This window comes from Psychrobium sp. 1_MG-2023 (assembly GCF_030689115.1).
In the GTDB taxonomy this organism is placed as follows: domain Bacteria; phylum Pseudomonadota; class Gammaproteobacteria; order Enterobacterales; family Psychrobiaceae; genus Psychrobium.
Genome location: NZ_JAUYVJ010000012.1, coordinates 1 through 98,741 on the forward strand (window position 1 = coordinate 1; position 98,741 = coordinate 98,741).

Annotated in this window: 78 protein-coding genes; 45 read left to right on the forward strand and 33 right to left on the reverse strand. The window is 40.3% G+C overall.

Translation table 11 applies throughout. From position 1 onward, the window contains the following. Positions 1-570 precede the first annotated feature (570 nt). Complete coding sequence (locus tag Q8W26_RS08110) at positions 571-2,634, reverse strand: YjbH domain-containing protein (RefSeq protein ID WP_101215282.1); 2,064 nt, start codon at positions 2,632-2,634, stop codon at positions 571-573. Between the two features lie 103 nt (positions 2,635-2,737). After that, complete coding sequence (locus tag Q8W26_RS08115; protein ID WP_101215283.1) at positions 2,738-3,775, reverse strand: hypothetical protein; 1,038 nt, start codon at positions 3,773-3,775, stop codon at positions 2,738-2,740. 942 nt (positions 3,776-4,717) lie between these two features. Here Q8W26_RS08115 and Q8W26_RS08120 point away from each other — a divergent pair. The 4 genes from Q8W26_RS08120 to Q8W26_RS08135 all read left to right on the forward strand — a co-directional run bounded on the left by Q8W26_RS08120 (position 4,718) and on the right by Q8W26_RS08135 (position 11,066). Continuing rightward, positions 4,718-6,223 carry an MBL fold metallo-hydrolase RNA specificity domain-containing protein gene (locus tag Q8W26_RS08120; protein ID WP_305473086.1) on the forward strand — a complete coding sequence of 502 codons (1,506 nt, stop codon included), beginning with the start codon at positions 4,718-4,720 and terminating at the stop codon, positions 6,221-6,223. Between the two features lie 32 nt (positions 6,224-6,255). Then, positions 6,256-7,893, forward strand: a complete 1,638-nt coding sequence (gene pgi / locus Q8W26_RS08125; protein WP_305473025.1) for a glucose-6-phosphate isomerase — start codon at positions 6,256-6,258, stop codon at positions 7,891-7,893. Positions 7,894-8,135: 242 nt separating this feature from the next. Beyond that, a complete protein-coding gene (locus Q8W26_RS08130) occupies positions 8,136-9,575 on the forward strand; it encodes a mannose-1-phosphate guanylyltransferase/mannose-6-phosphate isomerase (RefSeq protein ID WP_305473027.1) in 1,440 nt (479 codons plus the stop codon). A gap of 105 nt (positions 9,576-9,680) precedes the next feature. Then, positions 9,681-11,066 carry a phosphomannomutase CpsG gene (locus tag Q8W26_RS08135; RefSeq protein WP_305473029.1) on the forward strand — a complete coding sequence of 462 codons (1,386 nt, stop codon included), beginning with the start codon at positions 9,681-9,683 and terminating at the stop codon, positions 11,064-11,066. A 441-nt stretch (positions 11,067-11,507) separates the two neighbouring features. On the opposite strand, the gene Q8W26_RS08140 is transcribed toward Q8W26_RS08135, so the two are convergent. From Q8W26_RS08140 to rsmE, 3 genes are read right to left on the reverse strand one after another with little or no spacing between them, the layout of a single operon-like run. After that, positions 11,508-11,831, reverse strand: coding sequence for a BolA family transcriptional regulator (locus Q8W26_RS08140; RefSeq protein ID WP_101215286.1), 324 nt, complete (start codon positions 11,829-11,831; stop codon positions 11,508-11,510). 3 nt (positions 11,832-11,834) lie between these two features. After that, positions 11,835-12,791: a glutathione synthase gene (gene gshB, locus Q8W26_RS08145; RefSeq protein WP_101215287.1), complete on the reverse strand. Its 957-nt coding sequence runs from the start codon at positions 12,789-12,791 to the stop codon at positions 11,835-11,837. Positions 12,792-12,817: 26 nt separating this feature from the next. Then, positions 12,818-13,549, reverse strand: coding sequence for a 16S rRNA (uracil(1498)-N(3))-methyltransferase (gene rsmE, locus Q8W26_RS08150; RefSeq protein WP_101215288.1), 732 nt, complete (start codon positions 13,547-13,549; stop codon positions 12,818-12,820). 135 nt (positions 13,550-13,684) lie between these two features. Between rsmE and Q8W26_RS17915 the strand changes: the two genes are divergently transcribed. From Q8W26_RS17915 to Q8W26_RS08160, 3 genes are all read left to right on the forward strand, one after another. Next, the gene (locus Q8W26_RS17915) at positions 13,685-13,852 is read left to right on the forward strand and encodes a hypothetical protein (RefSeq protein WP_370694269.1); all 168 of its coding nucleotides are present in this window, start codon (positions 13,685-13,687) and stop codon (positions 13,850-13,852) included. A 144-nt stretch (positions 13,853-13,996) separates the two neighbouring features. Then, positions 13,997-15,991 carry a S9 family peptidase gene (locus Q8W26_RS08155; protein WP_370694270.1) on the forward strand — a complete coding sequence of 665 codons (1,995 nt, stop codon included), beginning with the start codon at positions 13,997-13,999 and terminating at the stop codon, positions 15,989-15,991. Positions 15,992-16,331: 340 nt separating this feature from the next. Then, complete coding sequence (locus tag Q8W26_RS08160) at positions 16,332-17,690, forward strand: phenylacetate--CoA ligase family protein (RefSeq protein ID WP_305473032.1); 1,359 nt, start codon at positions 16,332-16,334, stop codon at positions 17,688-17,690. 14 nt (positions 17,691-17,704) lie between these two features. Here Q8W26_RS08160 and prsR read toward each other — a convergent pair whose 3' ends face one another. The 7 genes from prsR to Q8W26_RS08195 form a co-directional block, all read right to left on the reverse strand. After that, positions 17,705-19,063, reverse strand: coding sequence for a PEP-CTERM-box response regulator transcription factor (gene prsR / locus Q8W26_RS08165; protein WP_101215290.1), 1,359 nt, complete (start codon positions 19,061-19,063; stop codon positions 17,705-17,707). Beyond that, positions 19,044-21,179 carry an XrtA/PEP-CTERM system histidine kinase PrsK gene (prsK, locus tag Q8W26_RS08170; protein WP_101215291.1) on the reverse strand — a complete coding sequence of 712 codons (2,136 nt, stop codon included), beginning with the start codon at positions 21,177-21,179 and terminating at the stop codon, positions 19,044-19,046. Before prsK ends, prsR begins: the two co-directional genes overlap by 20 nt. A gap of 3 nt (positions 21,180-21,182) precedes the next feature. Continuing rightward, on the reverse strand, positions 21,183-22,172 hold the full coding sequence (locus Q8W26_RS08175) for an XrtA/PEP-CTERM system-associated ATPase (RefSeq protein ID WP_101215292.1): 990 nt from the start codon (positions 22,170-22,172) through the stop codon (positions 21,183-21,185). Between the two features lie 4 nt (positions 22,173-22,176). Then, positions 22,177-23,799, reverse strand: coding sequence for a TIGR03016 family PEP-CTERM system-associated outer membrane protein (locus tag Q8W26_RS08180; protein ID WP_101215293.1), 1,623 nt, complete (start codon positions 23,797-23,799; stop codon positions 22,177-22,179). Further along, complete coding sequence (locus tag Q8W26_RS08185; protein ID WP_101215294.1) at positions 23,789-24,637, reverse strand: XrtA-associated tyrosine autokinase; 849 nt, start codon at positions 24,635-24,637, stop codon at positions 23,789-23,791. Before Q8W26_RS08185 ends, Q8W26_RS08180 begins: the two co-directional genes overlap by 11 nt. After that, positions 24,634-26,229 carry an XrtA system polysaccharide chain length determinant gene (locus Q8W26_RS08190; RefSeq protein ID WP_101215295.1) on the reverse strand — a complete coding sequence of 532 codons (1,596 nt, stop codon included), beginning with the start codon at positions 26,227-26,229 and terminating at the stop codon, positions 24,634-24,636. The genes Q8W26_RS08185 and Q8W26_RS08190 overlap by 4 nt, the downstream gene beginning before the upstream one ends. Before the next feature lie 71 nt (positions 26,230-26,300). After that, positions 26,301-26,942: an XrtA/PEP-CTERM system exopolysaccharide export protein gene (locus Q8W26_RS08195; protein WP_101215296.1), complete on the reverse strand. Its 642-nt coding sequence runs from the start codon at positions 26,940-26,942 to the stop codon at positions 26,301-26,303. A 599-nt stretch (positions 26,943-27,541) separates the two neighbouring features. Here Q8W26_RS08195 and Q8W26_RS08200 point away from each other — a divergent pair. The 12 genes from Q8W26_RS08200 to Q8W26_RS08255 all read left to right on the forward strand — a co-directional run bounded on the left by Q8W26_RS08200 (position 27,542) and on the right by Q8W26_RS08255 (position 44,014). Next, entirely contained in the window at positions 27,542-28,951 is a 1,410-nt protein-coding gene (locus Q8W26_RS08200; RefSeq protein WP_101215297.1) for a TIGR03013 family XrtA/PEP-CTERM system glycosyltransferase, read from the forward strand. Between the two features lie 27 nt (positions 28,952-28,978). Continuing rightward, positions 28,979-29,830, forward strand: coding sequence for an XrtA system polysaccharide deacetylase (locus tag Q8W26_RS08205; RefSeq protein WP_101215298.1), 852 nt, complete (start codon positions 28,979-28,981; stop codon positions 29,828-29,830). Positions 29,831-29,840: 10 nt separating this feature from the next. Then, positions 29,841-30,884: a FemAB family XrtA/PEP-CTERM system-associated protein gene (locus tag Q8W26_RS08210; RefSeq protein WP_101215299.1), complete on the forward strand. Its 1,044-nt coding sequence runs from the start codon at positions 29,841-29,843 to the stop codon at positions 30,882-30,884. A 5-nt stretch (positions 30,885-30,889) separates the two neighbouring features. Beyond that, positions 30,890-32,404 carry an exosortase A gene (gene xrtA, locus Q8W26_RS08215; RefSeq protein WP_305473040.1) on the forward strand — a complete coding sequence of 505 codons (1,515 nt, stop codon included), beginning with the start codon at positions 30,890-30,892 and terminating at the stop codon, positions 32,402-32,404. Next, a complete protein-coding gene (locus Q8W26_RS08220) occupies positions 32,404-33,525 on the forward strand; it encodes a glycosyltransferase (protein WP_101215301.1) in 1,122 nt (373 codons plus the stop codon). The genes xrtA and Q8W26_RS08220 overlap by 1 nt, the downstream gene beginning before the upstream one ends. Position 33,526: 1 nt before the next feature. Continuing rightward, the gene (locus tag Q8W26_RS08225) at positions 33,527-35,419 is read left to right on the forward strand and encodes an XrtA/PEP-CTERM system amidotransferase (RefSeq protein ID WP_101215302.1); all 1,893 of its coding nucleotides are present in this window, start codon (positions 33,527-33,529) and stop codon (positions 35,417-35,419) included. Further along, complete coding sequence (locus Q8W26_RS08230) at positions 35,416-36,621, forward strand: TIGR03087 family PEP-CTERM/XrtA system glycosyltransferase (RefSeq protein ID WP_101215303.1); 1,206 nt, start codon at positions 35,416-35,418, stop codon at positions 36,619-36,621. The genes Q8W26_RS08225 and Q8W26_RS08230 overlap by 4 nt, the downstream gene beginning before the upstream one ends. Positions 36,622-36,641: 20 nt before the next feature. Beyond that, a complete protein-coding gene (locus Q8W26_RS08235) occupies positions 36,642-37,844 on the forward strand; it encodes a TIGR04063 family PEP-CTERM/XrtA system glycosyltransferase (RefSeq protein ID WP_101215304.1) in 1,203 nt (400 codons plus the stop codon). Beyond that, a complete protein-coding gene (locus Q8W26_RS08240; protein ID WP_101215305.1) occupies positions 37,844-38,908 on the forward strand; it encodes a glycosyltransferase family 4 protein in 1,065 nt (354 codons plus the stop codon). Before Q8W26_RS08235 ends, Q8W26_RS08240 begins: the two co-directional genes overlap by 1 nt. Before the next feature lie 2 nt (positions 38,909-38,910). Beyond that, positions 38,911-40,209 carry a putative O-glycosylation ligase, exosortase A system-associated gene (locus Q8W26_RS08245; protein WP_101215306.1) on the forward strand — a complete coding sequence of 433 codons (1,299 nt, stop codon included), beginning with the start codon at positions 38,911-38,913 and terminating at the stop codon, positions 40,207-40,209. Between the two features lie 73 nt (positions 40,210-40,282). Beyond that, positions 40,283-40,576 carry an antibiotic biosynthesis monooxygenase gene (locus tag Q8W26_RS08250; protein WP_101215307.1) on the forward strand — a complete coding sequence of 98 codons (294 nt, stop codon included), beginning with the start codon at positions 40,283-40,285 and terminating at the stop codon, positions 40,574-40,576. A gap of 630 nt (positions 40,577-41,206) precedes the next feature. After that, entirely contained in the window at positions 41,207-44,014 is a 2,808-nt protein-coding gene (locus tag Q8W26_RS08255) for a bifunctional aconitate hydratase 2/2-methylisocitrate dehydratase (protein WP_101215308.1), read from the forward strand. Between the two features lie 93 nt (positions 44,015-44,107). On the opposite strand, the gene soxR is transcribed toward Q8W26_RS08255, so the two are convergent. Further along, a complete protein-coding gene (gene soxR / locus Q8W26_RS08260; RefSeq protein WP_101215309.1) occupies positions 44,108-44,572 on the reverse strand; it encodes a redox-sensitive transcriptional activator SoxR in 465 nt (154 codons plus the stop codon). Positions 44,573-44,868: 296 nt separating this feature from the next. Between soxR and Q8W26_RS08265 the strand changes: the two genes are divergently transcribed. Together Q8W26_RS08265 and Q8W26_RS08270 are read left to right on the forward strand one after the other, a co-directional pair. Continuing rightward, the gene (locus tag Q8W26_RS08265) at positions 44,869-45,288 is read left to right on the forward strand and encodes a VOC family protein (RefSeq protein ID WP_101215310.1); all 420 of its coding nucleotides are present in this window, start codon (positions 44,869-44,871) and stop codon (positions 45,286-45,288) included. Positions 45,289-45,373: 85 nt separating this feature from the next. Continuing rightward, complete coding sequence (locus Q8W26_RS08270) at positions 45,374-46,588, forward strand: cation:proton antiporter (RefSeq protein WP_305473049.1); 1,215 nt, start codon at positions 45,374-45,376, stop codon at positions 46,586-46,588. Positions 46,589-46,598: 10 nt separating this feature from the next. Here the strand turns inward: Q8W26_RS08270 and Q8W26_RS08275 are convergent, their stop codons facing one another. Beyond that, positions 46,599-48,626 carry a M13 family metallopeptidase gene (locus Q8W26_RS08275; RefSeq protein WP_101215312.1) on the reverse strand — a complete coding sequence of 676 codons (2,028 nt, stop codon included), beginning with the start codon at positions 48,624-48,626 and terminating at the stop codon, positions 46,599-46,601. Between the two features lie 225 nt (positions 48,627-48,851). Here Q8W26_RS08275 and Q8W26_RS08280 point away from each other — a divergent pair, with 225 nt between their 5' ends. From Q8W26_RS08280 to Q8W26_RS08290, 3 genes are all read left to right on the forward strand, one after another. Beyond that, on the forward strand, positions 48,852-50,057 hold the full coding sequence (locus tag Q8W26_RS08280; RefSeq protein WP_101215353.1) for a serine hydrolase: 1,206 nt from the start codon (positions 48,852-48,854) through the stop codon (positions 50,055-50,057). Between the two features lie 61 nt (positions 50,058-50,118). Further along, a complete protein-coding gene (locus tag Q8W26_RS08285; protein WP_101215313.1) occupies positions 50,119-50,493 on the forward strand; it encodes a BlaI/MecI/CopY family transcriptional regulator in 375 nt (124 codons plus the stop codon). Beyond that, positions 50,486-51,718 (forward strand): TonB family protein, encoded by a 1,233-nt coding sequence (locus Q8W26_RS08290; RefSeq protein ID WP_101215314.1) that lies wholly within the window; start codon positions 50,486-50,488, stop codon positions 51,716-51,718. The genes Q8W26_RS08285 and Q8W26_RS08290 overlap by 8 nt, the downstream gene beginning before the upstream one ends. A 98-nt stretch (positions 51,719-51,816) precedes the next feature. On the opposite strand, the gene nagB is transcribed toward Q8W26_RS08290, so the two are convergent. The 3 genes from nagB to Q8W26_RS08305 all read right to left on the reverse strand — a co-directional run bounded on the left by nagB (position 51,817) and on the right by Q8W26_RS08305 (position 55,241). After that, entirely contained in the window at positions 51,817-52,623 is an 807-nt protein-coding gene (nagB, locus tag Q8W26_RS08295; protein ID WP_101215315.1) for a glucosamine-6-phosphate deaminase, read from the reverse strand. 253 nt (positions 52,624-52,876) lie between these two features. Continuing rightward, positions 52,877-54,472 carry an ABC-F family ATPase gene (locus tag Q8W26_RS08300; protein ID WP_101215316.1) on the reverse strand — a complete coding sequence of 532 codons (1,596 nt, stop codon included), beginning with the start codon at positions 54,470-54,472 and terminating at the stop codon, positions 52,877-52,879. Between the two features lie 130 nt (positions 54,473-54,602). Continuing rightward, positions 54,603-55,241 carry a LysE/ArgO family amino acid transporter gene (locus Q8W26_RS08305; protein ID WP_305473054.1) on the reverse strand — a complete coding sequence of 213 codons (639 nt, stop codon included), beginning with the start codon at positions 55,239-55,241 and terminating at the stop codon, positions 54,603-54,605. A 126-nt stretch (positions 55,242-55,367) separates the two neighbouring features. Between Q8W26_RS08305 and Q8W26_RS08310 the strand changes: the two genes are divergently transcribed. Continuing rightward, on the forward strand, positions 55,368-56,303 hold the full coding sequence (locus Q8W26_RS08310) for a LysR family transcriptional regulator ArgP (RefSeq protein WP_101215318.1): 936 nt from the start codon (positions 55,368-55,370) through the stop codon (positions 56,301-56,303). A 27-nt stretch (positions 56,304-56,330) separates the two neighbouring features. Here the strand turns inward: Q8W26_RS08310 and Q8W26_RS08315 are convergent, their stop codons facing one another. Then, complete coding sequence (locus tag Q8W26_RS08315; RefSeq protein WP_101215319.1) at positions 56,331-57,929, reverse strand: methyl-accepting chemotaxis protein; 1,599 nt, start codon at positions 57,927-57,929, stop codon at positions 56,331-56,333. Positions 57,930-58,085: 156 nt separating this feature from the next. On the opposite strand from Q8W26_RS08315, the gene Q8W26_RS08320 reads away from it, so the two are divergent. The 4 genes from Q8W26_RS08320 (at position 58,086) to Q8W26_RS08335 (ending at position 64,083) form a co-directional block, all read left to right on the forward strand. Further along, on the forward strand, positions 58,086-59,894 hold the full coding sequence (locus tag Q8W26_RS08320) for an ATP-binding protein (RefSeq protein ID WP_101215320.1): 1,809 nt from the start codon (positions 58,086-58,088) through the stop codon (positions 59,892-59,894). Between the two features lie 40 nt (positions 59,895-59,934). Continuing rightward, positions 59,935-61,323, forward strand: coding sequence for a sigma-54 dependent transcriptional regulator (locus Q8W26_RS08325; protein WP_101215321.1), 1,389 nt, complete (start codon positions 59,935-59,937; stop codon positions 61,321-61,323). A gap of 165 nt (positions 61,324-61,488) precedes the next feature. Continuing rightward, positions 61,489-62,472: a porin gene (locus Q8W26_RS08330; RefSeq protein ID WP_101215322.1), complete on the forward strand. Its 984-nt coding sequence runs from the start codon at positions 61,489-61,491 to the stop codon at positions 62,470-62,472. Between the two features lie 150 nt (positions 62,473-62,622). Next, positions 62,623-64,083: a DASS family sodium-coupled anion symporter gene (locus Q8W26_RS08335; protein WP_305473058.1), complete on the forward strand. Its 1,461-nt coding sequence runs from the start codon at positions 62,623-62,625 to the stop codon at positions 64,081-64,083. A 213-nt stretch (positions 64,084-64,296) separates the two neighbouring features. Here Q8W26_RS08335 and Q8W26_RS08340 read toward each other — a convergent pair whose 3' ends face one another. The 3 genes from Q8W26_RS08340 to Q8W26_RS08350 all read right to left on the reverse strand — a co-directional run bounded on the left by Q8W26_RS08340 (position 64,297) and on the right by Q8W26_RS08350 (position 69,078). Beyond that, the gene (locus tag Q8W26_RS08340) at positions 64,297-65,250 is read right to left on the reverse strand and encodes an autotransporter outer membrane beta-barrel domain-containing protein (RefSeq protein WP_305473060.1); all 954 of its coding nucleotides are present in this window, start codon (positions 65,248-65,250) and stop codon (positions 64,297-64,299) included. 171 nt (positions 65,251-65,421) lie between these two features. Beyond that, entirely contained in the window at positions 65,422-67,428 is a 2,007-nt protein-coding gene (locus tag Q8W26_RS08345) for a hypothetical protein (RefSeq protein ID WP_101215324.1), read from the reverse strand. 225 nt (positions 67,429-67,653) lie between these two features. Next, the gene (locus Q8W26_RS08350; RefSeq protein ID WP_101215325.1) at positions 67,654-69,078 is read right to left on the reverse strand and encodes a sodium-dependent transporter; all 1,425 of its coding nucleotides are present in this window, start codon (positions 69,076-69,078) and stop codon (positions 67,654-67,656) included. Positions 69,079-69,301: 223 nt separating this feature from the next. Between Q8W26_RS08350 and Q8W26_RS08355 the strand changes: the two genes are divergently transcribed. Beyond that, complete coding sequence (locus tag Q8W26_RS08355) at positions 69,302-71,071, forward strand: ABC transporter ATP-binding protein/permease (RefSeq protein WP_101215326.1); 1,770 nt, start codon at positions 69,302-69,304, stop codon at positions 71,069-71,071. Between the two features lie 21 nt (positions 71,072-71,092). Then, positions 71,093-71,890 carry an ion transporter gene (locus Q8W26_RS08360; RefSeq protein WP_101215327.1) on the forward strand — a complete coding sequence of 266 codons (798 nt, stop codon included), beginning with the start codon at positions 71,093-71,095 and terminating at the stop codon, positions 71,888-71,890. Here Q8W26_RS08360 and Q8W26_RS08365 read toward each other — a convergent pair whose 3' ends face one another. From Q8W26_RS08365 to Q8W26_RS08375, 3 genes are read right to left on the reverse strand one after another with little or no spacing between them, the layout of a single operon-like run. Then, positions 71,891-73,135, reverse strand: a complete 1,245-nt coding sequence (locus Q8W26_RS08365) for a hypothetical protein (RefSeq protein ID WP_101215328.1) — start codon at positions 73,133-73,135, stop codon at positions 71,891-71,893. Then, positions 73,135-73,947 carry an outer membrane lipoprotein-sorting protein gene (locus Q8W26_RS08370; protein WP_101215329.1) on the reverse strand — a complete coding sequence of 271 codons (813 nt, stop codon included), beginning with the start codon at positions 73,945-73,947 and terminating at the stop codon, positions 73,135-73,137. Before Q8W26_RS08370 ends, Q8W26_RS08365 begins: the two co-directional genes overlap by 1 nt. Next, positions 73,928-76,240, reverse strand: coding sequence for an RND family transporter (locus Q8W26_RS08375; protein ID WP_101215330.1), 2,313 nt, complete (start codon positions 76,238-76,240; stop codon positions 73,928-73,930). The genes Q8W26_RS08370 and Q8W26_RS08375 overlap by 20 nt, the downstream gene beginning before the upstream one ends. 231 nt (positions 76,241-76,471) lie before the next feature. Between Q8W26_RS08375 and gap the strand changes: the two genes are divergently transcribed. The 11 genes from gap to Q8W26_RS08430 all read left to right on the forward strand — a co-directional run bounded on the left by gap (position 76,472) and on the right by Q8W26_RS08430 (position 86,456). Beyond that, the gene (gap, locus tag Q8W26_RS08380; protein WP_101215331.1) at positions 76,472-77,527 is read left to right on the forward strand and encodes a type I glyceraldehyde-3-phosphate dehydrogenase; all 1,056 of its coding nucleotides are present in this window, start codon (positions 76,472-76,474) and stop codon (positions 77,525-77,527) included. 52 nt (positions 77,528-77,579) lie between these two features. Next, positions 77,580-77,918: an MGMT family protein gene (locus tag Q8W26_RS08385; protein ID WP_101215332.1), complete on the forward strand. Its 339-nt coding sequence runs from the start codon at positions 77,580-77,582 to the stop codon at positions 77,916-77,918. 27 nt (positions 77,919-77,945) lie between these two features. After that, positions 77,946-79,415, forward strand: coding sequence for a glucose-6-phosphate dehydrogenase (zwf, locus tag Q8W26_RS08390; RefSeq protein WP_101215333.1), 1,470 nt, complete (start codon positions 77,946-77,948; stop codon positions 79,413-79,415). Between the two features lies 1 nt (position 79,416). Beyond that, on the forward strand, positions 79,417-80,103 hold the full coding sequence (pgl, locus tag Q8W26_RS08395) for a 6-phosphogluconolactonase (RefSeq protein ID WP_305473066.1): 687 nt from the start codon (positions 79,417-79,419) through the stop codon (positions 80,101-80,103). Positions 80,104-80,118: 15 nt separating this feature from the next. Further along, positions 80,119-81,936 (forward strand): phosphogluconate dehydratase, encoded by a 1,818-nt coding sequence (gene edd, locus Q8W26_RS08400; RefSeq protein ID WP_101215335.1) that lies wholly within the window; start codon positions 80,119-80,121, stop codon positions 81,934-81,936. A 185-nt stretch (positions 81,937-82,121) separates the two neighbouring features. Further along, the gene (locus Q8W26_RS08405; protein ID WP_101215336.1) at positions 82,122-82,766 is read left to right on the forward strand and encodes a bifunctional 4-hydroxy-2-oxoglutarate aldolase/2-dehydro-3-deoxy-phosphogluconate aldolase; all 645 of its coding nucleotides are present in this window, start codon (positions 82,122-82,124) and stop codon (positions 82,764-82,766) included. A gap of 280 nt (positions 82,767-83,046) precedes the next feature. Beyond that, on the forward strand, positions 83,047-83,307 hold the full coding sequence (locus Q8W26_RS08410) for a DUF2282 domain-containing protein (protein ID WP_101215337.1): 261 nt from the start codon (positions 83,047-83,049) through the stop codon (positions 83,305-83,307). 6 nt (positions 83,308-83,313) lie between these two features. Continuing rightward, positions 83,314-84,225 carry a DUF692 domain-containing protein gene (locus Q8W26_RS08415; protein WP_305473069.1) on the forward strand — a complete coding sequence of 304 codons (912 nt, stop codon included), beginning with the start codon at positions 83,314-83,316 and terminating at the stop codon, positions 84,223-84,225. Next, positions 84,222-85,058: a DNA-binding domain-containing protein gene (locus Q8W26_RS08420; RefSeq protein ID WP_101215338.1), complete on the forward strand. Its 837-nt coding sequence runs from the start codon at positions 84,222-84,224 to the stop codon at positions 85,056-85,058. Before Q8W26_RS08415 ends, Q8W26_RS08420 begins: the two co-directional genes overlap by 4 nt. A gap of 46 nt (positions 85,059-85,104) precedes the next feature. Then, the gene (locus tag Q8W26_RS08425) at positions 85,105-85,557 is read left to right on the forward strand and encodes a DoxX family protein (RefSeq protein WP_101215339.1); all 453 of its coding nucleotides are present in this window, start codon (positions 85,105-85,107) and stop codon (positions 85,555-85,557) included. A gap of 143 nt (positions 85,558-85,700) precedes the next feature. Further along, a complete protein-coding gene (locus Q8W26_RS08430; RefSeq protein ID WP_101215340.1) occupies positions 85,701-86,456 on the forward strand; it encodes a 3-hydroxybutyrate dehydrogenase in 756 nt (251 codons plus the stop codon). Positions 86,457-86,562: 106 nt separating this feature from the next. Here Q8W26_RS08430 and Q8W26_RS08435 read toward each other — a convergent pair whose 3' ends face one another. Next, positions 86,563-87,102 (reverse strand): NADPH-dependent FMN reductase, encoded by a 540-nt coding sequence (locus Q8W26_RS08435; RefSeq protein WP_101215341.1) that lies wholly within the window; start codon positions 87,100-87,102, stop codon positions 86,563-86,565. A 257-nt stretch (positions 87,103-87,359) separates the two neighbouring features. Between Q8W26_RS08435 and Q8W26_RS08440 the strand changes: the two genes are divergently transcribed. Together Q8W26_RS08440 and Q8W26_RS08445 are read left to right on the forward strand one after the other, a co-directional pair. After that, a complete protein-coding gene (locus Q8W26_RS08440; RefSeq protein ID WP_101215342.1) occupies positions 87,360-88,271 on the forward strand; it encodes a LysR family transcriptional regulator in 912 nt (303 codons plus the stop codon). Positions 88,272-88,440: 169 nt separating this feature from the next. Then, positions 88,441-89,010, forward strand: coding sequence for a PEP-CTERM sorting domain-containing protein (locus Q8W26_RS08445; RefSeq protein WP_305473074.1), 570 nt, complete (start codon positions 88,441-88,443; stop codon positions 89,008-89,010). 170 nt (positions 89,011-89,180) lie between these two features. Here the strand turns inward: Q8W26_RS08445 and Q8W26_RS08450 are convergent, their stop codons facing one another. The 4 genes from Q8W26_RS08450 to Q8W26_RS08465 form a co-directional block, all read right to left on the reverse strand. Then, positions 89,181-89,678 (reverse strand): DUF6702 family protein, encoded by a 498-nt coding sequence (locus Q8W26_RS08450; RefSeq protein WP_101215343.1) that lies wholly within the window; start codon positions 89,676-89,678, stop codon positions 89,181-89,183. Then, positions 89,678-92,146, reverse strand: coding sequence for a M1 family metallopeptidase (locus Q8W26_RS08455; RefSeq protein WP_101215344.1), 2,469 nt, complete (start codon positions 92,144-92,146; stop codon positions 89,678-89,680). The genes Q8W26_RS08450 and Q8W26_RS08455 overlap by 1 nt, the downstream gene beginning before the upstream one ends. 117 nt (positions 92,147-92,263) lie before the next feature. After that, positions 92,264-93,499 (reverse strand): ABC transporter permease, encoded by a 1,236-nt coding sequence (locus Q8W26_RS08460; RefSeq protein WP_101215345.1) that lies wholly within the window; start codon positions 93,497-93,499, stop codon positions 92,264-92,266. 2 nt (positions 93,500-93,501) lie between these two features. Then, a complete protein-coding gene (locus tag Q8W26_RS08465) occupies positions 93,502-94,179 on the reverse strand; it encodes an ABC transporter ATP-binding protein (RefSeq protein ID WP_101215346.1) in 678 nt (225 codons plus the stop codon). A 151-nt stretch (positions 94,180-94,330) separates the two neighbouring features. On the opposite strand from Q8W26_RS08465, the gene Q8W26_RS08470 reads away from it, so the two are divergent. Further along, entirely contained in the window at positions 94,331-94,969 is a 639-nt protein-coding gene (locus Q8W26_RS08470) for a DUF3299 domain-containing protein (protein WP_305473081.1), read from the forward strand. 72 nt (positions 94,970-95,041) lie between these two features. On the opposite strand, the gene Q8W26_RS08475 is transcribed toward Q8W26_RS08470, so the two are convergent. From Q8W26_RS08475 to Q8W26_RS08490, 4 genes are all read right to left on the reverse strand, one after another. Next, positions 95,042-95,605: a carbonate dehydratase gene (locus tag Q8W26_RS08475; protein ID WP_101215347.1), complete on the reverse strand. Its 564-nt coding sequence runs from the start codon at positions 95,603-95,605 to the stop codon at positions 95,042-95,044. Positions 95,606-95,629: 24 nt separating this feature from the next. Beyond that, the gene (locus Q8W26_RS08480; RefSeq protein WP_101215348.1) at positions 95,630-96,964 is read right to left on the reverse strand and encodes a dihydroorotase; all 1,335 of its coding nucleotides are present in this window, start codon (positions 96,962-96,964) and stop codon (positions 95,630-95,632) included. Between the two features lie 13 nt (positions 96,965-96,977). Beyond that, entirely contained in the window at positions 96,978-97,373 is a 396-nt protein-coding gene (locus Q8W26_RS08485; RefSeq protein ID WP_101215349.1) for a MerC domain-containing protein, read from the reverse strand. Positions 97,374-97,495: 122 nt separating this feature from the next. After that, a complete protein-coding gene (locus tag Q8W26_RS08490) occupies positions 97,496-98,032 on the reverse strand; it encodes a DUF2796 domain-containing protein (protein ID WP_101215350.1) in 537 nt (178 codons plus the stop codon). Positions 98,033-98,741 lie beyond the last annotated feature (709 nt).

Sequence of the window (98,741 nt, forward strand, 5' to 3'; positions counted from 1 at the left end):
TCAAGTGGATAAATAGTGAGGTTATTATTCTAAAAGCCCATTAACATTGGTAGGTGGGGTTAATTGACCGCTTACTTTTTATCTATCAAAGTGCGTCTTCCTGAAGTGTTTTTATTCAGGATCTTTGTTTGTTGTATCTGAGAGAGGTTCTGGATAGAAGCATTCCTGAACGACGACGTTGGGCTTGAACACTGTGCTTTTGTCATCCTGAAGGTGCGTTTATTTTAGGATCTTATGATGGTTCATTAGGTCCTGACTAAGAACATGTCAGGACGACAGCTAACAGAGAGGTTCTGGATAAAAGCGCTCCAGAACGACGAGTGTGGGGCATGAACACTGTGCTTTTGTCATCCTGAAGGTGTGTTTATTTTGAATCTTATGATGGTTCATGAGGTCCTGACTAAGAACATGTCAGGACGACAGCTAACAAAGAGGTTCTGGATAGAAGTGTTCTAGAACGACGAGTGTGGTCCTGAGAGTGTTGAACTCAGGACCACACAGCCATAGCGAGGTTCTGGATAAAAGCACTCTAGAACGACGGATTGAGGTGCTAGAATGGCGCTTTTTACGTTATTTTATAAATTTAGCCGCTTCTTGCAGTCGATAGGCATTATTTTTAATGTAGGCCGCATTTAAGCGATCATAGTTAAAGTATGCGTTATCTAAGTTATAAAAACGTGCGCCTGTGTCACCTGACCCTGGGGTTAGGCGATTATGGCTTTTACCAACAAGCGTACTGATACCATAGTTCCAATTAGGCAAGCCACGCACTTGGAAGTATTTGCTATTAAAGTCTTTTCTTGGTGTGAATGGTATTGAGAAACCGATGCCGACAAATTGATTCCTTTCTATATCGTCTTTTTTAGTATCGCGATAGCTCATGTTGATAATCACATCGCCGAACATGCGCTTCAAAGATAGGATATAGCCTTTATCTTGTTGCCAGAACTGTCCGGCTTGCACTTCAAAAGAAGTGTTTAATTTAGACGCATAATAACGGTATTCACCTACAATCACCGTTCTATTTGGATCTTCAGCAGGTTTCCAACAGGCGGCAAAAAGTATGTTACAACCTTGATAATGCTCACGAGGTGGAACCACTTGATTTTCATATTTTGAGGTTATTACGTTAGCACGATGTGCACCGTTACTACTTTGCCAACGGATCTCGTTGCTGACAAAGTCGTGATCATAACGATCGCGTCCTACAGTGGTCATATTTTTGAGGTTGTAAGGTAAAGTGAAGGTTTGATTTAAGCTATAACCTTGCATCCCCGTTTGATGGCGGCTATTTTCAAAGTAACGACCGTCTTTAAAGTCTTCAGTTTCACTGATATGAGTAATATGCTGTGCTGTTAACGCCGCGCCTGACCAAAGTGGAACCTCTAAATGGCTGGCTAAACCTAGCGAAGCATCAAACATACCAAACTCTGTACCAACAGTTGAAATGATTGATGGCCATAAGGTTAAGCGAGGCTTAAACCAAGTTTTATTGCTGTTGTGCTTATTTACAAAAGTGACCGTTTCGTTGGTGTTATAAACATCCGTTGTGATACCCACGGCCAGAGGCTTTTCTTCGTTAAGAAAAGCAAGGTAATCAGCTGTATTACCTGTGATTGCAAGTAATGAAACTTCTTGCTCTTTGGTGACCAGTTTAAATTGAGTATATTGCTTTGACAAATTAGTATTGATGATCGCAAGTGCAACACCTAACCCATCAATTTGATTGCGGTTGTAGATGTGGTTCTCTAGTTCAATATAAGCAGTTGACGAGTTTATTTCACCGACACGGATAGACTCGAAGCCTTCTTCTGTTAGTTTGTTTTTTACTTTTTCTAAAGTGCCAGTATTATCAACAACGTCTTGAGCGATGTAGCGATAAGCTTGCTTTGATGTCTTTTGTTTAAAGCTGGTTTTGGTGTGCATTGGTACATTAATTTCAATACCATAATAGATATTATCGCTTAACTGGTCGTTCGAGCTATAAGCAAGTAGATTAGCTTTTACCTGCAGTTGATTATTAAGCCACTCTTTAGGTGACGAGAGGTGAAGCCCAACGTTGGTATCGCTGCTATCGTGCTCAACCGATAATTTGGCCCAATCTGTGGCTTGCCAAGCAACACTGCCAAAGAAACCGTCCATACGGCCGACTTTGGAGTCACTGCTACTTGCGCCCAATGATACTTGGATATCTTCAAATAATGTTTTTGAAGCAACAGCGTACTTAGCCCCAAAGTTATTTGCAGCACCACCAGCATCTTGAACACCGATAGCTAATGTGAACCAATCTTTTGGAATATATGGAATGGTAAACTTCACATTGGCTGACAGGTCAGTAATAAGAGCTTTGCCATTTTGGTCCTTATAGTCAGCTAACCGACCTGAAACTTCAACATGCTCCCACAGACCAAGGCCAAAATGCAGATTATTACCGTCGCGATATTGGCCACGGGCTTCCGTTTGATTACTTTGTTGAAAATGAAATATGCCTGTCTCAAAAATATCAGCAGTCGGTGTGTTAATTAAGCCGCTGAAACCTTGATATGATGTTGTAATATTTTTTTGCGCCATCGCCGAGGTGCAAGCAATGGAGAGTGAACAAAGTGCTAATGCTTTTAGAGCAGGCTTTTTCATTAGTGAAACCTTAAGTAAAAAAGGAGATGATAAAAGAAAACCCGCCGAAGCGGGTTTTCAAGAGATTAAGCTTCTAAAGTCAGAAGTCTAATTTAATTATAAATTAGTTACCAGTTGCACCAGTTGCGCCAGTACCGCCAGTTGCGCCAGTACCGTGAATGATGTCGCCAATTAGATCGCCTAATTTATCTGCATCAATTTCATTTGGAATTTCTAGTACAGGCAGGTCACCGTCAACATCTTGGTTAATTTCAGCTGCTAATGTGTCAACTACAGTATCAATTTGCATTTGAACACTGTTAAGAATAGCTACTGCAGCTGGAGCAACAGCACCTAGATCAGCATCTTCGTCTGCAAAAATAGCTGACGTGATTGTTTTGATTGCGGCAGTATATGCGGCAATTGCTTGGCCTAAAGACTGGTCATCAGCTGAGTCTAAAGAAGCAACTGATGCGTTAATCAGTGTTAAAGTTGCTGCAATTTCATCTGTTAAAGAAACGTTAGCACTTACAGAAGCGTCAACAATTTCAACATCGTAAATGTTAGCGTCTGTTAAATTGATTCCTAGCGTTGCGCCTACAACCTGAGTTGCACTTTTTTGTAGTTCAACAACTTGCTCTAATGTGATGTCAGCTAGAGTGATAGCATCGTTTTCAGCTACTGAAGCTAGGATAGTGTCTGTTGCCATAGTTGTTAATAAGTTAACATCAGCATCAACAGTTGTACCATCTGAGTAGCTCATTGTTGATAATGTTAAACCAGCTAGGTCAGCTGCTGGAACAACACCACCACGCTCAACATCACCACACATAGGAGCATCACAAATCATTGTTGTGTCTGCATCTGCGGTAACACGAGTAATGTAAGTACCTGTAATAGGTGCTGCACTTTCAGTGTTGTTTAATGTAACAGAGTAAGTTCCGTCTGCGTTAGTTTGACCTGAAGCTAACACGTCTGAGAAGTCTGTATCGCTAGCAGCGAATACTTCTACTAATGCATTGCCAAGAGCACCCTTAATTGCATCACCTTGAACGTCAAGCGTTGCTTTAGTGAATGGGATGATGTTGTTTTCAGAGCTACCACAAGCCGTTAATGACAAGCCGATAGCAGCCGCTAACGTAGTACGAAGAAGATTTTTCATTATCAATTACCTTATAAAAATATCGGACAGATAGTTTATTTTTGGGAGTTCCTTGCCATTAACAAAAAACTTAAAATTAGTTCACGGATAGTACCATCTATCGCGCTGAATTCAACCATTTTTTAGTTTTTATTTTAAGCATTGTCACAGGCAAATATAGATCAAATTCACTGTAATGTAAGAGCTATAATACTTTAGATTTACTCTGCTTTATTTTCTCTTACTAGTCTATACGCTTTTAGGTGAATTATTGCTGAATATTATGTCATTTTTATGTTTTTTTATTGAAAATAATAAAACCACGTTCCAAGTATACCTTTGAGAGTCTTTTGGTGTTGCGGCTTGGTTGTGGTTACAGGGGGACCAGAGTGACAAAGCATTTTATTCATGAAAGTGTTTAATTCAGGGGTTAGGTTTCTTGCTACAGCATGAGGCCCTGACTAAAAGCATGCCAGGGCGACGGTTGTGGGACATGTCAGGGCGACAGCAGTGGGGCATGCGAGAGTGACAAAGCATTTTATTTATGAAAGTGTTTAATTCAGGGGTTGGGTTTCTTGCTACAGCATAGGACCCTGACTAAAAGCATGCCAGGGCAACGGTTGTGGGAATGCGAGAGCGACGGTTGTGGGACATGCCAGGGCGACAGTTGTGGGACATGTCAGGGCGACGGTTGTGGGGCATGCTATGGGGACGATTTTGGGCATGGCAGAACGAGCCACGATTGTCGTCCTAGACACCTTTTAAGCCTAGGGCTGTTGATGTGAAGTAATTGCTGTTGGAATATTACAAAAGTAAGTTACAATAATTACATGGTGATGGCGTTATAATGACGCGATCTTTTTACAAGGATTGTAATTATGTTAGAGATCTTTCTTAGCACTTTGTTGCGTGGCTATAGTGAATAGTCAAGCTAATCACCACGAAGGTGAGAACGACAAAGGTGTGGTTAAGTCAGCTGGGGATGGATTTGTTCCCATTTTTAGTACACATATTTTTCATCACGGGGCAGTTAATGGCGTGACAGGTTCGTGCCATGAGTTAGCGGTTGACGTAAACCCCGTGACTATTGATGACGCTCGCCATCGTTATGTAATTGATTGTGGATTATTTCAAGGGGCTGAAACTGCAGGGGTTGCAACAGAGTCACTATTAGCCATTAACTTTTCTTTGGATAATGTGGCTGCGTTATTAGTTACTCATTGTCATATTGATCATGTGGGACGTATTCCTTATTTGTTAGCAGCCGGTTTTACCGGCCCTATTTATTGCAGTACTGCTACAGCAATATTACTGCCAGAAGTGATAGAAGACGCGTTAAAAGTCGCGGGTTTTAAGAGTTATGTTATAACAAGTGCCATTTTAAAGCGTTTAACCGAGCAATTGGTTGCTGTTGATTATCATCAATGGCAAGCGTTACCGTTAGCTTTCAATGATCCAGCGCTCTCGGTAAAAGCACGTTTCCAACCAGCAGGCCATATCTTAGGCTCGGCCTTTATTGAATTTGAAATTCAACATCAAGCAGATAAAAAATGCATAGAACGAGTTATCTTTTCTGGCGATTTAGGTGCCTGTTATACTCCGTTATTGCCTGCGCCCAAGCCGCCATACCGTTGCGACAAGTTAGTCATTGAAAGTACTTATGGTGATGCAAATCATGTTGGCCGAAAAAGGCGCAGAGCAGCGCTTGCTAGTGTCCTCAAACGCTGCGTAGCAGATAATGGCGTGGTATTAATTCCGGCATTTAGTATTGGTCGTACCCAAGAGCTACTTTATGAAATTGAAGAGATTTTACATCGCTTGTCATTGAAGTCGTCTCTGAGTGACGCAGAAAAAGTCCTCAACCAAATTGATATCATTATTGACTCGCCGATGGCTGCAAAATTTACCAAAGACTATCGTCATCTTCAGCAATGTTGGGATAAAGAAGCGCGTAGGAAAGTAAAACAAGGTCGTCATCCGCTCTCTTTTGAGCAACTCATGGTTGTTAACTCTCACCAACAGCATTTGGAGGTGATGGACTACCTTGATAAGCATCGACAAAAAGTACCCGCCATTATTATTGCCGCCAGTGGAATGTGTAGTGGAGGGCGAATTGTTAACTACCTCAAACGCTTTATTGAGCAGCCGAGTACCGATATTTTGTTCGTTGGTTATCAAGCTGAAGGGACGCCCGGTCGAATTATTGCCAAGTATGGGCCCAAGCAGGGTTATGTTTATCTTGATAACCAAAAATACACGATTAATGCTCAAGTTCATGCAATGAGTGGCTATTCTGCCCATGCAGATCAAAAAGATTTATTACGTTTTGTTAAGCGCATGCGAATAAAGCCTAAACACATTCGCATTGTGCATGGTGATAATAAAGCCAAACAGGCATTAAAAGCTCAATTACAGCGATTGTTACCCAATACCGAGGTGGTTATTGGTGCTTTGCATCAATCGCGATAACGAATTAAAAAACGAATTTAAAGAAGTAAAAAATGAACGAACATACTTTATCAAAATTAGCTGTCGAGTATTCAAACTTCTCGATTTATCAGTCTTTTGTAACCGATGCTAAGCGGGCTGAGCGTTTTTCGGTCGCTGCAGCAGGACTTTTCCTTGATTACTCTAAGCAGAAAGTGACTTGTGAGATTATGGACCAGCTTGAGCAATGGGCGCAAAGGTTAGGTTTGTCGGCAAAAATATCTGCTATGTTTAATGGCGATAAAATTAACTTCACAGAAGAACGCGCGGTTTTACATACCGTTTTACGCGCTCCTTATGAAAGGCAAGAAGCGATATTAGGTGAAGCATTGGCTAATGAAGTTGCCAATACCGAGCTGAAAATGGAAACATTAATTCAAGCGATTAATGACAAGTCTATGACGGGGTATAGCGGGTTGGCATTTACCGATATAGTGGCTGTGGGTATCGGAGGGTCATACTATGGACCAAAAATATGTGATAAGGCGTTAACACCTTATCAATCGAAAGGATTGTCAGTGCACTATGTCGCTAATGTTGACGGTAATGCATTAGAAAGCAAGTTACAGCTTTTAAACCCTCAAACCACTTTAGTCGTCGTAATATCAAAGACCTTTACCACTCAAGAAACACTATTAAATGCCAACGCACTTAAATCATGGCTTGTAGAGTCTGGTTGTGGGGAATATTTAATTCATAAACACTTTGTTGCTGTAACGACTAACCTTGAGTTAGCGGTACGCTTTGGTGTTGATCCCGATAACATCTTACCGATGTGGGATTGGGTTGGCGGGCGCTTTTCACTGTGGTCTGCGGTCGGCTTTCCGTTAGCTTGTGCTATTGGTGTTGAAAACTTTAAACGTTTAAAAGCAGGGGCCTATGAAATGGATAAGCATTTGTTAGAGGCGCCCTTAAGTAGCAATATGCCTGTCATTCTTGCGTTATTGGGCGTGTGGAACCGTAGCTTTTTAAATTATCCAAGCTTAGCGGTATTGCCTTATGATCACTTGTTAGGAGACTTTCCGGGGTATCTACAGCAGTTGGATATGGAAAGTAATGGCAAGCAAGTGACTGTTGATGGCGATGAGGCTCCATTAGCCACCGCCCCAATTGTGTTTGGGCAAGAGGGCACTAATGGTCAACATGCTTTTATGCAATTAATGCATCAAAGTGATGAGGTGGTGCCAACTGAGTTTATTGTGGCATTGCGCGGTCATAGTCGTTTTCCGGAGCACCACCAAACCTTAGTCGCTAATTGCTTTGCACAAAGTGAAACGTTGATGCAAGGCAAGTCCCTTGTGCAAGTGCAAGAAGAATTAGCTAAGCAAGGGATGTCGAGTGCCGATATTGCTCAGCTAGCACCGCATAAAGTGATGAAAGGTAATGTCCCAAGTGTCACTTTAACTATGGAGCAGCTGACCCCTGAAACGATGGGGAGCTTAATGGCGCTGTATGAGCATAAAATTTTTGTTCAAGGGGTGATGTGGCAGCTAAATTCATTTGATCAGTGGGGCGTTGAACTCGGTAAAGTCTTAGGACAGCGGGTGATGGCAGCGATGAGTGGTAACCCAGACGCCGGGTTGTCTGCTTCAAGCCAGCAGTTAATTAATCGATTTAATCAAGTGAATAAAAATGACGTTAAAAAACAATAAGAAAGATGTGATTAATTTGTCATCCTGAGAATCTTCTACTGAGGTTCTCCTGGTTGATGCTGCATGAGACTCTTGTTAAAAAACTGCTATTAGGGCCAAGCTTCGTCGCTGTGGAGGTATTTTTAGCCCCAGACGTGGCGTAAATGTTCAGGTACATAGACTTAGTGATTCTCGGTATTTTTGACTATACTTAGCTCAAATAGGGGATTACGTCTTTTTACTTGGGCTCTAAGGAGTTAATAATGCTCATTCCTGTGGTTATGGCTGGTGGCTCTGGTACGCGTCTTTGGCCGCTATCTCGACAACTTTTTCCAAAGCAATTTTTACCTTTGGTTGATGATTCAACCATGCTTCAAGCGACACTCAATCGTTTAGAAGACCTTCCTACGGGTGAGTCGATCACCATTTGTAATGAAGAACATCGTTTTGTTGTGGCTGAACAACTTCGTCGTAGCGGTGAGTTGGGGTCGATAATATTGGAGCCTATAGGCCGAAATACGGCGCCAGCAGTAGCTCTAGCAGCGCTAGTTGCGCAGCAAACCGACGATGAACCATTGTTACTTGTGCTTGCTGCTGATCATGTCATCGAAGATCAAGAGGCGTTTGAGCAAGCCGTATTATCGGGGATGGACCTTGCAAAGCAAGGCAAGATGGTTACTTTTGGAATCGTTCCAACCAAACCACACACCGGTTATGGGTATATAAAGCAGGGCCAACCTATTACGGAAACGGCTTATGGAGTAAGTGAGTTTGTTGAAAAGCCAGATCTGGAAACTGCAACTCACTATGTAGAGTCGCGTGAGTTCTTGTGGAATAGCGGTATGTTCTTATTTAAAGCCAGTGATTATCTAAAGGCGCTTGAGCAGTTTCGGCCCGATATTTTACATGTTTGTCAGCGTTCAATTGAAACTCTGGCGTCTGACCTTGATTTTGTGCGGGTTGATAGCGAAATATTTGCAGAATGTCCGGATGACTCAATTGATTACGCTGTGATGGAGCCACTAACCGCACAAAGCGATAATCAGGTAACGGTTGTACCCCTTGATGCTGGTTGGAATGACGTAGGTAGTTGGGCTTCATTGCTAGAGGTTTCTGATAAAGATCAACAAGGCAACCACTTTAGTGGTGATGTTATTGCTAAAGAGACCAAAGGCACTTATGTCTATGGCAAGCAAAAACTAGTAACCACGTTAGGGGTGTCAGATCTCATCATCGTGGATACGCCTGATGCATTGTTGGTTTCAAGTGTAGAGTGTAGCCAACAGGTTAAAGAAATCGTTGATGAGTTAAAGCTTAATAGACGAGAGGAAGCAACAATTCACCGTGAGGTCTATCGGCCGTGGGGTAAGTATGATGCAATTGATAATGGCGAACGTTATCAAGTTAAGCATATTACCGTTAAGCCAGGGGCTAAATTATCTGTTCAAATGCATCATCACCGAGCTGAACATTGGATTGTTGTTAGTGGCGCTGCGTTAGTGACGAATGGCGATGAGCAGTTTATGCTAAGCGAAAATGAATCAACCTATATTCCAATCGGTACCATTCACGCCTTAGAAAATCCTGGGAAAATACCTTTAGAGCTTATTGAGGTTCAGTCAGGTAGCTACTTGGGAGAAGATGATATTGTGCGCTTTGAAGATATTTATGGCAGAGTTGAAAGCTCGATAAAACCGTCTTGATTGCGTCGCCCTGAAAGTGTTTAATTCAGGACCTCTTGATGTTGATGAAGGCCTCAACATGTTTAATTCAGGATAGCGTTTTTATAATATTCCAATGAGTGATGAATGGAGAGTAAATTAATGACAACGGATGAGCTAACGTGTTTTAAAGCCTATGATATTCGAGGAAAGCTAGGTAAAGAGCTTAATGAAGACATCGCTTATCGCATCGGGCGTGCGTTTGGCCAATACCTCAAACCTAAAACAGTGATTGTTGGCGGTGACATCCGTTTAACCTCTGAAGTGTTAAAACAAGCGACAGCTAATGGCTTACTAGACTCCGGTGTCAATGTTATTGATTTAGGGATGACCGGAACAGAAGAAATTTATTACGCGGTCAGCGCACTCAAAGTGTGTGGTGGTATCCAAATCACTGCTAGCCATAATCCAATTGATTATAATGGCATGAAGTTAGTACGAGAAGAGTCAAAACCTATCAGTGGCGATAGTGGCTTATTGGAGATAAAAACTTTAGCGGAGGCTAATGTTTTTTCTGAGCCAGCCAAACAAGGAGTTTTATCTAAGCAATCGAACTTAACTCAGTATGTTGAACATTTATTAACGTATATTCAGTTCAGGAATATCACGCCTCTTAAGTTGGTGGTAAATGCGGGCAACGGTGCTGCTGGTCATGTTATTGATGCACTTGAACGTCGTTTTGTTGAGTTAAGTATTCCGATTGAGTTTATTAAAATCTATCACCAGCCTAATGGCCACTTTCCAAATGGTATTCCAAATCCACTGTTACCAGAAAATAGGGCGGCTACAGCAGACGCAGTTAAATTTCATCGTGCTGATATGGGTATAGCATGGGACGGCGATTTCGATCGTTGTTTTTTGTTTGATGAACGTGGGGAGTTTATTGAAGGGTATTATATTGTTGGTTTACTGGCGGAAGCGTTTTTATTGAAAAAAAGCGGTGAGAGCATTATTCATGATCCCCGCATGACTTGGAATACTATTGAGCTAGTAAAACAAACTGGCGGCGTCCCAGTATTATGTAAAACAGGGCATGCCTTTATTAAAGAGCGGATGAGGCTAGAAAATGCTGTTTATGGCGGCGAGATGAGTGCTCACCATTATTTTAGAGACTTTGCTTATTGCGACTCTGGGATGATCCCGTGGTTGTTGGTAGCAGAAATGTTGTGTGTTAAAAAACAGCCTTTATCTTCATTAGTGAGTGAACGCATTTCTCGTTACCCATCCTCAGGTGAAATAAATCGCAAGTTGGCAAATCCGCAAGCGGCAATAACAAAAGTCGAGCAAAGGTTTAGTCAAGACGCACTCGCCATAGATTATGTCGATGGTTTAAGCATTGAACATAATACATGGCGTTTTAATTTACGCAGTTCAAATACCGAGCCCGTTGTTCGACTAAATGTAGAATCAAAAGGAGATGTCGCATTGATGGAAAAGAGAACCCAACAGATAATTGATGTATTAGAGAGTTAACTCGCTCGTACTGTTATTTTATTTATTGCTTTGTGAAATCGGTCTTCCTGAAGCTGTGTGATTCAGGACCTTATTGTGTTTTTGAACAGCGAGATACCGGCTAAAAATCTGCCAGTATGACGATGTGGAGGTATTCATTTTGTCTTCCTGAGAGTGTTTTACTCAGGACCTCGTCGTGTTTTTGAACAGCGAGATACCGGCTAAAAACTTGTCGGTACGATGATGTGGAGGATTCACTCTGTCTTCCTGAGAGTGTTTTACTCAGGATCTCGTCGTTGGTGTTTGGGAGGTTCAGGCTAACAAACTGCCCAAACGACGATGTGGGGGTATTCATTTTGTCATCCTGAGAGTGTTTTACTCAGGATCTCGTCGTTGGTGTTTGGGCGGTTCTGGCTAACAAACTGCCCAAACGACGAATTTCGTTGGAACAATAGAGTGTAATTACTTACCGCCACCTAAACAATTTGGTGATGATGGGACATCACCATTAGCGTTTTGCCACTGCTGTGGATCAAAAGTGTGTAAGGCTAGGGCATGGACAGGCCCCTCAAGTTCTTCACTTAATACCTTATAGATTAGCTGGTGGCGCTTCACTTGCCGCAGTCCTGCAAAAGATTCACTGACTAAGGTGACCTTAAAGTGAGTTTCAGAGTTTGGCGGTACCGAGTGCATGTGTGACTCATTCTCTACACTTAACACCAAAGGGCTAAACTCTTCGCTTAGCTTTTGTTCTATTTGGCGTTGTACTTTATGGTGGTCTGTCATCAGTTATCCTAGAGCTTTTAAGCGTGTTTCGATAGCGTTCATCAATGCGCCAGTGATATCGACATCAAATGCTGCTTCAATTTCTTTTATACATGTTGGGCTAGTGACATTAATTTCAGTGACTTTGTCACCAATTACATCTAAGCCAACGAAGATTAACCCTTTCTCTTTAAGCTTAGGGCCGATGGTTCGTGCTATTTCCCAATCGGTATCTGACAGTGGACGAGCTTCTCCTCGGCCGCCTGCTGCTAAGTTGCCACGGGTTTCGCCTTCAGCGGGAATACGAGCTAAACAATATGGCATAGGCTCACCATCGACAATTAGGATCCGCTTATCACCATTGCTGATATCTGGAACAAATGCCTGTGCCATCGCATACATCGTTTCGTGTTGAGTCAGAGTCTCTATGATCACTCCAACATTTGGATCGCCAGCTTGAACACGGAAAATCGAGGCTCCTCCCATGCCATCAAGCGGTTTTAAGATCATATCATTGTGTTTTTGGTAAAACTCGCGAATCTTGTCACTGCGGCGAGTAACCAAAGTGTCTGGCGTTAAATCGGCAAACCATGCGGTATAAAGTTTCTCATTACAATCTCGTAGGCTTTGAGGCTTATTAACCACTAATAATCCTTCGTCTTCTGCGCGTTCCAGTAGGTAAGTTGCGTAAATAAATTCAGTATCAAAAGGAGGATCTTTACGCATTAATAGCACATCAAGATCGCTTAATCGGATCTCTTGTTCATTGCTTAGTTCAAACCACTGCTCAGGATCTTGCTTTACTGATAGGCTCTGGACACGTGCAAAACTATGGCCTTCATTTAGATATAAATCATTCATCTCGAGATAATACAATTCATAACCACGAGTTTGTGCTTCCATTAACATCGCAAAGCTGCTGTCTTTTAGAATATTGATGTCCTGGATTGGATCCATCAAAATGCCCAATTTAATTGTCATTTTCTATCCTTTATTTAAATTTATTATTAGCCTAAGTCACCAAAGCGCGTTTGCAAAGCACTAATTACAGTAAGCCCTGCGGTTTCAGTTCTCAATACACGTGGGCCAATTAGAACTTCATCAAAACCACTAGCACTTGCTTCTTCAATTTCAATATCTGATAAACCGCCCTCAGGTCCTATGACTAAACGAATACCATGCTCAGGTGCTGGTAGACTATTGATTGAATAGCTCGCACGGGGGTGTAAATTAAGCTTCAGCTCATCACTTTCTTGTGCTAACCATTCACTAAGGCCTAATGGCTGGTGGATAGTCGGCACGGTATTACGTCCGCATTGTTCGCAGGCGGCTATAACAATCTTTCGCCATTGATTGAGCTTTTTTGTTAGTCGCTCACCGCTGAGTTTTACACCGCAGCGCTCTGTAAATAAAGGCGTAATTTCAGTGGCGCCAAGCTCAACGGCTTTTTGAATGGTTAATTCCATTTTATCACCACGAGAAACCCCCTGGCCAAGGTGTATCTTTAGTGGGGATTCAATATCTATGTCATTAAATGATTCGATTTGGGCGACAACTTTCTTTTTACCCGACTCGATGAGTTTCGCTGGATACTCACCGCCATTGCCATCAAACAAAATAATCGGTGCATCAACAGTTAAGCGCAATACTCGCCCAACATGATTTGCCGCATCAGCATCTAAAGTGACTTGTTGTGCAGACCCAATGGTCTCTGGGTGAAATATTCGAGGAGTTCTCATGCTATAGCCTATTGGTTATTATCATTCTGATCTGGCGTCAAAGGTTGATTTTTCAAGGTTTGTTACAAAAAAATTATGGCAAATAATAGACTTTGCTCTATATTGTATACAATTAATTCATAATTAGGAAAACTCATGATCTCCAACCTTGTGGCGAAACGCTTGGTTTTAGCAATTGGCTTAGGCTTCGGTCTGAGCGCTTGTCAAAGTACCCTCGAGTCCACGCCAGTTAGTGCCGTTAGTGAACAACAGCCTTTAACCCTTGAACGCATCTATAAGGACAACGAATTTAAGTCGGAATGAATCGGTCAAATCCGCTGGTTAAGTGATGGTTCTGGTTATACCGCTGTTGAACGTTCAACCAAGAAGCATAAGAATGCGCAAGGTGAATTAAACAGTATTGGTCATGATATTGTGGTTTATGATCCGAAGACGAATAAACGCCAGGTGTTGATTTCTGCAGAGCAATTAATTGTTTCTGGGCAAGATAAGCCATTAGCTATCCATGATTATGTTTGGTCTCAAGATCGACAGCAGGTATTAATTTATACCAACTCAAAGAAAGTTTGGCGCTCAAACTCGCGCGGTGATTATTATGTACTGGATTTAGCGAGTTCTGAGCTTAAAAAAATAGGTGCATCAGATTACCAAGAAAGTCGTTTAATGTTTGCTAAATTCTCACCAGATGGCAGCAAAGTGGCTTATGTATACCTTGATAATATTTACGTGCAAGAGATAGCGTCGCAGCAAATTACTCAACTAACGTTTGATGCTAATCGAAGTACTATTAACGGCTTATTTGATTGGGTTTACGAAGAAGAGTTTACCATTCGTGATGGCTTTCGTTGGAGCCCTGATGGCAGTAAAATTGCGTATTGGCAATTAGATACGAGTGGCTCTAAAGATTTCATTATGATTAATAATACTGATGATCTTTACCCAACACTGACTAAATTCCCATATCCCAAAGTAGGTGAGAAGAACCCAGCAGCAAAAGTCGGTATGGTTAATTTATCTACTCAAAAAACAGTTTGGGCTGAGTTTGAAGGGGATGCGCATAATATGTATATCCCTCGCATGAGCTGGGCAGCCAACAGTGATGAAATTATTGTTCAGCGCATGAACCGTAAACAAGACACTAATACTGTTTATTTAGTTAAAGCGAGTGATGGTCAGCCACAGCCAATCTATGTTGAAAAAGAGCAAACCTTTATAGAGTGGGTTTATGATGTAACGTGGATTGACGATGGCAAGTCGTTTTTATGGATTAGTGAGCAAGATGATTGGCGTCATATTTATAAAATCTCTCGCGATGGAAAAACGGTGACAGATTTAACGCCAGGGGCCTTTGATATTACCTCGATAAAATCGATAGATCAGGACAATGGCTGGGTCTACTTTATTGCGTCACCTGATGATGTTGCACAGCGTTATTTATATCGTGCACCATTAGATGGTAGTGGAAAAAAAGAGCGAGTTACGCCACAACAATATGCTGGTTTTAACCGTTATCACATGGACGCGAAAGGTCAGTGGGCTATTCACAGCCATTCAAGCTTTGACACACCAACAACAAAGCGACTTGTTGCGTTAAGTGATCATCAAACTCAGCGTACCATGCTAAAAAATAAGGCATTAAAAGCAAAATTAGCGCAATTAAGTTTGGGCCAAACTGAGTTTTTTCAAGTGGAAGCGCGTGATGGCGTTAAGCTAGACGGTTACATTACCAAACCAGCCAATTTTGACGAAAATAAGCAATACCCAGTGATATTCTATGTCTATGGTGAACCGGCAGGTCAAACCGTCAAAGACAGTTGGCGCGGTAACTCATTTATGTGGGATCAATTATTAACTCAGCAAGGCTTCATCGTTGCTTCAATTGATAATCGTGGTACTAAAGCCCCGAAAGGTCGAGCTTGGCGTAAATCGATTTATGCAAAAGCAGGTGTGGTCACCTCACGAGATCAATCAGATGCACTAAAAGCGATGGCAAAGCGCTATCCATTTATTGATACTAAGCGTGTTGGTATTTGGGGGCATTCCGGTGGCGGTTCAATGACGTTAAATATGCTATTTAGATACCCTGAACAATATCAAGTTGGCATTGCAACTGCACCTGTGCCAGATATCCGTTTATACGATACGATTTATCAAGAGCGTTATTCTGGGCTATTAGAGGATAACAAAGAAGCTTATGAGCAAAGTGCGCCAATCACCCATGCTAAAAACCTACAGGGTAACTTACTGCTTATTCACGGCACGGGCGATGACAATGTGCATTACCAAGGTAGTGAACGTTTGATTAATGAATTAATTAAACATAATAAGCAATTTGAGTTTATGTCTTATCCTAATCGTAGCCATTCATTACGAGAAGGGGAAGGGACAACGCTTCACTTAAAAACAATGATGACTAACTACTTTAAGCGTCATTTGCAATAAGCTTTGAATCTTGTTGGGATTTTCAATAGCAGCAAAGGATCCTGAATAACACATTTTCAGGATGACGCTTAATTGTTGTCCCAACATACTGGACTACAAAGTTATTTAGAGGTTCGTTAAAACTTCAACCGTCGTCATTCAAGCATGCTTTTAGCCAGAATCTTTTTCTTAACAACTAAGTGGGCCCCTGAATAACATACTTTCAGGGGCTCACTTATTTAGCGTCTAAGTATGTAATAACTCCACAGTTGTCGTTGTGAGTTGTTTTTTCCTTTATTCGGTGGTCTTTGTCTTATTCTCTTCTATGCTTAAATTAGAGCCTGAGGAGGATAGGGATATTATGACGCAGTCACTTTACACTTCACTTGTTAGCAAAGTTATTTTTCCACTTCATGAATCGTTAAAATCTCATCATTCTGTTTCGGTTCGGCAATCATTGGAGCGCTCTCAATGGCAATCTAAGCAACAGATATTCGCTGAACGCGATCAACGTTTAGCACGTTTTATTGATAAGGTTTATAACGATGTGCCATATATAAATCAATTATTTAATGATTTGTGTTTAACGCCGGAGGATGTGTGTCAAAGTGATGAACTAACCAAGTTGCCTTTTATGACCAAAGAAGTCATAAAACAAAATTTCGATGAACTGATATCTGTTAATGCAGGTCCCTTGAGCAAGGGCAATACCGGGGGATCATCGGGTAGCCCACTGACCTTTATGTTGGGCAAAAACAGAGTTAGTCACGATGTTGCTCAAAAGTGGCGAGCGACGCGTTGGTGGGGAGTTGATATTGGTGATAAAGAGTTGGTTGCATGGGGCTCACCGATTGAGCTTGGGGCCCAAGACAAAGTGCGTCAATGGCGAGACGGTTTACTCCGAACCGAGTTAATGCCTGCATTTGATTTAACCGAGCGTAGCATTGAGCAATTCATTCACCGCATTGTGTTCCGCAAACCTGCGATGCTTTTTGGCTACCCATCTGTTTATGAAGTCATTGCTAAACAAGCCAGAATGAAAAAGGTGCGCTTAGATAATTTAGGAATAGAAGTCATATTTGTTACATCTGAACGTCTTTATGATCATCAACGTGAATTAATCGAGTCTGTCTTTGGCTGTCCTGTAGCAAATGGTTATGGTGGGAGAGACGCTGGCTTTATTGCCCATGAATGTTCGAGAGGTGGCATGCATTTATCAGCAGAAGACATTATTGTTGAGATTGTAGACTCTGCTGGAAATCCCCTTCCTGATGGTGAATCTGGTGAAATAGTCATAACCCATCTCGCGTCCGAGGACTTTCCATTTATCCGCTACCGCACTGGAGATATTGGCTGCTTATCGACAGCTAATTGTCCTTGTGGTCGTGGGTTACCGATGTTGGAGTCAATTGAAGGGCGCAGTACGGACTTTGTGATTGCTCAAGATGGCACTATGATGCATGGTTTAGCATTAATTTATATTTTACGTGAAATTGAAGGGATTAAAGAGTTTAAGGTTGTCCAGCAATCGATTGATTTAACAGATGTGTTTATTGTTCCTGAGCAAGGTGGATTAAGCGATGCAATGTCCAGTGCTATTACTCAAGGGTTCAAAGCAAGACTCGGCCAAGGTGTGGAGATTAATATTCAATTAAGTGAGGCCATTGTGGCTGAAAAATCAGGAAAGTATCGTTACATTATTAGTCATGCTATTGATTGAAACTTGTTCAGCAGTTAGCTGCTGACAAGTTCATTGATATTGTATTTTTCGATCAATGCGTAAAGCGTTGGCCGAGTAACTCCTAACTGTTCAGCGGTCTTTGACATATTACCATTGCATAGCTCATAAGCACTGACAATTGCTTTACTTTCTGCTTGTGCACGCACGTCCCTTAATACAATGATATTATCTTGTGTTGAGGCGTTAAGACCTAACTCAAGTTCATCAATGTAGTTATTATCTGACATTATCACTGCGGATTTTATTTTATTTTGTAATTCGCGAATATTTCCTGGCCAAGAATAGTTCATTAGGGCATTAATAGCCTCTGGTGTGAATCCTTTAATCTTTGCGTTTAGCTCTTCATTAAACTGTTTTAAGATAGTTTTAGAAAGTAGAATGATGTCACTATCTCGCTCTCTAAGGGCTGGGATATTAATACAAATCTCATTGATTCGATAGAATAGATCTTCACGAAAGAACTCTTGGTTAATCATTTCTTCCAAGTTTCGATGTGTCGCACAGATCACTCTAATATCAATCTCTATTTCTTGGCGACCGCCGATCCGTTCAATTAACCGCTCCTGCAAGAAGCGTAGCATTTTGGCCTGTAAATTAAGAGGCATATCACCGATTTCATCTAAGAATAAAGTGCCTCCGTGTGCACATTCAATCTTCCCTTTCGTTTGTTTGTGAGCGCCCGTAAATGCACCTTTTTCATAACCGAAGAGTTCGCTTTCTAGTAAATTTTCAGGTATTGAGGCACAATTTATTGCGATAAAAGGTTTATTTTTCCTATCGCTTAATTGGTGGATTGCTTTGGCCAAAACCTCTTTACCTGTGCCACTCTCTCCGAGCAATAATGTGGTGATATTATTTTTAGCAATTCGCTCTACCATTTTGATTACACGTTGCATTGGCTGGCTTGAACCGATGATATTGTTGACGGACGGGGCGAGTAGGTTTAATCGTCGGTTTTCTTCTTCAAGTTGGTAAAGGTGCAACGCACGGGTGAGAAAATGAATTAAAATATCGGGTTCAACAGGCTTTTGGAAAAAGTCTGTTGCACCCAGTGCAATAGCCTTGACCGCATTTTTTCGATCATCATTGCCTGTGATAACGATTACTTTGGTATGGGGGGCAAAACTTAATATAGCCGTTAGTGTAGCGAGCCCCTCGCTGGCATTGGTGGGGTCAGGTGGTAAGCCTAAATCCAGTGTTACAACCGTAGGCGCGTGTAAACGCATTTGTGCCATGGCACCGGTTTGGTTCTCAGCAGTGATAATGTCAAAATCGCTTAAGCTCCATTTTAATTGCTTTAGAATGCCGGGGTCGTCATCGATAACTAAAATTTTAGGCTTTATTTGACTCATAATACGAATCCTTGTTGGGCACGAGTTCGGACTGCTGGGGAATTAATAAATTAATGCATGTCCCTTGGTGTTCAATGCTATCTATCTCTAGTTGACCACCAATGTCTTCGATATAGTGTTTGGCTTCGTAGGCTCCAATTCCCATCCCAGCGTTTCCTTTTGTTGTATCAAAAGGCTTGAAAAGGCGATGTTCAATAAAGTCTTGGGTCATGCCAACGCCGCTATCTTTAATAGAGATAATCCAATGCTTTACGGTTTGCTTTAACGCAATAGTGACAGAGTGATTTGCCATTGATTCTTTACTCAGACTAGATTCCCCTTCAATAAGACTAGCGTGACAAGCATCTTGAGCATTTTTTATTAAGTGCAATATAATATTAGTCAACTTTTCAGGTTCTAGGTATAAATTTGGTGAAGGGTTAGTGCCCTCGTTTACGTCAATTATGAGTTGTGGAACGGGTGTGTAACTAACTTTGTTAATAATTTCTTTGAGGAAAGATTTTAAGTTAATTGAACTTCGCTGTTGCTGTTGGGATTGTTTGGTTCGTAGCTGAGAGAGCATATTATTGATTTTTTTACTGGCGTGTTCGATGGTTTCAAAAGTGTCATCAATAAACTCTGGGTTATGTTTAAATTTTTGTGCATTAGCTGAGGTTAATTCTAATTGTGCGGCAATATTCTTTAAATCATGGACTAAAAACGCTGACATACGATTAAATGCTGTGAATTGGCTAGCTTCCAATATTGCTCTGTTGGCTTGGTTTAGTGCTAAAAAGTTGGCAAGCTGTTGGCCTGCGGTGAACAGTAAATCCCGATCTTCATAGTTTACGATTTCATTATGGCTAGGCCTAGACAAAAGAAAGTAACCAAATAGGGCATTTTGATGAATAATGGGGACGACGATTTTTAGCGAGCAATTTAATACAGCGTCTAATCCCGTCAGTTGCTGTGGGTAAACTTCGGGATAGCGCTCATATTCGTCAATATCAATAATCCATTGTTTATCATCTTTTTGATAGCTTGCAATGAAGTCTACCCATTTTGACTCAGTCGTAAAATTATCGAGCGTGGTAGCATTGCACATTATCGGTTTGTCTTTTTTTATAATGAATAATGCGCCATGTTTCATCTTAAATAATTGAGTAATAGCATTAATGGCGACATATTTGTAATCTGTACTAGAGTCTTCAGATAAGCTGTTGTTTAAGTTTATCCACTGTTGTCGATAGTTGTAACGGTTAGCAAAAAAGTGCTTATCTATAAATACTTTAATCTTATTCTTAAGTGGCTGGTTAATAAATAGCAATACTAAAATAGCCAAAGCTAAAATAGTGAAGAGTAATTGAGATACGACCCCCCAATGCCCGCCATTTATTTTTAAGTAGTAGCCCGTAGCACCCATAGTGAGTAGGTAAAGGGAGATGCCCAGCAATAGAGTGGAGTGGAACACAACTTCGCGTGATATAAATATGCGCAAGCCTAATGACTCTTGACGCTTAATACCAATGACTAATATAGGGCTAAGGAGTATATAAAATGCGCCTCTGAGCCAAAACATGTCTAAGTTTATCTGTGATAATAAAACTGCACTAGAGTATAAGATAAGGTCGAAAATAGCGAAGCCTGCAATGGTGAAAGCTAATGGTTTGAATCCCCATTTAAACTCGCTGCTGCCTTGGCGGTAAAGGTACTCGATCATGATTAATAATGCGATTGATTGTGTTAGTTGAGCGATAAAAATGAGTTGAGTTGGTATGAGGTACAAATAAACATTAAGGGTTAAACAGAACAAACTAAAAATGATCAGAAAGTAAAACAAAGAGAATTTATTTCTGGTGGCAATTAGTGACAAAAACTTGTTTTTTTTGAGCAATAAGTTAATACAGAGCAAGCCTAATAGAAGGTTCTTAACCGTCTCAAATATGAAAGAAAAAATTAGAGGCTTTTGACTCTGAATTGAGTAGCTGGTGAAAAAACACCAGGTTGCAGTTGCTATAACTGCCATAAACAGGATCTTTGAATTTAACTGTTTAATCGAAGTGGTGGACATTAAAAGAAGGAGCAAGAGAAAGCATCCTCCTGCGATTAGGTAACTAAAAAAACCAACACTTTCCATTGCTTAACTCTTATTAAGTAACATTGTTACTTTAGTATCTAGTTTTTTTATTTTATCAATGGCTTGGGTAAGTAATAACTCGAGCTCCTTACTTGTTTCACTTTGTTTCGTTGGAGCACGTAACGCAGGTTGAACGATAGGGTTTTGTTCAACTTTAGCCGACTGAAATGCTGTTGTCATATTGAGCTCGTTCGACATCTCTTTCAACACGGTATCGATGGCTTCAACATTAAAGTGCTTTAATTCTTCAATAAAGCCAAATAACATTAACCTATCCATAAATAGGTTAATCATCCTTGGGATCCCTTGAGTTTGGTGATGAATGATTGAAAAGGCTGTAAATGATATTAATGAGTCACCTTGCCATCCTGCTTGCTTCAATCTGTGATTAATATAATGGCGTGTTTCTTCTTGAGTTAATGGTGCGAGATGGCATGAGGCAATGATTCGCTGTCTAAACTGCTCCATGCCTGGAGCTTGAATGATAGTGCGTAGCTCGTTTTGCCCTAACAGAAAACTTTGAAATAAAGGCATGTTACCGATTTGAAAGTTTGACAGCATCCTGAGTTCTTCGACGGATTCCGCTGGAAGGTTTTGGGCTTCATCAACTAATAAAACGGCTCGCTTGCCTTGCTCATTTAATGCAATTAAAAACTTCTCAATACTTTGTAGGATGGCTGTTTTATTTCGTTCAACAACATTTATTTTGAATGCTGCTGCAATCATTTCTAATAGTTCAAGCGGCTCTAGTAATGTAGTGACTAGTTGAGCGGCGACAATATTCCCTCCGTCAACGTCATCAAGTAATGCTCTAGCAATGGTCGTTTTACCAGTTCCAATGGCACCTGTAATCACAATGAACCCTTCTTGCTGTGATAGGCCATACTTCAAGTAACTCAGTGCTTTCTTATGTAGTTCACTTGAGAAAAAAAATAAGGGGTCAGGACTCAACTGAAATGGCTTGCTCTTTAAACCATAAAATTCAAGATACATAGGATTAAAACCTCATTGAGAGCGAAAGCATGATTCGTTGCTCTTTATATTGTTGGTTGCTTTCAAAATCTCGGTCTAACTCTGTTAGCTGTAATTGGACCCCTATTTCCGGACTTAATGAGCGTTGGTAGCTTAAGCTAAGTCGCGTATCATCAAATCGAGGCAATAACTGCTCCTCATCTTCAAGTTGAAATTGACTAATGCTACTTGAAAATTCGATACTATCTCGTTGTGAAAGCAGGTAATTAAAGCGCAAACCAACAAAGAGTTGATCTCTTTCTTGATCCGTTTGCAAGTTGGTCTGAGTACTCGAAATAAAATTAAAATGTGTAAGTAGTTTACGTTTCTGATAGCTGATGCTAGCGGTATAACGCTTATCTAAATAGGTGTTATTTTGTAAGTCTGGGGTGAGTTCTTGCTGCGGAATGAGTTGTTGACCTGCACCTAGGGTTGGAGATGGGTCAGAGGTAAACTCACACTGATCTAGAGTAAAAGGTTCAAGTGTTGGGCAAATTAAATTATCAGTTGGTGATTCGTCAAGGCTCGATAGACGGTAGCTAATAATTTGTTCAGTATAAGCGACTTTGGTAACAATACGTTTCTTTCTGTGGTTAAAACTAAAGGAATAAGCATCACCGAAAAAACGCTTTTTAGTACTAATTTCAAACGAGGTTCTTCGGCTAGGGTGCCAAGCTAACTCAGCACTGATGTGGTCTTCGTTGTTGTCATCTAAGGCCCAGTTATAGGCAAGTTTAATATCCGTTTTTGAGCTAGGTTGCCAACGAATACCTGAGCCATAACTCGCATAATTCAAGTGTGGTGCCCCCCCTCCAATAACATCATAGTCTTCCTTTGCATATTGCAGGTACAAAGATGTAGTAGAGGTTAGGCCAAAACCAAGGTTTGCTCGGTAGTTATTGAGTTTTTGTTTGGTGAGAGAAGAAAAGCCTTGTCCACGTCGTTCACTTTCTGTCTGCCTTGCTGACAATCGCCAATAGCTATGTTTAAAGAAGCGCCCATTACTTAGCGTTAATTGAGTAGAATAAGCATCTGTATCATCGAGTAATGATTGCTCAGCGTTAGTCACTTGATCCGCTTTTATTTTGTCGGCGGTTAAGTTGAAGTTATAGTCTAAAAAACGTCCTAAACGCGAATTGAAATTGGAGTTTATTTTATAATTTGTAATATCAGTTTGCGCTGCACCCGAGAGTATATCATCACCACTATTACCTGACGTTAACGTTGATGCAAAACGCCCTTTTTGAGTCGATAATTTGATAAGGAGCTGATCATCAATCAACTTGAAAGTGGTTGAGGCGAGATAATTACTGAAGTCCTGATCAAGTTGGTGAAATGTTTGATATTTTAGCTTTGTATATTGGTAACTTAAATTTGTATCAAGCAACATACTTCGACTATTAAGTGCTAATGCAGCGACTAGTTGATTCACGTTGTCAGACTCTATTTGCTGGGTGTCGCTTCGGTTAAAAAGGTTATCTGAATAGAGTTGAGACATCGACACTCTAGGGGTTACTTTTAGCTCGGCATTAACCGGTAAGGCCATAGAGAACAATACTAAAACAGAAATCTTAATTGGGTTTTTAGATGCCATACCTTTATAAACCATAATAATTTCCATAACCGTAGCCGTAGCCGTAATTCTGAAAGCTATTTTCAGCACTTTTGTTTAAAACAAAACCTATAGCCATCTCTTTATCGAGTAACTTAACCGCTTTGGTGATGTTGCTTGTAGGGGTTTTATTTTCTTCGACGACAATTACAGCCTGACCACTGACACTTGCTAAAACTTGTGTTTCGCTCACTCCGATTAAGGGAGGTGAGTCGAGCAAAATAATCCGGTCTGGATAGCGGGAAGCTAATTCTTGCATCAACTCTTCCATACGAACACTTGAAAGAAGCTCGTGGGTCAAATGGTGGCGACTACCTGCGGGTATTAACGTTAACTTATCAATGTTTGTGTGGTAGATAACTTGTCCTATGTCACTCACATTTCCTAATAGATAATCGACTAAACCACTTGTCGAGTCATACCCTAACTCTGCTCCAATACTCGGATTAACCACGTCCGCATCAATTAATAATACGGTTTTATCTTGCTCTAAAGCCATACTTAAGGCGAGATTGATTGATGTGAACGTTTTTCCCTCATTGGGGTGTGTACTAGAAATAAGTACAATATTTGAATTGGTTAATAAGTTAGAGGCCTTACCAAAGGCGTTTGTCAGAATTTTTCGTTTAATAAAACGGTACTCTTCATTTGTTCTGCTTCGCTCTGTACGGTTTGTGACCATCGACTTTCTGGCTAACTCGTTCAAATCAATGGTTATAGTGTGTGCATGTGGCGGCGTAACGCCATGCTCTTCTTCATTTGAGTTATTGGTTAATGATGTTGAATTAGTGCTTTCAGGTTTACCCTTGGAAAGGGCCTTTTCAATTGTACTCACTGTAACACTCCTTGAGCAAAAACTCGCAAATCAGGCAATAAAGCATTGGTGATATCTAACGCAATAATTGCTGCATAAAAAAGAAATAAAAGACTCAAGAGGCCAATGAAGGTAATATTTTTAGTTCTACGCTCACGATTGAAGCCTCGAGTATCAGTATGAGAAACAGCACCAAGTACTGGATACCCAGTTAACTGGCTTAGCTGAAATGGGCTCATAATGACTGAGTTTAATTGGCTTGTAATAAAAGCAATTCCGACCCCTGCGGCAATCGAGCCAACTAAAGCGATAGTGTAAAAGAGGCTCCTATTTGGCCCCGTGGCTTGTTCATCGGCTCGGGGTGGGTCAATAACCTTAAATTGAATATTATCGACAGATTTTTCAGCTCGCTCACCAAGTAGTGCTGTTTCTCGTCGCTTTAAAAGTTCTTCATATTTTTGCTTGGTAATATTGTATCCACGGTTTAATGCCATTAGTTGGGATTCAATCTCGGGAATTAAATGAATTTTGTTCCTTAAGTCCATTAACTTATCTTTAAAATTATCAACTCTAACTTTAATTGCCACTAAGCGGCTTTCTAAGTTGATAACGTTAAGGCGCATTTCTTGAAATACAGGGTTATGGTCTAATGATTGGCCCAGCGAGCTGTTGTTGACGCTAGCTATATCTAGCATTTCTGATATCTCTTCCTCCCTGAGTGCTTGCAATGAGTCGACTCGAGCTCTTAATTCTTTGACATCAGGGTGTTCGTTGGTGTACTTCATTGTCAGCTGATCTAAATTAGCTTGAAGCTGATTTATCCGCTCATCGTAAGAGGTAGAGAAGTTACGCTTTTGGCTCGGAGTTAATAGTCCAAAGGTGGGTTGCTCACCGGCCAGTTGAGCGCGGGCAGCTTGAAGCTGAAGCTCGATTTCTCTTTGTTCTAGTTTTGCCTTTTCTAACTCTTGTTCATATTGTGCTAACGTTGGGTAATAACCTGAGTTGTTTCCTGAAATAAAGCTCCCATTTTTCTGTTTAAACTCGGTTAAGCGTTGTTCGCTTTCTAATAATCGATTTTCATATTCCGCAATCTCATCACTAAGAAACTGCTTGGCTACTTTGGCTTCATCTCGTGACTGACCAACTGTATTTTCGACGAATACTTTTAACACCGCTTGAACAACGTGAGTAGCTTTTATGGGGTCATCACCAGTATAGATAATGGTATACAGGTTTTCTTTATTGGTTCTAGCTAACCTAATATTTGATTTTAATTGATCAATCAATCGATCAAATTCTTGTTGGTTATTTGCTAATATATCTAGGTCGACCATTCTGAGAATTCGTTCTAAATTAGGGCGACTCAGTAATGTCTTTTCCATTAAGCGTATCTGTTGGGTTGGGTTATTACTAATGGTCAACCCTCGTAATAAAGGCTTTAATAAAGATTGAGTGTCAACATATACACGTGCAGTCGCACGGTACTTGTCAGGCATGATAGTAATGGCCACCCAGCTACTCATTGATATTAACCAGGCAAAAATAATGATATAGCGCTTTTTTAACCAAATGCCTTTAACAATACTCTGTATTTGCTCGAATAGTTCTTGCATGTTTGTTTCTCTCTTTCACTGTTAGAGCGATTGAGTCAATATAAGATATAGAATGTTTGTTGCTTTGCTTGTTAAAACCAAGCTTCAGGAATAATGATAATATCGCCTGGTAACACATCGGCATTGGCCGATATATCTCCATCTTTGACTAAGTCATCAAGCAAAATGAGGTAGGTGTTCTCTTGATTATTGACCACTCTAATGAGTTTTGCTTGATTTCCGTTAGCAAACTCAGTTAATCCCCCAACAGCAACCATAACATCGAGTAATGTCATATTTTGGCGATAGTTGATTGACTGTGGATTCATGGCCTCGCCGACAATGCGAATTTGTTCACTAAAAGGTCCGACAAAATTAGATACTGTCACCGTAACAATAGGCTCGCGAATAAAGCGGCTCAACTCTTTTTCAATATCTCTGGCTAGCATTGTCGGTGTTTTGCCTGAGACTGGAATATCTTCAACCAAAGAAGTGGTAATTTTGCCATCAGGACGTACTAGAAACTGTCCTGATACTTCGGGGTTTCGCCAAACAAAAATGTTAAGGGAGTCTCCGGGTCCAATAAGATATTGGTAGTTATCGACAGATGTTGTGAGTGATGGGTAAGTTGTTGCATTACTCAAAAGAGGTAAGTTGCTACACCCGGTTAGTAAGGTTAATGTTAGGTTGGATGCGATGATTAATTTTGTGATCCCAAAATGTTTCTTGTTCATAATAATTATTCCATGTTTTATAAATAAACAATCTAATTCACCCTAATGCACTGTTTTGATAGTGCTTAAAAGGTGTATAACAAGCTTCACCAATGCCTAATGTAGTGATACCAATATTCATTAATATCCTGATCATTTGTTAAGGGCTAAACGAATGATAGCTACGTTATTTACTATCGATGAAGGGCAACCACATATGCTAATAAATGCCTTGCTCTAATTCGTTTGAACACATTACAAAACTGTTCACTTTATTAACCGAGTTGGTATTAGTTAAAGTCACTAGTCGCTTTAAAATCTATGAGATGAACCCCGATCTTTTAGTCAATGATTCACATCCCACCATTGTTCAATATCCCGAACTTTTTTAATTTTTTTATGCCGGAAGAGGATAATTCACCCTTTATTTTCAATACATTTTAAAGTTAGACGATGAATTTAACTTCGTCTAGGAAACAGGAATAACTTTATTTTTAGAAAAGTTATCGATGAGAAGAAAAGACCAAAAATATGCACTACGCTTAATATATTTAACACCGACTTAACATTATCATTTAGCTCATATAAAGACGTTATTGTTCATGAAAGGAGATTGATAAATGCCAAAAGTAGATCCTGGTTACCTTAATAAGAATGGTAAGGCATTGATTTTACTTGAAAGTGTTATTATCGTCATTTCAATGATTATGACAATGGAGCTAACATCATATGTTTTTGAAAAGCCATTCACCTCTCAAGAACTGATCTTTAATACGTTTTATATTGTATTTTCTTTTATGTTTGCAGCACAGTTTTTTGCACTTGCTTTAGGCTTATATAGTCGTGAGTGTCGAGAAGACTTTTTGGGTATATCTCAACGATTTCTTTTAAGTTTTCTTTTAGCATTTCTTCTCGTCATTGTTGGTTTGGCTGTGCTGGAAAACCAGAAAGGTTATGAGCCATCTTTATTTATGTCTGCTGCTGTGAGTTGTTCAATCATCTGCTTTTTACGCTACCAACTATTAAACTTTGTTGTTGCACATTCGTTTAAAAAGCGGATTCTCGTTTTAGGGGCTGGTAAAAGAGCATCAATTATTGAGCGAAGAATGAGACGAGAAGTTGATCGGCGACAAGTGGAAATAGTGGGTTTTGTTCGCTTTGATGGAGACTGTGAAGAAGAGCTTTGTCGCGATAAATTATTAACACTTGAAGGTTCTGTGGACCAGTTTGCCCAGAAGCATAATATCGAAAAAATTGTTGTTGCCTGTGATGAGCGACGTAATAATGTTCCTTATGAAGCTCTCTCAAAATGCAAATTAAAAGGCATTGATATCGTTGATATCCTCTCGTTTGTTGAGCACGAAACTGACCAACTTGCAATTGATCTTATTTATCCAGGTTGGGTGATCTATTCGCAGGCTTTTCAAGGGCCAACACGAATGAATGCCTTTTATCATCGCGTATTTAATACCATATTAGCGTTTTGCATTTTATTGTTTAGTTGGCCTTTTCTTATCTTAGCTATTATCGGAATCAAGATTGAGGATGGATTACTTGCGTCGGTGTTTTACCAGCAAGTGCGAGTGGGTTTAAATGGGCAATTATTTACAATTTATAAGTTACGCAGCATGCGAGAGAATGCCGAGGCTGGAGGGGCGGTCTGGGCAAAGGAAAACGATGACCGGACGACAGTTGTTGGTCGGTTTATAAGAAAGTATCGAGTTGATGAATTACCCCAGTTATATAATGTCATTAAAGGGGATATGGGTTTTGTCGGACCTAGACCAGAACGACCTGAATTTGTTGAACAATTAGCGGTAAAAATTCCTTTTTACAATGAGCGTCATCATGTCAAGCCAGGGTTAACGGGCTGGGCTCAACTACGTTATCCTTATGGCGCAAGCGAAACAGATGCATTGGAAAAACTTAAATTTGACCTGTATTACGTTAAAAACCGTAGCTATTTATTCGATCTATTAATCTTATTAAGAACAATAGAGATCGTAATTTTCTCTAAAGGTAGCCGTTAATAGCACCGTTTAATTTGGGGAAATTGAATGAGTAAAGCAATAACTAATGCGATGACGGTGGATGTTGAAGACTACTTTCAAGTGTCTGCTTTCGCCAAGCATTATCCTCATAGCCGATGGGATTCACAACCATTAAGAGTTGAGAAAAATACTCAGCGCTTACTCTCTTTATTTAATAAACATCAAATAAAAGCAACTTTTTTTACCTTGAGCTGGGTCGCTGAACGCTGCCCTAATTTGATTAAAGAGATTGTTGCTCAAGGGCATGAGTTAGCTTCACATGGGCATTGGCATCAACGAGTGAGTGAACTATCACCCCAAGAGTTTAAACAAGACCTTTATCGCTCTAAAAGCATACTTGAGCAGGTGTCAGGAGTTGAGGTGATGGGCTATCGAGCACCAAGCTTTTCTATCGGCGATGAAAACTTTTGGGCCTTTGAGATAATTCGTGAGCTAGGATTTAGGTATAGCTCAAGCACCTACCCTATAAAGCATGATCATTATGGGGTGCCACAATGGCCTAGGTTTTCATATCAAGTAATTGATGAATTGATAGAGATTCCAGTGACTACATTAAAGCGCTATTGCAAAACTTGGCCTATTGCTGGTGGAGGTTATTTTCGTTTAGCTCCTTATCAGTTAAGTCGGTGGGCATTAAAACAATTTCATCTTCAAGAGCAGCGTGCGGCGGTTTTTTATGTACATCCGTGGGAGTTAGACCCACAGCAACCCCGCACCTGCGGTGTGGGTTATAAGACGAGGTTTAGACACTACCTTAATTTGGATAAAGTTGAACAACGTTTAGGCTGCTTATTAACGGATTTTAACTGGTCAACAATGAAAAATGTCTATCAAACAGATCTTCAATTAATTAAATAAGGTTAGCTTCATGACAGGGATGATAAAGACACTTTCAATGGTTGATTCAGTGCAATGGGATTCTTACGTCAAACAACACCCTAAAGGTACATTTTATCATTTAAGTGGCTGGAAAGAGGCGATTGAGTTTGCTTTAGATCATCGCTGTTATTACTTATATGTTACACAAGACGAACAAATTAAAGCTGTACTACCTTTAGTGCTCCTCGATAGTGTCCTGTTTGGACGTTCTTTAGTCTCGACCCCTTTTTGTATCCACGGTGGGGTACTAGCTGATGAAGAGTGTTATCAAGCTCAGTTAATTGAATTTACTAAAACACTCGCTAACGAGTTAAACGTCGAATTTGTTGAATTTCGTATTGCAGACTCAATGGATAGTGAGCGATTCGGGCTTGCTACTCCGGCACAAGAATCTCATGCTTTGTTTGGGTGTGAGATTGCTAATTCAGATGAAGCGATTCTAGCCTCAATCAAGAAGAAGCAGCGCGCGGTAATTCGTCAATCTATGAAGTCGAATTTATCCTATAAAATTGAGGATAATATCGATAATTTATTCGATATTTACTCTCAGAGTGTACGCAATTTAGGGAGCCCGGTTTTTTCCAAGAAATTTCTTCAACGCTTATTTGAAAACTTTAGCAAACAATGCGATGTATTAACGGTTTATTCAGGGGCGCGACCAGTGTCCAGTGTCATGAGTTTTTATTATCACGGGCAAGTTATACCGCATTATGGAGGGGGGACTGTTGCTGCTCGTGACTTAAAGAGCAATGATTTTATGTATTATCAGTTAATGTGTCATGCGCGTCATAAAGGCTGTCATTATTTTGATTTTGGTCGTAGTAAAGTCGACAGTGGTGCCTATAAGTATAAAAAACATTGGGGGATGAAACCAACTCCGATGGTTTATCAGTTTTACTTAAATAACGGTGGTGCCTTACCACAACGTAACCCCAATAACCCTAAGTATGCACTAGTGATTAACTTATGGAAGCGCTTACCATTGAAAGCGAGCCAAGTATTTGGACCCATGTTGTCAAAATACTTAGGGTGAATGGCATGACACAAATGGCACAGATTAACTTAGGGGAAAAACAACAAAGTAAAAAATTGGCCCACTGCTTTTTGCTTGGCGGTCTGACATTTTTTATTTGGTTCTTACTTTTCCTACCGGTGATTAAAGAGACTGTTTCTATTTGGCTTCGCTCTGACACATTTGCTCACGGAATGCTAATTTTACCGGTGGTAGCGTGGTTGTTTTGGCAGCAAAAGCCACGATTTTATGCGTTAGAAATACGTCCGAGTAAGTCGGCTTGTGCAGCGTTAGTCGGCTTGTTGTTATTGTATATGACAGCGGACTTACTCTCGATTGATGCGATGAGGCAACTTGCTGTTTTCGCATTACTAAGTGTTAGTTTATGGTTAGTCTTTGGTGACAGTTTTGCCCGAAGCTTTAAATTTCCATTGTGCTATATTTTGTTTGCTGTCCCCATTGGCCATACATTGATTCCATGGTTACAAGTGTTAACAGCAAAAATTACTGTTTATTTTCTTCAGGTTAGTCAAATCCCTGTCTATTTTGAAGGATTATACATTACAACCCCAAACGGGGTGTTTGAGGTCGCGGTTGCTTGTTCAGGGATTCGTTATTTACTATCGACAGTCGCAGTCGGGACATTATACGCTTACCTAACCTATCGCTCTGTCCGTAAACAATGCCTTTTTGCTATCTTCGCAGTATTAATGCCTTTAATTGCTAACGGTATTAGGGCTTATCTGATTGTTCTTATAGCCCATCATTCAGAGATGAAATATGCGACAGGGGCAGATCATCTTATTTATGGTTGGCTGTTTTTTGGTCTGATTATTTTTGTGATGTTTTATGTCGGTGGTTTTTGGGCTGATCATGAAAAGGCTAAGGAGCAGAGTAAGAGTTTCCTTAATCCCGTGACTGACTTTCGCTTGGCTAAGTATAGCTATGGGTTGCCGATAATCTGTTTAATAGCATTATTATTATCGACATATCTAGTGCGTAATGTCGTGATGAAAACACCTCCTAAAATTGCAGCGGTGATGGTTAAACCTGATGGTATGGAGGGTATTGTCTCTGATGATTTAAAGTATTGGGGGATCAATTTTCGCCACCCCCTATCGCTTCTCAAAGGGCGTAGTGACAATGGTGTTGAAATTCACATCGCACAATACGCCAACAAACAATCGCAAGGTAAATTAATTACCTCGACTAATGTCATTTATCATCCCAACCTATGGAGTCTTGAAAAAAAAGAAACGAAAGAAATTCAACTGGCTAACGGAAAAATTCCCTATGTTGAACTAAGCTTAGTTAGAGCTAACGGTCAACGAAGAACCATTTTTTACTGGTATCACATTGACGGTATCAATAATAACAACAAGAGCTGGGTAAAGTTAAATCAAGGCATTAATTTATTATTAAACAATGAAGTGGCAGGTTATTTTATTGCTATTTCTGCTGTTGATGATTTTACACAACAAGCTCCACAAAAATTGATGTCATGGCTTCAAGTTAATGGGGAAAAAATAAGGTTTGAATAATGACAGAGAAACCTATTCATGTTGTACATATCTTGTATCGTTTTGCTACAGGAGGATTGGAGAATGGACTGGTTAACTTAATTAATCAGCTTACCTTTGGTCAATTCCGACATTCAATTATTTGTATCACAGATTATGATGATGAGTTTACGCAACGTATTCAACGTGATGACGTTAAGCTTATTACTCTCAATAAAAAATCGGGTTCAAATTTTGGTTATTTGTTGACATTAAGAGCACATCTAAAATCACTTTCGCCTACGATTATTCATAGCCGAGGTATCGCCGCTTTAGAGGCGCAATTGGCGAGTCTTGGTATGTCTGTTGTTCGCATACATGGTGAGCACGGTTGGGATAGTGAGTCGGCAAAACACAATGTTAAACATAACTTTTTAAGACGTTTATTAAAACCTTTAATCCATCAATACGTTGTGCTCTCTGCTGAGGGCGAAGAATTTATTTTGCAACATATTAAAGTGAGTGCTGGTATTGTGGAGCGGATTTGTAATGGTGTAGATACCGAAAAATTTACTCCTGTTCAAACCTCTACACCGGCGTCATCCAATATCACCATCACAACGGTTGGCCGCTTAGCAGCGGTAAAAAACCAACAGTTACTAATTTCAGCGGTAGCCCAATTAATAGCAGAACAGCCAACGCTTGGGCTGAGTTTACAGCTCGTCGGAGAGGGTGAATGTTTTGATGTTTTACAGCAACAAGTTACTGAGTTGGCGCTACAGGCGCATTGTGATTTTCTCGGTGATCGTAGTGACATAGCTTCTATCTTATTGAGCACAGATATTTTTGTTTTACCATCCTCGGCTGAGGGGATCTCAAATACAATTCTTGAAGCGATGGCCTGTGGTGTCCCTGTTATTGCGAGCAAGGTGGGGGGCAATGTTGAGTTGGTAAAGCATGGTCAGACTGGATTGTTATTTCCAAGTAATAATATTGACGATTTAAAAAGCTGTTTGTTGAGCTACATTCAAGATCCACCATTACGTGAAGCACATGGGAAACAAGCGCGGAAGCGGGCGGTTAATCAATTTAGCTTAAGTAAAATGATTAATCAGTATCAAGCATTATATTTATCGTTGGCCAATATAAATACTAGGGTGTGATATGTGCGGAATAGCAGGGATCTTTGACTTACAAACAGCATCTACGATCAAACAAGATATTTTACAAAAAATGAATGATATCCAAAGTCATCGTGGCCCTGATGATGATGGCTTTTATATTGAACAAGGAATTGGCTTAGGCCATCGACGTCTATCAATTATTGATTTAGCTGGTGGACACCAACCGATGTTCAATCTTGATAAAAGTATCGGTATTGTATTTAACGGTGAAATTTATAACTTTGCTGACTTAGCCCAGGAGTTACGGGAGCTTGGTTACCCGCTGGTGACCAATGGTGATACAGAAACCATCATTTATGCTTGGCAAGAGTGGGGTGAGCGTTGTGTTGAAAAACTGCGTGGAATGTTTGCTTTTGCAATATGGGATAGCAGAAATGGCTCATTATTTTTAGCGCGTGACCGTCTAGGCATTAAACCCCTTTATTACGCATTGTTAGATAATCAGCAATTAATTTTCGGGTCCGAGTTAAAGGTACTAAAACAACACCCAGATTGTCCTCGTATCTTAAACAACCAAGCTATAGAGGATTATTTTTCGTTTGGTTATATCCCAGAGCCTAAATCGATTTATCAAGGTGTGTCTAAACTTGCTCCCGGGCATACATTACTATTTGTTCGTGGCCAGTCAGCGCCTGAACCTAAGCAATATTGGGATGTTGAATTTGAATCGTTACAACACCAAGCGGAGCAAACTAAGAGCACATTAGTAGAGAAACTAAAGCAAGCTGTTGACATCAGAATGGTATCCGAGGTTCCACTTGGCGCGTTCCTTTCTGGAGGAGTCGATTCATCTTCAGTTGTTGCAATGATGGCGGGTTTACAAGATGACGCAGTTAACGCTTGTTCAATTGGCTTTGATGTGGAAGGTTTTGATGAAACGGACTATGCAAAGAAAGTCGCATCACGCTACCAAGCAAGCCACAGAGTTAAGATGGTTGACAGTGATGATTTTGAATTGATTGACCAGCTAGCTCATATTTATGATGAACCTTATGCTGATAGCTCAGCGTTACCTACCTATCGTTTGTGCCAGATGACAAAAGAGCATGTCACTGTGGCTTTGTCTGGTGATGGTGCAGATGAGTTAATGGCGGGTTATCGTCGCTATCAGTGGCATTTAAAGGAGCAAAAGATAAGGGAGCTTGTGCCTTTAGCCATACGAAAACCAATATTTGGTCTCTTAGGGCGAATATACCCGAAGCTGGATTGGGCCCCCAAGGTTTTACGCGCTAAGACGACATTTCAGTCGATGTCATATGACTGGATTGAAGGCTATCACAATAGCATGTCAATTCTAAGAAGTGATGAACGTTCACGACTTTTTAGTGAAGCGTTTTCCAAGGAACTGGCTGGTTACAGTAGTTTGGAAGTATTTAAGCAACACGCACAGCAAGTGGAAAATTCAGACCCTCTATCCCAAGTGCAATACATTGATATGAAGACCTACTTAGTTGGTGACATTCTCACCAAAGTTGACCGAGCTAGCATGGCTAATTCATTAGAGGTGCGCGTTCCTATTTTAGATCATCACTTTGTGGAATGGAGCGCAACGATTGCACCACCGTTAAGAATCCATAAAAGCCAAGGAAAAGATATCTTTAAGCAGTCTTTGGTTTCGTATCTTCCGCATGATGTTTTATTTAGGCCTAAAATGGGATTTAGTATTCCTCTTGCCCATTGGTTTCGTGGGCCATTACAAAAAAAGTTAGAAGAGGGGCTACTATCATCTCATATGCTTAATTGTGGGGTCTTTAACCCAAAAACAATACGCTGGCTAATTGATAGTCATGTTAAAGGGGTTCGTGATAATAGCGCTGCGTTGTGGACGTTATTAATGTTTGAACGCTTTTTGGCACAGGAGGCTAACGTATGAATATTCTTTATCTGTGTCATCGTTTTCCTTACCCAGCAAAAGACGGAAGCCGGGTACGCTCATTTAATATCATTAATCATTTTCAACAACAGGGGCACAAGGTTTGGGTTGCTTCAATGGTTCGTAATAGCCTGGAGGAGCAAGAAGGACAGGGGATTGCGCCCTTTTGCCATCAATATATTATGGCGCGAGTTAACGAACCTGTTCAGCAGGTCAGAATGGTGTCGAGGCTATTAAGCTTTGAACCGTCGAGCATGGGTTTTTTTTACAGTAAATCATTAGCAATACAAATCAAAAAACTCCTTAATGAGCAGAAATTTGATCTGATTTATGTGCATTGTTCCTCTGTTGCCCAATATGTTGAACAGGTAACTGACACCGCAAAAATTTTAGACTTTGTCGATATGGACTCGCAAAAATGGCTAAGCTTTACTCGCTTTAAACCTTTCCCTGTCAACATGGGGTACTGGCTAGAAGGGCGTAAATTAGAGCGGGCGGAGAAACGCTTAAGTCGTTCATTTGATATGTGTACTACGATTACCAGAACCGAGTGCGACACGCTAGATAGCTTTGAGTTAGCCCAACAAACGGACTGGTTCTCTAATGGTGTCGATGTGGATTACTTTAAGCCAATCACAACGTCTTACTCGCCACATATCATTTCGTTTATCGGCCGAATGGATTACTACCCCAATGAGCAGGCTGTTTCCTTCTTTTGCCATGAAATACTTCCTTTAATTAGACAACAAATTACTGATGTTGAGTTTTTGATCGTTGGTGCTGCACCTAGTGATAATGTAAGGGCTTTAGCCGCTATTGAGGGGGTAACTGTGACAGGCTTTGTTGATGATGTTCGTGACTATGTTCAAAAAAGTGCCGTGATGGTTGCACCATTAAAGATTGCACGAGGAACTCAAAATAAAATTTTGGAAGCGATGGCCATGGGAGTGCCGGTAGTTACTAGCTCGTTAGGGGCTAGGGGAGTTGATGGTGAAGCAGGTGAAGACTTTTTTGTGGCGCAAACGCCTGAGCAATATAGTGAACAAATTTTAAGTCTAATGAAAGATAAAATGCAGCGTTCTATCGTTGCTCAAGCTGGGCGGCAACGTATCCTTAGTAACTACAGCTGGCCCTATGTACTGAAGCGACTCGATGACATAGTTGCAACGACTATAAATCATTTTAAAAACGCTAGCGTTTAAATTACTGATAGAGGGAACTGATGCTTGTACTTCATGTGTTTGATCATACGATTCCACTTCATAGTGGCTACACCTTTCGAAGCTTAGCTATCTTACGTCAGCAACATGCGTTAGGCATTAAAACTATTCATGTGAGCTCAGCAAAGCAACTAGAACAAAAACAAAAACAAGAGCAGGTAGATGATTTACTTTTTTATCGAACCTTTGGTGGGACCTTGTCAAAAGTACCTGTCCTTAATCAGTGGGATGTGATTCGTTCGTTGAGCAAAAGAATTGAAGAGGTTGTTCTGGAACAACGTCCGCAAGTGATTCACGCTCACTCTCCTTCATTAAATGCTATCGCAGCCAGTTCTGTGGCTAAAAAATATAACATTCCATTAGTGTATGAGGTTCGTGCATCTTGGGAAGATGCAGCGGTCAGTCACGGAACGTGCCGAGAAGGATCATTACGTTACAAGGTTGGGCAATGGCTTGAGCGAACCGCACTGCATCGTGCCAATCATGTTACGACCATTTGCCATGGCTTATCTGATTACATTCATCATTGGGGAATATCGCGAAAAAATATTACTATTATTCCCAATGCCGTTGATATTACTAAATTCAATATTATCAAGTCTAAAGACGCTGAACTTATTGAACAATGGGGGCTAGAGGGAAAAACTGTATTAGGATTTCTAGGGTCTTTTTATCGCTATGAAGGGCTGCATTTATTATTGGATGCAATGCCTGCTATTTTGGCCAAAAATCCACAAGCACACTTATTGTTAGTAGGTGGAGGGCCTCAATTAGAGCAATTACAGCAGCAAGTTGAAACGCTAAAACTATCGTCTGCAGTGACATTTATTGGGCGCGTTAATCACCATGATATAAGCCGCTATTATTCATTGGTGGACTTGTTTGTGTACCCACGAGAATCTATACGATTAACTGAGATGGTGACACCTTTAAAACCTCTTGAGGCTATGGCGCAACAAGGCTTAGTGGTTGCATCAGATATAGGTGGGCACCGAGAAATGATTGAGAATGATGTTACTGGTGTGTTATTTAAGCCCGATGATCCCAACGCGATAAGTCAGGCGATTAATCGATTAATTGCGGATAAAAGTTGCTGGCCGGCGTTAAAGCAGTCGGGTTACGACTATGTCAAAGCCCAACGCAGTTGGCAGTTTAGTGTTGAGCCTATTGTTAATGTTTATGATGAGTTAACACGAGAGCCTTAATGATGAAGATAGCTTTAATTGGACCGACCCCACCACCTAATGGCGGTATGGCGATGCAAACAAAGCAGCTAGAGCAGTTTTTAATAGCCGCTAATCATGACGTTAAACTTATTGCGACAAATGCCCCTTATCCGTTTCGGTGGCTTGCCAAAATACCTATACTTCGAGCTGTGGCTCGCCTGTTTAGTTATATTATTGTCCTATATTCACAACTTAAGCACTACCAACTTATTCATTTAATGGCTAATTCTGGTTGGTCTTTTTACCTCTTTGTGATGCCGGTTGTTTATATTGCTAATCGTTATCATATCCCGGTTGTACTTAACTATCGCGGAGGTTTAGCGGAAGAGTTTTTTGCTAAAGATTGGTTCTGGATAAAAGGATGTTTAAGGCGAGTTGATAAGATTATTGTACCAAGTTCTTTTTTGCAGCAGGTTTTTGCAAAGTATCAGTTAGAGGCAGAAGTGATACCAAACATGGTCGACTTATCGATCTTTGAATTTAAAGAACCACAATTGGTTGCTAAGCCCGTACATATTGTGGTGACAAGAAATTTAGAAGCGATTTACGACAATCAAACGGCCATTAAAGGGTTTGCGGTTTTTCACCAGCAGTTTCCAAATAGTAAATTATCCATCGCAGGTTCTGGTGAGCAGGATCTGATGTTAAAAGCATTGGTCAAAGAACTAGAGTTAGAGCAAAGTGTTGAATTTGTTGGGCGCCTTAATCGTCAGCAAATTGCCTGTCTCTACCAGCAAGCCGACATAATGCTAAATACCAGCTTAGTTGATAATACCCCAAACTCAATTATTGAAGCGTTAGCGAGTGGGCTACTCGTGGTTAGTTCAAATGTTGGGGGCATTCCCTATTTAGTGGATGATAAAAAACATGCGCTGTTAGTTGACCCACAAGATCCAAAATCTGTGGCAGCTAAGTTAAATCAGCTAATGAGTTCACCTGAGTTAGTGAGAAAATTAGCATTTAACGGTAACGAACTGGTCTATCAATTCCGCCCTGAACTTGTTTTACCTTCACTAGAAAAGCTTTATCGAGAGGTAATGTAGCTATGCGTGACATACTGTTATTAACTGTCTCAATTGCATTACTCATTTCGATATTTAGAAAGCCTTTTTGGGGAGTTCTGATGTGGTGTTGGATTAGTTATATGGTACCCCATAAGCTTTCGTGGGGCTTTATGGTGAATTTCCCCCTTGCTCAGCTAACCGCTATTATTTTCCTATTTTCGTTTTTAATCAGTAATGAGAAAAAAACCAATACCCTAAGAGGGCCGTTGATTTGGTTGATTCTTTTTAATTTATGGATTTTTATTACTTACATCGCTAACCCAATGACTTTAGATGCGCAGGGGTCTTTCGACAAGATTTTAAAAATTCAACTCTTTACATTTATTACTTATATTCTGCTAACAACACGTGAACGCCTCAATCAAATATTGTGGGTTGTTGCCCTTAGTATTCTATTTTATGGATTTAAAGGTGGAATTTATACTATTTTGTCTGGGGGAGGTGGGCGAGTATGGGGGCCGCCAGGTGGTTTTTTCCAAGGTAACAATGAACTAGGATTAACATTATTAATGGCGATACCAATCATGTTTTATTTGGGGGCTATTGCTAAGAATAGGTGGCTCAGATGGTTGTCTTGGTTGATCATCGGTCTGAGTGTTATCGCCGTATTAGGGACGCAATCACGCGGTGCATTAGTTGCTATTTTATGTTGTGGCTTCTTTTTTTGGGTCAAAAGTCACAGCAAAGCGATATCTTTACTTTTAATTCTGATGGTTTTACCCATTGGCTACAATTTTATGCCACAGAGTTGGCATGATCGAATGTCGACTATCGTCGAGTCCGATGAGCAGTCTTATGACTCTTCGGTGCAAGGCCGATTTAATGCGTGGCGTATGAGTTTTAACTTGGCTACATCACAACCATTGGGTGGAGGGCTTGATAGTTTTACAAGAGAGAACTTTTTTCTCTATGCGCCAAACCCTGATGACTTTCATGACGCCCATAGTATTTATTTTAAAGTGTTAGCTCAACAGGGGTTTGTCGGGTTATTACTCTTTCTCGGCATGTGGCTCTCTACGTGGCGAATGGCGGCAAAGGTGTATCTAAAAACTAAAGATAAAGCAGAATTAGAGTGGGCTAATTTATTAGCTAGGATGTTGCAAATAAGTTTGATTGCTTATGCCTCAGGGGGAACATTTCTCGGGCTGTCTTATTTTGATTTACCTTATCATATCTTGATATTTGTTGTTGCACTATACAACTTAGTTGAGCAAAAGCTTGAGCAAGAGCCAGAGTCTGAAAAATCTGCAACAAATTATAATAATGTTTTAGTTTCATAGGATTAGCTAATTGCATTTTTTGTTTAAAACAAGTAAATATAGAGTAAATAACAAACAAAGATAGTGAAGGCATATGATAAAAGTAATAATTGAACGAACAATAGTACCGGGAATGGAATCGACCTATGAAGCTGAAGCTAAGCGAACGCTTAATGCAGTCATGGGGGCTAGTGGTTTTATCTCCGGGACATCTTATATCGATATGAACAACCCGAACCTGAGAACGATTATTACTAATTGGGAAAATATTGCGAGTTGGAACCGTTGGTTTAAATCAGAGTTGCGCCGTGATGTTAATTATAATATTGCTCAAATTCTTGAGGGTGAAGAGAAGATTAAAGTATTAATGCTGCAATCACTTTCGTAATGGTAAAAGTAGTCCTTAACACCGTTGTCTAAAATAATTTAAATTAATACCCATTCCATTAATTACCTGAACATTTTGCGATCTAAACGAATAATAGCTGCGTTATTTAGTGGCGACATGGATGTCGCTACTTAGATTATGTTTAGAACGCATCAACGACCAATCGTATGTGAGATGGTGCTTTGTCGCTAATACTGAAAGGACATGGTTGTTTAACCCGTCAACAAGTAGTTAAATATTGTCGCTGCCTTGCTCGAAAAAATGCAGCTTTTTACATAGAGCACAGCCAGTCTAATTTGGGATCGTAATCAATGAAATATATCAGCTAATTCTAAATCAAAGGGCTGGTTTTTATATAGTCATTTGGGCCTACGACTAATTATCTAGGCTAATTGCAATAGCTATTTCGACGAACTATCTCTTCTGATAGTTAACTAAACTCAATGTTTACCTGTGGTATAAATGAAATTTCTATCGGGTATAACCTGTATGAATGTCGTTTCTGCATTCAAAGGATTTATAGTAGGTAAAAAATCAGGTAGAGTATGCCCTAAAATTATTCCCAGCTAATGACGATGAGCATTAGCAAACGATGATGAGCATTAGTAAACGATAGCGAGAGAGTGTCCAATGAGTCTGTATTTAGAATATTTAGCAGAAATAGAAAACCGTAAGAACGAACTAGGTCTTGCGCCAAAGCCAATCGACAGCGCTGAGCTGTTATCTGAAATCATCGCTCAAATCAAAGATACTGATAACGAGCATCGTGAAGCTTCTTTAAAGTTTTTCACTTATAACACGCTACCAGGCACAACAAGCGCTGCCGGTGTTAAAGCTGCTTTCTTAAAAGAAATCATCCTAGGTCAAGAAACTGTTGCTGAAATTTCAGCTGAGTTTGCTTTTGAACTATTATCTCACATGAAAGGTGGTCCTTCGATTGAAGTGCTACTTGATTTAGCCCTAAGTGATGACGCATCAGTTTCTGCACCAGCTAGCGATGTACTAAAAACACAAGTATTCTTGTACGACGCTGATACAGCTCGTCTAGAAGCTGCTTTTAAAGCAGGTAACTCTGTAGCTAAAGACCTTTTACAAAGCTACGCTAATGCTGAGTTCTTCACTAAATTACCTGAAGTAGCAGAAAAAATTGACGTTGTGACTTACATTGCTGGTGTGGGTGATATCTCAACTGATTTATTATCGCCTGGTCACCAGTCTCACTCTCGTGCTGACCGTGAATTACACGGCCAATGTATGATCACGCCAGAAGCACAACAAGAAATTGTTGCTCTTCAAGAGCAGCACTCTGACAAAAAAGTTATGTTGGTTGCTGAAAAAGGCACCATGGGTGTTGGTTCTTCACGTATGTCTGGTGTAAACAACGTAGCACTTTGGGCAGGTCAACAAGCGAGCCCATACGTACCGTTTATCAACATCGCTCCAGTTGTTGCTGGTACGAACGGTATCGCACCAATTTTCTTAACTACCGTTGATGTAACTGGCGGTATTGGTCTTGACCTTAAAAACTGGGTTAAAAAAGTTGATGCTCAAGGTAACACTGTTACTGACGCAAACGGCGACCCTGTATTAGAAGAAGCTTACTCAGTTGCTACTGGTACGGTATTAACTATCGATACTAAAGCGAAGAAACTATTTAATGGTGAAGAAGAGCTAGCTGATATCTCTTCAGCATTCACTCCACAAAAAATGGAATTCATGAAGGCGGGTGGTTCTTACGCGGTAACCTTTGGTAAGAAATTACAAACATTCGCTGCTGAGACACTAGGTGTAGAAGCTCCTGCGGTATACGCACTTGCAAAAGAAGTTTCTCACGAAGGTCAAGGTTTGACAGCTGTTGAGAAAATCTTTAATCGTAATGCTGTAGGTGTTGCATCGGACGCACCTTTACACGCTGGTTCAGACGTTCGTGTTAAAGTAAACATTGTTGGTTCTCAAGATACAACAGGACCTATGACTTGTCAGGAATTAGAAGCGATGGCTGCTTCTACTATCTCTACGTCAGTTGACGGCGCGTTCCAATCTGGTTGTCATACTGCATCAGTATGGGACAGCAAAGCAAAAGCAAATACGCCTAAGTTAATGGCATTTATGAACGCGTTTGGTGTAATCACAGCTCGTGATCCAAAAGGCGTTTACCATTCAATGACTGACGTTATCCATAAAGTATTAAACGACATCACTATTGATGATCGTGCAATCATTATCGGTGGTGATTCACATACTCGTATGTCTAAAGGTGTAGCGTTTGGTGCTGACTCAGGTACAGTTGCTATCGCGCTTGCGACGGGTGAATCGGCAATGCCAATTCCAGAGTCTGTAAAAGTAACATTTAAAGGCAACATGGCAGGTCACATGGACTTCCGTGATGTGGTACACGCAACTCAAGCGCAAATGCTTAAGCAGTTTGGTGGCGAGAACGTATTCCAAGGTCGCATCATTGAAGTACACATTGGTACACTTTTAGCTGACCAAGCGTTCACTTTCACTGACTGGTCTGCAGAAATGAAAGCAAAAGCGTCAATCTGTATCTCTAACGATGAAACACTTATCAAGTCTATTGAACTTGCTAAGAGCCGTATCCAAATCATGATCGACAAGGGTATGGAAAATGAAGCGGGTATGTTAGGTGGCCTAATGAAACTTGCTGACGAGCGTATCGCTGGTATTAAGTCTGGTGAGCAGCCGCCACTGTCTCCAGATGATAACGCTAAGTACTACGCTGAAGTAGAAATTGACTTAGACGCTATCGCTGAGCCAATGATTGCTGACCCAGATGTAAACAACGAAGACGTATCTAAGCGTTATACTCATGATGTGATTCGTCCTGTTTCATACTACGCTGATAAATCGGTTGATTTAGGCTTTGTTGGTTCTTGTATGGTTCACAAAGGTGACATGCAAATCATCGCACAAATGCTTCGTAATATGGAAGCACAAGGTAATACGATTGAGTTTAAAGCACCATTAGTTGTTGCTCCACCAACATACAACATTGTTGATGAGTTAAAAGCTGAAGGCGATTGGGATATTCTTGAGAAGTACTCAGGTTTCGTATTTGATGATGATGCGCCTAAAGGTGAAGCACGTACTAAGTACGAGAACATTTTATACCTTGAGCGTCCTGGTTGTAACCTATGTATGGGTAACCAAGAGAAAGCTGAACCAGGTGACACTGTTATCGCCACTTCAACACGTTTATTCCAAGGTCGTGTTGTAGCTGATACCGCTGAGAAGAAAGGTGAATCACTACTAGGTTCTACACCGTTAGTTGTTCTATCGACAATTCTGGGTCGCTTCCCTTCAATGGACGAGTACAAGGCTGCAGTTGAAGGCATTGACCTAACTCGTTTCGCTCCACCGACTGAAGAAATGACAACAAAATATGTTGAGCAAGCTGTACCTGTAAAAAGAGTATAGTACGCAATAGAATCTCTACAGCTAGCTGTCGAGTAAGATAGAAAAAGCCCCTAATTATTGAACAATAATTGGGGGCTTTTTTTGTTCTCGTAATTAAATGACGTTTCTATCAAGGATCACCGCGCCATTTCCTTCCTTAACTAAAATGTCGTCGGGGTTATATAGTGGGCACTTGTCCATTGAAAGGCAGCCACAACCGATACAACCTGTCAAAGAGTCCCTAAGCTTTGTAAGGTAATTAATGCGTGCTGTTAGCTGACCGTGCCACTGGGATGATAGTTGGTTCCAATCGTCTTTAGTGGGTGTTCTGTTTTTAGGTAGGGTAGTAAAGGCTTGCTTGATCTCCTGTAAACTAACTCCCACTTTTTGTGCGGCCTTAATTACAGCCACTCGACGTAAGACATCGGGCGCATAACGACGCTGATTACCGTTATTACGCCATGACTGAATTAATCCTTTCTCTTCATAAAAGTGCAGTGTGGACACCTTAACGTCACATCGCTTTGCAACGATCCCCACACTTAGTTCTATTTTTTGCTGTGTTGATGGCTTACTCATAACTATTCATCACTCGAATATTGAATATTTTCATTTTAAGAAAAAAAACACTTTACCTCAACTTAAGTTGAGGTTTTATGATGTGCTCACTTAAACACAAAGGGGAAAGGAATGAGGTATTTATTTTTAAATTCAGAGCTTAACGAGAAAGCTAACCAAAATAAAACGACACAAACGCCGCTGCAGAGAGCAAGTGTGTCGAGCATATTTAAATTATTTAACCGCACCATGAGCCATAAATCTTAATTACTGAAAGAATGGCGCGCACAGTATATGAATTTAAAAAGGAGAACAACATGTTGTATTTAGAGCACTTAAATTTAGTTGTACAAGATATACCCCGGGCATTGAAATTTTATCAAGCCGCTTTCCCGCATTGGCAGATTCGTGGTGGTGGTGATAGTGAGTGGTATGGTACGCCAAGAAGTTGGGTTCACTTTGGTGATGATTATCAATACCTCACATTCAATGACAGTGGCACAGGTGAAAACCGCAACTTAATGAGTAATCAACTCGGCTTGTCACACTTTGCCTTCGTGACGAGCAGTCTTGACGCTATTGTGGCCAGGTTAAATGAAGCTGGTTTTGATATTGCCAAGCCTGGCGCGGAGGACCCTTACCGTAAGAATGTATATTTCGTTGATCCTGATGGCTATGAAGTAGAGTTTGTCGAATACCTAAGTGATATACCAAGTCAGCGTAATCTATATCAATAATGCCTAGGTTAGTGACTCAAGAACAATCATAAGGCACTATTCTAATAACATGGGCTACTTGATGATCACGGAGTTAATAAAAACAATGGAATTTGTGATAGCAACAGCAGGACCATCAACTGAGGTATTGTTAATCTTGGGGGCCTTGTTTCTTGTGGGCTTATTCGCTAATGAGTTAGGTAAAAAAACACATATCCCACGCGTGACACTTTTGCTGGTCGTTGGTGCAGCAGCTAGCCCTTATGGTTTGAATATCGTACCACAGGAAATTCAAGGCTGGTTTCCCTATATCAGCCAGATTGCACTCTGCATGGTGGGTTTTTTGCTTGGCGAACAGTTCGTTTATCGAACATTATTAAGATCGGGCAGAGTGATTTGGTTAATTACCATTTTCGAATCGCTTGGAACATCACTACTGGTCTTTATCGTGCTTTATTTGATTGGGGTGCCTTCTGTTATCGCTATTTTACTCGCTGGCATTGCTCCTGCGACTGCGCCCGCAGCGACGCTGGATGTGATTAAAGAAAGTAAGCTAAAGGGACTCTTACCTAATACATTGCTGCGCGTTGTTGCGATTGATGATGCATTTGGCATCATCATTTTTGCGTTATGTTTAGCTCTTGCTGGAATAGTTCATGGCTCAGCTGATTTATTGAATGATTTAAGTTTGGCTGCATGGGAGGTTTTAAGCTCGATCTTAATTGGCTGTATAATTGGCTGGCCCATGGCTAAGTTAACCGGCCGTCTATCCCCCGGAGAGCCGACATTAATTGAAGCGTTGGGTTTTGTTTTATTAGGTGGAGGGCTCGCTCAATTAATTGGTGGTTCATACCTATTGTCTAGTATTGTACTTGGCGCAGTAGTGGCTAATGTTGCGACACATCACAAACGGCCATTTCATGCTATAGAAGGGATCAGTAGCCCATTATTAATTATTTTTTTCTTGATGGCGGGGTTTCAGTTTAATGTTGAGGAGTTTTCATCGATTGGGTTTGTTGGTGGAGCTTACATTGTCGCGCGTTCAGTTGGATTAATCGTAGGCGGGTATTGTGGGGCTAGGCTTGCTAGCGCACCTAAAGTCGTGCAAAACCATATCGGCTGGTGTTTATTGCCTCAGGCTGGTATTGCACTTGGTTTAGCATTGATGGCGGCTGATCGTTATCCTGAGTATGCCACCTCCATTATTTCCCTGTTGGTTAGTACCACAATCGCTTTTGAGCTTTTTGGTCCTCTTGTTACTAAACTCACGTTGCTGCGAGCAGATAGATTACAACGAACTGAAAAATCTAAAAATAAGTGAAATAAGATGTTTACCAGATTTTTACGCGTTTCTCGGGCGCTAAATACATCCCGTCGCTGGTTTTAATATTAAAAGCGCGGTAAAACGCGTCTATATTTCGTGGAGTGCCTAACACGCGATAGTGACCTGGTGAATGAGGGCCAATCATCAGCTTTTGTCGTAATGCTTTTTCACTGTATTTCCTTCGCCATATTTGTGACCAACCGATAAATAAACGTTGCTCGCCTGTATAGCCATCGATGATTTTTGATGGTTGGCCATTGAGTGATAAAGTGTAAGCTCGTGCCGCAATTGTTAGCCCGCCCAAATCGGCAATATTCTCACCGAGGGTTAATTCACCATCAATGCCCAGATCATCAAAGGGTTTAAAATTGGAATATTGTTGTGCTAGTTTTTTGGCTCGTGCATTAAATTGTTGTTTATCTTCAGGGGACCACCAATTGTTGAGGTTGCCGTCACCGTCATATTTTGCACCTTGGTCATCAAAACCATGAATTAACTCATGGCCTATAATTGCACCAATCGCCCCATAGTTTATAGCGTCATCGGCATGAACATTAAAAAATGGCGGTTGTAAGATCGCGGCCGGAAAAACGATCTCATTACCGGCGGGGTTGTAATAGGCATTGACGCTTTGTGGTGTCATAAACCATTTATTTCGATCAACCGGTTGCGTGAGCTCATCGAGCATTCGCTGATGTGATCGCATCATAATATTTTGATAATTTTGAACTAGGTTATTGGGTGTGATAACCAGAGTAGAGTGATCTGGCCAATGATTCGGTGCAGCAATTTTATAACGAAACTTACTTAATTTTTTTTGTGCTGCTAATTTCGTCTTATCACTCATCCAATCGAGTTCGTTAATACTTAACGAGAAGCCTTTGATGAGCATCTTTATCATTTCTCGCATTCGTGGCTTTAGTTGTGTGGAAACGTAGCTATTGACGTATTGTTTACCAATGAGCTCACCAAGGTGGTTATCAGTGAAGTCGAGCGCTTTCTTCCAACGAGGTCGTTGGGTTTTTACGCCAACTAAGACTTCTTGGTGGAAGCCAAAGTGTAAGTTAACCAAGTCTTTATTAAGTAAAGGGGCATAGTGGTCGATGAGCTTGAAGGTTAAGTAATCTCGCCAAGCATTTATTGAAAAGCTAAAAAAGGCCTTACCAAAGGCGGCAACAAAACTTGGCTGAGAAACAATGATATACGGTTGATTTTGTACTTGAATATGCTCGGAAAATTGTTGCCAGCTGAAATCGCCAAATAATTGATTTATTTCGCTGTGAAGAAATTTATTGTATTTGTTTGTTGCGCTTCGCGCCTCACTTCGGCTCCAATGGGCCTTGGCTAATACCTTTTCAATCGCTATTACGTTACTGGCAGAATGGGAGGCGTTAGCGAAAGAGAACAAACGCTCAATATACATCCTGTAATGATGGCGAACCAATGAAATATCGGCTGTGCTATCTAAGTAATAAGAGCGATCCGGTAAAGAAAGTCCTGATTGGTGAATATGTAAAGCGGTAGTAGCTGATGCTTTCGCATCTGCATTCACGTAATAGCCTATTGGCATGTTAACACCTTGCAGGCTAAGTTTTGCCATTAGTTCGGTAATGCTTTGATAACTTTCAGCGGCATTTATTGCCTTGAGTTGAGAGGCCAGAGGGGTAATGCCTAGACGTTCAGCGCGCTTTTCGCCCATATAACTATTAAATAAATCCCCAATTTTTTGCTGCTCACTATCAAGTGGCTTCGTGGCTGCTTGTTTGATTATGTGTTTTAAGACAGCTTGGGTTTGGTCGGTTAATTGACTAAAAGCTCCATGACTAGATCGCTCTTGTGGGATGGTTACTGTGTTTAACCAGTGGCCATTAACAGCCTGATATAAGTCATCTTGGAGACGGACATTCGGGTCAAAATATCCCTGACCGATACCTGAGGTCGCTGAAAAGTAGAATGCGGATTTAGGCACGGATGAACAACCAATAACACTGTTAGTAAGTAAGATCATTAAGAACGTTAGCTTTAATAGCTTCATGACTCTACCTCCAGCGGTATTTTAATAGCTACGAACAGGTTTACTTATTCATATCATAGTTAAGTATGATCTGCACTATCAATAACCACACGTTTAAATTAGTGATTACTATAATTTTTATTGTAATGTGAGTGACTTATAAGCAGTATATTTCTTATTATAAGCATAAAGTGTTATGAGTCGGCCATGGGGCCATTGATTTTATTGTTACACGTTGAGGGAGTTATGAAATTGATAAGGGCAGTAAGTATTGTGATGATCGTATTATTAAGTGCGGTGCTATGGCAATGGCAGAAAATAAGCCAAGTTTACTATGCTGCTACACTGTTTTGGCCACACAGTATTGTTGATAATTTTTCCAATATGGATAGAGCGTTTAACTCAGTGAAATTACAGCAGCATCAAGCAAAGCCTTGGGTATATGAGTTTGAGGAAATCGCTTCCAATTACCAGTTTAGAGAGAGTGAACGATCGGTTAATGAATTTCTAGAGCGCAGTAATACCACCGCACTGATCGTCTTTCATCAAGGTAAAATTCGGTTTGAGCAATATTACCTTGGCACGACAGCTAACGACCGGCGAATATCTTGGTCAATGGCAAAGTCTTATCTTTCAGCCTTGTTCGGTATTGCCGTTGCCGAGGGGCATATTCGATCGATAAATCAGCCTGTGACAGATTATGTACCCAGCTTACTCGGCACTGGTTATCAAGACGTTACGATAAAACAAGTACTGCAAATGTCGAGTGGAGTGGCGTTCAATGAAGATTATGGTGATTTCTTCTCGGATATCAATCGATTTGGACGAACGATTGCGTTCGGTGGAACCTTTGACGACTTTGCAACTACGCTAGACAATGAAAGAGTACCGGGTACATATATGCATTATGTGTCAATTGATACTCATGTTTTGGGTATGGTGTTGCGCGCAGCTACGGGACAAACGTATCTCGATTATTTTGAACAAAAGTTATGGTCAAAGCTCGGTAGTGAATCAAACGCCTATTATGTGGCTGATGATACTGGAGAGCCAATGGTACTTGGAGGCTTAAATATGATGTCTCGTGATTATTTACGTCTAGGCGTTGCCTTTTTGAACAACGGAAAAATACAGGGTGAGCAAGTGATACCCGTACAGTGGATTCAAGCTTCAACAATCCCTGATGCCGCGTATTTAATGCCAGGGAAACGGGAAAACTCAGATCATGTATTCGGTTACGGTTATCAATGGTGGGTACCTGAGGAGAGTGAGGGGGAGTTTTTTGCTTGGGGGATCTACGGACAGTTTATCTATATAAATCAGAACTTAGATACTGTAATAGTTAAGAACTCTGCAAACACGCAATTTATGGATAATGATTTTAATGATCCTTATGAAACCATTGAGATGTTTCGAGGCATTGCCAGAGATATAAGCAAAGGTAAAAAGTAGTTGCATTGGATAATTACGTATGTAATTCTTTTGGGAAACATTACGGGTGTAATTTATATTCATGAACGAGATATCAAAAACAGAATTTGAAGTATTAGATGCGTTATGGCAAGGCTACCCTGCCTCTGCGCAACAAATAATAGAACGTCTTAATCAGCACAAGCCTTGGCATGAAAAAACGGTGAAGACTTTGTTAAACCGTTTGGTAAAGAAGCAAGCGATCGGTTTTGAAAAGCAACAACGTAGCTATTACTACTCGCCATTGTTTGAGCGTGATAGCTATGTACTTGAAGAAAGCAAAAGCTTACTAGCGAGGATGTTCAGTGGCAAGCTTGCACCAATGGTGTCTAACTTTGCAAAGAGCGATGAATTATCGCAACAGGATATTGATGAACTAAAAGCGTTGATTAAAGACTGGGAGCAAGATAATGGCTGAATGGGTAATTGCTCAGCAATGGCTCATTTGCTTAATTGTCGTAGGTTTGTTGCTAAGCGAGTATAAATTCAGTCGTTATTTAGGAGGGAAGTTAACCTACCTATTATGGCTTGCGCTGCCAATCAGTCTGATTATTTATAATTTACCACAACACCTTGTTGTTCCTAGTTCATTAACGATTAGTCACTATGTTATTACGATGAATGAACAAGTGATATTACTGAGCAGTCTTATTTCGTGGTCCGAAGTTTGGATTATAGGTGTGGTTTTAACATTATTTTTTAGTGTATATTCAAAAGAACATCGTTTAATTATACATTCGTTGCGACCTATTGATTCGCAAAGTCTTCCTGGTGATATTCCAAGTGAACTGACTGTTTTTACCAGTAAGCGTGTCAGTAGCCCAGTGTTAACTGGAATATTCAATTGCAAAATGATCTTACCAGCTGACTATCAACAGCTTTACTCGACACAACAACTCCGTTTAATCATCGAACATGAACTGTGTCATTATGCACGTCGAGATAACCTTTGTAATTTTGTTGCGGTTGCCTTTTTAAGCTGTTGCTGGTTTAACCCTATTGCATGGCTTGGTTATAAAGGCTTCCGCCGGAGTCAAGAGATGGCTTGTGACAGCCAGGTTTTAGCTAGTCATGGTAATGAACAGCGTATTGCTTATGCAAAGGCACTCTTATTTTGTGCTGAGCACCATAGGTATAAGTTATCTATCCATTCTAACTATGCGCAAAAAAACACTATGTTTGAGCGTATTAATTTATTAAAAGATTACAAACTTGTTAATCGGCGTGCGCAATTAATCGCGGTTGTTACTACGAGCCTTGTCCTTAGCGGTGTGGCTGTCGCAGCAGCCTTGCCCGAGCCGCCAGCGTCGATGATTAAAGTGGAACAGGCACAGCCAACTGTTCGTATTGAACCACGTTACCCGGTACAAGCTGCGAGAGATGGTATTGAAGGTTCTGTGGTCTTAAAGTTTGATATTACTCAATCTGGTGACGTGAAAAACATCATCGTGGTTAAATCTGTTCCAGAAAATGTTTTTGATAAAGAAGCGCGCCGCGCACTTAAAAAATGGAAATACAAATCACTTTCATCGGGTTCTGGTAGTCGGGGACACTATGTTCAGTTAGATTTCTTATTAAGTAAAACATCGGCTAACTTTAAGTCGTTACTTGGTGATATCGAACGATTGAAGGTTGTTCAATAAAAGCGGTGATTTTTGCCGATAAAAAAATACCAACTAGCGCTAGCTCAGTTGGTATTTTTTGTTGTGATATGGGTAGCGAAGTAATCTACCTAACCAGCTTAGTAATTGTGGTATAAACCGTATTGTTGGTTTAATTTGTTGTTTTGCTTATCAGCCCACTGATAATAGCCTTTATCTTCTAACTTGCTTGCCGCAGCTTTATCTAAAATAACAATCGCATTTTCATGCATTTGTAGTGCAGAAGCAGGACACATTGCGCTTAATGCACCTGTTACCATATCATTAACTGCATCAGCTTTATTTTCACCTGTCGCCATTAGTAACACATAGCGGCTGTCCATGATAGTTCCGATACCCATCGTCATTGCCATGTCAGGTTGATGCTCATCTGCTTTAAATAAACGACTATTATCTTTAATCGTTTGTTCTGTTAGCGTTTTAATACGCGTTTTAGATACTAAGCTAGAAGTTGGTTCGTTAAAACCAATATGACCATTCGCACCAATACCTAAGATCTGTAGATCGATACCGCCGGCATCTTTAATCGCCTGCTCGTAATTTAAACCTTGCTCACGAGGGTTTTGCTCAGAAGTACAGGTTGGTAGATGAGTGTTTGCAACGTCGATATCCACATGAGAAAACAAGTTGTCATTCATAAAAGAACGGTAACTTTGCGGATTAGCAGGGTCGATATTGTGGTACTCATCAAGATTAAAACTAGATACATTTTTAAAGCTTAAGCCTTGCTCGTTGTGACGCTCTACTAGTTTTTTGTATAAGCTAATTGGAGTACTTCCGGTAGCTAAGCCTAATACTGGATTGGTTTTGTTCTCAACTAACTCGCTAACCCATTGTGCTGCATGTTCTGCAACTTGCTCAGCGTCATCAAAAATAATAACTTGCATTGATTACTCCATAATGTTTATAAATTACACGTTTTGTTCATTATACGTTAATTAATTACAAAAAATCATTTTTTTAAGCGCTAAAACAAAGAAAATTAGTCAAGGTTTTAGTGTTAATGTGATTTTATTATGAAGGCATGTAATTTTATTACTTGGTGCTGAGGTTTTCATTACTCGATAACAAAAAGCCATAACCTAGGTCTAGGTTATGGCTTAGCTGTAATATTAACGGTGAGGACAGGGACGCTGGTTGTTATTTCTCTGCTTCTTTTGCTTTTAAGAGCTCATCATAAGTACCACGGAAGTCATTAATACCTTGTGGAGTGATCTCTAAAATACGCGTTGCTAGTGATGAAACAAACTCGCGGTCATGACTGACGAAGAATAGTGTTCCCTCGTAATTTTCTAACGCTAAGTTTACTGATTCGATAGATTCCATATCTAAGTGATTAGTTGGTTCATCCATTAATAATACATTGGGTTTTTGCATCATTAATTTACCAAATAACATGCGGCCTTGTTCACCACCTGAGATCACTTTAACTGATTTTCCGATATCATTTTGCGAGAATAAAAGACGACCTAAGATGCCGCGTACCGATTGCTCATCGTCACCTGGTTGCATCCATTGTGCCATCCAATCAAATAACGTTAGGTCACTTTCAAACTCACTTGAGTGATCCTGTGCGTAATAACCAATATTTGCATTTTCAGACCAAGCAACAGTTCCGTTATCCTGTTCTAAATCACGTTGCAAGATACGAATTAAGCTGGTTTTACCTGCACCATTTTGGCCAATGATTGCGATACGTTCACCGACTTCTGTGATCATATCGAAGTTATCAAATAAGGTTTGCTCGTCAAATGCTTTACTTAAGCCTTCAACCGTAACGGCATTACGATAGAGTTGCTTTTCTTGCTCAAAGCGAATGAATGGGCTTATGCGGCTTGATGCTTTTACTTCTGCTAATTGAATTTTATCGATTTGCTTAGCGCGTGAAGTTGCTTGCTTTGCCTTTGATGCATTGGCTGAGAAACGACTGACGAAAGACTGTAGTTCAGCTATTTGAGCTTTTTTCTTAGCGTTATCTGACATTAACTGCTCTCTTGCTTGAGTTGCAGCAGTCATATACTCGTCGTAATTGCCTGGGAATACGGCTAGTTCACCATAGTCTAAATCAGCCATGTGGGTACAGACTGAATTTAAGAAGTGACGGTCATGCGAAATAATAACCATAGTCGATTTACGTTCATTTAAGATATCTTCTAACCATTTGATTGTATCGATATCCAAGTTATTGGTTGGCTCGTCCAGTAATAGAATATCTGGATCTGAGAATAACGCTTGTGCTAGCAACACACGGAGTTTCCAACCTGGAGCAACTTCTGACATAGGGCCGTAATGTAATTCTTGTTCAATACCTACGCCCAATAATAGCTCTCCTGCGCGAGCTTCTGCGCTATAACCATCCATTTCAGCAAATTGAGTTTCTAGGTCCGCTACGCGCATACCATCTTCTTCACTCATTTCTGGGTCGGCATAAATGCGGTCACGCTCTTCTTTTACCGCCCACATTTCTTTGTGACCCATGATCACTGTATCAATCACATTATATTGTTCAAATGCGAATTGATCCTGATGCAACTTACCGATGCGCTCATCGGTATCAACTGAAACATTCCCTGAACTTGGCGTTAAATCACCAGTCAGGATCTTCATGAATGTAGATTTACCACAGCCATTAGCACCGATAAGGCCGTAACGATTACCGTTACCAAATTTTACCGAAATATTTTCAAACAATGGCTTAGCGCCAAATTGCATTGTTATGTTTGCTGTAGTAATCAAAGCGAAGCTCTCTTATGTGATTCAGTTAACTATCAAAGTTTCGCCTATGGTAATAATAACCATCACACAGGCAAAAATGGGGGCATATTTTACCCTGAGAGGCGCTTAAATACCATCTTTTAAAAGGCTGTTAGTTCACAGTCAAGATAATACGATTAACCCAAGCGTTGAATAAACTTGCAGCAATTAACCACATAATGAATGCAATCAAGAAATCAATGATGCGTCGCACCTTGGGTTTACTTAATGTGACAGATAATTTGGCAGCTCCTGAAGCCAAGGTAAAGAACCACACGATGGAAGCAAGCATTGCACCGAACATAAAGAGCATTTTGTCATTGCCTTGATATTGACCGCCGACACTACCTAAGATCATGACCGTATCGACATAGGCGTGAGGATTCAAAAAAGTGACGATCAAACTTGAAACAATAATGACTTTGAACGATTTCTTTGTCACTGTTGTTGTGCTTGTATTAGTATCAGCCTCTACTGCGGCTTTTAACGCGAGTGCACCGTAGCTCATCAAAAAAACAATGCCACCCCAAGTTAATATTGAAAAGAAAAGGTCGCTGCTATTAAGTAATAACCCACCCCCTAAAACACCGATAGCGATAAGAATAATGTCATAAAAAGCGCAAAGGCCTGCCACGGTTAAATGATGGTGACGCTGAACCCCCTGATTTAAGATCATCGCGTTTTGCGCGCCAATCGGCATGATCATGCTTAAACCTAAGGTAAAGCCTTTGGCAGCGATTAGTAGGCTCATTATTTTCTCCGTTTTTATTGTTTACATCAAATGGCTAAATCGTTATCAAGGGTATTGTGCGCTTGCTGAGTTGATAAATATAATTAATAATATTTATCCTTTATTAGTTTTATTAATGTGACCCAAATGAAGTTTGATTATAAGTTGTTAGAAGCTTTATCCACGGTGATTGAGCAGCAAAGCTTTGAGTTAGCCGCGCGTAAATTGTTTATTTCTCAATCGGCAGTATCGCAACGGATTAAACTGCTTGAAGAAACTGTGACTCAGCCAGTCTTAATTCGTTCGCAACCACTGATGGCAACACCAATCGGTGAGCATTTGCTGACGCATTATAAGATGGTCCGCCAACTTGAGGATGATTTACTCCCTGAGCTGTTACCCGAGGCGCCAAGAAAGCCAATTAAAGTCTCGTTAGCTGTTAATGCTGACTCAATTGCAACTTGGTTTATTGAAGCTATTACGCCTATCTTGAAAAGTCACTTAGTTGAACTTGATTTAATTATTAAAAATGAGAGTAAGACGATCGAAAAGTTACGCAGTGGAGAAGCGGTTGGTGCGGTGAGTAATCAGCAAAAATCGTTACCTGGTTATCAGTCGTTTTATCTTGGTGATATGCGGTTTATTCTGGTTGCCTCTCCAGAGTTTGTAGCGCGATACTTTCCCAAGGGGATCAAACCATCGAGTTTGAAGTTAGCACCAGGGATTAGCTACGATACGGTGGATGATATGCATGTAAAGTTTATCGAACAACATTTTAAAATTGAAGCTAAAGATTATTTTTGCCACAGTGTCCGTTCATCAGAGGCTTTTGTTGCTTTGGCTAAGCAGGGAGCTGCTTATTGTTTGGTCCCAGAACTACAAGTTAAAGCAGAACTGGAACAAGGATTATTAGTCAATTTATGTCCCGATAAGGTCTTAACTCAATCACTCTATTGGCACAGTTGGGTGTTGGTTAAAGGGATAAATAAGCAAATCTCAAAAGAGATTGTTCGTTACGGACAAATGTTACTTTGCGAAGGTCGCAATCGGAATGAAAAAGCCTCAAACTCGTTTCCAAGTTAGAGGCTTCGTGACGATACTTTCTAAATGCTAGAGCTTAAAGCGGCTGACTTGTTGCTCTAGGTCTTTAGCTAGACCTAGTAATTGCTCACTAATCTCTTGACCTCGGATAGCATCTTCAGCGGACTGTTCAGCAACATTACTAATATTAACCACGTTAACATTAATTTCTTCGGCAGCAATATTTTGCTGATGAGCGGCAGAACTAATTTGTGTATTGAGCCCATCAAGTTCTTTGATTTGCACGGCTATGCCATCTAGTAAGTTGGAAACATTGGCAACGTTCTCTGCTTTTTCGTCTGCTTGCTGACTCGCATTATGCATTGACTCAACAGCCTGACCTGCGGTTTGTTGCAAACTAAGAATTGTTTTTTGAATTTCATCAATAGAGTCACTTGTCCGAGTAGCTAATGACCGAACTTCATCTGCTACAACGGCAAAACCGCGCCCTTGCTCACCAGCACGTGCCGCTTCAATTGCCGCATTTAATGCCAATAAGTTTGTTTGCTCTGCTATCTGAGTGATTACTTCTAGTACCGTACCCACTTCAGTTGTTTTATTACCTAGCTCACTAATCTTTTGACTATTGTCCTGAACTTGTTCTCTTAGTGAATTTATCCCTTGATGTGCTTCTTTGGCAATGGTTAAGCCTTGAGATGCATTCTTATCTGCTTCAATTGATTTCTCAGCGGCGTATTTTGTATGACTTTCAACTTCATTCGCCGAAGCATCAAGCTCATTAATTGCTGCTGCTACAGATTCTGTCGCGGCTTTTTGTGCTAATACAGCGTCTTTAGTCAGTAGTGATATTTCGTTGACATCTTTAGCTGAGGCCGTTAACGCATGAGTTGCTTGAGATACTTCGACTAAGCTCTCTTTAAATTTGGCCATTAATGAGTTAACTGCTTTACTTAAGGCGCTTAGCTCATCATCATGGTGAATAGTTAGCGCCTTTCCTAGATCTAAATCACGCTCGATATTACTTAAATGCCCTTTAAGACGATTAATGCGCATGAAAATTAAACGGTGTAGTAAGTAACCTAGAATACCAAATCCTGTGAGGGTGACTAATAACTGTAGTATTCCTGCCTTAATGATTGATGTTTGAATCTTCTTGTCACTTGCACTTAAATCATAACTCACTTTTACCGCACCAAGTACATCACCTTCTTTGGCTTGGTGACAGCCTAAGCAATCGGTGCCACGATAATCTTTACTGGCAACCATTGGCATGACGAATTGCATAATCCGACGGTTGTCTTTTTTGATAATTTGCAAGCCTTGTAGCCCTTTTAAGCCATCTTGCTCAAATGAATCAATAGCGACTTGGTCACTGAATCCATTACCATAAAGCTTCTTGACTAAGTCGCCACGAATTATCTTGGCTTCAACTATATTATCTTGGCTAAGAATTTTATCTTGGAATATTTTTCTATTTGCTGTCGTGCCTGTTAACATCATGGTGTTAACTGAATCAAAATAGTTTTGGGCAATACTTTCTAAATTGATGGCGACATAGTCTTCAGCCATATTTTTTTCATCGTTGTAAAAGTAGATGACGGTAGTTAGGAGTAGACTAATACCAATGACTGCGAGAGCCAGTTGAATTTTACGAGCAAGAGTTAACATAAATACTTCCAAAATTATGTGACATATAATTGCAAAGCTATGGTGTTTTGTTTGAATAGATAAACAAAAAATGTGCCAAACAGAACCAGAGTATAAAATAACTAATAAAAATATAGTATATTTTAGATCAAAAATACCTCAATTGACGGATAGCCTGTGAGTCACTTTAAAATTAAACCACGTCAGCAGATTCCAATAATATTCTGTCTTTTTATTTTAGTTGTAATTATAGGTTTTGTTAGCGGCAAGACATTTAAATTATCTCAATTAAGTGAAGAATTAACAGTCCAGAGTACTGTTTTCAAGATACAGCTTAAGAAAGACCTCGGTCGTTTTGCTAACGTCGCAACGGTATTTAGTGATAATAGCAACTTTATTGAGTTTTTGAATCAGAACAAAACAAGTAAGCAAGTGGAGAGAATTAATCGACAGCTCGCTGAAATTGCTAAGGCAGCAAATGCTTTAAACGTTTATTTGCTGACCCCCTCAGGCGATGTGGTTGCCTCAAGTAACTGGTTAGACTCTGATAGTTTTATCGGACAAAACTTTGCATTTAGACAATATATAAAAGATGCCATAATTCACCAGCGCGGTTTCGAGCTCGCGCTAGGAGCAGTATCGGGTAAGCGAGGTGGGTACTTTTCGACGGCGGTCATGAGCCAAGATCGGATAGTTGGGATATTGGTGGTTAAAGCTGATTTAGCGAGGCTGGAGGTGAGTGACTCTTTGGCATTGCTTGGTAGTCAGGTTGATTTTATTGTTCAAGATCAGCATGAGGTTATTTTTTTGAGTAACCAACCCTCATGGCAGCTTAAGCGACTCCAACAAACTGATCCGTTAGTCAACAAGGTTACTACTTCTCAACAAACACTTAAGCTGCTTAATATTAACGTCAGTCGATTTTGGAGCACGCTAGGGTTTCGTTTATGGCAGTTTGAACCCGAAGCAATAAACCAACTAGTGCACATCGACTCTTTCTCTGATTATCCGTGGAAAATAAAGTTGTTTACACCTGCTGATGTGAGCACAAGATACGGGGTTGGGGTAGCATTGATGTTTGGTGTGAGTTTCTTGGCGCTGGTGGCTTTTATGCTATTTTATCGAGAGCGACAAAAAAACATTAAACAACTCGAACTGTCCCACTTAAAACTGACTAAACAAGTGGCGAGACGAACCCAAGATTTGACCGAAATTAATAAGCAGCTAATGCTGGAAATCCAGCAACGAGATCTAGCACAACAAAAGCTGGAGTCGGCACAAGCGCAAGTTGTTCAAACCACAAAGTTGGCTGTGATTGGACAATTAAGCTCATCGATTAATCATGAATTAAGTCAACCCATCGCAGCGCTATCAAGTTATTTACAAACAACGCAAAAGATTATCGAAAAGCAGCGTTATAGTTATTTACCTGATAATTTAAATCATATGATGCATACCGTTGAACGTTTAATTGCGATCGTAGGTCAGTTTAAAAGTTTTAGCCGTCAACATTCACAAACCCTTTCTATGGTGAATGTCAGTCAATTAATCAATGATACTTTGGTGATAATAGGCCCACATATAAAACAACACCGAGTAAATATAGTCATTGATAACGCACTGCCTTCGTCGCAAGTGATGGTTGAGCCTGTCCAACTAGAGCAAGTACTGATTAATTTATTAACCAACGCTGTTGATGCTGTCGCAGAAGTTAACGCTGGTGAAATTCAGTTAGCGGTCAATTATTGCGAGAAGCAGATAGAAATCAGTATTATTGATAATGGAGAAGGAATTGAACCACATTATCTAAATCAGATATTTGAACCGTTCTTTACCACCAAAAAACAAAATGGGCTCGGGTTGGGGTTATCAATTTCTCGGCAGATTATAGAATCTTTTAATGGGCAATTAATTGTAGAAAGTAATGAGAGGCAAGGGGCAACGTTTAGAATAAGGTTACCCATTGCTGAGTATAAATCGGTATAGTATTAGCTAACAGTTATAGTTTTTTTCAAGAGGAATATTGATGTTTGAGTCATCAAGTTACGAAGTATTTATTGTTGATGATGACCCGCAGGTGTTATTGGCTTTAGAGCAAGTATTTATGCTGGAAGATATTAAAACCCAATGCTTTTCATCGCCGAAAAAGCTTGTTAAAGCACTTAACCCTGATAGACCTACGGTAGTAATCACGGATTTAAATATGCCAGAGTTAGATGGTTTGAGTTTATTTGCACAAATAAAATCATTAGACCACAATATTCCTGTCATTTTACTTACTGGATACGGAGATGTTTCACTAGCAGTGAAAGCTATCCGCAATGGCGTGTATGACTTTATTGAAAAGCCTTTTAATAATGAGCATGTGCTAGATGTCGTTAGAAGAGCGGCAGAAAAGCACACGCTAACACTTGAAAATAAAAAGTTAAAAGAAACGATAAAACTCCATACTGACACAGGATTAAGGATTTTAGGCCGCAGTAGTGAAATCGTAGCAATGCGAGAGCTATTAAGCCAAATAAAAGATATTCCCGCTGATGTGTTAATTCATGGCGATACGGGAACGGGTAAGGAACTAGTTGCGCGTTTTTTGCATGATAATAGTCCAAGGAAGGATCAAAATTTTGTTGCGATTAATTGTGGCGCAATACCTGAAGAACTTATTGAAAGTGAGTTATTTGGTGCTGAAGCTGGGGCTTATACCGGCGCTAATAAACAACGACAAGGAAAGTTTGAGTATGCCAATGGCGGCACTCTGTTTTTAGATGAAATTGAAAGTACCCCAATGAGTGTGCAAATAAAACTATTGCGTATCTTGGAAGAGCGCAAGGTAACGCGAGTCGGTGGTCATCAACAAATTAATTTAAACTTACGAATTGTTGCGGCGACTAAACAAGACTTAAGGCGATTAGCAGACCAAGGAAGCTTTAGGCTAGATCTTTATTACCGGTTAAATTTAGTTAATGTTTTTATCCCTGCGCTGAAACAGCGTAAAGATGATATTTCGATTCTTTTTGCTCATTTTGCCAAGATTGCTGCTGCGAATTACCACAAACCTTATGCTCCCCTTGATAGTGATCAACTTGCCATGCTGTTGCAATATGATTGGCCCGGCAATGTACGAGAATTACGTAATTTAGCTGAACGGTATGTATTAATCGGCTCTAAAGCCGCTTTTGCCCAAGAGCCTAGCCTCACCCCTCGCTCGCAACTTGTTACTGAAGCAATGGGCTTAGTACAACGGGTTGAATTTTTTGAGTCAAAACTGATTGAAGAAGCGTTAAGTATTAATAAAGGGCGCATTAATTCAACAATGGAGTACCTTAAGCTACCAAGAAAAACGCTTTATGACAAAATGAAAAAATTTAGTATTAATCGTCATGAATTTAAGGACGATAACATGGGTGGAGAATGACCCATTAACAATTAAGTTTGGGTGGGAACCCGCTCATTTTTATCGTTTGAATGTTTGTTTCTCTTATCTACTTCAATTAAAACAACAGGTTAAATTATTGGCCGTGCTTTTGCACTTAATTGCTCGAGATTAATAAAATATATAACTAAAATCGAGGAATAGGTAATGAAATTAAGCAATACACTGTTGGCATCAAGCTTAATAATGTCAGCTTCATTCACCACTCAGGCAGCGTCTGAAAAGATGATTGATGATATTCGCTTTTATGGTAAAGCTGAAATACAAGTTAATAGCACTGAGCATGGGTTAATTAAAGGTATAGAAGGGCATGAGGGTCTAAGGTATGTGGAAGAGGGGACTTCGATTCACTCACCATTTAGCCGTGTCGGAATTAAAGGTTCACATCAATTAAATGATGAGCTGACGGCTGTTTTTAAATTTGAATATCAAGTTAAAGGTATGGATAGTTCGACCGATACACTATCTGCCCGTAATACCTATATAGGTATTAAAGGTCGTTTTGGTGAGGTTGTATTTGGTCGAAATGATACACGCTTTAAAGCATCTGAAGGTAAGTTTGATTTATTCAACGAGAATGCAGCTGATATTGCTCAAGTGTTTGCTGGCCAAGATCGTTTAGGTGATAGCGTGACTTATACGGCACCGAGTTGGAGAAATATCAATTTTGCTGTTACCGCTGTCCCGAAACATGATGCTGGATCGGATGATAATGGGTATGCATGGTTAGTGTCAACTGGCGATAAGGCGATGAAAAAGTCTGCTTATTATGCAGCGTACGCAGGTACAGAAACGTTGAATGGCTTGAATTTACATCGTGCTCTTGTTAATTATCGCATGGGAAAAGTCACACTAGGTGGTTTAATGCAACGTTCTGAGAAATCTGACGGCTCCGCAGACGGCAACGGTTTTGCTTTCAACGTAAGCTACTTGATGGGCGCTTGGCTGGCGAAAGCTCAATTTGCCACTGACAATAGCAAGATTCGTCACAGTGAAGACACTAAACAGATAACGCTGGGGTTAGATTATTTATTTGATAGCCAAGCTAAAGCGTATCTTTTACTGTCGAACTTAGAGCTTGAAACAACGGATGACAGTACTGTTGGTGTTGGTTTGCAATATAAGTTTTAACACCAAATGTATTAAATATGTGTTCTTGTTGTGCCTTGGCCAAATAAACGTGAACAAGGCGCTCGATTGAGAACAACGCCGTTCCAGTTTATTTTAACTGGCATAGCTGGGCAAATATTAAATGCAATTGGTATAACATAGGGATTATTTATGAGTTTAGCTCAAAATCAGGTTAAAAAGAAAAACACGCCTATAGGCATGTTAGTCTTAGGGCCTTTAATGATGGCGATGACCGTTCTTATGCCATCACCGTTTACAGGAATGAGTGATACCGCATGGTTAACGCTGGGACTGGCCTTGTGGATGGCAATATGGTGGGTCAGTGAAGCAACTCCTGTGGCTGTAACGGCTTTCTTGCCATTAATTGTCGCTCCTATTGTTGGAGTTGCCCCGATTAAAGTGGCCACTGCCTCTTACGCTCATCCATTAATATTTTTATTTTTAGGTGGTTTTTTAATCTCTATAGCGATGGAGCGTTGGAATTTACATCAACGTATCGCATTAAAAACAATGGCGTTTGTTGGAAGCAAGCCGAGCCAGCAAATCGCTGGCTTGATGGCTGTTACTGCCTTTTTATCAATGTGGATGTCTAATACTGCGACCTCTGTAATGATGTTGCCAATTGGCCTTTCAATTATTGAAATGGTTAATCAAACGCGACAACAACCAAATAAAAGCTTCTCAAAAGCGATGCTTTTATCAATTGCATTCTCTGCCAGTATCGGTGGCTTAGCAACGTTAATAGGTACACCGCCAAATGCTCTCATGGCGGCATACCTTGCTGAGAATTACGAGATTGAAATTGGTTTTGCTCAGTGGATGATGGTGGGGCTACCACTAAGTGCGTTAATGTTAGTGATTTGTTGGTTCTTACTAACCAGAGTTTGTTTTAATTTACATGATGTTGAAAGGGTCGATACGACATCGATGTTTAAAGATAAGTTAAGCGCGTTAGGGAATATATCTAAAGGTGAAAAGCTTGTACTAATGTTGTTTATTGCAGCCGCTTTAGGTTGGATTTTTAGACCATTAATAGGTAAAACCACAGGCTTGGCGATTAGTGATACAGGAATTGCGATGTTTATTGGGTTATTACTGTTTGTCATTCCAGTTGATCGAAAAACGGATACGCGCATTCTTGATTGGGAAGATACTAAAAAATTACCTTGGGGTGTGTTATTACTCTTTGGCGGTGGTTTAGCATTAGCAGGTTTAATCAAAAAATCAGGCTTAGCTGCCTATATTGGACTACAGCTAGAAAGTACGGCTAACTTCCCTATATTGGCAGCTGTGCTTGTTGTTACCATTACTATTATGTTCTTAACCGAAGTAACAAGTAATACCGCGACAACGGCGAGTTTTTTACCATTACTTGGCCCAATAGCTGTAACGCTCACCGATGGCCCTATGACATTAGTTATTCCGGCAGCATTGGCGGCAAGTTGTGCCTTTATGATGCCTGTGGCTACGCCTCCTAATGCAGTGGTATTTAGCTCTGGGCAATTACGTATTGTTGATATGGCTAAAGCCGGTTTTTGGCTTAATATTGCAGCGATTGTGCTAATTTCTGGCCTAATGCTAACGCTAATTCCGATGGTGTTTACTTTATAAAAGGTGCTTATATCAAATGCATTAAGTGAAGTGAATTTGTTGAGTCTTGGGCGGATAAGCTTGAGTTAGGCATTTGATTGACTATTAGTTGGCTAATGGGATAGCTGCCAATATTCATTAATAATTTGAGTATTTTTACGGTAAAAATGGCAATAAAAAGGGCTAGCACTGAAATATGCTAGCCCTCTCGGTTGTTACAAAGCTAAATAAAGCCTAATAGTTCCAATAGATACCTGCAGTCACAGCAATATTGTCATACTCAACTTCCGGAACACGTAAGCGCTTTCCATTTTCAAGTACTTTAGAAACAACGTCACGCTTTTTATACAAAGCATCAACCCCTGCCACAATAGCAACCTTTTCAGTTAGGTGGTAACGCAGACCTGCACGAGCGGTTAGGTCTATACCGTTGAAGTTCTCACTTAACGTGGTTGTTTCAAATTGGGTGTTCTGAATTTCATTGTACACAGGTACACCAACATCAGCCTCTGCATACCAAGTGAAATCTTGAGCTTGTTTGTTAAACTGAGTGTCGTAGCGAACGCCAGCATTAAAAATCATCGACATCTGATCTTCGGTAACTGAAACAACAGGTAATACTCGCCCATCTAATTCTTGCTGTGGCGTTATTGCATCATTTGTGGTTTGGCTCGGTAATAGAAAACGTGGCACTGAATCTTCTGGTGTACGAGGCAGTGCAATCAGAGCATCATCAAAGCTTTTCGCACCCGGTTGGACAAACTTAAAGTTTGAACGAGTAAAGCTTGATGTAGAAAACTTACCGCCCATAGTTAATTGTAACAGTGGCGAGTAATTGTAAGCGACCCTAGCACCGATCTCGTTGGCTTTGATTTTGAAAGCGTTTTGCTGGATATCACCAAAGCTATTCATTGACCATGTTTCAGTATCAATATCAGCTGAAAGAGTTGCCGCGCTATCAATATAAAAGCCCCACTCATCATCGAGCTTTGAGTAAGATAGCTGGCGCACAGTGGGATTTGTTACTGAAATCGACTGAGATAAAACCCCCAGATTAGCGACATCTGCTAATACCTCTGAGTATGATATCCGTTCAAAACCGACTCTTAATTCACTAAACGATGTACCTTTCTCTGCCATGGCAGAGGTAGAACAAAGCAATAAACAAGCTAATGATACTTTTTTCATAAACATTCCACTGAGTTAAATTTAATATTACTTGATTAGTTTTTATGGTATTGATTGGCTGAAAGCCGATGTAATTGAAAATACACTGAAATAGGATAATAGCAAGTGCTTAAAGATGATTAAGCCACGAACGTGACCGATAAGATCAACGTTCGTGGTAATACGGAAGGTTTACTGTTTAATCCATTCCTCGGTCCAGTACTCGTAGAGGCCCGTTTCACTATCATCAGGTAAACTTAATAACGTATAGTCGGCAACCTTAAAGTTGAGGGTACCACCGTCAATGCTGGTGGCTGAGTAATATGTTTTAACGTCCACAAAATCAATGACTAACTGACCAAACTCTATTGACCAAGTAAAGCTTCCTGTACCGCCGTCATCGACCACTGTACCTGTGTTATCACTAGTAAGCGTGACTGTAAATTCCTCTCCAATTGAGGCTGTCCCGTTAAATGTACCTACAACGTCTGCCGCTGTTAGGTAAATTTGATCTGTTTGAGTATTTCCGATTCGTTTTGACACCCCAGAGCCTTCACCATCTTTCCAAATAATGACGTCACCAACAAGGTTGATAATCGATTGGTCATAGGTAGTCATTTGTTGGTTCACAGTGAGTGAGGCATTATTAATTTCTAGCAATGTAGTACTGCTGTCCCAGCTATAGCTACCTGCATTAAGCCCTGCTTCTGATGGGTCGTTAGTCACTTCCATAAACATAGTATCGTTTTGGAATACCGAGAGGAAGAACTCTCCATTAAGGTCACCATCATAAAAAGCGCCCACTAATGGGTTGGTTGGACTTTGCAGTCGAGCGAATGTTAATGTCTGCTCTGTACCATCTTCGGTGATTGATAGGGTCAGAGTATCGCCATCAACAGAAAGGCCATCGATGCTAGCGACATCTGATGCGGCAAAGTCACTCAAACCGTAACAACCGTTTGTATCTGTGGTAACGGCAAATGAGAATTGGCTGGTAGAAGGATTCCATGTATAGGTTCCTTTTTCATAGCCTGCACGACCCGTTTCATCGGCAGCAGTTGCTGGGTCATCACAACCCGTATCGACTTCTAAATCACGCTCTAATTGGATGTAGTGTCCGGTGTCAGTGAAAGTTAATGAAAAGTTGATACTGGAATTTATATCGGTCCAAGTATCATCAGCAATCCAAGTACCGACAATAGGTCTTTGAGTGGTTAAGTCACTATCTTGACTAATATCTTGTTTTGTTTCTTCGAGTAAAGTGGCATCGGAATCATTGACTGTAACGGTGAAGTCATCTGAGGTTGCTTTATCATCAATTAAATCGAGAGTTGAACTAACCCCATCAGGTAATGCATAGTCGTCGTTATCGACAACAATTTTGATCAGTGCTGCTAACGTGATTTTTTCATCAGTATCAACCGCCGCCTTAGCACTATCTAGCGCTTCTGCGGTTGTTGGTAAGCTACTATCACGGGTTAACAATGCAAACTCTGCAGTGGAAACGTTAGTAATGTTAACGCCAAAGTTTTCGTCTTTATCGAGTACGTTGTCACTGCCTGCTTGAGCCAGCAAGTTATCTAGGGAAGTAAGTTGTGAAACAAATTCAACTTCAGGGTTTAATGTACTATCACCTAACGCTTTGACCTGAACCAAGCTATTCTCGTTAAGTGACGAAGTATCTACAGTGATACTATAAATTCCATCTTCGTCGGCTGAGCCGGTAAACTTTTGCCCGTCAACGAGTAGTTCGACGGCTGCAAATGGAATCACTTTATCGGTAACTAAACCTGTGATGGTGACACTGGTTATTTTTCGAGTGATGGTAATTGTAATTGTTTCGGTTGCGCTAGCACCTTCATTGTCCGTAACAATTAATTCAAGCACGAGCTCGGTATCTGTATCGACGTCAGGTGCAACAAAGCTAATTTCTTGTGATGTCGCATTAACTATATTGACTTGAGGGCCTGACTTGACTGACCAATTATAGCTAGCAACAGAACCATCGCTGTCTGATGCGCTACCATTTAGAGATAATGTCTGCCCTTCTTGTATCCTTTGCTCACCATTGATCATGACTGACGGGGCTTTATTGGGGTCATCGTTATCATCACTCGATGAGCTACCACACCCGAAAAGTAAGCCGCAGCTCAATGCGATGGCCGTTAAATTGAAGCCAGATTTTGTTAGTGAAGTCATATTTCATTCCTATTGTTTTAGCGAAACAGTGACGTGATAGATAGAAGTGACGCCAAGTTAAGGTGAGTTACATACTATCTGAAGGTAGAGCATCTAGAGAGGGAAATCAATAATAATTATTTAGGATGAGAACTTTTTATACAGTAGTTCTTTGGTTGTGAAATGCCGCAACTTAATTATTGATTAAGCTGCGGTTTTCATACGGTGTGTGATGATTGTTATTGATTAGAAACCAAACAATGAAGAGCTAAAATACTTTTGTGCCACAGTATTAATGAAAATAGCCAACAAAATTACTGGGATAAAGGTACTTAATGAAAAGTTAATGTACTTTTGCATCAGTGAACCTTCAAACTCATCATTACCCACACTTAGCTCTTTATTGAGCTCATGACGCTTCCAGCGATAACTAACAAATAGACAAACTAGTAAACCATTAAGCGGTAAAATAGTGTCATAAAATAAGTCATAGATTATATCAAAGAAGGACTTCATCCCGCCGCCGTAAGTGACCATCTCTGTGAAAAATGCAACCATACCAAATGATAAAGCACAGGCGACAGTTAAACCGCCACCGATAGCACCCACTCGTGTCAGAGCTTGCTTACGTGTTTTGTTCTTTTCGTCGATTAAATAAGCGACAGGTACTTCGATAATTGAAACGAGTGAAGTGATGGCCGCAAAAAAGACTAATAAGAAAAACAATGTTGCAATTGCACTAGCGGCGAAGAAACCAATACTTGTTTGCAGTGCTAAAAATATTTTTGGTAATAAGACAAAAATTAAGCTAACCGATGAATCACTTAACTCGCTCGGGTTAACATCAGGGTTAAATGAGAAAATTGCTGGGAGAATCATTAAACCGGCAATAAAAGCGACACTAGTGTCGGTTAAGGCCACCATCTTCGCTGAGCTAACAATGTTAGTTTTTCGGCTTAAGTATGAGCCATAAGTCAGCAAGATCCCCATTCCTAGTGATAAAGAAAAGAAAGCTTGTGATAGCGCACCATTCACAACTGAGGCGGTAATTTTATCAAATTGAGGAATGATATAGAAAGATATTCCAGCGCTTGCGTTATCAAGGGTTAATACAAAACCAACTAGAGCTAATAGCATGACAAAAAGCGCTGGCATGAGAATTTTCGACGCTTTTTCGATGCCATCTTGAACGCCTAGCTTCAAGATTAAGTAAATAATTGCTGCGACACCGAGCATAGCCGCAAAAATGTAAGGGCTATTAATGTATTGGCCAAAACTATCTGGACTGGCTAGGTATTCGAGTTCTCCTACCGCAGCCATAATTAAATAGCCGAGGATCCATACGCTGATCACAGTATAGAAAACCCCGATCATAAACGGAGTGATAACACCAATTAAACCTGCTCCACGCCAAAATGGTTGTTGCCCTGACAAAGTGCCAAACGCACCCACGGGACCCTTTTTAGTGTGTCGACCCATTGCAAATTCAGCGACCATGACTGGTAGACAAATTAATATTACAAAAATAGCGTAAATGACTAAGAAGGCCCCACCGCCATTTTTAGCCGCATTAACTGGAAAACCAACTAAATTACCAATACCTACTGCAGAACCTGCAGCAGCAAGAATAAATCCAAGCTTGGAGCTAAATTGCTCTCTATTATCGTTCATAAATAGCCTTTTTTATAATTATGTTAACTTTATGTTGTTAACTTTTACTGCTTGATGCTAGCAAGCTTTTTTAAGAAAGTCTCACCTTTGCTCACTGAAATTGATACTTTGTTAAATTTGTCATGTTTCAAATGATGTTGTGATGGCTTAATAGACCATTTATTACTGACATTTCAGAGCTGAGTCAGTAAAATTCACTTTTTTGCTAAGTAGAGTTGTCGCTATGCGCGCCGGACGTCATATTGATGTGCCAGATAAGATTAATTGGTCAGTTTTTAAAACATTAATTCCTTACCTCGTTGAATATAAAAGCCGTGTTTTTATTGCACTTAGTTGTTTGATTTTAGCTAAGGTTGCCACCGTAAGCTTACCTTTTGTCCTAAAGTATATTGTTGATGATTTGGATAGTGAGCAACTTCAATTGATTGCAGCTCCAGTGATGTTAGTCGTTGCTTATGGTGCGTTACGACTTTCTTCGGTGCTGTTAGGTGAAGTGCGCGACACCGTATTTGGTCGAGTCACTGAGCGCGCAATGCGCCGTGTTGGGTTGCGGGTATTTAATCACTTGCATCGCTTAGATTTAGACTTTCATTTGAATCGACAAACGGGTGGGCTGTCACGAGATATGGAGCGAGGTGTGTCTGGGATAAGCTTCGTGATGCGCTTTATGGTATTTAATATTGTGCCGACATTAATTGAGTTTTGCTTTGTTGTCGGCATATTATTAATTAATTATGAAGTTAGCTTTGCGTTGATTATTACTCTCGCGGTGGTCAGTTACGCACTATTTTCTGTTAAAGCGACACAGTGGCGAACTCGGTTCGTTCGAGAGTCTAATATTGCTGACTCAACAAGTAACACTCGTGCCATTGATAGCTTGATCAATTATGAGACAGTGAAATACTTTGGTAATGAGACTTTTGAAGAGCAACAATATGATAAACAGCTAGCGCTATGGGAACAGGCTAAGCGCAAAAATCGCTTATCGTTATTTACCTTAAATGGTGGGCAAGCATTGATAATCGCTTGTGCGATGACGGCGATGATGGGGTTAGCGGCAAGTAATGTTGTTGCCGGTAATATGACCATTGGTGATTTTGTACTAATCAATGCGTTTACGATGCAAATATTTATGCCACTTAACTTTCTTGGTTTTGTTTATCGCGAGATAAGAGGCTCCCTTGCTAATATAGAGCAGATGTTTACTTTGCTAACTAAACAATCGAGCATCGCCGATAAGCCTTCAGCGCAAGACCTTGTATTATCAACAGGAAAAATTGATTTTAAAGATGTCGACTTTCGTTATCACCGTGAACGTGAGATCTTGACTCGGGTTAGCTTTAGTATTGAGCCCGGGCAAAAGGTGGCTGTTGTCGGTGCCAGTGGCAGCGGTAAATCAACCTTAGTGAAGCTGTTATTTCGCTTTTATGATGTTACCGATGGAACTATTTTAATCGATAATCAGGATATTCGTGATATTACTCAAGCTTCTCTACGTCAAGCGATTGGAATCGTACCTCAAGATACAGTGTTATTTAATGATACCATTTTTGATAATGTTCGTTATGGTCGCCCTGAGGCGTCAGATGACGAGGTGAATAGGGCGATCGATTTAGCTCACTTACGAGGCTTTATTGAGAGTTTGCCTGACAAAGAAAAGACTAAAGTGGGTGAACGTGGTTTAAAACTCTCTGGTGGGGAAAAACAACGTGTTGCTATTGCAAGAACGATTTTGAAACAACCTGCTGTATTAGTGTTTGATGAGGCAACGTCATCATTAGATAGCTACAGTGAACAACAAATTATGGCAGCCATCAATGAAATCACTGCTGATAACACCAGTCTGGTGATCGCGCACCGTTTATCAACCATCATTGATGCCGATAAAATTTTGGTTATGAAACAAGGCAAAATTATCGAACAAGGGACTCACCCTGAACTTTTAGCACAGCAAGGCGAATATGCCAAGTTGTGGCAACTTCAACAGCAATAAATGGAATAGTACGAGTTAACAATGAACTTTCAGACATTACAAGCTTATTCACAACGCATAAAATCAAACAAGGTATTTGAGATCTTTGTTATCTCAGTTATTGTTTTATCTGCGTTATTAATTGGTGCAAAAACTTATCACCTACCCAACTATGCTTTAGGCGCATTGGCATTATTTGACTGGTTTATAACGGCAATCTTCTTATTTGAAATTGTGATACGTTTTGTCGCCGATGATGATAAAAAGCGCTTTTTCACCAAAGGGTGGAATATTTTTGACACTTTAATTGTCGTGGTGAGTTTAATCCCAATTGAAGATAGCGAACTTGCGTTAGTTGGACGCTTAATCCGTATCTTTCGTGTGATGCGGATGATCTCTTTTGTCCCGGAACTGCGCATGCTGCTTAATTCATTATTACGTGCGCTGCCGCAGTTAGGCTACGTAGTTTTATTAATGTTCATTATCTTCTATATTTATGCGGCTATTGGCTCTAGCTTCTTCGCGGGCATAAATACAGACTTGTGGGGTGATATCTCCATTGCAATGCTGACATTATTCCGCGTCATGACGTTTGAGGATTGGACTGACGTGATGTATGAAGTGATGAATGTCTATAGCTTTGGTTGGATTTATTTCTTGTCGTTTATTTTCTTAACCACCTTTGCTTTCTTAAATATGGTGATTGGTATCGTAGTTAATGTGTTAGAGGATGAGCACGCTAAAGAGCGAGCTCAAAAAGATCTCGATGATGGCAAGCTAACGATTGAAGATTTGTCTAAGCAAATAGAAGAACTAAAAGTCTTAATTGCTAAAAAATAGCTAGAAATAATATTTTAATTCTAATTGAACAAAGCTATCTTGGCGTAGAGGGTGTGATGGGGCTAGTGAGTTGTCACTATCAAACCACCATACTTCTACGGCAAGCTTAGTATTTTCACCTAAACGAGTATTAGCTTCAATTAACGCACTGCGGCTGTTATGTTTCAAGTCAAAATTGATACCCGCGAGTAACTCCGATGACGAAAAGTCGTTAAACGCCCATCGCGTGGCAACAAATAAATTATCTTGAAAAACAGATTGGCTGCGTTGATCAACACTGTGCTCTATAAGTACCCCTATGTCATATTGTGTCTCAAGTGCTTGAGTGAACGTATACTCAAAACCAATGGTACTGGCAAAAAAGCTATTGTTCTTTGCTAGTAAACCAATAGCAGTATATTGGTTAGTGAGTTTTTTTTGTTGCTCATAACTTAGCTCAAACTTCCATAAACTACTATCGAGCGTGAGCTGAATATCACTGCTATAAACACGTGTTTGCCGATAGAAAGGGGTGAGTGTCGGCATTTCTTTTTTTACAATATTCGGTATGAAATCAGGGGAGCGTGATGTGCCATCAAAAACATTTAAACCAAACTCCCAATCATCGTAAAGAGCATTAATACGCATAGCTAAATCAATGTTCTTTTGTTGCTGTTTTGATTGATATAATGGGGTGTCAGTGACGAGTAGTGGAAATCGTAACCTTGCTGGCGCTGTTTGAAACTTTGGCTGGGAAAAATAAGGCATTACAAAAAATTCGATACTGCCCCAATCTTTAATTAAACTAAGCTGTGCCATTAATTGACCTAACTTATCCTCGCCGTCAGGCGATGATATTTGATCTGTTGGGTTAATAATATCAACTAAATGACGTGACTCGGTAACGCCCCAAAATACCACCTTAGACCCTAAGGAAAACTCATAAGCTTCACCGAGCGGGTTTTGTCCCAAATGGAGCCAATAGGCCTGCTTAAAAAGAAATTGAGAGCGATTATCATCGACGGTATCGTAACGATAGAAAGGGTTGATGGTTAGGCTATCGGAACCTAGCTCATTTTCCCAATAGATTTCGCTATCGATAAATACATTGGTTTGGTTAGACTTTTGCTGAGGCAGCAGGGGCTGCTGCCAAAAATGTCTCTGCTCAAGACCAACATGATTATTAAACTGCATTTGAGCGTTGGCACTCGTGCCAAGTAATAACGCCATCAAACCCAGTGATTGTAAAATGGCTAGCCTTTTCATTATTTAATTCGCTTTAAACTGTTTTTATTAAAGTCTTTGGTTGAGAAATTAACATCAAACGATAAGCTTTCGGTGATGATTTCAGTGGACTTGCCGGTTAAGTGATTAACCATAATAGCTTGATGGGCACGCCAATATTGATCTTTATAGAGATTATATTGAGATGAGGATAGTGTTTTTAGTAAGGATTTTTTACGGTCATAAAACTCAATCTTGTGCACTCTTAGGTGGTTAGTATCAAGCCAGGTGATTGTTTTACTATATCCAGAATAACGATCTGTTGGTGTAGCCTCAATGACATGGCATTGCTGAGCACCGCAGGGTTCTTGGCGTAGAAATAAAAAACTATACTTTTCAATTTCAAACGAACTTAAGTCTTCGTATGCGAATTCACTGCCCATAAAGGGGCCGGATTTATTTCTAGACGATATACGTTTCACACGTTTTAGTGCCGGTAAGTACAGCCATTGGTCGTCATTTTTCGTGATATGAGAAAAGTTTAAAAAAGCCGTTCCTTTGATATCTCTTGGTGTGTCAAATATAGTTAGCCCTTTATCGCCATCCCCCTCTACTTCTAACGCGCGGCTTCTAAATTTGCGAATGCTGATATCGCCTTGAGCATTTTTTAAAATCATTTGGGATTGTGACTCGCTGCTCTGCCAACCTTTATCGGCGGCTTTTCTCGCTTGAGCTATCGCGAGTCCTTTTGCGGCGGGGTCGCTGATATCAAATGTTTGCTCGGCGGCAAATGAAATGTTAGTGAGTGCTAACGTTATGCCTAATATAGTCAGCTTAAGTGGATTGAGGGTCATTGCTTAGCTCCTTGTGGCTCACTGATTTGTCGAAAATAAGTAAAAATGCCGGCAATAGTAGAAAATCTACTATTAGTGCAATTGTGATAATAACTGCGGTTAATAGCCCCATATCAGCGTTCATTTTAAAGTTTGATAGGGTTAAAATCATAAAGCCAATTGTGAGAACCACAGTGGTAATCCACAAGGCTTTACCGACATGTTCAAAGGCTTCTTTGATGGAATCTTCGGCATTGAGCCCTTGTTTACGAGCGATGTTGTATTTGCTTAAAAAGTGAATCGTATCATCAACAACGATACCTAAGGTAATACTTGTTACAACTGATAATGCTAAGTTGATATTGCCATCAAGGATAGCCCAGATCCCAAAGCCAATAGCTGCAGGGGCAATATTAGGCAGTAAGCTGATAAAACCTAAGCGCTTAGAGCGAAGAGAGAGGCCTACTAGCATTGAAATCAACACCAAAGCTATCGCGCTGCCTAATAACATACTACTCATATTTCGTTCACCGATATGCGCAAAAACAAGGGCTGTGCTAGCCATGCCAACTTTTAGGTCGCTAGCATGTTGTTCAAACCAATGAACTGCGCGTTGTTCGATGGCGAGAAGCTCATCTGAGCCTGAGCTTTTAAAGTTGGCCATCACACGGGTTGCAGACTTGTCGATATTTAATTGATTATTTAAGTCGAGGCCATAAGGCAGACTCATCTCATACATCAACAGGTATTGCGCGCTAAGCTCACGCGACTCAGGTAGTCGGTAAAAAGCTTCTTTGTCGCCATGCATATTTTTGTTGAGTCGTTTTATAGTTGTAGTGATTGTGCTGACATGATCTGTCTCTGGTTGTTGCTCTAGCCATAGTACAAATTGATCGACCAACGCAAGAAATTCAGGCTTATTTATACCGTTCGTTTCACCACTATCAATTGAGAAGCTGATCGATGTGATCCCTGCAAGGTGCTCTCCCATATAGTCAGTCGCTTGTCTAAACTCTGTCTTTGGTGAAAAATATTCAACGGCTACATCGTTAATTTTGTTAGTAAATAACATTGCACTAATCGCAATGACTATTAATGAACCTATTATTGCTACATTTCGGTAGTGTGCTATTACAAAGTTGGCAATTGAAATAAAAGGGCTTTGTTTTTGCGATGGTGATGGTGCTGAGAGTTTTACGATGGCAAGCAGTGCCGGGTATAGCGTCACTGAGAGTACAAAGGCCAACATAACCCCGATGGCTACTAAATTACCGAGATCACGCATTGCTGGGGAGTAAGAAAAGTTGAGAGTTAAAAAACCAATGCTAGTGGTAATACTGGTTAGAAAAATGGGCATGAAATTAAGTTGATAGCTTTTGATGATTGCTTCATTCTTCTCCATGCCTTTTTGCATCGCATAAAAAACCCCAGAGACGAGGTGAACACAATCGGCTACGGCCAATGTCATGACGATTGTTGGAACACTGACAGTGGTTGTCGTTAAGTCAATCCCCAACCATCCGGCAAGCCCCATCGTTGCGCCAATGCTTGTCACGATAATAATAAGCGAGGCAAACATAGCGGTTAATGAGCGTAGTAGAATCGCCAATAAGATAACAATAGCGACAAACATAATTGGAATTAGGGTTTCAGCGTCTTGTTGTGACTCATCGGCAAACGCTTTGTTCATTGCAATCACCCCAGAGAGGTGAAAATCGACTTCGGGATATTTCGCTTTATATTCTTCGATTAATCGTGTGACATAGTCGCCAGTTTGCGGCAACTCGGCGACGAAATCCTTACCCGGTAACTGAATGGTGACATTAATTACTGTTGATGACTTATCGGGAGCAATGAGCTTTTTTAACAGCGCAGGTTCATTTAATGCAATTGATTGCATTGAGGCGATCTTCTGTGGATTTAGATCGTCGAGTTCAAGCAGTAAATCTTCTACATATAAGTCGTCTTCAATGGATTGGGTGTGTTGATAGTTGGTGATGGAATCTACGCGTATTGAGTGGGGGATTTGCCATGCTTGATCAGTTAATTGCCAAACTAATGATAAGGTTTGCTTCGTAAACACCTCTCCATCTTTAGGGGCAACGATAATGGCAACATTATCACTTTTATTAAAGTTGGCCTGCATCGAATCAAAGGCGAGCAAGTTAGGATCATCTTGGCCAAAAAACACCCGGTAATCACCATTGAACTGAAGGTTCTTTCCTCCGGCGGCGGCAACAATAATAACTAACAATAATAGCAAGACACTAAGAAAGCGATGCCTGACTAAAAACGTAGCCATGGTTTTAAGCATGAGCAACTCTCCCTAGTTGAGCTATTGAATTAAAATCAAGAGTTTTAATGAATGACCATTCTAGTATAACGGCTCGATTAAAACCAAGACTAATTTTGTATAAAAAATATCAGTGATTGCGTAATAAAAACAAATTAAAATGATATTTCTCTTGTTTTAAGTTCATTTGTTGTGTACTTTCGTAATTAAATTACATAAATGATTTTTTCAAATCGTGAAAAGGTGAAGAAAATGGCAATTAAAGTCGCAATAAATGGTTATGGTCGTATTGGTAGAAATGTACTTCGTGCTTTGTATGAAGAACAACAAGATTCGCCAGTAAAAATTGTAGCAATTAATGATTTAGGCGATAGTGCTTCAAGTGCTCACCTGACACAGTTTGATTCAGTTCATGGCCGTTTTAACGCTGACGTTCACTACGCCGACGGTGTAATGTCTGTTAATAATGATGAAATTAAGATGTTTAGTGAGCGTGATCCTAAACAACTGCCTTGGCAGGATCTTGATGTTGATATCGTTTTCGAATGTACGGGTATCTTCACGTCTAAAGAAGCGGTTCAGCCTCACTTAGAAGCAGGCGCTAAAAAAGTCATTATCTCTGCACCGGCAAAGAATGTTGATGCAACAGTTGTTCACGGTGTTAACCACGATACGTTAACGCAAGAAATGACAGTTATCTCAAATGCTTCTTGTACAACAAACTGTTTAGCACCTTTTGCTAAAGTATTAAATGATGAAATTGGTATTGAGTCAGGCCTGATGACAACGATTCACGCATACACCAATGACCAAGTGTTATCTGATGTTTGCCATAGTGACTTACGTCGTGCTCGTGCCGCTGCAATGTCTATGATCCCAACCAATACTGGTGCCGCTGCAGCCGTTGGATTAGTTGTTCCTGAGTTAAAAGGTAAGTTTGACGGTATGGCTGTTCGTGTACCAACGTCAAACGTGTCGCTTGTTGATTTGTCTTTCATCGCTAAGCGCGATACGAGTATTGAAGAAATTAACCAACTTGTTGCTGAAGCTGCCTGTCAGGCGCCACTAAGTGGTGTATTAGGTGTTAATACGCTTCCACTTGTTTCTATCGATTTTAATCACAACCCGCTCTCTTCGGTTTTTGATGCGACGCAAACGCGTGTGTCTGGTCGTTTGGTTAAAGTGATGGCTTGGTATGATAACGAGTGGGGCTTTAGTAACCGCATGTTAGATAACGCGGTTGCATTATTTAATGCACCAGCGGCGGTTGATGTAAAAAAGTTAGCAAAAGAAGCTGAGGTCGCTTAACTCTTAAGCGGCTCAAGGGGATTAATCGGTCAAACTACGTTAGAATCTAACAATGAAAGATTCTTACCAACGCATATTAGCTGTAGTTAAATTAATTCCCTTTGCACACGTTGCTAGTTACGGTCAAGTTGCCGATCTAGCAGGTTTACCCAATCGAGCTCGGTTGGTCAGCAAAGCTTTAAAAGTGGCTACAGATAATAGCGACATACCATGGCACCGAGTAGTTAATAGCCAAGGTTATGTGTCCATTCCTAAAAGTGAGCCTGCCTATCAACAACAATTAAACTTGTTGCGTGATGAAGGTGTCGAACTTAAGGGAACAAAAGTCAATTTCATTAAACATCGCTGGCAACCGAGTATTGAGACTTTGTTGTTTGAATTAAGTTATTAAGTGAAGGGTCCCGCAAGGGCAAAGAACATGACTACAGATAAAAAAACACACCCTACCGATATCGTCTTATTTGGCTGTCAAGGTGACTTAACTCGCCGTAAACTCCTGTCTTCGTTATACCAATTAGAAAAAGCTAACTTATTAGACGCTGATAGCCGTGTGATTGGTGTCGCTCGAGAGCAATTTTCACCTCAAGAGTATCAAAGCCAAGTTCAAGCGAGTCTCGCTGAATTCATCAATGAAGAGCTTGACCAAGATGCTGTTGAACGCTTTGTAAGTAAAGTTAGCTACATCGATATGAATTTAACCGATGTTGAAAGTTACGCTAAATTAAAGCAAGTCATTGCAGACAGCTCTAATCCACTCATTAACTATTTTGCTGTACCAGCCTCGATTTATGGCAGTATTTGTCAAGGTTTAGCAAGTGCCGGTTTAAATCACGAACAATCACGCGTGGTGTTAGAGAAGCCAATTGGTCATGATTTATTATCGTCAAACGAAGTTAACGATCAAGTTGCTGAATACTTTAATGAGCATCAAACTTACCGTATCGATCATTACCTAGGTAAAGAGACCGTACTTAACTTACTTGATTTACGTTTCGCCAACTCGCTCTTTTCATCTAAGTGGGATAACAGCACCGTTGACCACGTTCAAATCAGTGTTGCTGAGGAAGTGGGAATCGAAGGTCGTTGGGGTTATTTTGACCAAGCTGGTCAAATGCGCGATATGCTGCAAAACCATTTAATTCAAATTTTAACCTTAGTTGCTATGGATCCACCGCTAAGTTTGGATGCTGATAATATTCGTGATGAAAAAGTTAAAGTATTAAAGGCATTAAAACCTATTAACGTTGAAAACGTTTTTGAAAACAGTGTCCGTGGTCAATATGCTAACGGTTTCCTTCAAGGGAAAGAAGTTCCTGGTTACCTCGAAGAAGAGGGGGCTAATACCCAATCGAATACAGAAACTTTTGTTGCACTAAAAGCTGAAATCGATAACTGGCGCTGGGCCGGTGTACCGTTTTATTTAAGAACGGGTAAACGCATGGCCAACAAAGTCTCTGAGATTGTGGTTTACTTTAAAAATCCAGCACATAACTTATTTAAAGAGCACTACCGAGAACTCCCACCGAATAAGCTAACAATTCGATTACAGCCTCAAGAGGGCGTTGAAATTCAAATGCTTAATAAGGTTCCTGGTTTGGAAGCAACTCAACGCCTACAAACCACTAAATTGGATTTAAGTTTTAACCAAGCTTTTGAAAATGAGCGTATTGCAGATGCTTATGAGCGTTTATTACTAGAAGTCATTCGTGGTAATCAAGCACTATTCGTTCGTCGTGACGAAGTTGAAGCATCTTGGAGTTGGTGTGACGGAATTCTATCGGCATGGCAAAGCACCGGTCAGCCGTTAACTACCTATCCTGCTGGTAGTTCGGGCCCTGTTGCATCAGTTGGTTTAATTGCTCGTGATGGCCGAGCGTGGGACGAATAAAATGAATATTAGTAACTTTAAAACGCCGGCATTAATGACGGCACACTTAGCACAAGAAATAGAAGCAAAGTTAACGCAAGCAATTAGCGAAAATGGCAAAGCAACATTACTTGTTTCTGGCGGTAAATCACCAATTGCATTGTTTGAACTATTAAATCAGCGCGACTTGGATTGGTCAAAGGTGATTATCTCATTAGTGGATGATCGTTGGGTTGGTACTGACAACAGTGATAGTAATGAACGCTTAGTCAATCAATACCTGTTAGTAAATAAAGCGGCAGCAGCTCAATTTGTTGGTTTAGTTGGATCACAAGAATCTGCGTTTGATGGTATTGGTGATGCTGTAGAGCGAATCAATGACATTGCCCAAATTGATGTCATGATTCTGGGTATGGGTGAAGACGGTCATACGGCTTCGATTTTCCCGTGCTCGAGTCAAGTGCATGATGCAATGTCTGCTGATAATAAGCAGCGTTTAATTGCGGTCGAACCAACAACTGCACCTTACCAACGTATCAGTTTCACATTAAATGAAATTTTAGCCGCTAAACAAGTTTACTTACCATTAAGTGGTGAGAAAAAACTGGCTGTGTTTGAACAAGCACAACAATTGAGCGACTTAGCCCAAATGCCAATTAGCGCTGTCATTAAACAACATAATGCACTTGATGTATTAGTTAGCGAATAGATTAGAGAGTAAATCATGAATCCGGTTATCCAACGTGTTACACAGCGAATCATTGAACGAAGTAAAGCGACCCGCCAGGCTTATTTAGAAAAAATAGCTGCGGCTCGCAGCAAGGGACCAATGCGTGGTGCTTTATCTTGCGGTAACTTGGCTCATGGTGTTGCTGCTTGTAGTAAAGCTGAAAAAGACGATCTTAAATCATTAACTAAAGCAAATATCGGTATTGTTTCATCGTATAACGATATGCTGTCAGCACATCAGCCTTATGAGACTTACCCTCGTCAGTTAAAAGCTGCGATTGCTAAAGAAGGCAGTGTTGCACAATTTGTTTCAGGTGTACCTGCGATGTGCGATGGTGTGACTCAAGGTCAACCTGGCATGGAACTTAGCTTATTAAGCCGTGACGTGATTGCAATGACTACGGCCGTTGGTTTGTCACATAACATGTTCGATGGCGCGTTAATGCTAGGCATCTGTGACAAGATTGTTCCTGGATTACTGTTAGGTTCATTAAGCTTTGGTCACTTACCTACTATTTTTGTACCAGCGGGCCCAATGCCTTCTGGTATACCAAATAAGCAAAAAGCCGCCGTTCGCCAAGCATACGCTAAAGGTGAAGCTGGTGAAGATGAATTATTAGATGCAGAAATGTCTTCATACCACTCTGCTGGTACTTGTACTTTTTATGGTACAGCTAATTCAAACCAGCTAGTTATTGAGATGATGGGTCTGCAACTGCCGGGTTCTTCGTTTGTGCCTCCAAATGGCGGTCTACGCACGGCATTGACCGATTTTGCTGGTAAGCAAGTCAGCCGTATAACTGAGCAAGGTGGTAGCTATTTACCGATTGGTGAGATTGTTGATGAAAAATCAATGGTTAACGGTATTGTTGGTTTATTAGCTACGGGCGGTTCAACTAACCTAACTATGCACTTAGTCGCGGTAGCAAAAGCGGCTGGTATCTTAATCGATTGGTCGGATATGGCAGAACTTTCGACCGCAATCCCACTTTTAACACGTATTTACCCGAACGGTGAAGCTGATGTTAATCACTTCCACCAAGCTGGTGGTATGGCCGTATTAGTCCGTGAGTTACTAAAAGGTGGCTACTTACATAATGATGTTAAGACTATTGTTGGTGAAGGATTAGAGCGCTACACCCTTGTACCGACGATGATCGACGGGCAATTAGACTGGGTAGATGCACCAGAGAAAAGCGGTGATGAAACAGTACTAACAAGTATTGATAAGCCGTTCCAACATCATGGTGGTTTACAGCTGCTTGCTGGTAACTTAGGACGTGGTGTTATTAAAACATCATCACTGACTGATGAACAATTAATTGTTGAAGCACCAGCTGTTATTTTCGAAAGTCAGCATGACTTAGATAAAGCGTTCCAAGCCGGTGATTTAAATAAAGACTGTGTTGTTGTGGTTCGTTTCCAAGGTCCTCGCGCTATCGGTATGCCGGAGCTTCATAAATTAACGCCGCCATTATCGGTTCTACAAGGTCAGGGCTATAAAGTTGCACTTGTTACTGATGGCCGCATGTCTGGTGCCTCAGGTAATGTCCCGGCTGCAATTCATATGACGCCAGAAGCTATTGACGGTTCATTATTAGCCAAAGTTGTAGAGGGCGACTTGATTCGTCTTGATGCTGAAACCGGTGAATTAACATTATTAGTCGATCAAGCTGAGCTTGACGCTCGTCAAGAAGCTGTTCCTGCATTAGCTGAAAGCCGTATAGGTATGGGACGTGAAATGTTTGGCTCGATGCGTAGTAATCTTTCTGGTGCAGAGCAAGGTGCTTGCTCACTGTTCGCCGAAGGTTAAATCTAATTTTATGTGGCCTAGTGCCGCATTAAGCTGATAAGAAAGTTTCACTAGATGACTTTTGGAGAAGGGACGCTTCATCTCTTATCAGCTGCTAGTCCTAATTATTAATATTACAGAATTATCGTTTGATTTTACGTGATAGATAACACTAAAAATCAACAGAAGCAAAAAGGAAATCATCAATGAGCAGTAATAATTGGCAATTACAACCGAGTGAGCTTTTTGCCGCAGGTCCTGTTGTACCAGTAATTGTTATCAGCAAAATAGAGCAAGCATTACCTTTAGCCAAAGCATTATTAGATGGTGGCATTCGAGTAATGGAAGTTACTTTACGCACTGAGTGCGCCGTTGAAGCGATACGCGTTATTGCCAAAGAGTATCCAGAGTCTTTAATCGGTTCAGGTACGGTGATTAACGCTGAACAGCTCGCTCAAGTAACCGAAGCTGGAGCTAAATTTGCCATTAGTCCGGGTTCAACCCCTGCACTATTGGCACAAGCCGCGGAAGGCTCAATCCCTTTAATTCCAGGGGTGGTTAGCCCTTCGGAGTTAATGAGTGGTATCGAGCTTGGTTATGATCACTTTAAGTTTTTCCCTGCGGAGTCTAATGGTGGCTCTAAAGCGTTAAAATCATTGGGAGCACCGTTTAAAGGTATTAAATTCTGCCCAACTGGTGGTATTTCTCTACACAATGCCCCTGAATACTTAGCGCTTGATGCTGTTAGTTGTATCGGGGGCAGTTGGATCGTTCCTCTTGACCTTGTCGAGGCGGGTGAGTGGCAACAAATTACTCAACTTTGTAAAGAAGCAGTAGCAGCGCTTAGCTAGGCGCTTAAAACCTTAGCTCTACAATTTGAATTACTCCTTGAGTGTTGTTTTCGCCACACCTTGCTTTGTGCTCGGTGTGGTTTTTTTGTTTTTATATGAAAGTTTTTCTTTGTTCGCAGGTCTTGTTAGATAGGTTAGATATTTACATTTTTCACAAAAGCCAGATCAACGTTTGTCTTGAGTGACTGTTGCTTTGAAGAGTCATGTTGAATGATGTTGATGTTTTATCTACAAACTCTACTCCAATAAATTATAAGCAATTAATGCAAAGGAAAATATTATGAATAAAGTATTAGTTAATGGCGCTGTAGCAGCCGCAATCACCCTAGCAGCAGTAGCAGCCCCTGAAGCTGAAGCAAGAGGAAAAATGGAAAAATGTTACGGTGTAGCTAAAGCTGGACAAAATGATTGTGCCGCTGGTCCTGGTACATCATGTGCTGGAACATCGGTAAAAGATGGGCAAGGTGATGCTTGGATGTATGTCGCAAAAGGTACTTGTGAAAAAATTGTTGGCGGCAGCTTAAAGCCTAAAAAAGCGTAATCTAAGATGCTAATCGCGTCTGATACTAAACCTATGCCTGCGCGTGCAGGCGTTGGTTTAAAGCCACAACATGTGGACGCTATTTTGTCGCAGCGTCCTGATATTGGCTGGTTTGAAATCCATGCTGAAAATTACATGGGCAAGGGTGGGATAATGCATCATCACCTTCAAGCTGTGTCTGAACATTATCCGTTGTCGATTCATGGTATCGGTTTGTCTTTAGGCTCAGAAGAAGGCCTAGTAGCGAATCATTTAGCTGCATTAAAACAGCTTGTTGAGCGCTATCAACCCAGATTAGTTTCTGAGCATTTATCTTGGAGTCAGCACCAGCAAGTGGCATTAAATGATTTGTTACCTGTTCCTTATACTCAAGAGGCGTTGGACGTGTTTTGTCGCAACATTGATCAAACGCAGACGATACTCGAACGACAAATCCTCATTGAAAACCCATCGAGTTATTTTACGTTAAAGCAACAAGATTACAGTGAACATGAATTTTTGGTCAGGGTCGCCCAACAAGCTGGTTGCGGTATTTTACTCGATGTTAATAACGTTTATGTTAGTGCCTGTAATCACGGCTTTGACGCTTATGATTATATTCGCTCTATACCCGCTGTGCTGGTTGGTGAGATCCATTTAGCCGGTCATTCCGTTCAATCAATCTTATCGGGAGAAGTGCGAATAGATGATCACGGTTCTAAGGTGTGCCGTGAAGTGTGGGAGCTTTATCAATTTACTTTGACACATGTTGGAGCAAGACCAACTCTTATCGAGTGGGATACTAATGTGCCCGAATGGGCAACACTCTATGAGCAAGCGCAGCTAGCTCAACACATCCTTGAGCAATATACTCTTGCAACAACCAGCCCTGATAAGTCGATTTTAGTGCACCCATTAAATACTTCGAGGCTGGTATGAGTAAAATTAAATTAGCTGAATTTCAGGGGCGTTTTAAACAACTTCTATTAAGTCCTGTCATTGAAGCTGACGCGAATGATTTCTTGGGCTTAATTCAAGAGCACTATAGCGATGATGATGATTTTATTGAAGCTAAATTACGTTTAGCGATTTATCGCAATAATGTTATTCATTCGTTGATGACTGCTTTAGGAGAGCTATACCCGGTGGTTAAGCGTTTAATTGGTGATGACTGTTTTAACCATGCAGCGCGGAAATTTGTCCGTAATACCCCCCCTGCGCAAGCCGCCTTAGTCTTTTATGGTCAAGAGTTCAGTGAATTTATCAAAACATTTACTCCTTGTATTGAGTTGGAGTTTTTAGCTGATGTTGCAGCGCTTGAGTTTTTTGTTAATCAAGCCTATCACAGCGGAGATAGTGTGTTGTTTGACCCTGCAACTCTTAGTGAGGTTGCTCCTGAGCAGTTAGGTAATATTACATTTTCATTAATACCTTCGGTGACATTAATGCGCTCTGACTGGCCTATTGATAGCATCTGGCATGAAAACTTGAAAGTGCAACCAGAATTAGTTGATTTAAGTGAAAGCCAGCCTTGCTCTTTAATGGTGTACCGACGTGATATGCAAGTTGAAGTGGTCAATTTAGACCCGAACTGCTTTCTCTTCTTAAGTCGATTACAACAAGGATTACCTATCTCTGTTGCTTGGAGCGAAGCAGTAGGAGATGCAAAAAAGCAGGGAAGGGAGCTCCCAGACCACGAGCTTAGTTCAATGCTCGGATACTTATTCGGATTGTCGATATTTAGTCGCTTTTCCTTATCATCGGAATATTGACCTTTTAACTATTTTAAAAATAAAATTTTAGCTGTAGGAGCGTCCAATGAACGCGATAAATACAAAAATTAATAACCTTTTTTCAAAAATCCCCCACGATATTATCAGCCTAATAGCCCGTATTGCTGTCGCTATGGTGTTTTGGCGCAGTGCCCAAACCAAGTTTAGTGGTTGGGAGTTTTTGGGACAGAAATGGCAGTTTTTTAATTTAAATGATTCAACATTTATGCTGTTTGAGTACGAGTATGCTTTACCTGTTTTACCGCCTGAAATCGCCGCTTATTTAGCGACCTTTGGTGAGTTCTTTTTGTCGTTAGCACTATTGTTTGGTTTTTTAACGCGGTTAAGTGCTTTGGGGTTAATAGTTATGACGGCAGTGATTCAAATATTTGTTTACCCAGAAGCTTGGCCAACGCATATATTGTGGTTTGCTCCCTTACTTTACTTAGTGAAAGAGGGCGGTGGCATAGCCTCTTTAGATAAACTAATATTCAAGTAAAGCCTATCGGGTTCGAGTGTTAACTCGTTTGTCTAATTAATCAATGGGTTACGTTGTAGTGGTACCATAGTATTAGGCAATAAATTAGTTGTTCAAAAAATAGGTATGTTATGGTTTAGCAAACTTTTTGTAAGGACTAAATAATGGCTAAAGTGGCAATAGTAACGGGCGGGGCAAGTGGTATTGGCTATGCGGTAGCACAATCATTAATTGAAAGTGATCATGTGGTAGTGATCGCTGATTTAAATGAGGAAGTAGGCGCAAAAGCAGCAAAAGAGCTTAACTGTTATTTTATTCAAGCGGATTTATCGCAGCAACAAGATAATAAACGACTTGTTGAGCAAACTGTTGAACAGTTTGGGCGCGTTGATATCTTAGTTAACAATGCTGGTTTTCAGCATGTTTGTAGCGTGGAAGAGTTTCCTGAGCAAACGTGGAATACAATGATTAGTGTCATGCTAACCTCGCCATTTTTGTTAACAAAGTATTGTTGGCCTTACATGAAAAAACAGAACTGGGGACGTGTCGTTAATATTGCTTCAGTGCATGGTCAAGTCGCTTCTCCTTTTAAAGCGGCTTACATCGCTGCTAAACATGGTTTAGTTGGATTAACTAAAACCAGTGCTTTAGAAGGCGGTGAGTGTGGTATTACCGTTAATACTATTTGTCCTGCGTATGTGAGAACGCCATTGGTTGATAAGCAAATTGCTGATCAAGCGGCTAATCATGACATTGAACCAGATGAAGTGATCACTAAAATCATGTTAAAGAATGCGGCAATCAAACGTATGATTGATCCTGAAGAGATTGGTCAGTTGGTTAATTACGTAGTGAGTGATGCCGCGAGATCGTTTACGGGATCAAACCTGACGATTGATCTTGGGTGGACAGCTCAATAGATCGCAATTTAGTTATTGAAAAAGTCAACGCTGAAGTGTCCCCTAAAAGAAGGGCACTTTTCAAGCGTTGGCTTTTTTATTGCGATGGTTTTGACGTTCGGTGATTTTAAGCGACGACTGGTACTGGCAGTGTAGCCACAGCGGCTTGCAACTGTTGCGCTAGCTCTTCATTTCTTAGTGTGCCTGTGTCTGTGTCAAAGTTGTCATAAAAGCTTGGTACAGACAAGCTCGCTGTAACATTACCAGCAAAGTGAGGTGCAGAAGCAACAGCAGCACTTAATACTGTTTTAGCGCCACCAGGACCCGGTGATGTTGCTAAGAAGACTAATGGCTTATTTTGATAAAGGCCACGCTCAACGCGTGAAGTCCAATCGAATAAATTTTTAAATGCGGCGCTGTAGTGGCCGTTATGCTCAGCGAAACCGATGATGATGGCGTCTGCTTGACCCAGCTTATTGTAAAAGTCTTGAGCTAATTGTGGCTGGCCTAATTCTTTTTCACGATCTTCGCTAAAGATCGGCATTTCATAATCGTTGATGTCTAATGTTTCAACTTGGGCACCAGGAATTAGGCTTGCTGCATGTTGAGCTAATTGTTGGTTGATAGAGTTTCTGCTGTTGCTTGCGGCAAATGCTAATACTTTCATGTTAATTCCTCTTTTTCCTAGTTTACTCAGGATGAACTATTTGAATGGCTATTTTTAACGTTTGTGTTACAGGAGGCTGCAAGTTCAATTTCTTTAATTTGTACTTGATAGTAAGCCAAGTCCTTTAACCGTTGAATTAAGGTAACTATAAAGGGAGTAATGGTAAAGATTAATAGCTTATTAATTGAAACACTGTTTCCATATGACTCCTAATAATGTAACTTTTGTTTTTTTATATTCAAATAAGGCTCAATCCCGTGGTAGATAAAAAGCAAGATACAAAGCTGTTTGATGGAGTCGTGATTTTTACCAAAGTGATTCAGCATCAAACTTTTTCCGCGGCTGCAGAAGCTACAGGACACTCAACGTCTTATATCAGCAAAGAAATAAACAAGTTAGAAGCAAGATTAGGGGTGCGGTTATTAAATCGAACTACGCGTACTTTGAGTTTAACCCCTGAAGGGGAATCTTATTATAATCAATGCCAGCAATTGGTATTTGACGCAGCGCACGCTGTATCAAATTTGAATCTTGGTAGGGTTGAGCCAAAAGGTCTATTGAAAGTAAGTTGCCCAACATCTTTTGGTCACTCACATTTACAGCCAATATTGTCTGAGTATTTAAGATTATATCCCGAAGTGAGTTTAGAGTTAGATTTTAATGACCGCAAGGTGGATTTAATTGAAGAAGGTTACGACCTAGCAATTAGAGCTGCTATGAGCCTTGAAGACTCGAGTCTGATTTGCAAGAAGATTAGAGATTATCGAGGCTATACGGTGGCTTCGCCGCAGTACCTTGAATACAACGGTCGGCCTCGGACGCCCTATGAACTTATTAAGCATCGGTGCATGGGCTATAGTAATCATAAACAGCCTAATCGATGGGTATTCGAGAACCAAGAAGACAAAAAGGTTGAAGTTGATGTACCTCTAAGTATTTTATGTAATAGCGCAGAAGTATCATTGGCGATGGTGCTCGATGGACACGGTATTTGCCGCCTGCCAGAGTTTTACATGGAGCAGCAACTCGCTAATGGCGAAGTCGAGGTGTTATTTGAAGAGTATCATGCGCAGGTTATTAGCGTTTATGCGCTATACCCAAGTCGTAAGCATCTTTCACCCAAAGTAAAATGTTTTATAGAACTATTGTTAGAGCGGTTAGGGCAGTAATAAATTAGGTCTTATATTTGTTGATTGAATCTTGGTTGTCAGTATATTTTACAAAGTGACAATGTTAGTTTTTTTATTCTTTTTAATTTATTGATAAATAATGGCTTTTCGTTTTGGTTTGAAAATTGCTAACTAAACGAAATACCATGACAAACTCAAAAGGGTAATTATGACAAAATTAATCTACATAGTGATGTTGGCGGTGGCAGTTTTTAGTTTTAATTCTCATGCATCCTTGATAACAGATGAAGTTTTTCTATCTTGTGAGCAAGATTCAGGAGGGACTGATCCCGCTTGTGAAGGTAATGGGCTTATGTCGTCTATTGTCGGAGCGGGCGTAGAGTATCCTGATTATTTTAACTTTCAGAATTCTATATCTATAGACGTAGGCGACAACTCTATTTCAGTTTCATTTGAGAATGGACCTTATTGTGGCTGGTTTACTTGTGATGGTTCGGGATACTTAACATTTGAACTCACCAGCTTAGATTGGGTTGGTATGCCGTCTGGGTTTATATCTGGACTTGATGTCAGCACAAATATGTCAGGAATTCTTACGAGTTTTGCAGCGCATAGCGTGAAGTTCGAGCTACCTGAAACTCAAGTGACTAATGATATGTTTCTTGATATTGGTTTAATTACACAGCATGGGGAAACTCTAGCTGTTCCAGAGCCTTCTACTCTTGCTATTTTTGCTTTAGGGATGATTGGTTTAATATCTTACAGATTTAAAACATAACTTGAGTCTTCATTTTTTATTGTGTGAGTCTGGATATATTGTGTCGAGGCTTTCCTAAAGAAGAAAAAAGACCTCAACACGGAGTATTGAGGTCTTTTTAATTAATGGTGTCGACAATAGGGGTTAAACTACTAACCCATGTACTAGCTAGTATATTACCTACTGGCTAATTAGAATCTCGTTATTAACCAGTCTCTATTTTCACTGAAGTATAAAGTTCGTACCTTACCTTTACCTTCAATATTGACCATATTAATCTGTGTTGGCCAAAGTTCACGTAAAGCACCATTAAACAGCTTTACACCATTAAGTGTGTTGGGAATGGCAGTTTCCTGATAAACCCAGAAGAACTTTCCTTCAACTTCATAACCGACACTGGCTAGTGGCAGAGCTTTATTACTCAACGTGTGAACAAGAAACTGTTTGGCGACATAATTGGCAAACTGTTGCTGCGTTTTTTTTGAATCTAAAATATCAGCGTGTTTATCAAATAATGACTGTACCGCATGTTCTGTATCATGAAGATAAAATCGATGCGCCACTTCCAGTTGGCCTGAATTTTTGTTGAATAATACGGTTGTTTCCGCTGCCTTTTGCTGATGAGCAAAGGTTACTGAAGGTGTACTCAAGCAAACAACAGTGATTAAAAATAATAAACTTTTGAACATTAGTTACCTTCTTTCTCATCTAGATCGTCAGCAGGCTTAAGCTCCGTTTTAATATCCTGCATAATATCGCGATGCACTTTTCCTTTGCGTTTCTTGGCTTTAAATGCCTCAACACGTGAAGGAATAATTTGGCGAGGGTAATGGTTATTTTCTACATTAACATCCGCTGTTTCCCAGCCTGGATCGACAACGACACTAGCTAGCTCTTTGTTCTTTTCTGTTACGACCAACTTGCGCACGTGTTTTGGGGTACGACGCCAGATTTCAGCAGGAATGTATTGGCTCTCTTTAGTGCCATCTTTGTAAGTCAGCTCTAAGAGAATAGGCATAACCAATCCACCGACATTAGAAAATTCCAAAACGTAGTAGTTTTTATCTTCTTTTAAGGCGCGCTCTAAGGCTCTTCGCTCCCATGGTTTTAACCCTTTCAAAAATTTATTGTATTTATTACGTTCTTTGTTAGTTACTGTAAAGCGGTCATTGTCATCGTAGAAATCTGTGACATCAGGGTTTTGGTCAATCCATAGCTCTTTACCTTCTGCTTTATTGCGTTCAACAAATAGCGATGATGGCTTATCTAATTCAATTTGGCGTAAACGGCCATAATCAATATCTGGATTGTGTGTATCTAAGCGCATTTGGTAGACTTTATCGACTGAGATATCAACATGATCAGTTGAGTAGAACCAACCACGCCAGAACCAATCTAAATCAACCCCTGAGGCTTCTTCCATTGTACGGAAAAAGTCAGAAGGAGTAGGGCGTTTGAACTTCCAGCGCTGTGAGTATTCTTTAAACGCAAAATCAAACAACTCGCGACCTAAAATGACTTCACGTAAAATGTTTAACGCCGCAGCAGGTTTTGTATAAGCATTAGGGCCTAAACGTAATACACTGTCCGATTGCGTCATAATAGGCACTTGATTTTGAGATTTCATGTAGCCCGTGATATCTCGAGGTTCAACACCCCATGGAATTGTAGGATCCCACTCGCGACCAGCAACCCCGTCTAAGAAACTATTTAGACCTTCATCCATCCATGTCCATTGACGTTCGTCTGAGTTCACAATCATTGGGAAATAAATATGGCCAACTTCATGAATAACAACACCAATTAAAAAGCGTTTTTCGGCTTGGGAGTATGTACGAGAACCATCTTTTTGTAGCTCAGTACGTGGGCCATTAAAGGTGATCATCGGATATTCCATCCCACCTACGGGGCCATTCACTGATTGAGCTGTCGGGTAAGGGTAATCAAAAGAGTAGCGTGAATAAACGTCCATCGTATGAATCACTGACTCTGTTGAGTATTTTTTCCAGAGATCACCACCTTCTTTAGGGTAGAATGACATAGCCATCACGAATGGCATATCGTCTCCCCCTTGTTGGTAGCCCTTAGCGTCCCAGATAAATTTACGTGATGAAGCCCAAGCAAAATCACGCACGTTCTCGGCTTTAAATTTCCAAGTTTTACGTTTGTTAGTGCCTTCTTTTTCGTTCTCAAGCGCCTCTTCTTCTGTCACAACAAATACTGAGCGTTTAGCTGTTTTAGCTTTTTCTAGTCGTTTACGTTGTGTTCTAGTGAGTACGTCTTTAGGGTTAGTGAGAATACCTGTTGAGCTAACAATATGATCAGCAGGTACTTCTATTTCCACTTCGTAATCACCAAACTCTAACGTAAACTCACCTCGGCCTAAAAATTCTTTGTTATTCCAACCTTCATAATCAGTATAAGCATGAAGACGAGGGAACCACTGTGCGAGTAAGAAAATGTCGTTGCCGCCTTTGCGGGCATCTTTTTCAAAGTGCTCATAACCAGATCGAGCTGATACAGCATCTTCTTCAACAATGTTGAATGCAAAATCAATAGAAAACTTTACCGCATCGCCAGACTTTAACGGTTTAGGTAAATCGATACGCATTTGTGTGCCAACGACCGTAAAGTCTAGCTTGTTGCCTCGACTATCTTTGATTGCACTGATCTCGTAACCTAATTCATTATCTGCAACGAAGTGTTGACGGCGTAATTCCCCTAAACTAATTTTGGCAGGTGTTGTTGCATCGCCCGCTTTAGTATAAGGGCCACGACGGCCAATGCCACCAAAGTTGTTAGCGGCATTAGCGATGGAGTCTTCTCTGAAAATATTTTGGTCGAGCTGTACCCAAAGGTACTTTAAGCGATAGGGAGAGTTATTTTGGTAAGTAATTTTCTCACTCCCGCTAAGGCGTCGCTTCTCTTCATCAAGAGAAACCTTAATTTTATAATCTACCTGTTGCTGCCAGTAATTTTCTCCGGGTTCACCTGCTGCATTTCGGTAAACATTAGGAGTTGGGAGCACTTCTTCAAGTTGACGAAATTTGTCTTCAAAGTCTCCTTTGGTTTGTTGAATTGCTGTTGCATTAACGGATGACACTATGGATAGTGGCAAAACCAATGCCGCAAATGTTTTTAATATATTGATTTTCATTTGTTTCATTTCTTATGTTGTTTTAATTGATGGGGTAAGATTAGCGTTTAAAAATCAGTTCGCAGTTAATATCAAGCTGATGCTCATGGTATTCCAACTTTAAAGTAACGGTAGGTATTAAACATGGCACTTCTTAGCTCCTTTAAGTGCTGGTGGAATAGCTGCAATAAATGTCAGTAAAAAAAGCCCGATGATTATTTGGCTATGGCTAGTTGAAGTGAAATGAGAGGCTATAGTGATACCGTAATTGCTTAGAATATATTCTTGGGCAACTGACAGGGTAAGATTTAACCCTATTATTGCAATAAGCGCGCTGAGTAATGCAATGAGCATTGCTTCAAATTCAACAAGTAAGAAAATAAAACCAGATGAAGCACCAATCGTTCTTAACAGTTTGATTTCGGGCTCTCGCTCCTTGAGTGAAGATAGCAATGTCGCACTAAGTCCTAATAAAGAAGAAATAATAATAAATAGCGTGATTAAGCCTAATGCATTATCAAAGACTGACATGGTTTGCCACAATTGAGATAGTGCAACACCAGGTAGGATAGCGCTCAATGGTTCATTCTTATTGGTGTTTATTGTGCGCTGAAAATTAAATACAGCCATTTTTGATTTAAGCCCAATCATTATCGCAGTGATAGATTTTGGCTTGAGATACGTTGCTTGTGTTAATGCTAATTCAGGTGTTTTAGCTAAACGTTTAATCGCTAGCGGGTTTGTCATGTGGACAGCTTCTAACCCTTGTAAACTTACGTGCAAAGTGTGATCTACTGGTGTTCCTGTTGCCTTTAGAATGCCAATTACATTAAATGGCAACTTATCATGTTTAATAAAACTAGTATGACCAATACCGTGGGAGAGGACGACTCTGTCTCCTATTTTATAGCCAAGTTTGTTCGCTACGCTTGCTCCTAACACTAAATCAAAAACACTTTCGAATTTTCTTCCATGCCTGAAATGTAACTGTTGCTGATTACCATGACGAAAAAAGTCAAAATAACTTGGAGTCGTTCCTATCACTCGGTATCCCTGATGAGAGTCACCCAAAGAGATAGGTACAGCCCAATCTACAGTATTGTGTTGAGACAGGTTTTGGTATGACTGCCAGCTAATATTATTAGTTGGGTCACCTATTCTAAATACTGAATAGAGTAATAAGTTTAAGCTGCTTGTTCGGGTGCCAACGATCAGATCAACACCGGAAACACTATTTGTAAAACTTGATTTTGTCTGATCTCGAAGGTGTTCAACGCCCAGCAAAATAAAAATACCAATACTGACGGTCACGATAGTTAATAGTATAGAAGCCTTGCGATATATCAGACTTTTTATAGCTAAACGAATAAGCATTTTTATTGTTCTTTTTTGCTGTTAATCTGAGAAAATTCGTGAACATGATTAAAGTGATGTTTTAGCCTGGTATCATGACTTACAAATAGTAGGGTCGTGTGGTGCTCTTTACAGAGAGTGGATAATTGTGACATAAAATTATTTGTGCTTACTTCATCTAAGGCAGAAGTTGGTTCATCAGCAATTAATAGTTGAGGGCTATTAACAAAAGCCCGAGCAATCGCAATTCTTTGTTGTTGACCAACACTCAGCATACCAACTGGCCGAGACCAATCGTCACTTTTAATATTTAAATCGCTCAGTAAGTAATGTATTTTATCTCTAACTTTTGTGGTTTTTTTTCTAGATGAAAAGTGATGAGCTAACTGTATGTTCTCTTCGGCATTTAGATAGTTAATCAAGTTAAACTGTTGAAATATATAACCGATATTATTAGCTCTAAAGCGATTCCTCTGATGGCTATTCATTTTATCAAGCGACTCACCTAAGACAGAAACCGTTCCAGTAGTAGGTTTTAATATCCCGCCGATTATATTTAATAGTGTAGATTTTCCACAGCCTGAAGGCCCATAGATAAATTGTCTGTCCCCGACAGTAGTCGACCATGAATCTATACTTAGTATATTTTTCTGGGTTGCCTTTGAATAACAAAACTCGACATTGTTTAGTTGGATAGACATTACTAGTAATTACTTGCTAAAAAATGTTACATTATCACAATTGTTATATTATAACAATTTGAAGGGGTTTGGTTGTACATAACTTTAAGTCAAGAGCTCATTTGTATCTCTTTTTGTTATAAATGTATTAATAGCTAAGGGTAAGAAATAAATGAAAACCTTGATGGTATGTTGTTTGTTAGTGCTTCTGCTGGGGTGCGGGAAACCTAATGTTGAGCTTAACAATGCGGACTCGTCGTTAACCAAAGGTACAGCTAACCTCAAGGTGAATGCCGATAACGTTGAGATTACTTATCAGGAAGTAGACTGGACTGAGTTAATTCCTAAAACTGATTTAGATGCTTTACTCAACCCTCCTGATTATATTACACAGGTGGTTGATGGCTCGCTTGAAGATCAAATCTCCAGTGCATTACAGAATTTAAATCAGGCGAAAAGTCAAAATGAAAGCCCCTACGAGCAAGCATTACTATCGACCAATATCATTGAAGCTATGGATGACAAGCATATAGAAATCCCTGGCTTTGTAGTGCCCGTTGAGTTTACTAGTGAGCAGGTGATAAAAAGCTTTTTCTTAGTCCCGTATTTTGGAGCGTGCCTTCATATGCCACCACCGCCGCCTAACCAAATTATTTTTGTCCAAGCTGAGCAGGATTTTGTGCTAGAGAGACTTTATGAACCTGTCATTGTATTTGGTCGGTTGAAAACAGAGTTATTTGAAGATCAAGTGGCTACTTCTGCTTACACAATGAAGTTAGACTCTATCAAAATGTATTATGAGACAGAGTAACTTGCATTCTTGTTAAGGTGTTTGACACCAAGGGCACTAACCTCACTCTTGGTATCGAACGTGCTACGTAAGCTAGTTATTGTCGTCTTCTAACTTTTTATAACCTTTTACCAATGTATGATTTGCAGCAACGACTGATGCCGAAAAGTCTCGATATTCAGGTGTCAATTCGGGTAACGATGCTAAATTAAATGCTGGCTCAATACACGTTAAGGGCGGTACATGAACGGCTTTAGTTAAATTCACATTGTCTACCACACAGTTGTGTCTAATCACCGTATTATCAGCAATGTTTGTTCGGAAAACGACACTATTGAAACCAATAAATACGTTTTCACCGATGACGCACGGGCCATGTACGATTGCGCGATGAGCTACCGATGAGCTTTTACCGATTGTCACTTGTGTCCGTGCAAGTGCGTGTATGACAACACCATCTTGGATATTTGAGTCTTGATGAATAGTTATAGGTGAAACATTACCTTGTTGATCAACTTCATCAGCTCTAATTACCGCATATGGGCCGACAAATACATTATCCTCGATGATAACATGACCACAAATAAGTGCTGTCGGGTCAATAAAAGCACTGGCTGATACCTGTGGGTATTGGCCTGAAGGGTTTTTTCTTAACATGATGATTGCATACTCCCGTCAATATTAATGTGAAAATAACAGTCTTTGTGCTGCATTAGTTTGTTCGATAATGTTTTGTCCATCATAAACTTGCTGGCCATTAACCCAGGTACTAATGACTTTCGAAGAAAAAGTATGGCCATTAAACGGCGTCCAACCACAAAGGTATCGACTATTATTGTGCTGGGTTAATGTTTCTCCCTGCGGATCGATTAATACTAAATCGGCAAAGTAGCCCTCACGAATATATCCTCGTTCCATGATCTTGTATCTGGTTGCGGGATTATGTGCAACCTTTTCTACAAGTTGTGCCATTGTTAAACGCTTATGTTTGACATGGTCAAGCAAAGTTAAAAGGGCACTCTCAACTAAGGGTAAACCAGCGGGGGCTTGTAAATAATCTGTTTGTTTTTCAGCTAAAGTATGTGGGGCATGATCAGTGGCAATGATATCTATTTGTCCGGTTTGCAAAGCTTGAAGCAGAGCTTGTTGGTCCTCCTCAGTTTTTATTGAGGGGTTACATTTAATCAAATTACCTAATGTTGAGTAATCTTTATCGTTAAACCATAAATGATGAACACACGCCTCTGCGGTGATACTTTTGCCAGCAATAGGGCCTGATGAAAATAAACTTAGCTCCTTTGCTGTTGTAATATGTAAGACGTGTAATTGAGTATTATACTTTTTAGCTAAATTAACAGCATAAGAAGAGGAGGCGAAACAGGCTTCTTCGTCTCGGATTAGAGGGTGATCTTCAATGGTGATGTTAGACTTGGCGCGTTTTAGGCGTGCTAAGTTTTGATCAATAATGGGGCTACTTTCGCAATGGGTCACTATCAACGTGGGGCAATGCTGGAAAATCTGCTCTAGGGCTTGGGGGTGCTCAACTAATAAGTCACCCGTTGAAGCCCCCATAAAGACTTTTACGCCACAATGTTTTGCCGGATCAAGCGCTTTAATTTGTTCAAGGTTAGATTCAGTTGCACCTAAATAGAACGAATAGTTAGCAAGGGATGCTTGCTCAGCAATTGTAAATTTAGCCTCTAAAGCTTCGATAGACGTTGTGGCTGGATTGACATTAGGCATTTCCATATAGCTGGTAATACCGCCCGCTACAGCGGCTCTAGATTCGCTAGCAATGCTCCCTTTATGAGTTAACCCTGGCTCACGAAAATGAACTTGATCATCGATCATTCCAGGTAGCAGGTAGCAGCCGTGAGCATTAAAAATATTGTCATCCTTTAACGCGGTAATGTGAGGTTCAATTTGTTCAATTCGAGTCCCATTAATTAGAACGTCTGCAACAAATTCTTGACCCTCATTGATTATGATAGCCTGTTTTATCAATGTTCTTTGCATAGCGGTCTTTTTCCTAATGTGAGTGGCTTTTTGATGTTTTCGATAATTTGTAATTTTGTAAGTGGGCGAAGGCGATAATAACGGTTCCTATAGTTGTTAGTACTTTCTCTCCCATTGCTCCTAATTGACTTTCACCATATGTAACCGCTACAACTAGCGCGACTAACCCCAAGCCACCATAGAAGGCAACAGACAGCTGATTATGTTGTTTACAACCCATAATGAGGGCCGCGATGCTGATTGGAAGAACGCACAAAAGGAGTAATGCATGAAAAAGTTCTTGATTGATTGCTGTAATAGCAATAACAGGAAAAAGCACTAAAAAAACAGGAAGTGCAAGGCAGTGAATTAAACAGAGTATTGATAAAGCGATAGCTGACTTATCTAGCGATGTTGTGACAATTTTCATTTTGATTTCCTATCAGGGTAGAGTTAAGGCGGTTGGCGTAATAAATATGCTTATTTTTGTTCCCGTTATAGAAGCTGTTCTGGCTTTCTCTTTCTATATTTTTTGCGCATGGAGAAGTAGGCTCAATAGAGCATTAACGTTGTGTTTTTTGTGTTGAGTTGTTCCGCTCCTTGATTGGAGGGGGTGATCCACATCGCGTTAATGTTTTTGAGTGTAGGGAAATGCTTAAATAGCTTGAGTGTTACCGAGGTAGCCTCTATCGAACGGTGGCACTTTAATTGATAATTCACAATAATGTCTTTATGCGCGTGAGCATGTTGATGTCGGCCATTGTTCATTATTTGGCTAGTGTCAATATTTAGTGCTTGTATTTGGCAATCACTGCCGTTGAATTGAAAAATGTTGGAATGAACTTCCAGAAGTTGTTTTACATCAGCAATTTTTTTAAATTCCAGTAGTGTCGTTGGTTGGTGTTCAAAACCAAGTAAACTTTCAGCAGGGGAGATTAACTTGAAGTCTATTTTATCGTGTTCTACTGCTAGCATTAACTGTGCCTGACCGTGTACATGAGCCTTGAGTTCATTTGACAAAGCGGCGTGAGAAGTGGTGATGAAGAATAATGCGCTAATGATACTTGCTGATAATAAAAGTTTAGACATAAGGTTTGAATACTAGTAATAGGGTAAATAAGTTAATTTTAAAGCTTGGTTATTAGCCACAAATTGTTATGTTATAACATAACAATTTGTGGCTGTAAATTATTGCCCAGCTCTGCGATTAGTTATTTTTCACTCTATTGATATGCCTATAGTTAAGTGTTTAGTTCTTAAAGGCTTTCAGAATGTGACACTATAGGCGCTTTATGTGGCTCCTTGAGATCGTTATCGCGATGAAATGATTCATAGTTTTAAGTTTTAGGCTGCAATCTAAAGGGAGGTCCTGAATAAAAGAACTTCAGGACGACTGAAGTTATTGTAGGGCTTTATTCAAGATTCAAGACGAAAAAAAACCTCAACACAAAGTGATGAGGTTCTCTTAATGAATGGTGCCGACTGCCGGAGTCGAGCTGCCAAACTCTGCTTAGTTACTGATTCAAGGTTTTTGTACTATGAATAAGCTTAAAGAGGGGTCCAGAAGTTATTGAGGGCTTTATTCAAGACGAAAAAAAACCTCAACACAAAGTGATGAGGTTCTCTTAATGAATGGTGCCGACTGCCGGAGTCGAGCTGCCAAACTCTGCTTAGTTACTGATTCAAGGTTTTTGTACTATGAATAAGCTTAAAGAGGGGTCCAGAAGTTATTGAGGGCTTTATTCAAGACGAAAAAAAACCTCAACACAAAGTGATGAGGTTCTCTTAATGAATGGTG

Excerpts from the sequence above, each read along its gene's own strand:
- Q8W26_RS08375 (WP_101215330.1), bottom strand. The coding sequence starts at position 76,240 with ATGCTTAAAACCATGGCTACGTTTTTAGTCAGGCATCGCTTTCTTAGT.
- Q8W26_RS08445 (WP_305473074.1), top strand. The coding sequence starts at position 88,441 with ATGACAAAATTAATCTACATAGTGATGTTGGCGGTGGCAGTTTTTAGT.
- Q8W26_RS08245 (WP_101215306.1), top strand. The coding sequence starts at position 38,911 with ATGCGTGACATACTGTTATTAACTGTCTCAATTGCATTACTCATTTCG.
- Q8W26_RS08340 (WP_305473060.1), bottom strand. The coding sequence starts at position 65,250 with ATGAAAAAAGTATCATTAGCTTGTTTATTGCTTTGTTCTACCTCTGCC.
- Q8W26_RS08240 (WP_101215305.1), top strand. The coding sequence starts at position 37,844 with ATGATGAAGATAGCTTTAATTGGACCGACCCCACCACCTAATGGCGGT.
- Q8W26_RS08175 (WP_101215292.1), bottom strand. The coding sequence starts at position 22,172 with ATGTATCTTGAATTTTATGGTTTAAAGAGCAAGCCATTTCAGTTGAGT.
- Q8W26_RS08190 (WP_101215295.1), bottom strand. The coding sequence starts at position 26,229 with ATGCAAGAACTATTCGAGCAAATACAGAGTATTGTTAAAGGCATTTGG.
- Q8W26_RS08110 (WP_101215282.1), bottom strand. The coding sequence starts at position 2,634 with ATGAAAAAGCCTGCTCTAAAAGCATTAGCACTTTGTTCACTCTCCATT.
- Q8W26_RS08305 (WP_305473054.1), bottom strand. The coding sequence starts at position 55,241 with ATGAGCCTACTAATCGCTGCCAAAGGCTTTACCTTAGGTTTAAGCATG.
- Q8W26_RS08465 (WP_101215346.1), bottom strand. The coding sequence starts at position 94,179 with ATGTCTATCCAACTAAACAATGTCGAGTTTTGTTATTCAAAGGCAACC.
- rsmE (WP_101215288.1), bottom strand. The coding sequence starts at position 13,549 with ATGAGAACTCCTCGAATATTTCACCCAGAGACCATTGGGTCTGCACAA.
- Q8W26_RS08265 (WP_101215310.1), top strand. The coding sequence starts at position 44,869 with ATGTTGTATTTAGAGCACTTAAATTTAGTTGTACAAGATATACCCCGG.
- Q8W26_RS08255 (WP_101215308.1), top strand. The coding sequence starts at position 41,207 with ATGAGTCTGTATTTAGAATATTTAGCAGAAATAGAAAACCGTAAGAAC.
- gap (WP_101215331.1), top strand. The coding sequence starts at position 76,472 with ATGGCAATTAAAGTCGCAATAAATGGTTATGGTCGTATTGGTAGAAAT.
- soxR (WP_101215309.1), bottom strand. The coding sequence starts at position 44,572 with ATGAGTAAGCCATCAACACAGCAAAAAATAGAACTAAGTGTGGGGATC.
- xrtA (WP_305473040.1), top strand. The coding sequence starts at position 30,890 with ATGACACAAATGGCACAGATTAACTTAGGGGAAAAACAACAAAGTAAA.
- Q8W26_RS08435 (WP_101215341.1), bottom strand. The coding sequence starts at position 87,102 with ATGAAAGTATTAGCATTTGCCGCAAGCAACAGCAGAAACTCTATCAAC.
- Q8W26_RS08140 (WP_101215286.1), bottom strand. The coding sequence starts at position 11,831 with ATGACAGACCACCATAAAGTACAACGCCAAATAGAACAAAAGCTAAGC.
- Q8W26_RS08290 (WP_101215314.1), top strand. The coding sequence starts at position 50,486 with ATGGCTGAATGGGTAATTGCTCAGCAATGGCTCATTTGCTTAATTGTC.
- Q8W26_RS08490 (WP_101215350.1), bottom strand. The coding sequence starts at position 98,032 with ATGTCTAAACTTTTATTATCAGCAAGTATCATTAGCGCATTATTCTTC.
- Q8W26_RS08350 (WP_101215325.1), bottom strand. The coding sequence starts at position 69,078 with ATGAACGATAATAGAGAGCAATTTAGCTCCAAGCTTGGATTTATTCTT.
- edd (WP_101215335.1), top strand. The coding sequence starts at position 80,119 with ATGAATCCGGTTATCCAACGTGTTACACAGCGAATCATTGAACGAAGT.
- Q8W26_RS08275 (WP_101215312.1), bottom strand. The coding sequence starts at position 48,626 with ATGAAGCTATTAAAGCTAACGTTCTTAATGATCTTACTTACTAACAGT.
- Q8W26_RS17915 (WP_370694269.1), top strand. The coding sequence starts at position 13,685 with ATGATCTCCAACCTTGTGGCGAAACGCTTGGTTTTAGCAATTGGCTTA.
- Q8W26_RS08355 (WP_101215326.1), top strand. The coding sequence starts at position 69,302 with ATGCGCGCCGGACGTCATATTGATGTGCCAGATAAGATTAATTGGTCA.
- pgi (WP_305473025.1), top strand. The coding sequence starts at position 6,256 with ATGAACGAACATACTTTATCAAAATTAGCTGTCGAGTATTCAAACTTC.
- Q8W26_RS08420 (WP_101215338.1), top strand. The coding sequence starts at position 84,222 with ATGAGTAAAATTAAATTAGCTGAATTTCAGGGGCGTTTTAAACAACTT.
- Q8W26_RS08115 (WP_101215283.1), bottom strand. The coding sequence starts at position 3,775 with ATGAAAAATCTTCTTCGTACTACGTTAGCGGCTGCTATCGGCTTGTCA.
- Q8W26_RS08130 (WP_305473027.1), top strand. The coding sequence starts at position 8,136 with ATGCTCATTCCTGTGGTTATGGCTGGTGGCTCTGGTACGCGTCTTTGG.
- nagB (WP_101215315.1), bottom strand. The coding sequence starts at position 52,623 with ATGCAAGTTATTATTTTTGATGACGCTGAGCAAGTTGCAGAACATGCA.
- Q8W26_RS08310 (WP_101215318.1), top strand. The coding sequence starts at position 55,368 with ATGAAGTTTGATTATAAGTTGTTAGAAGCTTTATCCACGGTGATTGAG.
- Q8W26_RS08475 (WP_101215347.1), bottom strand. The coding sequence starts at position 95,605 with ATGTTAAGAAAAAACCCTTCAGGCCAATACCCACAGGTATCAGCCAGT.
- Q8W26_RS08200 (WP_101215297.1), top strand. The coding sequence starts at position 27,542 with ATGCCAAAAGTAGATCCTGGTTACCTTAATAAGAATGGTAAGGCATTG.
- Q8W26_RS08220 (WP_101215301.1), top strand. The coding sequence starts at position 32,404 with ATGACAGAGAAACCTATTCATGTTGTACATATCTTGTATCGTTTTGCT.
- Q8W26_RS08485 (WP_101215349.1), bottom strand. The coding sequence starts at position 97,373 with ATGAAAATTGTCACAACATCGCTAGATAAGTCAGCTATCGCTTTATCA.
- pgl (WP_305473066.1), top strand. The coding sequence starts at position 79,417 with ATGAATATTAGTAACTTTAAAACGCCGGCATTAATGACGGCACACTTA.
- Q8W26_RS08480 (WP_101215348.1), bottom strand. The coding sequence starts at position 96,964 with ATGCAAAGAACATTGATAAAACAGGCTATCATAATCAATGAGGGTCAA.
- Q8W26_RS08180 (WP_101215293.1), bottom strand. The coding sequence starts at position 23,799 with ATGGTTTATAAAGGTATGGCATCTAAAAACCCAATTAAGATTTCTGTT.
- Q8W26_RS08270 (WP_305473049.1), top strand. The coding sequence starts at position 45,374 with ATGGAATTTGTGATAGCAACAGCAGGACCATCAACTGAGGTATTGTTA.
- Q8W26_RS08330 (WP_101215322.1), top strand. The coding sequence starts at position 61,489 with ATGAAATTAAGCAATACACTGTTGGCATCAAGCTTAATAATGTCAGCT.
- Q8W26_RS08370 (WP_101215329.1), bottom strand. The coding sequence starts at position 73,947 with ATGACCCTCAATCCACTTAAGCTGACTATATTAGGCATAACGTTAGCA.
- Q8W26_RS08365 (WP_101215328.1), bottom strand. The coding sequence starts at position 73,135 with ATGAAAAGGCTAGCCATTTTACAATCACTGGGTTTGATGGCGTTATTA.
- Q8W26_RS08160 (WP_305473032.1), top strand. The coding sequence starts at position 16,332 with ATGACGCAGTCACTTTACACTTCACTTGTTAGCAAAGTTATTTTTCCA.
- Q8W26_RS08315 (WP_101215319.1), bottom strand. The coding sequence starts at position 57,929 with ATGTTAACTCTTGCTCGTAAAATTCAACTGGCTCTCGCAGTCATTGGT.
- Q8W26_RS08280 (WP_101215353.1), top strand. The coding sequence starts at position 48,852 with ATGAAATTGATAAGGGCAGTAAGTATTGTGATGATCGTATTATTAAGT.
- Q8W26_RS08405 (WP_101215336.1), top strand. The coding sequence starts at position 82,122 with ATGAGCAGTAATAATTGGCAATTACAACCGAGTGAGCTTTTTGCCGCA.
- Q8W26_RS08230 (WP_101215303.1), top strand. The coding sequence starts at position 35,416 with ATGAATATTCTTTATCTGTGTCATCGTTTTCCTTACCCAGCAAAAGAC.
- Q8W26_RS08210 (WP_101215299.1), top strand. The coding sequence starts at position 29,841 with ATGACAGGGATGATAAAGACACTTTCAATGGTTGATTCAGTGCAATGG.
- prsK (WP_101215291.1), bottom strand. The coding sequence starts at position 21,179 with ATGGAAAGTGTTGGTTTTTTTAGTTACCTAATCGCAGGAGGATGCTTT.
- gshB (WP_101215287.1), bottom strand. The coding sequence starts at position 12,791 with ATGACAATTAAATTGGGCATTTTGATGGATCCAATCCAGGACATCAAT.
- Q8W26_RS08470 (WP_305473081.1), top strand. The coding sequence starts at position 94,331 with ATGAAAACCTTGATGGTATGTTGTTTGTTAGTGCTTCTGCTGGGGTGC.
- Q8W26_RS08250 (WP_101215307.1), top strand. The coding sequence starts at position 40,283 with ATGATAAAAGTAATAATTGAACGAACAATAGTACCGGGAATGGAATCG.
- Q8W26_RS08450 (WP_101215343.1), bottom strand. The coding sequence starts at position 89,678 with ATGTTCAAAAGTTTATTATTTTTAATCACTGTTGTTTGCTTGAGTACA.
- zwf (WP_101215333.1), top strand. The coding sequence starts at position 77,946 with ATGACTACAGATAAAAAAACACACCCTACCGATATCGTCTTATTTGGC.
- Q8W26_RS08335 (WP_305473058.1), top strand. The coding sequence starts at position 62,623 with ATGAGTTTAGCTCAAAATCAGGTTAAAAAGAAAAACACGCCTATAGGC.
- Q8W26_RS08430 (WP_101215340.1), top strand. The coding sequence starts at position 85,701 with ATGGCTAAAGTGGCAATAGTAACGGGCGGGGCAAGTGGTATTGGCTAT.
- Q8W26_RS08135 (WP_305473029.1), top strand. The coding sequence starts at position 9,681 with ATGGAGAGTAAATTAATGACAACGGATGAGCTAACGTGTTTTAAAGCC.
- Q8W26_RS08325 (WP_101215321.1), top strand. The coding sequence starts at position 59,935 with ATGTTTGAGTCATCAAGTTACGAAGTATTTATTGTTGATGATGACCCG.
- Q8W26_RS08460 (WP_101215345.1), bottom strand. The coding sequence starts at position 93,499 with ATGCTTATTCGTTTAGCTATAAAAAGTCTGATATATCGCAAGGCTTCT.
- Q8W26_RS08455 (WP_101215344.1), bottom strand. The coding sequence starts at position 92,146 with ATGAAAATCAATATATTAAAAACATTTGCGGCATTGGTTTTGCCACTA.
- Q8W26_RS08385 (WP_101215332.1), top strand. The coding sequence starts at position 77,580 with ATGAAAGATTCTTACCAACGCATATTAGCTGTAGTTAAATTAATTCCC.
- Q8W26_RS08205 (WP_101215298.1), top strand. The coding sequence starts at position 28,979 with ATGAGTAAAGCAATAACTAATGCGATGACGGTGGATGTTGAAGACTAC.
- Q8W26_RS08345 (WP_101215324.1), bottom strand. The coding sequence starts at position 67,428 with ATGACTTCACTAACAAAATCTGGCTTCAATTTAACGGCCATCGCATTG.
- Q8W26_RS08235 (WP_101215304.1), top strand. The coding sequence starts at position 36,642 with ATGCTTGTACTTCATGTGTTTGATCATACGATTCCACTTCATAGTGGC.
- Q8W26_RS08425 (WP_101215339.1), top strand. The coding sequence starts at position 85,105 with ATGAACGCGATAAATACAAAAATTAATAACCTTTTTTCAAAAATCCCC.
- Q8W26_RS08360 (WP_101215327.1), top strand. The coding sequence starts at position 71,093 with ATGAACTTTCAGACATTACAAGCTTATTCACAACGCATAAAATCAAAC.
- Q8W26_RS08285 (WP_101215313.1), top strand. The coding sequence starts at position 50,119 with ATGAACGAGATATCAAAAACAGAATTTGAAGTATTAGATGCGTTATGG.
- Q8W26_RS08410 (WP_101215337.1), top strand. The coding sequence starts at position 83,047 with ATGAATAAAGTATTAGTTAATGGCGCTGTAGCAGCCGCAATCACCCTA.
- Q8W26_RS08195 (WP_101215296.1), bottom strand. The coding sequence starts at position 26,942 with ATGAACAAGAAACATTTTGGGATCACAAAATTAATCATCGCATCCAAC.
- prsR (WP_101215290.1), bottom strand. The coding sequence starts at position 19,063 with ATGAGTCAAATAAAGCCTAAAATTTTAGTTATCGATGACGACCCCGGC.
- Q8W26_RS08415 (WP_305473069.1), top strand. The coding sequence starts at position 83,314 with ATGCTAATCGCGTCTGATACTAAACCTATGCCTGCGCGTGCAGGCGTT.
- Q8W26_RS08225 (WP_101215302.1), top strand. The coding sequence starts at position 33,527 with ATGTGCGGAATAGCAGGGATCTTTGACTTACAAACAGCATCTACGATC.